The 96185-nt window shown below is 62.8% G+C and carries 84 protein-coding genes; 57 read left to right on the top strand and 27 right to left on the bottom strand.

The window, feature by feature from the left end; all coding sequences use genetic code 11:
* Both GJ700_RS30485 and GJ700_RS36350 read right to left on the bottom strand, forming a co-directional pair.
* The coding region (locus GJ700_RS30485) for a hypothetical protein (RefSeq protein WP_195764056.1) at positions 1–1447 on the bottom strand (1447 nt) is incomplete at its 3' end.
* A 333-nt stretch (positions 1448–1780) separates the two neighbouring features.
* Positions 1781–2524, bottom strand: coding sequence for a DapH/DapD/GlmU-related protein (locus tag GJ700_RS36350; RefSeq protein ID WP_371868208.1), 744 nt, complete (start codon positions 2522–2524; stop codon positions 1781–1783).
* 151 nt (positions 2525–2675) lie between these two features.
* Between GJ700_RS36350 and GJ700_RS36345 the strand changes: the two genes are divergently transcribed.
* From GJ700_RS36345 to GJ700_RS30450, 6 genes are all read left to right on the top strand, one after another.
* Complete coding sequence (locus tag GJ700_RS36345) at positions 2676–3560, top strand: hypothetical protein (protein ID WP_154381175.1); 885 nt, start codon at positions 2676–2678, stop codon at positions 3558–3560.
* A 17-nt stretch (positions 3561–3577) separates the two neighbouring features.
* Positions 3578–5122 carry a GlcNAc-transferase family protein gene (locus tag GJ700_RS30470; RefSeq protein WP_154381173.1) on the top strand — a complete coding sequence of 515 codons (1545 nt, stop codon included), beginning with the start codon at positions 3578–3580 and terminating at the stop codon, positions 5120–5122.
* Positions 5123–5379: 257 nt separating this feature from the next.
* Positions 5380–6573: an RNA ligase RtcB family protein gene (locus GJ700_RS30465; protein WP_154381171.1), complete on the top strand. Its 1194-nt coding sequence runs from the start codon at positions 5380–5382 to the stop codon at positions 6571–6573.
* The gene (gene prfH, locus GJ700_RS30460; protein WP_154381169.1) at positions 6573–7205 is read left to right on the top strand and encodes a peptide chain release factor H; all 633 of its coding nucleotides are present in this window, start codon (positions 6573–6575) and stop codon (positions 7203–7205) included. Before GJ700_RS30465 ends, prfH begins: the two co-directional genes overlap by 1 nt.
* A 75-nt stretch (positions 7206–7280) precedes the next feature.
* Positions 7281–7841, top strand: a complete 561-nt coding sequence (locus GJ700_RS30455) for a hypothetical protein (protein WP_154381167.1) — start codon at positions 7281–7283, stop codon at positions 7839–7841.
* An 8-nt stretch (positions 7842–7849) separates the two neighbouring features.
* The gene (locus GJ700_RS30450) at positions 7850–9046 is read left to right on the top strand and encodes a metallophosphoesterase family protein (RefSeq protein ID WP_154381165.1); all 1197 of its coding nucleotides are present in this window, start codon (positions 7850–7852) and stop codon (positions 9044–9046) included.
* A 10-nt stretch (positions 9047–9056) separates the two neighbouring features.
* Here GJ700_RS30450 and GJ700_RS30445 read toward each other — a convergent pair whose 3' ends face one another.
* From GJ700_RS30445 to pgi, 5 genes are all read right to left on the bottom strand, one after another.
* Entirely contained in the window at positions 9057–9737 is a 681-nt protein-coding gene (locus GJ700_RS30445) for a hypothetical protein (RefSeq protein ID WP_154381163.1), read from the bottom strand.
* A gap of 135 nt (positions 9738–9872) precedes the next feature.
* Entirely contained in the window at positions 9873–10727 is an 855-nt protein-coding gene (locus tag GJ700_RS30440) for an SIS domain-containing protein (RefSeq protein WP_371868205.1), read from the bottom strand.
* A gap of 11 nt (positions 10728–10738) precedes the next feature.
* Positions 10739–12211, bottom strand: a complete 1473-nt coding sequence (zwf, locus tag GJ700_RS30435) for a glucose-6-phosphate dehydrogenase (RefSeq protein WP_154381161.1) — start codon at positions 12209–12211, stop codon at positions 10739–10741.
* A 220-nt stretch (positions 12212–12431) separates the two neighbouring features.
* Positions 12432–13334, bottom strand: coding sequence for an SMP-30/gluconolactonase/LRE family protein (locus tag GJ700_RS30430; protein WP_229507331.1), 903 nt, complete (start codon positions 13332–13334; stop codon positions 12432–12434).
* Entirely contained in the window at positions 13334–14986 is a 1653-nt protein-coding gene (gene pgi / locus GJ700_RS30425; protein WP_154381159.1) for a glucose-6-phosphate isomerase, read from the bottom strand. The genes GJ700_RS30430 and pgi overlap by 1 nt, the downstream gene beginning before the upstream one ends.
* Before the next feature lie 147 nt (positions 14987–15133).
* Between pgi and edd the strand changes: the two genes are divergently transcribed.
* Positions 15134–17062 (top strand): phosphogluconate dehydratase, encoded by a 1929-nt coding sequence (gene edd / locus GJ700_RS30420; protein ID WP_154381157.1) that lies wholly within the window; start codon positions 15134–15136, stop codon positions 17060–17062.
* A gap of 3 nt (positions 17063–17065) precedes the next feature.
* Positions 17066–17686: a bifunctional 4-hydroxy-2-oxoglutarate aldolase/2-dehydro-3-deoxy-phosphogluconate aldolase gene (eda, locus tag GJ700_RS30415; protein WP_154381154.1), complete on the top strand. Its 621-nt coding sequence runs from the start codon at positions 17066–17068 to the stop codon at positions 17684–17686.
* On the opposite strand, the gene GJ700_RS30410 is transcribed toward eda, so the two are convergent.
* Complete coding sequence (locus tag GJ700_RS30410) at positions 17646–18137, bottom strand: hypothetical protein (protein ID WP_154381152.1); 492 nt, start codon at positions 18135–18137, stop codon at positions 17646–17648. The genes eda and GJ700_RS30410 overlap by 41 nt on opposite strands.
* 57 nt (positions 18138–18194) lie before the next feature.
* Between GJ700_RS30410 and GJ700_RS30405 the strand changes: the two genes are divergently transcribed.
* Together GJ700_RS30405 and GJ700_RS30400 are read left to right on the top strand one after the other, a co-directional pair.
* Entirely contained in the window at positions 18195–21044 is a 2850-nt protein-coding gene (locus GJ700_RS30405) for a hypothetical protein (protein ID WP_154381150.1), read from the top strand.
* Between the two features lie 138 nt (positions 21045–21182).
* Positions 21183–22142, top strand: a complete 960-nt coding sequence (locus GJ700_RS30400) for a methyl-accepting chemotaxis protein (RefSeq protein WP_195764054.1) — start codon at positions 21183–21185, stop codon at positions 22140–22142.
* A 166-nt stretch (positions 22143–22308) separates the two neighbouring features.
* Here the strand turns inward: GJ700_RS30400 and GJ700_RS30395 are convergent, their stop codons facing one another.
* The 3 genes from GJ700_RS30395 to GJ700_RS30385 are packed head-to-tail and all read right to left on the bottom strand — an operon-like array spanning position 22309 to position 24277.
* On the bottom strand, positions 22309–23268 hold the full coding sequence (locus tag GJ700_RS30395; RefSeq protein ID WP_154381147.1) for a diguanylate cyclase domain-containing protein: 960 nt from the start codon (positions 23266–23268) through the stop codon (positions 22309–22311).
* 5 nt (positions 23269–23273) lie between these two features.
* Complete coding sequence (locus GJ700_RS30390) at positions 23274–23906, bottom strand: chemotaxis protein CheX (protein WP_154381145.1); 633 nt, start codon at positions 23904–23906, stop codon at positions 23274–23276.
* Positions 23903–24277: a response regulator gene (locus tag GJ700_RS30385; RefSeq protein WP_154381143.1), complete on the bottom strand. Its 375-nt coding sequence runs from the start codon at positions 24275–24277 to the stop codon at positions 23903–23905. The genes GJ700_RS30390 and GJ700_RS30385 overlap by 4 nt, the downstream gene beginning before the upstream one ends.
* Before the next feature lie 179 nt (positions 24278–24456).
* On the opposite strand from GJ700_RS30385, the gene rpiA reads away from it, so the two are divergent.
* On the top strand, positions 24457–25131 hold the full coding sequence (gene rpiA, locus GJ700_RS30380) for a ribose-5-phosphate isomerase RpiA (RefSeq protein ID WP_154381141.1): 675 nt from the start codon (positions 24457–24459) through the stop codon (positions 25129–25131).
* 45 nt (positions 25132–25176) lie between these two features.
* Entirely contained in the window at positions 25177–25578 is a 402-nt protein-coding gene (locus tag GJ700_RS30375) for a hypothetical protein (protein WP_229507330.1), read from the top strand.
* Positions 25579–25706: 128 nt separating this feature from the next.
* On the opposite strand, the gene GJ700_RS30370 is transcribed toward GJ700_RS30375, so the two are convergent.
* Together GJ700_RS30370 and argA are read right to left on the bottom strand one after the other, a co-directional pair.
* A complete protein-coding gene (locus GJ700_RS30370; protein WP_154381139.1) occupies positions 25707–25982 on the bottom strand; it encodes an oxidative damage protection protein in 276 nt (91 codons plus the stop codon).
* Between the two features lie 34 nt (positions 25983–26016).
* A complete protein-coding gene (gene argA / locus GJ700_RS30365; protein WP_154381137.1) occupies positions 26017–27327 on the bottom strand; it encodes an amino-acid N-acetyltransferase in 1311 nt (436 codons plus the stop codon).
* Positions 27328–27381: 54 nt separating this feature from the next.
* Here argA and hrpA point away from each other — a divergent pair, with 54 nt between their 5' ends.
* On the top strand, positions 27382–31506 hold the full coding sequence (hrpA, locus tag GJ700_RS30360; RefSeq protein WP_154381135.1) for an ATP-dependent RNA helicase HrpA: 4125 nt from the start codon (positions 27382–27384) through the stop codon (positions 31504–31506).
* Positions 31507–31596: 90 nt separating this feature from the next.
* Here hrpA and GJ700_RS30355 read toward each other — a convergent pair whose 3' ends face one another.
* Positions 31597–31827 carry a hypothetical protein gene (locus GJ700_RS30355; RefSeq protein ID WP_154381133.1) on the bottom strand — a complete coding sequence of 77 codons (231 nt, stop codon included), beginning with the start codon at positions 31825–31827 and terminating at the stop codon, positions 31597–31599.
* A gap of 113 nt (positions 31828–31940) precedes the next feature.
* On the opposite strand from GJ700_RS30355, the gene GJ700_RS30350 reads away from it, so the two are divergent.
* Positions 31941–33047, top strand: coding sequence for an extracellular catalytic domain type 1 short-chain-length polyhydroxyalkanoate depolymerase (locus GJ700_RS30350; protein WP_154381131.1), 1107 nt, complete (start codon positions 31941–31943; stop codon positions 33045–33047).
* A gap of 3 nt (positions 33048–33050) precedes the next feature.
* On the opposite strand, the gene GJ700_RS30345 is transcribed toward GJ700_RS30350, so the two are convergent.
* Positions 33051–34298 (bottom strand): putative Na+/H+ antiporter, encoded by a 1248-nt coding sequence (locus GJ700_RS30345; RefSeq protein ID WP_371868207.1) that lies wholly within the window; start codon positions 34296–34298, stop codon positions 33051–33053.
* A gap of 96 nt (positions 34299–34394) precedes the next feature.
* Between GJ700_RS30345 and imuA the strand changes: the two genes are divergently transcribed.
* Genes imuA through GJ700_RS30330 form a run of 3 tightly spaced genes read left to right on the top strand, consistent with a single transcriptional unit; the run spans position 34395 to position 37278 of the window.
* A complete protein-coding gene (gene imuA / locus GJ700_RS30340) occupies positions 34395–35108 on the top strand; it encodes a translesion DNA synthesis-associated protein ImuA (protein WP_154381127.1) in 714 nt (237 codons plus the stop codon).
* Positions 35035–36495, top strand: a complete 1461-nt coding sequence (locus tag GJ700_RS30335) for a Y-family DNA polymerase (protein WP_154381125.1) — start codon at positions 35035–35037, stop codon at positions 36493–36495. Before imuA ends, GJ700_RS30335 begins: the two co-directional genes overlap by 74 nt.
* Positions 36496–36519: 24 nt before the next feature.
* The gene (locus GJ700_RS30330) at positions 36520–37278 is read left to right on the top strand and encodes an alpha/beta hydrolase family protein (protein ID WP_154381123.1); all 759 of its coding nucleotides are present in this window, start codon (positions 36520–36522) and stop codon (positions 37276–37278) included.
* A gap of 40 nt (positions 37279–37318) precedes the next feature.
* On the opposite strand, the gene GJ700_RS30325 is transcribed toward GJ700_RS30330, so the two are convergent.
* A complete protein-coding gene (locus GJ700_RS30325) occupies positions 37319–39223 on the bottom strand; it encodes a M61 family metallopeptidase (protein ID WP_154381121.1) in 1905 nt (634 codons plus the stop codon).
* Between the two features lie 202 nt (positions 39224–39425).
* Between GJ700_RS30325 and GJ700_RS30320 the strand changes: the two genes are divergently transcribed.
* The 6 genes from GJ700_RS30320 (at position 39426) to GJ700_RS30295 (ending at position 46754) form a co-directional block, all read left to right on the top strand.
* Entirely contained in the window at positions 39426–39890 is a 465-nt protein-coding gene (locus GJ700_RS30320; protein WP_154381120.1) for an Hsp20 family protein, read from the top strand.
* A gap of 207 nt (positions 39891–40097) precedes the next feature.
* Complete coding sequence (locus GJ700_RS30315; RefSeq protein WP_154381118.1) at positions 40098–41597, top strand: DegQ family serine endoprotease; 1500 nt, start codon at positions 40098–40100, stop codon at positions 41595–41597.
* A gap of 13 nt (positions 41598–41610) precedes the next feature.
* The gene (locus GJ700_RS30310; RefSeq protein WP_154381116.1) at positions 41611–42270 is read left to right on the top strand and encodes a response regulator; all 660 of its coding nucleotides are present in this window, start codon (positions 41611–41613) and stop codon (positions 42268–42270) included.
* A complete protein-coding gene (locus GJ700_RS30305; protein ID WP_154381113.1) occupies positions 42270–43634 on the top strand; it encodes an ATP-binding protein in 1365 nt (454 codons plus the stop codon). Before GJ700_RS30310 ends, GJ700_RS30305 begins: the two co-directional genes overlap by 1 nt.
* 147 nt (positions 43635–43781) lie before the next feature.
* A complete protein-coding gene (coaD, locus tag GJ700_RS30300) occupies positions 43782–44951 on the top strand; it encodes a pantetheine-phosphate adenylyltransferase (RefSeq protein ID WP_154381111.1) in 1170 nt (389 codons plus the stop codon).
* Positions 44952–45191: 240 nt separating this feature from the next.
* Positions 45192–46754 carry a S8 family serine peptidase gene (locus GJ700_RS30295; protein WP_154381109.1) on the top strand — a complete coding sequence of 521 codons (1563 nt, stop codon included), beginning with the start codon at positions 45192–45194 and terminating at the stop codon, positions 46752–46754.
* 51 nt (positions 46755–46805) lie between these two features.
* Here GJ700_RS30295 and GJ700_RS30290 read toward each other — a convergent pair whose 3' ends face one another.
* A complete protein-coding gene (locus GJ700_RS30290) occupies positions 46806–49205 on the bottom strand; it encodes a TonB-dependent receptor plug domain-containing protein (protein WP_371868203.1) in 2400 nt (799 codons plus the stop codon).
* 91 nt (positions 49206–49296) lie between these two features.
* Positions 49297–50109, bottom strand: coding sequence for a PhzF family phenazine biosynthesis protein (locus GJ700_RS30285; protein ID WP_154381107.1), 813 nt, complete (start codon positions 50107–50109; stop codon positions 49297–49299).
* Positions 50110–50194: 85 nt separating this feature from the next.
* Here GJ700_RS30285 and GJ700_RS30280 point away from each other — a divergent pair, with 85 nt between their 5' ends.
* The 22 genes from GJ700_RS30280 to GJ700_RS30175 all read left to right on the top strand — a co-directional run bounded on the left by GJ700_RS30280 (position 50195) and on the right by GJ700_RS30175 (position 66421).
* Entirely contained in the window at positions 50195–53353 is a 3159-nt protein-coding gene (locus GJ700_RS30280) for an error-prone DNA polymerase (protein ID WP_154381105.1), read from the top strand.
* A gap of 84 nt (positions 53354–53437) precedes the next feature.
* The gene (locus tag GJ700_RS30275) at positions 53438–53809 is read left to right on the top strand and encodes a lysozyme inhibitor LprI family protein (RefSeq protein ID WP_154381103.1); all 372 of its coding nucleotides are present in this window, start codon (positions 53438–53440) and stop codon (positions 53807–53809) included.
* A 62-nt stretch (positions 53810–53871) separates the two neighbouring features.
* Positions 53872–54630, top strand: coding sequence for a CPBP family intramembrane glutamic endopeptidase (locus tag GJ700_RS30270; RefSeq protein WP_154381101.1), 759 nt, complete (start codon positions 53872–53874; stop codon positions 54628–54630).
* Between the two features lie 64 nt (positions 54631–54694).
* The gene (locus GJ700_RS30265; protein ID WP_154381098.1) at positions 54695–55249 is read left to right on the top strand and encodes a hypothetical protein; all 555 of its coding nucleotides are present in this window, start codon (positions 54695–54697) and stop codon (positions 55247–55249) included.
* A gap of 256 nt (positions 55250–55505) precedes the next feature.
* Positions 55506–55859, top strand: coding sequence for a hypothetical protein (locus GJ700_RS30260; protein ID WP_154381096.1), 354 nt, complete (start codon positions 55506–55508; stop codon positions 55857–55859).
* Between the two features lie 97 nt (positions 55860–55956).
* Positions 55957–56358, top strand: a complete 402-nt coding sequence (locus tag GJ700_RS30255; protein WP_154381094.1) for a hypothetical protein — start codon at positions 55957–55959, stop codon at positions 56356–56358.
* Between the two features lie 147 nt (positions 56359–56505).
* The gene (locus tag GJ700_RS30250; RefSeq protein WP_154381092.1) at positions 56506–56847 is read left to right on the top strand and encodes a hypothetical protein; all 342 of its coding nucleotides are present in this window, start codon (positions 56506–56508) and stop codon (positions 56845–56847) included.
* A gap of 368 nt (positions 56848–57215) precedes the next feature.
* Positions 57216–57581, top strand: coding sequence for a hypothetical protein (locus tag GJ700_RS30245; protein ID WP_154381090.1), 366 nt, complete (start codon positions 57216–57218; stop codon positions 57579–57581).
* A 37-nt stretch (positions 57582–57618) separates the two neighbouring features.
* Entirely contained in the window at positions 57619–58188 is a 570-nt protein-coding gene (locus GJ700_RS30240; RefSeq protein ID WP_154381088.1) for a hypothetical protein, read from the top strand.
* A gap of 47 nt (positions 58189–58235) precedes the next feature.
* Entirely contained in the window at positions 58236–58976 is a 741-nt protein-coding gene (locus GJ700_RS30235; RefSeq protein WP_154381086.1) for an alpha/beta hydrolase, read from the top strand.
* Positions 58969–59442: a GNAT family N-acetyltransferase gene (locus GJ700_RS30230; RefSeq protein WP_154381084.1), complete on the top strand. Its 474-nt coding sequence runs from the start codon at positions 58969–58971 to the stop codon at positions 59440–59442. Before GJ700_RS30235 ends, GJ700_RS30230 begins: the two co-directional genes overlap by 8 nt.
* A 45-nt stretch (positions 59443–59487) precedes the next feature.
* Entirely contained in the window at positions 59488–60408 is a 921-nt protein-coding gene (locus GJ700_RS30225) for an ADP-ribosylglycohydrolase family protein (RefSeq protein WP_154381082.1), read from the top strand.
* Positions 60409–60476: 68 nt separating this feature from the next.
* Entirely contained in the window at positions 60477–60749 is a 273-nt protein-coding gene (locus GJ700_RS30220; protein ID WP_154381079.1) for a DUF4242 domain-containing protein, read from the top strand.
* A 31-nt stretch (positions 60750–60780) separates the two neighbouring features.
* Entirely contained in the window at positions 60781–61131 is a 351-nt protein-coding gene (locus GJ700_RS30215; protein WP_154381077.1) for a DUF3147 family protein, read from the top strand.
* 246 nt (positions 61132–61377) lie between these two features.
* Positions 61378–62943: a S8 family serine peptidase gene (locus tag GJ700_RS30210; protein WP_154381075.1), complete on the top strand. Its 1566-nt coding sequence runs from the start codon at positions 61378–61380 to the stop codon at positions 62941–62943.
* Between the two features lie 132 nt (positions 62944–63075).
* Positions 63076–63639 carry a hypothetical protein gene (locus GJ700_RS30205; RefSeq protein ID WP_154381073.1) on the top strand — a complete coding sequence of 188 codons (564 nt, stop codon included), beginning with the start codon at positions 63076–63078 and terminating at the stop codon, positions 63637–63639.
* A gap of 58 nt (positions 63640–63697) precedes the next feature.
* Entirely contained in the window at positions 63698–64264 is a 567-nt protein-coding gene (locus GJ700_RS30200; RefSeq protein WP_154381071.1) for a hypothetical protein, read from the top strand.
* A gap of 95 nt (positions 64265–64359) precedes the next feature.
* Positions 64360–64779, top strand: a complete 420-nt coding sequence (locus tag GJ700_RS30195; RefSeq protein WP_154381069.1) for a hypothetical protein — start codon at positions 64360–64362, stop codon at positions 64777–64779.
* Complete coding sequence (locus GJ700_RS30190) at positions 64763–65128, top strand: hypothetical protein (RefSeq protein WP_154381067.1); 366 nt, start codon at positions 64763–64765, stop codon at positions 65126–65128. Before GJ700_RS30195 ends, GJ700_RS30190 begins: the two co-directional genes overlap by 17 nt.
* A gap of 23 nt (positions 65129–65151) precedes the next feature.
* Positions 65152–65646: a DinB family protein gene (locus GJ700_RS30185; protein WP_154381066.1), complete on the top strand. Its 495-nt coding sequence runs from the start codon at positions 65152–65154 to the stop codon at positions 65644–65646.
* Positions 65643–65945, top strand: a complete 303-nt coding sequence (locus tag GJ700_RS30180) for a hypothetical protein (protein WP_154381064.1) — start codon at positions 65643–65645, stop codon at positions 65943–65945. Before GJ700_RS30185 ends, GJ700_RS30180 begins: the two co-directional genes overlap by 4 nt.
* Before the next feature lie 80 nt (positions 65946–66025).
* Positions 66026–66421, top strand: a complete 396-nt coding sequence (locus GJ700_RS30175; RefSeq protein ID WP_154381062.1) for a DUF1761 domain-containing protein — start codon at positions 66026–66028, stop codon at positions 66419–66421.
* 239 nt (positions 66422–66660) lie between these two features.
* Here the strand turns inward: GJ700_RS30175 and GJ700_RS30170 are convergent, their stop codons facing one another.
* The 7 genes from GJ700_RS30170 to GJ700_RS30140 all read right to left on the bottom strand — a co-directional run bounded on the left by GJ700_RS30170 (position 66661) and on the right by GJ700_RS30140 (position 77947).
* Positions 66661–67137, bottom strand: a complete 477-nt coding sequence (locus GJ700_RS30170; protein WP_154381060.1) for a DUF7716 domain-containing protein — start codon at positions 67135–67137, stop codon at positions 66661–66663.
* Between the two features lie 367 nt (positions 67138–67504).
* Positions 67505–67747 carry an SMI1/KNR4 family protein gene (locus GJ700_RS36340; protein WP_154381058.1) on the bottom strand — a complete coding sequence of 81 codons (243 nt, stop codon included), beginning with the start codon at positions 67745–67747 and terminating at the stop codon, positions 67505–67507.
* Between the two features lie 159 nt (positions 67748–67906).
* Entirely contained in the window at positions 67907–68680 is a 774-nt protein-coding gene (locus GJ700_RS30160) for a hypothetical protein (RefSeq protein WP_154381056.1), read from the bottom strand.
* 14 nt (positions 68681–68694) lie between these two features.
* Positions 68695–73791: an RHS repeat-associated core domain-containing protein gene (locus tag GJ700_RS30155; RefSeq protein ID WP_154381054.1), complete on the bottom strand. Its 5097-nt coding sequence runs from the start codon at positions 73789–73791 to the stop codon at positions 68695–68697.
* 7 nt (positions 73792–73798) lie between these two features.
* Positions 73799–75211 (bottom strand): DUF2169 family type VI secretion system accessory protein, encoded by a 1413-nt coding sequence (locus GJ700_RS30150; RefSeq protein ID WP_195764052.1) that lies wholly within the window; start codon positions 75209–75211, stop codon positions 73799–73801.
* A gap of 2 nt (positions 75212–75213) precedes the next feature.
* Positions 75214–77376: a type VI secretion system Vgr family protein gene (locus tag GJ700_RS30145; RefSeq protein ID WP_154381050.1), complete on the bottom strand. Its 2163-nt coding sequence runs from the start codon at positions 77374–77376 to the stop codon at positions 75214–75216.
* Between the two features lie 163 nt (positions 77377–77539).
* Positions 77540–77947 carry a PRC-barrel domain-containing protein gene (locus tag GJ700_RS30140; RefSeq protein ID WP_154381048.1) on the bottom strand — a complete coding sequence of 136 codons (408 nt, stop codon included), beginning with the start codon at positions 77945–77947 and terminating at the stop codon, positions 77540–77542.
* 202 nt (positions 77948–78149) lie between these two features.
* Here GJ700_RS30140 and pyrG point away from each other — a divergent pair, with 202 nt between their 5' ends.
* The 5 genes from pyrG to GJ700_RS30115 all read left to right on the top strand — a co-directional run bounded on the left by pyrG (position 78150) and on the right by GJ700_RS30115 (position 83836).
* The gene (gene pyrG / locus GJ700_RS30135) at positions 78150–79832 is read left to right on the top strand and encodes a CTP synthase (RefSeq protein WP_154381046.1); all 1683 of its coding nucleotides are present in this window, start codon (positions 78150–78152) and stop codon (positions 79830–79832) included.
* On the top strand, positions 79829–80683 hold the full coding sequence (gene kdsA / locus GJ700_RS30130; RefSeq protein WP_154381044.1) for a 3-deoxy-8-phosphooctulonate synthase: 855 nt from the start codon (positions 79829–79831) through the stop codon (positions 80681–80683). The genes pyrG and kdsA overlap by 4 nt, the downstream gene beginning before the upstream one ends.
* 230 nt (positions 80684–80913) lie before the next feature.
* Positions 80914–82197, top strand: a complete 1284-nt coding sequence (eno, locus tag GJ700_RS30125) for a phosphopyruvate hydratase (protein ID WP_154381042.1) — start codon at positions 80914–80916, stop codon at positions 82195–82197.
* A gap of 107 nt (positions 82198–82304) precedes the next feature.
* Entirely contained in the window at positions 82305–82667 is a 363-nt protein-coding gene (gene ftsB / locus GJ700_RS30120) for a cell division protein FtsB (RefSeq protein ID WP_154381040.1), read from the top strand.
* A gap of 68 nt (positions 82668–82735) precedes the next feature.
* Entirely contained in the window at positions 82736–83836 is a 1101-nt protein-coding gene (locus GJ700_RS30115) for a ChuX/HutX family heme-like substrate-binding protein (RefSeq protein ID WP_154381038.1), read from the top strand.
* 132 nt (positions 83837–83968) lie between these two features.
* Here GJ700_RS30115 and GJ700_RS30110 read toward each other — a convergent pair whose 3' ends face one another.
* Positions 83969–84709, bottom strand: a complete 741-nt coding sequence (locus tag GJ700_RS30110) for a FadR/GntR family transcriptional regulator (RefSeq protein WP_154381036.1) — start codon at positions 84707–84709, stop codon at positions 83969–83971.
* Positions 84710–84939: 230 nt separating this feature from the next.
* On the opposite strand from GJ700_RS30110, the gene GJ700_RS30105 reads away from it, so the two are divergent.
* The 7 genes from GJ700_RS30105 to GJ700_RS30075 all read left to right on the top strand — a co-directional run bounded on the left by GJ700_RS30105 (position 84940) and on the right by GJ700_RS30075 (position 94134).
* On the top strand, positions 84940–87684 hold the full coding sequence (locus GJ700_RS30105; RefSeq protein ID WP_229507329.1) for a TonB-dependent receptor plug domain-containing protein: 2745 nt from the start codon (positions 84940–84942) through the stop codon (positions 87682–87684).
* 105 nt (positions 87685–87789) lie between these two features.
* Entirely contained in the window at positions 87790–88944 is a 1155-nt protein-coding gene (locus tag GJ700_RS30100) for a mandelate racemase family protein (RefSeq protein WP_154381034.1), read from the top strand.
* Between the two features lie 56 nt (positions 88945–89000).
* Entirely contained in the window at positions 89001–90587 is a 1587-nt protein-coding gene (locus tag GJ700_RS30095) for an ABC transporter substrate-binding protein (protein WP_154381032.1), read from the top strand.
* 3 nt (positions 90588–90590) lie between these two features.
* The gene (locus tag GJ700_RS30090; protein ID WP_154381030.1) at positions 90591–91613 is read left to right on the top strand and encodes an ABC transporter permease; all 1023 of its coding nucleotides are present in this window, start codon (positions 90591–90593) and stop codon (positions 91611–91613) included.
* A 14-nt stretch (positions 91614–91627) separates the two neighbouring features.
* Positions 91628–92524, top strand: a complete 897-nt coding sequence (locus tag GJ700_RS30085) for an ABC transporter permease (RefSeq protein WP_154381028.1) — start codon at positions 91628–91630, stop codon at positions 92522–92524.
* A 16-nt stretch (positions 92525–92540) separates the two neighbouring features.
* Positions 92541–93377 carry an ABC transporter ATP-binding protein gene (locus tag GJ700_RS30080; RefSeq protein WP_154381026.1) on the top strand — a complete coding sequence of 279 codons (837 nt, stop codon included), beginning with the start codon at positions 92541–92543 and terminating at the stop codon, positions 93375–93377.
* 13 nt (positions 93378–93390) lie between these two features.
* On the top strand, positions 93391–94134 hold the full coding sequence (locus GJ700_RS30075) for an ABC transporter ATP-binding protein (protein ID WP_154381024.1): 744 nt from the start codon (positions 93391–93393) through the stop codon (positions 94132–94134).
* Between the two features lie 4 nt (positions 94135–94138).
* Here the strand turns inward: GJ700_RS30075 and GJ700_RS30070 are convergent, their stop codons facing one another.
* Complete coding sequence (locus tag GJ700_RS30070; protein WP_154381022.1) at positions 94139–95959, bottom strand: DUF885 domain-containing protein; 1821 nt, start codon at positions 95957–95959, stop codon at positions 94139–94141.
* Positions 95960–96185: the final 226 nt, after the last annotated feature.

Raw genomic sequence — 96185 nt, 5'->3', positions numbered from 1 at the left:
CGGCTACGACTGAACCGGCTACGACTGAGCCTGCGACGACGGAACCGGCGACAACCGAGCCGGCAACGACTGAACCAGCCACGACCGAGCCTGCAACGACCGAGCCAGCAACGACTGAGCCGGCCACGACCGAACCAGCGACGACTGAACCGGCTACGACTGAACCGGCTACGACTGAGCCAGCAACGACAGAACCAGCCACGACCGAGCCAGCAACGACTGAGCCGGCAACGACTGAACCAGCCACGACTGAACCGGCAACGACCGAGCCAGCAACGACCGAGCCGGCCACGACCGAACCAGCGACGACTGAACCAGCAACGACAGAACCAGCCACGACCGAGCCAGCGACGACTGAGCCAGCTACGACGGAACCAGCCACGACCGCGCCAGCTACGACTGAACCAGCAACGACTGAGCCGGCCACGAGCGAACCAGCGACGACTGAACCGGCTACAACCGAACCGGCCACGACCGAACCTGCGACGACGGAACCGGCTACGACTGAACCGGCTACGACTGAGCCTGCGACGACGGAACCGGCGACAACCGAGCCGGCAACGACTGAGCCAGCTACGACCGAACCGGCTACGACTGCGCCAGCCACGACCGAGCCAGCCACGACGGAGCCAGCAACGACTGAGCCATCAACGACTGAGCCGGCCACGACCGAACCTGCGACGACGGAACCGGCTACGACTGAACCGGCTACGACTGAACCGGCTACGACTGAACCGGCAACGACAGAACCAGCCACGACCGAGCCAGCAACGACTGAGCCAGCAACGACAGAACCAGCCACGACCGAGCCGGCAACGACCGAGCCGGCAACGACTGAGCCGGCAACGACTGCGCCTGCAACGACGGAGCCGGCTACGACTGAACCAGCCACGACTGAACCGGCAACGACTGAACCGGCTACAACCGAGCCGGCGACGACTGAGCCCGCTACGACTGCGCCAGCTACGACTGAACCAGCCACGACAGCGCCCGCAACGACGGAGCCGGCTACAACCGAGCCGGCGACCACGGAACCGGCAACGACTGAGCCTGCCACGACCGAGCCTGCGACGACTGCGCCTGCGACAACTGAGCCAGCTACGACTGAACCAGCCACGACTGAACCAGCCACGACCGAGCCAGCTACGACGGAGCCGGCTACAACTGCGCCGGCGACGACTGAACCGGCGACGACCGAGCCAGCGACCACCGAGCCAGCCACGACAGCGCCAGCAACGACGGAACCAGCTACGACTGCGCCTGCGACAACTGAGCCTGCGACGACTGCACCGGCAGCCACGGAACCTGCCACGACTGCGCCAGCAACGACTGAACCAGCCACGACAGCGCCTGCGACAACCGAGCCTGCGACGACTGCACCGGCGACCACGGAGCCTGCTACAACCGCGCCGGCGACGACGGAACCGGCAACGACTGAGCCAGCCACGACCGAGCCTGCGACGACTGCGCCAGCTACGACGGAGCCAGCCACGACCGCGCCTGCGACAACCGAGCCTGCGACGACTGCACCGGCCACGACGGAACCAGCCACGACGGAACCGGCAACGACTGAACCAGCCACGACAGCGCCTGCAACGACGGAGCCAGCTACAACCGAACCAGCGCCGACAGCACCAGCGCCGACCACGACGTCCGAGCCAACTCCAACGCCGTCGCCGACCAGCGACTCCGGCAATAACGGTAATGGCAACGGTGGAGGCTCGAACGCCAACAACGGCTTTGGCAATGGCGACCAGACTGCCCCAGGTAATTCCGGCGGTCATAACAACGCTGAAAATGCCGGTGGCGGCACGTCTGCTCCGACGCCGACGCCTTCTCCGACTACGACGTCCGAACCAACCGTGACGCCATCGCCAACCAGCGCATCGGGTAACAACGGCAACGGCGGCGGCTCGAACGCCAACAATGGCCACGGCAACGGTGACCAGACTGCCCCGGGCAATTCCGGCAGCAATAACAATGCTGAAAACGCGGTTACGACCACGCCGGCACCAACCACGACGTCGGCGCCAACCGTAACGCCATCGCCAACCAGCGCATCGGGCAACGGCGGCGGTTCGAACGCCAACAATGGCCACGGCAACGGTGACCAGACTGCCCCGGGCAATTCCGGCAGCAATAACAATGCTGAAAACGCGGTTACGACCACGCCGGCACCAACCACGACGCCGGCGCCAACCGTAACGCCATCGCCAACCAGCGCATCGGGCAACGGCGGCAATGGCAACGGCGGCGGTTCGAACGCCAACAATGGCCACGGCAACGGTGACCAGACTGCCCCGGGAAATTCGGGCGGCAATAACAATGCTGAGAACGCAGTAACCACGACGCCTGCGCCGACCACGACATCGGCGCCAACCGCAACGCCATCGCCAACCAGCGCATCGGGCAACGGCGGCAATGGCAACGGCGGCGGTTCGAACGCCAATAATGGCCACGGCAACGGTGACCAGACTGCTCCGGGTAATTCCGGCAGCAATAACAATGCTGAAAACGCGATCACGACCACGCCGGCGCCAACTGCAACGCCTGAGCCGACCAGCGCATCGGGCAACAGCGGCAACGGCGGCGGTTCGAACGCGAACAATGGCCATGGCAACGGCGACCAGACTGCGCCAGGCAATTCCGGTGCTCATAACAACGCCGAGAATGCGGTGACCACGGAACCCGTGCAAACGCAGGCGCCAACGGTTGCACCAACCGAAGCGCCAACCCATGCGCCGACGCAGGCCCCAACCACGGCGCCGGAAACCGGCAATAACGGCAATGGCAATGGACACGGTTCGCAAGCCAACAATGGCCACGGCAACGGCGACCAGAGCGCACCGGGTAATTCCGGCAGCCATAACAACGCCGAAAATGCCGCGACGAGCGCGCCCGCGGCGACGTCCGCTCCAACGGTGGCGCCAACCGTCGCGCCGACGGCAGCACCGACCGCCGCGCCAACGTCGACGCCAGAGCCGACCACTGCTCCGGGCAACAGCGGAAACAGCAACGGCAATAATGGCAACGGTAACAACGGCAATGGCAATGGCAATGGCAACGGTGGCGGAACCGGCGGCGGCAAGACCAAATCCGGCTACCGCGTACAGGAAGCCAACGAGTCCAGCACCACGACCAAGGCTGCAAGCGACGACACGGGCAACAACCACGCCAGCACGACCGGCGATACGGATGCGTCCCACATCAAGGGACTGTCCGTGGACGGCAACCATACGGACAGCCTCAGTGCGCACGATAACAGTGCATCGTTGACAGGCCACGACAGTCTGCAGCATGATGCCACGACCGATATGTTCCACTTCGGCGACGTGCAGGGTGGAGCCGGGGTTGCCGGCGGCGCCAGCGGCAACTGGGCCGATGTGATCGAGATGGACTTCAGCCATGAGCAGGGTGCGGTGCAGGGCGGCGCGTGGACCGAGGAAATCGATGGGCAGAAGATTGTCGATGGCCATGTGCCGGCAGACGATCACCATGCTTCGTCGCACACGGACATCCACCAGACGCATGCCGACCACATCGACAAGTTGCAGTGGTAATTTAAAAAGAGGCCGATTTGCACCCGACGATATTTGTCTCCATTGCCAGCTACCGGGATCCCGATTGCCAGAACACGGTGCGGGACCTGTTTGAAAAGGCGGCCAGGCCGGAGCGGGTGTTTATCGGGATCTGCTGGCAATTCGTACCGAAGGAGGATGACGATTGCTTCGTCGTGGAGACGCGGCCGGAACAGGTGCGCACCATCCGCGTCCATGCCTCCGAAAGCAAGGGCGCCTGCTGGGCGCGCAGCAAGGTGCAGTCGCTGTGGCAGGGCGAGGATTATTTCATGCAGGTCGACAGCCACATGCGCTTCGTGCAAGGCTGGGACGAACTGCTGATCGGGATGCTGGCCCAATGCGACAGCCCCAAGCCGGTGCTGTCCACTTACCCGCTGACTTTCACGCCACCCGATACGTACGGCGACGAAGGCGTCGTTACGATTTATCCCAAATGGTTCGACGACTTCGGCGTGCTGGTGCAGCGCTCTGAAATGGCCAGCATGAAGGACGCGCCGCCCTTGCCGCGCAAGAATGCCTTTATTGGTGCAGGGCTGATTTTCGCGGCGGGACGCATCGTCGACGAAGTGCCATACGACCCGTATGTGTATTTCGAAGGGGAAGAAATCACGATGGCCGTGCGCATGTGGACCAGCGGCTGGGACATCTTTGTGCCGAACGCCGTGGTGGCGTTCCACGATTACGGACAGCGCCCGGAACGTCCCCGCCACTGGAAAGACCAGACCGACTGGGACAAGCTGAACCAGCACGCGCGCAAACGCATCCGCTACATGCTGGGCATCGATCCGGTCCGCGACGAGGACCTGGTCGACATCGAACGCTATGGGCTGGGCACGGCGCGTTCATTGGCTGAATACGAAGCCTTTTCCGGCCTGAACTTCGGCGTCCGCACGTTTCGCGGCGCGCTGCTGCTGAAGCCCGAACTGGCGCCGGACCAGCCGGCGCAATGCACGGCGCGCAAGGACATGTTCGTGCGCATCTGGCGCGACAATTTCTGGAATTGCGATGAAACCCGTTCCGGCTCCGGCTCGGCGCTGTCCGCGACCGTGGGGCTGCGCAAATGGCTGCCCGCCACGCTGAAGTTCCTCGGCGTGGAAATCGTGGCCGATGCCGGTTGCGGCGATATGAACTGGACCCGCGAGCTGGCGCCGGCATTGCGGCTGTACCTGGGCTTCGACATCGTTCCGGAACTGGTGGCCGATGTACGGGAACGGATGAAGGAACAGTCCAATTGCTTCTTCTCCGAGGCCGATATCGTGACCGCCACCTTGCCGCGCAGCGACGCCATCCTGTGCCGCGACGTCCTGACGCATTTGCCGCTGGAAGCCGTCATGATGACGCTGAAGCGCTTCCGCCAGAGTGGTGCGCGCTACCTGATCACCACCACCCACGCGACCGGCCGCAATGGCGCGATCCGCAACGGCGGCTGGCAGGCGCTGGACCTGACCGCCGCCCCATTCAACCTGCCGCCGCCCCGCATCATGTTTCATGAAGGGGGCACCAAGCACATTGCCGTGTGGGCCGCCACGGACTTGCCTGAATAACACGGCAGAAAAAAACGCTTGCCATTCCGTTGCGCATTCGTTAATGTGTTTGTCCTTTATCAATCAGTGCCAACCAGGAAAGGAGTTCAACATGATTTTCGCACGCCAAAAAACTTCCTCGATGGGCCTGGATCTCCGCGCGCAAGCCGCCGCCTGCTAAGCAACTGAGCAAGCGCCTCGCGCGCGATCCGTGCCGGCGTTAATGCGCCGCGCCATCCAGTGCCCGTTTTTCGCAATCTCCGTTATGGAATTCCGGAATGGGCAATTACATCCGTACCGTATCCGACCGCGCGACTGTCGTGGCGTCGGATCACCTGTGGCTCGAAGACTCGGCCATACAGCAATTAAAAACCACGTCCCTGCTGCCCGGCATGCGCCGCGTGGCAGGCTTACCTGACTTGCACCCGGGGCGCGGCTATCCGGTCGGCGCGGCATTCTTTTCAGCCGGACGGCTGTATCCCGCGCTGTGCGGCGGCGATATCGGCTGCGGCGTCGCGCTCTGGCATACCGGCATTGCCGCCGGCAAGGCCAGCCTGGACAAGCTCGACAAGCAACTGGGCAATCTCGACGATCCGCCCGACGATACCGAACTGGCGCGGTTGTGCACGCTGGACGCCGCGCTGGAGCCTGACCTGGCCGCGTTGTCGCAGCAATTGGCGGCAGCGGATTTACCGCCTTCCGGCATGGCGTCGCTGGGCACGATCGGCCTGGGCAACCACTTTGTGGAACTGCAGGCGGTTGACCACGTGGCCGATGGCGACGCGGCAGCGGCGCTGGGGCTGCGCCCCAAGTCCCTGCACCTTGCCGTGCACAGCGGCTCGCGCGGGCTGGGCCAGATCGTGTTGCGCCGCCACGTGGAGCAGCACAACCATGCGGGGCTTGCCGACGGCTCGCCCGAAGCGCTGGCTTATCTGGCGCAGCACGCTGCCGCGCTCACCTATGCGCATGTGAACCGGCGCCTGATCGCGTTGCGCGTGCTGGCGCGCCTGCGCGCGCAAGGGGCGCCGTTGCTCGATGCGGACCATAACTACCTCGCGCCCGCCGTCATCGATGGCGAAGCAGGATGGCTGCACCGCAAGGGCGCCAACCCATCCGGCCAGGGCGCCGTGCTGTTGCCCGGCTCGCGCGATGCGTGGAGCTACGTGGTGCAGCCGCTGCCAGGGGAGGGCGATCCCGGCCTGCAATCACTGGCCCATGGCGCGGGACGCAAATGGATGCGCACCGATTGCAAGGACCGGCTGGTACGCAAGGCGACGCCGGCGCAACTGGCGCGCACCTCATTTGGCGGCCGCGTCATCTGCGCCGACAAGGCGCTGATTTACGAAGAGGCGCCGCAAGCGTACAAGGATGTCGACACCGTGCTGGACAGCCTGGAAGGAGCGGGCCTGGCCCGTGCGATTGCACGGCTGCGCCCCGTGCTGACGTACAAGACACGCGGGGAGTGCTGCTGATGATCCTGTTTCAACTGACTGCCAATACCGGCCCGGCGGAATGCTGCCTGGCCGTACGCCACGCGCTGGCTGCGCTGGTAAAAGAAGGCGGCAAGCGCGGGGTGAAAGTCGAAATACTGGAAGAGCAGGCCGGTCCCGCGCAGGACACGTACAGCTCGCTCCTGCTGGGACTGGTCAGCCGCGAAGATAACGTGGCGGCGCGTGAACTGGCGGAGCGCTGGTCCGGCACGCTGCAATGGATATGCGACAGCCCGTACCGTCCCGGCCACAAGCGCAAGAACTGGTTCATCGGCGGCGCGGTGCATGATCCACCCGCGCCGCTGCCGGACAGCGAGATCCGCTATGACACCATGCATGCCTCCGGCCCTGGCGGCCAGCATGTCAACAAGACCGCCAGCGCGGTGCGCGCCACGCACGTCGCCACCGGTGTGTCGGTCCGCGTGCAATCGCAGCGCAGCCAGCTGGCCAACCGGCAACTGGCGGCACGCCTGCTGGCGGGCAAGCTGGAATCGCTGGCCGGCAGCCGCGCCGATGCGGCGAAAGCACAGCGCCACCTGCAGCATTCCCAAACCGAGCGCGGCAATGCCCGCCGCACCTTCGTCGGAAAAAGTTTCATCGAAGCGCAACGCTGATACGGAACTTTTTTCGCACTCCCCGGTCGAAGCGACTGGCCAGGCGCCGCGCCTGCGCTTTGTCGGGGGGATGCCATGGAGTCTGTCGGGCTGAGCGATGAGCAATTGCACAGGTTGCGTCGTGCGCTGCGTGATTACGGCCGCGTGCGCTTCCCCGCCTTGCAGTCGGAGCTGGACGACCTGGTGGCGCAAACGGTGTCCGATCTGTGGGAATTCCTGTCACTGCGCGAAACAACTCCGGCCGGCACAGGCCAAGACGACATATGGCGGCTGGCTTACACGCTGTTCCGCCGCCGTGCCGCCGATGCTTACCGTAAAGGTGCACAGCGCTGGGCGCTTGGCATGGACAGCCTGGATGGCTTGACGGAAGCGGACCAGTCCGACCCTGCCGATGCGCGTCACAAGCAGGCGCTGTTGTACCAGCGCATGTTGCGCATTTGCGTGGCCGAGCTGGCGCAATCGGATCCGCAAGACCGCTTGCTGCTGGCGGGCATTGCCGGCCTGGAGGACAAACCGCGCGGCGCGATGGCGGCGCGGGACCGGCAGCGCGTGCACCGCTTGCGGCGGCGCCTGGCGGAAGCAATCCGGCGCGAATTGGGGGAAGATGCGCAGCGCCTGCTGCGCGAAGACATTTAAGGGGCGCAATGATGAACTACCGTGATTACCAGGCCTTCCTGCACATCGTGCATGTGTCTGACATGCATTGCCGGGATGGCAGTTCACCGACGGACTTGCGGGCCGAGCGGGCCGTCCAGCGGCTGGCGCGGCAATTGCGCCGCACCGGCGCGCATCCGATTGCCGACTGGCTGGAAAGTTCCTGGGAGCAGGGGCTGGCCGGCCACGATCCGTCGGCGCATGACCGCATGTGCCGCTTCCTGCGCTGGTTCGCGGCGGACCGCCATTTTGGCGGCATCGAATGCTGGCTGCTCGACACGGGCGACCTCAGTTCAATGGGCGACCTGGGTTCGCTGGATACGGCCAGGCGGTGGCTGGATGACTATTGCCGCATCGTGCGCGCCACCCGCATGCTGGTGTTATATGGCAACCATGACGCGTGGCCGTGCCGCTTTCCGCTGGCCGCGCCGCGCGCGGAACTGGAGGCGCACCGCAATGCCTTGCGCAGCCGTTTCTTCCCGCCGTTGTGGCCGCAGGGACCGTTAGCCGTCGATATTCCCCATACGCGCTCGCGCCTGCTGCTGTCGAGTGTCAACAGCGCCATTGATGACCGCTGGTACAACACGTGGGCGTACGGCAGCGTGGAGCGGGATCCGCACTGGACCAGTTCACGGGGTGTGCACCAGATGCAAAAGCTGGCCGACGATACGGAACGGGGTTTCCATCGCGACCTGGTGACGCGCGATTTCCGTATCCTGGCGGTACACCATCCAGTCCACTATCCGCAGCGCCCTGCGTTTGGCATGGCGCTGCGTAATGCCGATGAGGTGGCCGATGCATTGATTGCGTTTGACCGCCGCCAGCGGGGCAAACTGGCGCATCTGGTACTCAGCGGCCATACGCATGCACCGTTCCCCGTACTGGGCGCGTTGCCGCGCTATGCGAAGGGCCAGCATTTGCAGCCGTTAACGGACGGGCAATTGCAGTTGATTGCCGGTTCGCTGTCGCAAATGCCCCGCGCGGCGGACCGCGCCGCCTGCAGGGATGGCCGGTTCGTGCCGCACCAGTTCCAGGTGCTGACCTTCTTTGCGCCCCCCGTGTGGCAGCGGCACCACCATCACGTGTTAATGGAGCGCCGCATCGTGGGCAGGCCCGGCGGCACGGGCGACTTCCGCATCCTGGTGCCGCCCGGCGGGCACGTGGAATCCGTACTGATGGAGTATTGATCCCGCCCGCCTAGCCATGGGTAAAGCGCAGCGACCCGGTGGCCAGCACGGTGGCGGCGATGCCGGGCTTGGCGGCTGCGGCGGCCATTGCGGGCATCGCAGGCATGGCGTGCGGCCTGCGCGCGGCGCGTTGCAGCGCTTGCTGGCTGACCATTTCCAGCAGCAAACCGCCCTGTTGCGGGGACAGGAAGAAACGCGAACAGATCAGTTCCCATTGCTGGCGCATGCCGCCTGTGGCGCGTTCCTGCCTTGCCAGCGTTGGCAGGAACGCGGCACAGGCGGCATGACGCGCAGTGGTGGTGTCGCCCAGGTTGACCCAGAATGTGGCGACGGCGCGCGCGAGGTCCATCGCGCGCCCGTGGATCCACAGGCGCGTGTCGGCCAGTTCCCATGAAGCGGGCTCGTCATTGGCGCCGGCGAGGGCGTTGGCCAGTCCGGCGGACAGGCGCCGCATTTCCGTGTCGAGCGCGGGTTCATCCTGCAGTTCAGCCAGGATGCCGTGCAATGCGGACAGCGCTTCGCCGGCCAGTGCTTCGGCGCCGGATTCCGCGCTCTGGCGCAGGATGGCCGTGCTGAATGCCTGTTCGGCGGCGGGCAGCAGGGCAGCGCTCAGCATATCGAGCAATGTGTTGCAAGCGGTTATTTCTCCCGGTTCATAGGACATTTCCGGGGCGTGATGGTTGGGATGCATGATGTCTTCTCCGTCGATGATCGATATCGCTGCCACGCGGCGCCGTATCCGGCTGGTCGCAATGGCAGTTACTATGTATATCGTTCGGCGAAGAAAATCGTGACAGACTGAGCTGAAAAAAACTCAGCCGCGCATTCAGCCAATAAAGGAATCGAACTGCAAATCGAATTCCTGCAGCGCTTTCTGGGCATTCTGCATTTTTTTGCGGAATTCCGGTCCGCGCTGCAACGCCAGGCCGACCGCCAGCACGTCGATGACGACGAGGTAAGCCAGGCGGGCCGAAATCGGCGTGTACGGGTCGATATTGAAGATCAGGTCGATCGGGATCAGTACGGTGGCCAGGTCCGCCAGCGGCGTGCCGGACGGCGCCAGCACGATGACTTCCGCGCCGCCGCGGCGCGCCAGTTTGACGGAACGCACCAGCGCCGGGCTGTTGCCCCGCTGGGAAATCGCCACCACCGCATCGCCTTCGCGCATCAGCGCGGCGGCAATGCTGTGGATGGCGGGGTCGGCGTACGCGACGGTCGGCACGCCGGAACGGAAAAACTTGTGCTGCGCGTCGGTCGCCACGATGCCGGACGTGCCCTGGCCATAGAATTCGATCTTGTTGGCTTTCGACAAAATGTCGAGCGCTTTCTGGATCGCTTCCGGGCGCAGGTTGTTGCGCAAGTCGAGCAGCGTATTGATCGACCGGCTGCAAATCTTGTTGATCAAGTCCGCCGCCAGGTCGTCCTGTGCCGGCTGCTCGTTCAGGCCCGGCAGGGCCAGCGCCAAACCCTGCGCCAGCTTCAGCTTGAACTCGTGCCAGCCATCGTAGCCCAGGGTGCGGCAAAACCGCACCACCGTGGGTTCGGACACTTGCGCGGTGCGCGCCAGCGCCGTGATGTTCTGGTCCACGATCCTGGCCGGGTTTTCCAGCACGGCGAGCGCGACCTTGCGCTCGGACTTGGACAGCGCATCGAGTTGGGTTCGGATGGAATCGAGCAGCACAGCAATACCTCTTAGTCTTCCGGCAGCGCTTCTTCGCGCCACTGCAGGCCGTCGCGGCCGATCAGCGCGCTGGCGGCGGCAGGACCCCACGTGCCGGATGCGTACGGCGTCGGCAGCGATTCATCCTGTTCCCAGTGGTTCAGGATCGGTTCCACCCATTCCCACGCGGCTTCCAGCTCGTCGCCGCGCATGAACAAGGTCAGTTGGCCGCGCAGCACGTCCAGCAGCAGGCGCTCGTAAGCATCCATGCGCGGCATTTTGAAGGTTTCGCGGAAGTCCAGTTCCAGCTCGGCCGGTTTCAAACGCATGCCTTCGCCCGGGGTTTTCGCCATCAGGTTCATGCGCAAGCCTTCGTCCGGCTGCAAGCGGATCACCAGGCAGTTCGGCTGGAAGCTCGACGTCGGCTGGTTGAAGATCGAGTGCGGGATTTGCTTGAAGCGCACGACGATTTCCGCCAGCGAATCCGCCATGCGCTTGCCGGTACGCAGGTAGAACGGCACGCCGGCCCAGCGCCACGTATCGATTTCCGCTTTCATTGCGACGAAAGTCTCGGTGCGCGAACGTTCCGGTGCATCCGGCTCGTCGCGGTAGCCCGGCACCGCCTGGCCATCGACGTGGCCGGCGCGGTATTGGCCGCGCACGATGTTTTGCGCCAGGGTGGCGGACGTGAATTTCTTCAGCGAGCGCAGTACCTGCAATTTTTCATCGCGGACCGCATCCGGTGCGATCGACGTTGGCGGTTCCATGGCGACAATACACAGCAATTGCAGCAAGTGGTTTTGCAGCATGTCGCGCAGTGCGCCGGACGTGTCGTAGTAGCCGATGCGGTTGCCCACGCCCAGTTTTTCCGCGATGGTGATCTGCACGTCGGAAATCCATTCGCGGCGCCACAGCGGTTCGAACAGGATGTTGCCGAAGCGCAGGGCCAGCAAGTTTTGCACGGTCTCTTTGCCCAGGTAGTGGTCGATCCGGTAAATCTGCGATTCTTCGAACACCTTGCCCACTTCGGCATTGATCTGCTTGGCGGAAGCCAGGTCGCGGCCCAGCGGTTTTTCCAGCACCACGCGGGAATTCTTCGTGGCCAGGCGGTTTTCTTTGAGGTTGTCGCAAATCTGCGCGAACAGGTGCGGCGGCGTCGCCAGGTAATACACGCGCGTCACGCTGTCATCCTTGCGCAGCGCGTCGACCAGGCCGCCGTACGTCGATGCGTCCGTTGCGTTCAACGACACGTAAACGATGCGGGCCGTGAAGCGGGCCCAAGCTTCCTCCGTCACCGCCGGCGACTTGATCAGCGGGCGCGATGTGCTGTTGACGATGTTGATGAACTCTTCCTGGGCGCAATCCTGGCGGCCCACGCAAATGATGCGCGCGGTCGCCGGCAGGTCGCCGCAGACGTCGCGGGAATACATTGCAGGCAGCAATTTGCGCATCGACAGGTCACCACTGCCGCCGAACAGAACCAGATCAAAATCGTTGAGAGCCATAATATGTGTGAGAATGAGTTGTGCCGGGATGTACCGTGCTACTTATGAAAATTTACTACACAAATTCTTAATAATCAAGAAAATTTACTACAACCTCGTTGGCGTCAAGTGCGTAGGGCGGTTTCGCGGCAGCGAAGCCGCCATGCTTGCGTGGCCGCCAGCTTTGGCTGCAACGTGATGCCGGCATGGCGGCTCGATGAAACCGATCCGCCCTACGGAGTCAGGACTCCTGGTATATGGCGGCGGGGCGGCCTGCCACATTGGCCTTCACTTGCAGCACCTTGCCGCTCAGCGGCAGGCGCGCCAGTTCTTCCGCCGGGCGCTTGCCCGCCGTCGTGATGTACAGCGTTGTCAAGTCGTCGCCGCCAAACGTGACCATGGTGGGGCAGCGCGCGGGAAGGGCAATTTCTTCGAGCAATGCGCCGGACGGCGACAGCTTGACGATGCGGCCCCCTTCAAACAGCGCGACCCAGTAATTGCCATCCGCATCGACGGCGGCGCCATCCGGGCGGCCACCGTAGTCCGGCGCGCTCTTGTCGCTGCTGAACTGGTGCAGCACTTGCGGGGCGGAAATGGCGCCGGCGGCGGCATCGAACGCATAGCGGGTGACCTTGTGGCCGGCGGTATCCGCGTGGTACAGCACCGTGTTGTCCGGGCTGAAAGCGAGGCCGTTGGAATTGACCACGTGGGTCGGCCACGCCAGGCGTAATTCTCCCTTGTCCAGCACGTACATGTCGGCCGCCGGCTTGTCGCGCGGCTCGTAAATGGTGCCGACCCAGAAGCGTCCCGCCGCATCGGTCTTGCCGTCGTTGAAGCGGGTGGTGGCGGTGTCGTACGGTGCGGCGGCAATCGCGGTCAGTTCGCCGCTGTCCGTGTTCAGGTGCATGATGCCGGCGCGCAGCGCCACGATCAGGCCGCCGTTGCTGCCAATGGCCAGCGCCGAGGGTTCGCTGGCCATCGGCCATTTGTGGTGGCGGCCGCTGGCCGGATGCAGGCTGTGCACGGCGAAGCCGTCGATATCGACCCAGTACAGCGTTTGCTGGTCCGGGTGCCACAGCGGGCTTTCGCCCACCTGCATCACGTCATCGCATGCCGCCGTGACCGTGTATGCCTCGTTACTCATTACCGCAGCTCCTGCGCGGCTTTCGCCATTTCAATCAAACCATTCGTCGAACTGTCGTGGCGGGACGGTTGCGGTTCACCAGTCAATTCCGCCTGGATGGCTTTCGCCAGGACCTTGCCCAGTTCCACGCCCCACTGGTCGAAGCTGTTGATGTCCCACAGCGCGCCCTGCACGAACGTCTTGTGTTCATACAGCGCGATCAGCGCACCCAGCGTGGCAGGATTCAGCACGTCCATCAGGATCGTGTTGGACGGACGGTTGCCCGGGAACGTTTTATGGGGCGCCAGTGCATCGATTTGCGCGTCCGGCACGCCTTGCGCCGCCAGCTCCGCGCGCACTTCCGCTTCGGTCTTGCCGGTCATGAACGCTTCCGATTGCGCGAAGCAATTGGCCAGCAGCGCATCGTGGTGGCCGTCCAGGTCGTGCGTCGGGCGCAGCGCGGCGATGAAGTCCATCGGCGTCACGTCGGTGCCCTGGTGCAGCAGCTGGAAGTACGCGTGCTGCGCATTGGTGCCGCATTCGCCCCACACCACCGGGCAGGTCGGCGTATCGACCGGATCGCCGCTGCGGGTGATGCGCTTGCCGTTGCTTTCCATGTCGAGCTGCTGCAAGTACGCGGGGAAGCGGTTCAAGTCCTGATGGTACGGTGCGATCGACAGCGAGGCGGCGCCTTCGAACTGGCGGTTCCAGAAGCCGACCAGCGCCAGCAGTGCAGGCAAGTTCTTTTCCAGCGGCGCGCTGCGGAAGTGTTCATCCATGTCATGGGCGCCGGCCAGGAAATCGCTGAAGTAGCCGAAGCCGATCGACAGCGCCACCGGCAGGCCGATGGCCGACCACACGGAATAGCGGCCGCCGACCCAGTCCCAGAACGGGAACATGTTGGCGGTGTCGATGCCGAATTTACCCACCGCGTCGGCATTGGTCGATACCGCGACAAAGTGTTTGGCCAGGCCGTCTTCCCGGCCGTTACGCAGGAACCAGCTGCGCGCCGTGTGCGCGTTCATCATGGTTTCCGCGGTCGTGAACGTTTTCGACGCGATGATGAACAGCGTGGTTTCGGCATTCACCTGGGCCAGCGCGGCATCCATGTCGTGGCCGTCGACGTTGGACACGAAATGCATTTTCAGGCGCGGGTGCGCATACGAGCGCAGCGCCAAACATGCCATTTTCGGGCCCAGGTCCGAGCCGCCGATGCCGATGTTGACGACGTCCGTGATCTGCTTGCCGGTGTGGCCCAGCCATGCGCCGCTGCGCACCCGGTCCGTGAAGTCGCGGATGCGGTCCAGCACGGCGTGCACATCGGCATTCACGTCCTGGCCATCGACCGTCAATTCCTTGCCGCGCGGCATACGCAGCGCGGTATGCAGGACGGCGCGCTGTTCGGTTATATTGATCTTCTCCCCGGCGAACATGGCGTCGCGCAGGCGCTCCACGCCCCGCTCGCGGGCCAGGGCCGTCAGGAGCTTGACGGTGGTGGCGTCCAGCCGGTTCTTGGAATAGTCGAGGAACAGGCCGGCGGCGCCGGTGGACAATTGCTCGAAACGCTGCGGGTCGGCGGCAAACAAGTCGCGCAACGTGCGTTGGCGGGTTTCTGCGTGGTGGGCTGCTAATGCCTGGTAACTGGCGGTGGTGGTCAGGGCGGGCTGGCGCATAGGTGTCGTGGGGCTATCGTTGGGACATCTGGTTGCAGGGATGATTTATCATACAACAGATTCGGTAAATTCACTACGCAAAAAATTGATTGCGCCGTGTAATTTTGTAGTAAAATTTCACTCAAATATGACTCTTGAGGAAATATCATGGCGGTGCATCCCGTACTTGAATCCGTAACAGCACGCATCATTGAACGCAGCCGTCCATCGCGCGCCGCCTACCTGGCGCACCTGGAAGCGGCCCGTACCAAGGGCCCGCAGCGCGGCGCGCTGGCGTGCACGAACCTGGCGCACGGCTTTGCCGCGTTCCCGGCCAATGACAAGCTGCTGCTGAAGGAAGTCAAAAAGCCCAGCGTGGCGATCGTCTCCGCGTATAACGACATGCTGTCGGCGCACCAGCCATTTGAAACCTTCCCGGCCATCATCAAGGATGCCGTGCGCAAGGTGGGCGCCGTGGCGCAATTCGCCGGCGGCACGCCCGCCATGTGCGATGGCGTGACGCAGGGCCAGCCGGGCATGGAATTGTCGCTGTTCTCGCGCGATGCGATCGCCATGTCGGTGGCGGTGGCGTTGTCCCACAACATGTTCGACTCGGCGCTGTTCCTCGGCGTGTGCGACAAGATCGTGCCGGGCCTGCTGATCGGCGCGCTGCACTTCGGCCATTTGCCTGCCGTGTTCGTGCCGGCCGGCCCGATGACGACCGGTATCTCCAACAAGGAAAAAGCCGCGATCCGCCAGCGCTATGCGAAAGGCGAGGCGACCCGCGAAGAATTGCTGGAAGGCGAAGCCAAGGCGTATCACGGCGCCGGCACCTGCACGTTCTACGGCACCGCCAACAGTAACCAGATGCTGATGGAAGTGATGGGCCTGCACTTGCCGGGCGCCGCCTTCATCACGCCGGGCACGCCGCTGCGCGATGCGCTGACGGCCGCCGCCGCGCAACGCGCCGCAGTGATCACGGACCAGGGCAATGAATACCTGCCGGTCGGCCACATCGTCGATGAGAAATCCATCGTCAACGCCGTGGTGGCGCTGCTGGCCACCGGCGGTTCGACCAACCACACGCTGCACCTGCCGGCGATTGCCAAGGCGGCCGGCATCATCATCGACTGGAACGATTTCAACGAACTGTCGGCCGTGGTGCCGTTGCTGGCGCGCGTTTATCCGAATGGCGACGCGGACGTCAACCACTTCCACGCGGCGGGCGGCACCGGCTTCGTCATCCGCGAATTGCTGGATGCGGGCTTGCTGCACGACGACGTGCTGACCGTGCTGGGCAAAGGCTTGCGCAAGCATACGGTGGAACCGTTCCTGTCCGATAACGACGGCGACTTTGCCGGCGTGGTGTGGAAAGATGTGCCGGCCGTTTCCGCCGACGATAAGGTGCTGCGTCCGCACACCAATCCATTCTCGCCGGATGGCGGCATGGTGTTGGTCAAGGGCAACCTGGGCCGCGCAATCATGAAAGTATCGGCCGTCAAGGAAGAGCACCGCGTGGTGGAAGCGCCTGCCATCGTGTTCGATTCGCAGGAAGCGTTCATGGCGGCGTATAAAGCCAAGCAGCTGGACAAGGATTTCGTGGCGGTGGTGCGCTTCCAGGGCCCGCGCGCGAACGGCATGCCGGAATTGCACGCGCTGACGCCGGCGCTGGCGAACCTGCAGGATGCGGGCCGCAAAGTCGCGCTGGTGACGGATGGCCGCATGTCCGGCGCGTCCGGCAAAGTGCCGGCCGCGATCCACGTATCGCCGGAAATCCTGGCCGGCGGCCCGCTGGGCCTGGTGCGCGACGGCGACCTGATCCGCGTGGACGCCACCCGTGGCGCGCTGGAAGCGCTGGTGCCGACCGACGTCTGGCATGCCCGCGCGCTGGCGCACGCCGACCTGACGCCGAACTCGGTCGGCATGGGCCGCGAACTGTTCTCGATGTTCCGCAACAGCGTCAGCGAAGCGGAAGCCGGCGCCACCACGTTCCCGCTGCCGTCGCCGATTCCCACCACCGTCCAGCTGCACGACGGTAACCCGGTCGGAAACACGATGCCGGGCTCCGATGAAGATTACTCCATGAAGAAGGACTGACCCATGACTTTGCTGGAAATTATGCGCGCCTCCGCGGTGCTGCCCGTGATTGTGATCGACGACCCTGAAGACGCGGTGCCGCTGGCACAGGCGCTGGTGGCGGGCGGTATCCGTACGCTGGAAGTCACGCTGCGCACCAAGTACGCGCTGGACGCCATCAAGGCCATGTCGCAGGTGGAAGGCGCCATCGTTGGCGTGGGCACGCTGACGCAGCCGGAAGAATTCGCCGCCGCGCGCGACGCGGGCGCCGTGTTCGGCGTGTCGCCGGGCCTGACGCCGGCGCTGATCGCCGCCGCGAAAAGCAGCGGCCTGCCGCTGCTGCCGGGCGTGATGACGCCGTCCGAAGTGATGGTGGCGCGCGAACATGGCTTCAAGCAGTTGAAACTGTTCCCGGCCGTGCCGGCCGGCGGCGTGGCGCTGCTGAGCGGTATCGGCGGTCCGCTGCCGGACGTGACGTTCTGCCCGACGGGCGGCATTTCCCAGGAAACCGCACCGCAATTCCTGGCGCTGAAAAACGTCGCCTGCGTGGGTGGTTCGTGGCTGACGCCGAAAGACGTGATCAAGGCGCGCGACTGGGCCCGCATCACGGAAATCGCCAAGGCGGCCAGCAGCCTGCGCGGCTGATAACGCTTTCGGTTGAAACTTCCCGCACGCGTTCATTCGTAGGGCGGTTCGCTTGCGAGCCGCCATGCGTGCTCTGTCGGTAGCGATAGTGCTGTCGCGATGCCGGCATGGCGGCTTGGTACTTCCAATCCGCCCTACTTGAGCAAGAGTCGCGGCTCTTTGTTACACTGGCATTTTCCCGCTCGACACGGCTTGTATCGTGGATTGCCTGCAGTACTTTCACCTCGTAAATACCATCAAATCCGGCTGGGCCGAACGGTTTGATGAACTCGACTTCGTCGGTGGCGATGGCGCCCTGTTCAAAGGGGCCGAATTGCGCGCCGCCCGCACCAGCTGCGAATTGATGCGGCTGACCCGCCATGCTCAGCAGTGCACCGGCTGCACCCGGGCCGAACCCAAAGCCGCCTGATTTTCCTGTTTTTTCCTGATCGTATTGTGTCCGTTGCGGCATGACGGCCGTGCTAGCCTCCCGTGAGTTTGCCCACCGTTCTTAACGAGAGGTCACGCCATGCCTGCACGTCTGCCGCATTCTGTCCGGTCGCATTCTGTCCGGTATTTCCCCCGTTTGACGTTGCTGGCCTTGCTGGCCGGCGCTGCGCCATTTCCGCTGCTTCATGCCGCCGAACTCACCGTGACGGGCGCCGACGGCGCACCCGGCGCCGCGGGACAGCCGGGCCAGCCCGGCAAGCCGGCGCAAGCCATCATTAACGGCTCGGCCGACCCCGTCAACCGTGTCAACCGTGCCACCGCCAACGGTGGTGCGGGAGGAAAAGGCGGCGCCGGCGCCGCGTCGGGCGATGGTGGCGCCGCCACGGCCCGTGTCCGGGCCACCGCCAGCGGCAACGCCACGACCCAGGGAGCGGCCAGCGCCACCGGCGGCAACGGCGGCGCGGCGGCGCCGGGCGGCAGTGCGGGCCGGGGCGGCAATGCGGAAGCGGAACTGGACCTGACGGGACGTAATGCACAGGGTTACAGCACGGCGTTCGGCGGCAATGGCGGCGCATCGTCGGCGCAGGGCGCCAACCGGCGCGGCGGCGACGCCAACGCCGTGCTGACGTTGCGGGGCGGCGGCCAGATCGACGGCTATAGCGCGGCCGTAGGCGGCACGGGGTCGTTCGATCCATCGTCCGGCGCCGGCGAGCAGGGCGCCCGCGCCACCAGCAAGGCGGAAGGGACGGGCGGTGGCGGCAGCAGCGTCAGGGTTTACGCCAGCGCATCCGGCGGCTATGGCGCGGCAGCCACTGGCGCGGGACGGCAGTCGGGGGCGGGCGGCGTGGCCACGGCCACCGCGCGCGGTGTGTCCGGCAGCGGCAAGGTGGACGTGGAAGCGGTGGTCAATGGCGGCCTGGGCGCCAATGGCTATAACGGCGCGGCGGGCGGCAATGGCGCCGATGCGCAACTGAACAATGCCGCCACGGGCGCCACCAGCGGCAAGCTGTCGCTGGGCCAGTGGGCGCACGGTGGCAGCGGCGGCAACAGCCAGGGCGGCAGCGCCGATGGCGGCGCGGCGGGCCGCGCGCGCTCGCGGATGCAAGTCAACGACCGCAACGCATCCAGCCTGGATATTCTCAACTACGCCATCGGCGGCAACGGCGGCAGCGCCGAGGGCAGCGGCGGCCGCCCCATGGCGGGCGGCGATGCAGTGTCGCGCGTGCAGGCCGCCGGCGTTGGCGACATCACCGCCAGCAGCTTCGCCAGCGGCGGATCGGCCGGCTACAGCGCCAAGGGTAACGGCGCCAATGGCGGCAATGGCGCCAGCAGCGTGCACGCGGTCACCACGGGCAACCGCAGCGTGAATGTGCTGGCGCAGAGTTATGGCGGCGTGGCCGGTTCGGCCATCACGCCGGGCCGCAAGGGTGGCACTGGCGGGACGGGGCGGGCGCAGGCCAGCGGGCAATCCGGCAGCGGCGCCGTGAATGTGACGGCGGTCCAGCAAGGCGGACCGGGCGGCTTTGGCGGCGCGGGGGCGGCCAGCGGCGATGGCGGCGACAGCACGATGGCCAACGCGGTTGCGGGCAGTACGTCTGGCGCGCTGACGCTGGACCAGCGCGCGCGGGGCGGCGATGGCGGCGAAAGCCGGCTGGGACAGGGCGGACGGGCGGGACATGGCCGCTCCAGCCTGACAGTGTCGGATAACCGCGCGGCAAGCCTGTCCGGCGCCGTGCTGGCGGAGGGCGGTTATGGCGGCCATTCGTACGAGACGCGCCAGGCGCTGGCCGGGCGGGGCGGCAATGCGGACAGTACGCTGCAACTGTCTTCGACCAAAGCGGGCACGGTTGTCAACGGCAGCAGCGTGGCCAATGGCGGCACCGGCGGCTACAACCAGAATGGCTATAACGGCACGGGCGGCGACGCCAGCGCGCTGGCCGATGTGCGGGCCAGGGGCAACGCCGTCAGCGCCGCCGTGGCGGCGGGCGGGGTGGCGATCCCACTGAACAGCATTGGCGACGGGCCGGGCGGCGCCGGCGGCAATGCCACGGCGCACGCGCAGGCCACGTCGGAGCGCTTCGCCGTCGCGTCGGCCCAGGCCACCGGCGGGCAGGGCGCACGCGCAGGCACGGCGTCGGCGCTCAGCGCAGCGGCCACCACCTTGCATGGCGGCGTGGCGCTGGCGGGCGCTAAAGCGTCCGGTCTCGGCGGCGTGGCACAGTCGCGCGCAACGTCGGAGGGGACGTGGCAGGGCCACGCCGCCACGGCGCAGGCAGGCGCCACGGCGGCGGTCGTGCCCGGCAATACCGTGGCGTCCAGCGAGGCCGCCAGCGATGCGGGCGGCGGTGCGGGGCATGCGCCGCTGGATATCGCGGGCGGCGCCAATGTGATGGCGCGCGCCGGGCTGGCGCCTGTTGCTGCCGCGATTGCCACTGTTGCCAATGCGGCGCTGCCGGCAGGGGCGTCGGTTATCGGCCAGGGCGCGCAAGGCGTGTCTTATCGCCAAAGCCAGGCGCCCGGAAATATTTACACTTATGAATCCAACGGTGCGTTTCAATTTTCCACCGATGGTGCGCGGCATTTAATGTTGGGATTGATGAATGCGGCGGTTTTGAATCTGGGTTTTCAAAAGCTTGAATTAAATATCAGTAATCACGGTGTCGATTTATATAGCCAATCTTTTACGTCGTTGGCGGAAGCGCAATCCTTTTTCAACCACCGCGTACTGGATCTCGGCATATTGGGCGTGGGCGTGCAGGACGTGGTCATCCGCACCGCATGGAACCTGGAAGCGCAGAGTGGTTATGCGTTTGATTACACGCTGGCGCTGATGCCGGTGCCGGAACCGCAAGTGTGGCTGATGCTGGCATGCGGATTATTGTTACTTATGCTTCGAAATAAAGGCGGTCTGTATTTTTTACGCGACTGAGCTGTAAGAATTAATGGTGCTTGCCTTGTGATTGGGAAATATCGGTAGCATGATGCAGGTTTTGATTTTTACCGGTACCAGCTTATGCGGGCATTATTGAATTATGTAGGCAATTTATTCACGGGCCGCAAATCCGGGATGGCCGATACAGGCATGCAGGATTATCTGGCCAGCCGCCAGCAATTCAGCGAGCAAGTGGTGTCGGTGTGGGATGCGCATTTGCAATCGTCGCGTTCTCAGATGGAAGAGGCCGTGTGCGATTTGACGGCGCGCTTTTCCAGCATCGTCGACCGCCTGGATGCGGCCCTGTCCGCATCCGGTGGCGACGACAAGGGACTGGTGGCCGTGTTTGCCAGCAGTGAAAAGGAACTGGGCGAAGTGCTGGCGCTGCTGAAAAGCACGGCCGCCAGCAAGGCCGCCATGCTGGACAAGATCCAGCAATTGCAAGCCTTTACCACGCCGCTGCAAACCATGGCGACCGAAGTGGCCAGCATTGCCTGGCATACGAATCTGCTGGCGCTGAACGCCGCGATTGAAGCGGCCCGCGCGGGTGAGGCGGGGCGGGGCTTTGCCGTGGTGGCGCGCGAAGTGCGGTCGCTGTCGGCCAAGTCGGCGGAAACGGGTAAAAGCATTTCACAGCAGGTGGCGCAGATCAGCGCCGCCATCGACGCCACCTGCAAGGCGGCGGACGTGTCGATCGAGCAGGAACAGCATTCGATGCAGGCGTCGGAAAACGCGATCGGTTCCGTGCTGGCCAATTTCCAGGATGTGGCGGGCGCGCTGCAGCAATCGTCGCAACTGCTGCAGGCGGAAAGCCGCGGCATCAAGGACGAAGTGGCGCAGGCCCTGGTGCAGCTGCAATTCCAGGACCGCGTCAGCCAGATCCTGTCCCACGTGCAGCACAATATCCGCAGCATGCCGGATGTGCTGCGCGACCACACCGAGCAGTGCGCGGCGCAGCCGGCAGCGGTGCCGCAACTCGATCCCGCGCCGCTGCTGGCGGCGCTGGCCAGCACCTATGCGATGGCCGAGGAGCGCGCGGTGCATCTGGGGCTGGAGCACCAGGAAGCAGAGTCGGACGAAGTGACGTTCTTCTGATTCGGAAAGCCCCGGTGCCATGAGCAATGGCGCCAGCGCGTCTGCGTAGGGCGGTTTCCGCGCAGCGGAAGCCGCCATGCGTGCGTCAACGCCGCGCAGGCAGGCGGCTTTGTAAAAGCCGCCCTACGGTGGAGACGATGTGGCTATTCTGGAGTAGCGGCCGGGCTTATGCCACGATCGTGGCATGCGCCTGCACGCAATTGCGGCCCGCGTGCTTGGCCGCATACAAGGCGCGGTCGGCGGCATTGATCAGGCCCGGCACGTCGTACTGGTCGGCGCCGCACATGGTGGCGATGCCGACGCTGACGGTCACCAGGCTGTCGGGCGATTTTTCATGGGGCAGGTCCAGCGCGATCACGCGGGTGCGCATGGTTTCGGCCAGCATGTACGCGGCCGCCCCGTCGGTGTCGGGCAGGACGATGGCGAATTCTTCGCCGCCATAGCGCGCCAGCAAGTCGGTTGAGCGCTGCAACATGGCGGACAGCGCGCCCGCCACCTGGATCAGGCACTGGTCGCCCTGCTGGTGGCCGTAATGGTCGTTGTAAGGCTTGAAGTGATCGATGTCGATCATCAGCAGCGACAGGTGGTTGCCATAGCGCTTGGCGCGCCGCAATTCCTTGTCGATCGCCACGTCGAAATGGCGGCGGTTGGCGATGCCGGTCAGGCCGTCCGAGAAGGTTTGCGAACGCAGCACCATGGCCTGGTCGCGCAACAGTTTTTCACGGCCGACCGCGATGCTGACATCGCTGATCTGGATCAGGCAATGGCGTCCGGCGCCCGCCACTTCCACTGGCGTGACGGCCAGCGCCTGCTGCATGCGCTCGTCGCGGCTGCGTGCGGCCGCATCGGCGTACAGGGGGAAGGGCGATTTGTTCAGCGTTTGCGACAGCACGGACGGGAAATTGCTGCGCAGCGCCTGCACGATGGCCGAATCGATGCGCTTGCCCCGCAAGTCCGGATACAGGCTGAAGAAGTCGCGCCCGACGGTTTCATCGGCCATCACGCCCGTGTAACGCTCCATCCAGCGGTTCCACAGCACGATGCGGCAATCGCTGTCGACGACGATGGCGCCGAGATTGACGGCGGCCAGCACTCCTTCCAGCAGGCCTGTGCGGTTTGCTTCCATGCCCGTCAACCCTGGCCCATGACTTTGTCGAGGTACAGGTTGATCTGTTCCTGCAAGTCGTGCAGCGCCGACACGTCGAGGATGAAGGCCACGTAACCGTGGATCTGGTGCATCTCCAGGATGAAATCGATGTGCAGCATCAGCACCACGGAATCGGCCGCGCTGCCGGACGCGCTGAGGATTTCCTCGCTGGTGCCCACGTGGTACACGGGCAGCGAGCCTTGCAGTTCGCGCTGGAACAGGTTGGCCAGGGTGCCGACGCAGGAATTGAGGATGATGTTGCCGATCTCGCTCATCGCCTCCTGTTCCATTTCCGTCAGTTCGGACAGCGGCACGGATTCGCCCACCATCAGGCGCACGATTTCCAGGCTCTTATCTTCCGGGAACATCAGGATGGCTTCAGTCTGGAACGCGCCTTCGTAATGCTGGCTGACGCCGCAGATGCGCTGTAACTGGTCGTGTTTGTTTTTCCCGCCCAGCAGCATGGCCGCTTCCGCCCGATTCAGGAAGCTGATCGACGGCACCGACATCGTGACTTCTTCATTGACGATACCGCTCATCGACGCGGCGGCCTGGCCGACGCCGATGTTGAAAATCTCCACCAGCGCATCGTGCTGCAACTCGGTCAGCGCAATCATGGCTGTGTTTCCAGCGGTGCGATCAGCTGGGCAATACGTGCCTCGGTAATCGGTTTTTCCATGAAGCCGATGCCCAGTTCGGAGGCCCGGTTGCGCGTGGCCGTCTGGACGTTGGCCGTCAGCAGGGAAATGCGGGCGGTCGGCAGCAGCTTGCGCATTTGCTCGGCGGCGGCCAGGCCACCCATGCCGGGCATGTTCACGTCCATCAGGACCAGATTTGGTGTGAAGGTTTTGACCTTGTCCAGCGCTTCTTCGCCGGTGCCGGCTTCTTCGATGACCCAGTCGGCATGCATGCTGAGGATGTACTGGCGCGCCATCAGGCGCGAGACACGGCTGTCATCGACTATCAATATGGTTTGGGGGGACTCCATGAGCGATCCTGGAAGGGGCTGTTGGTCAGGTCATTTTCGCATACCGCAACCGTTTGCGGCAAAACAGGGCAGGCAAAAACGGCTTGCCCGTTGGTAATTTGGCGCAGCGGCGGCTTGAGGGGGAAGCGATCCGGTAAAATAGCGGCATTTTTCCGCTTTTTACTTTATCTTTTAGCATCATGACCCAAGACGAACTGAAACAAGCCGTAGCCCGCTCCGCCATTGCCTACGTGGAAGGCGACATCATTGGCGTGGGTACCGGCTCGACCGCCAACTTCTTTATCGATGAATTGGCCAAGATCAAAGACCGCTTCAAAGGGACGGTTGCGTCGTCCGAAGCCACCGCGGCGCGTCTGCGCGGCCATGGCATCGCGGTGCTGGACCTGAACGACGTGGCTGAAATCGCCGTGTACATCGACGGCGCCGATGAAATCAATGCGGCCGGCGCCATGATCAAGGGCGGCGGCGCGGCGCTGACGCGTGAAAAGATCGTGGCGTCCGTCTCGAAGAAATTCGTCTGCATTGCGGATGGTTCCAAGCTGGTGGAAACCATGGGCAAGTTCCCGCTGCCGGTCGAAGTGCTGCCGATGGCGCGCAACGCGGTGGCGCGCCAGCTGGAAAAGCTGGGCGGCCAGCCGAAACTGCGCCTGAAAGCCGGTACCGATGAAGCGTTCGTGACGGACAATGGCGGCAACATCCTGGACGTGGCCGGCCTGGCCATCACCGATCCGGTGGCGCTGGAAGCGCAAATCAACCAGATCGTCGGCGTGATCGCGGTCGGCCTGTTTGCCGCGCGTGGCGCCGACGTATGCCTGCTGGGTACGCCGGAAGGCGTGCGCACGCTGACTTATTAAGCAGTTTCTTCAGCCGGGAGGTCCCGGCTGTCCCCGGAGGCGCCGATGAAACGTATGAGTTTGTTGCCGGTGTTGTTGCCGCTGATCGTGCCGCTGGTGCTGGCGGCGTGTTCCGGCATGCCGTTTGGTTCGAGTAAAGAGCAGGATGCCGAAGCGGCGCGCCGCAGTGCCTCGCTGAAGAAAGCGCCGCCGTCCGAATTCGGCGACGACGGCAGCAAGCGGGTCGCCATTAACGGCGTGGAAATCGTGCGGGTGGAATTCAAGCCCGGCGTGTCGTCCGTCACGGTGGAAAACATGGCCAAGCAATCCGGCTGCACCGGCGGCCCGGGCGCGGGGCTGGTGTCGGATGCGGGACCGGTGGAAATGTACCGCATGGCGTGCGGCGATGGCCGCGTGTTCCTGGCGCGCTGCGAATTGCGGCAATGCAGAACCGTATCATTGAAATAACGTAGGGCGGATCGGGGGTATCGAGCCGCCGTGCTGGCGTTTCGGCGGCGCATGCATGGCGGCTTGCTGCGCAAACCGCCCTACGAAAAAAGCGCCACGAGGGCGCTTTTCGTTGAGGCGGGTGGTGCTTAGTCCGCTGGCGGCGGTACGTAGCCGGCAGCCGCATCGGCGCCATCGCCGAAGAAATGCTTTTCCATTTGCGCGGCCAGGTATTTGCGGGCGCGCTGGTCGGCCAGGTTCAGGCGGTTTTCATTGACCAGCATGGTCTGGTGCTTGAGCCAGGCGGCCCAGGCTTCCTTGGACACGGATTCGTAGATACGCTTGCCCAGTTCGCCCGGGTATGGCGGGAAGTCCATGCCTTCGGCTTCCTTGTTGAGTTTGATGCAATGGACGGTACGGGCCATCTTGGTGCTCCTGAATGCGGTGGTGAAAGTGGGATTATAAGGTCTTAATCAAAACCTGGGACCGGCGCTGCCAGTTGTACATGCGCTGGCGGTCTTTCGGCAAGGCATCGACGGTGGCGGGGACGAAGCCGCGCTTGATGAACCAGTGCGCGGTGCGCGTGGTCAGCACGAACAGCTTGTTCAGGCCAATGGCGCGCGCACGGTTTTCCATGTGCTTCAAAATACGTTCGCCGTCGCCTTGCGCCTGGACTTCCGGATTGACGGTCAGGCATGCCATTTCCGCCATTTTTTGTTCCGGGAAAGGATACAGCGCCGCGCAGCCGAAAATCACGCCATCGTGCTCGATGACGGAGAACAGGTCGATTTCCCGCTCGATCAGTTCGCGGCCCCGCTTGACGAGGGTGCCGTCCGCTTCCAGCGGTTCGATCAGTTTAATGATGCCGCCCACGTCTTCAATGGTGGCCTGGCGCAGGCTTTCCAGGTTTTCGTGGGAAATCATGGTGCCGACGCCATCGTGGGTGAACAGTTCCAGCAGTGCGGAGCCATCCATTTCAAACGGCACGATGTGGGCCCGGGGCACGCCGGCGTGGCAAGCCTTGATGCAGTGTTTCAGGTAAAACGCGGTGGCTTCCGGCAGGAAGTTCGCCATCAGCACGGCTTCGGCCTGGTGCGACGACAGTTCGCGGATTTCCTTGCCCGTGACGTCCGTCATCAACGGAGTTTCGCTGATGAACACCAGCTTGTCGGCATGCAGCGCGGTGGCGGCGGTGACGGCCACGTCTTCCATGGTGAGGTTGAACGCTTCGCCGGTGGGCGAGAAACCCAGCGGCGACAGCAGCACCAGGCCGCCCGCGCCCAGCAGCGCATGGATGGTTTCCGCATCGACCTTACGGGTAATGCCCGTGAGCTCCAGGTCGACGCCGTCGATGACGCCCATCGGGCGGGCCGTGACGAAGTTGCCGGAAATGATGTGGATGGCGGCGTGCGCCATCGGCGTGTTGGGCAAGCCCTGGCTGAACGCGGCTTCGATATCGAGGCGCAGTTCGCCGGCCGCTTCCTTGGCGCATTCCAGCGCGGCGGTGTCGGTGATCCGCACGCCGTTGGTGAAGCGGCCTTCGACGTTACGCAGCGCCAGCTGTTCGGCCACCTGCGGACGGGAGCCGTGCACCACGACGACCTTGATGCCGAGTGCGTGCAACAGGGACAAATCCTGCGCCAGCACGGGCAGGGCGCCGGCCGACACCAGTTCACCGGGGAAGGCGATGACAAAGGTTTTACCGCGGAAGGCGTGGATATAGGGCGCGACGGAGCGCAGCCATTGGACGAATTGGGTAGGGTTTTCCATTCGCCGCATTATAATTCGGTGCGCGATGTTCGCGCGCAATACATGTAAAAAACAATGTCAGAAGCCAGCAAGAAGTCCCCCGTTTCCCCTCAAACTCCCGCCAGCGTGACGCGTGCGCCACAGCCGGGGCGCCAGCCGCGCCCGGAGGGACAGCCGCGCCAGGCCGGCGCCGAGCGTACGCCGCGTGCGGAAGGGCGGCCGGATGGCCAGCAGCGCCGCCAGCGGCCGCCGAAGGAAACGCCGGAGCAGATCGCGGCCCGGGAAGCGGAAGCGCAGTTCCGCAACCCGATCCCGCCGATCACGTTCCCGGAAGACTTGCCGGTCTCGGGCCGCCGCGAGGAAATCGCGGCCGCGCTGATGAACAACCAGGTCGTCATCGTGTCCGGTGAAACGGGTTCCGGTAAAACCACGCAGTTGCCGAAGATTTGCCTGGAACTGGGGCGTGGCCGCAAAGGCGTCATCGGCCACACGCAGCCGCGCCGTATCGCCGCATCGTCGACCGCCAAGCGCATTGCCCAGGAACTCGGCACGCCGCTGGGCGAAAACGTGGGCTTCAAGGTGCGCTTTGCCGATACGCTGACCAAGGGCGCCGCCATCAAGCTGATGACGGACGGTATCCTGCTGGCGGAAACGCAGACCGATCCGCTGCTGAAAGCCTACGACACCATCATCATCGACGAGGCGCACGAACGCAGCCTGAACATCGACTTCCTGCTGGGCTACCTGAAGCAGTTGCTGCCGCGCCGGCCGGACTTGAAAATCATCATCACGTCGGCCACCATCGATGCCGACCGCTTCGCGCGCCACTTCGGCACGCCGGAAAAACCGGCGCCCGTGATCGAAGTGTCGGGCCGCCTGTATGCGGTGGAAGTGCGTTACCGCCCGGTCGACCGCGACGTGGTACCGATGGGGCAGCAGCCGGCCGATAGCCGCCCGCAAGCGCGCGCCGCCGCGGCTGAACGCGACAAGCGCGATTTGATGGACGCCATCGTCGACGGCGTCGACGAAGTGTGCCGCCTGGGCCAGGGCGACGTGCTCGTATTCCTGCCGGGCGAGCGGGAAATCCGCGACGCGGCCGAAGCGCTGCGCAAGCACCATCCGCCGCACGTGGAAATCCTGCCGCTGTTTGCCCGCCTGTCGGTGGAAGAACAGGACCGCGTGTTCCGCACCACCAACGCGCGCCGCATCGTGCTGGCCACCAACGTGGCGGAAACGTCGCTGACGGTGCCGGGGATCCGCTACGTGGTCGATACGGGCCTGGCCCGCGTCAAGCGCTACAGCTACCGCAACAAGGTCGAGCAATTGCAGATCGAGCCGGTGGCGCAATCGGCCGCCAACCAGCGCGCCGGCCGTTGCGGCCGGGTGGCGGACGGCGTCTGCATCCGCCTGTACGATGAACAGGACTTCATCCAGCGGCCGAAATTCACGGACCCGGAAATCCTGCGCTCGTCGCTGGCGTCCGTCATCCTGCGCATGAAGACGCTGCACCTGGCGGACGTGGAAACCTTCCCGTTCATCGAGCCGCCGCTGGCGCGCGCGATCGCGGACGGCTACCAGCTGTTGCAGGAACTGGGCGCGGTCGATGAATACAACCAGATCACGGCGCTGGGCCGCAAGCTGGCCAAGCTGCCGCTGGACCCGCGCGTGGGCCGCATGATCCTGGCCGGCCTGGATAACGCGGCCCTGACGGAAGTGCTGATCGTGGCGGCCGCGTTGTCGTCGCAAGACCCGCGCGACCGCCCGATTGAAGCGCAGCAGGCGGCCGACGAGGCGCACAAGAAATTCGCCGATGAAAAATCCGAATTCCTCAGCTACCTCAAGATGTGGAAGTGGTTCGAAAACGCCATCGAGCACAAGAAGTCGAACCGCCAGCTGATGGACAATTGCCGCGCCAACTTCCTGTCGCAGCTGCGCCTGCGCGAGTGGCGCGACGTGCATTCGCAATTGCTGACCATCGTCAAGGAACAGGGCTGGCGTTTGAACGAAGCGCCTGCGACCTACGACAACCTGCACCTGGCCTTGCTGACCGGCTTGCTGGGCAACGTCGGCTTCAAGGGCGAGGACGAGCCGGGCGCCGGTTTCCTCGGCGCGCGCGGCATCCGTTTCCACGTGTGGCCGGGTTCGCACCTGTCGAAAAAGCCGGGCAAGTGGATCATGGCGGCCGAATTGGTGGAAACCACTCGCCTGTATGCGCGCTGCGTGGCGAAGATCGAGCCGGAGTGGCTGGAAAAAGTCGGCGCCCACCTGCTGAAAAAATCGTGGGGCGAGCCGCGCTGGGAAAAACGCAGCGCCCAGGTGACGGCGTCCGAGCGCGCCACCTTGTATGGCCTGGTGGTGTACAGCCAGCGCCGCATTAATTACGGCGCGCACAATCCGGAAGAGGCGCGTGAAATCTTCATCCGCGATGCGCTGGTGGGCGGCGACTTCGATACCCGCGCGCCGTTCTTCGCGCACAACCACAAGCTGGTCAAGGAAATCGAAAACCTCGAACACAAGTCGCGCCGGCTGGACGTGCTGGTCGACGATGAATTGATCGCGGCGTTCTACGACAAGCTGATTCCCGCCGACGTGGTCAATGGCGCGGCATTCGAGAAGTGGCACAAGGATGCCACGCGCGACAATCCCAAGTTGCTGTACCTGGTGCGCGATGAATTGATGCGGCACGAGGCGGCCGGCGTGACGACGGACCTGTTCCCGAAAACCATGCTGGCGGCGGGCCTGGAAATGGCGCTGACTTACCACTTCGAACCGGGCAGCGTGCGCGATGGCGTGACCCTGGCGGTGCCGCTGTATGCGCTGAACCAGTTGTCGCGCGAACGGTGCGAGTGGCTGGTGCCGGGCATGCTGAAGGAGAAGGTGCACCTGCTGTTGAAATCCCTGCCGCAAAAGCTGCGCCGCCACTGCGTGCCGCTGCCGGACTACGCGGCGAAGTTCTGCGAGCGCGTGCAGGAAGCCCATGCGTTCGGCAAGGGCGATCTGATCGACGCCATCATTGCCGATATCCGCCAGCAAATCACGATCACGCCTTTGAGCTCGGACTTCAAGCCGGAAACGCTGCCCGCCCACCACTTCATGAATTTCAAGGTGATCGACGAGCACGGCCGCCAGCTGGACATGGGCCGCAACCTGGCCACCTTGCAGGCGGAATATGGCATGCAGGCGCGCCAGAGTTTCCAGAAAATGGCGGAAACGACGGCGCCGGCAGGCGTGCAGCCGAAGGCGGGCACGCCCGCCGGCGGCAAGGCGCATGGCGGCATCCATGGCGGCGCTGCGCCTGCGAAAGGCGGCGCCGCGCCGGCGCCTGCGAAGGAGGCGCCGCCGCCGTCGCAGCACACCAATATCACCGGCTGGACCTTTGGCGAATTGCCGGAACTGCTGGAAATCACGCAGGGCAAGCTGACTTTGATCGGCTTCCCCGCGCTGGTGGACAAGGGCAGCCACTGCGACCTGGAAGTGTTTGACGACCCGTCCGTGGCGGAACGCACGCACCGCATCGGCTTGCGCCGCCTGTTCGCGCTGCAAATGAAGGACCAGATCAAGTTCATTGAAAAGAGCATCCCGAACTTGCAGCAAATGGGCATGCAGTTCATGGCGATGGGCACGCAGGAAGAGTTGCGCGACCAGATCATCAACAAGGCGCTGGATATCGCGTGCCTGCAGGATCCGCTGCCGGCCGATGCCGCGTCGTTCACGAAGCGCAAGGACGAGGGCAAGTCACGGCTGGTGTTGCTGGTCAATGAAGTGGCGCGCCTGCTGTCGCAAGTGCTGACGGAATACCACGGCTTGCCGAAGCGGCTGCAAAACATCAATGCGCAAGTGGCGTCCGACATGCAGCAGCAGTTGCAGGGCCTGGTGCACAAGCGCTTCCTGCTCGACACGGATTACAGCCAGCTGGCGCATTTCCCGCGCTACCTGAAAGCCATGAACGTGCGGCTGGAAAAGCTGCGTGGCGACCCCGCGCGCGATGCGAAGCTGATGGCGGAATGGCAGACCGCCGCCGCGCCTTACCAGCGCCTGATGCGCGACAAATCCGCTGGCCGGAATACCGATCCGAAACTGGTGGAATTCCGCTGGATGCTGGAAGAGTTGCGCGTGTCGCTGTTCGCCCAGGAATTGCGCACGCCGATGCCGGTGTCCGTCAAGCGCCTGCAAAAGGTGTGGGAATCGATGCAGCGGTAATTGAGCAATGGGTGCGCGGCGGAGCAAACCGGCGCAGTCCCAATGCCCGGCGCCCCGCATCCCCGCGCATGGAAACTGTTTCTTCCGCTATCAGTAGTTGCCGCTGCCGCCCTGGCGGCTGCCGCGGGAAGGGCGGCTGTCGCCGCTGATCGCGTATTCATCGCCGCCGCCATCGCTGCCGGCGCCGGACAAATTCCCCTGTTGGATGGACGTATTGTCTTGCCGGCTGCTTTGCCGCGACAGGTGCGCATCCAGGCGCGGGCAATCCTGCGTTTCTTTGCTCTGGTTCTTGTGCTTCTTGCGGGTCTTCAAGGTCATCATCTTCTCCTGCATGTGTCGGTTACTTTGGTAAGGAATGGCGGTGCGCCAGCGTACAGAGCAGGGTATCGGATGCCGGTATATTGCGGTGCAACATCCGACTTTCTGGAGTTCCCATGGCGAAACCCGCTCCCGGTATGCGCTTGCTGCGCAGCCTGACCCGTGCCGCAAAAACGCAGCAAAAAATGGTGTCCAGGCTGCTTGCTGCTTCAAAACCGAAGGCACAGGCTAAACCCAAACGGAAGGTGGCGGCGCTCCGTAGCCCCGCAGCATTGGATATCCGCAAGCATGAACGCAAGGAAACGCCGATTGCGCCCGGCAAGTGGCTGGCTGCCCATATTGCACTGCCGCAGCAACCGGGCCAGGCGCCGGGACGGCGCATGGCGTACTGGCTGTACTTACCGGATCAACCTGCCCCTGCGCGGGGCTGGCCGCTGATTGTCATGCTGCACGGCTGCCACCAGAGCGCCACGCAATTCGCGCAGGGCACGCGCATGAACCTGGTGGCGGAACAAAAGGGGTACGCGGTGCTGTATCCGCAGCAATTGGCCAGTGCGCAATCGCAGCGCTGCTGGCGCTGGTATGACCAGGCCACGCAGCAAGGCGGCGGCGACACCGCGCTGCTGGCGATGCTGGTGGCGAAAGTCTGTGAACAGCACGGCATCAACAGGCGGCGCATCTATGCGTGCGGCTTGTCGGCCGGGGCGGGCATGGCGGCCGTGCTGGCGCTGAACCATCCCGAATTGATTGCGGCCGTGGGATTGCATTCCGGTCCCGTGTTCGGCGCCGGTCATAGCACGGCCGGGGCGCTGCACGTGATGCGGCATGGCGCCGCTGCGCATGCGGACGCCATTCACGGCGTATTGCGCGCCCGCGCCGGTTTCCCCGGCATGCCGGGGCTGTTGATGCAGGGGGAAAACGACCACGTGGTGCACCCCGTGAACCAGCAGCAGTTGACGCGCCAATGGCTGCTGTTGAACGGGTTGCCGCTGTCGGCGCGGCCCGCCGTGACCAGCAGGGAAGCGACCCGCAGCGGCAGCCGCCATGCACACACGATCCACGATTATGCGGCGGGACCCAGGGTGGTGCTGCGGGTGGCCAGCATTGCCGGACTGGGCCACGCGTGGAGCGGCGGCGATCCGGACGTGACGTTCCATGCGGCGCCGGGGCCGGACGCCAGCCGCATGATGGCGGCGTTTTTTGCGCTGCACCGGCGCGCGTAAGGCTTAGATGAGCAGCAGGGCGATGGCCACGGCCGTCGGCGCCAGGGCGCCCAGCAGCAATCCGGTGGCGCCGATGGCGCCGTCGCGGAAGCCCGCCTTCAGCAGGGCGGCGCCGGCCGGATTGGGCGCGTTGGCAATCACGGTCAGGCCGCCGCCCGCCACCGCGCCCGCCACCAGCATGTATTGCGCGTGCGGCGTGATGCCATCGACCAGCGACCCAAGGTAGGTCAGCGCGGCATTGTCGGTGATGGCCGTCAGCGCCACCGCGCCGAAGAACAGCGCCAGCGGTTCCAGCTTCGTGATGACCGGTTGCAGCCACCATTGCTGCATGCCGCCCAGTACCACGAGACCGGCCAGGAAAAAGCCCACCAGCAAGCCTTCCTTGAGGATCAGCGGTTGCTGGTAATGCTGGTAGGCGTGGGCGAAGCCGAGGAACAAGAGGAAGATGCCGAGGAACAGCGCCGGGTGGTGCGCCAGCACCACGACCAGCGCCAGCACGCCCAGGTGCACCGCGGTGACGGGCAGGGGCACGGCTTCCCGTGCTTCGTTGCCGGCATCGGCCTGCGGCTGTACGTGGCGGCGCAGCAGGAACGTGATGGCGGTGGCGTTGATCAGGGTCGCCAGCGCGGCTTTCCAGCCGAAGTTCGCCGCCATGAACGCGCTGTTCCAGTCCCACGTGGCGGCCACCATCAGCACGGGCGGGGCCGCATACGCGGTCAACGTGCCGCCGATCGACACATTGACGAACAATACGCCCAGCGCGCCGTATTTCAGCCACTCCGGCACGCCGTCGCGGAACACCAGCGGCGCCAGCGTCAGCGCCGCCAGGGTCATCGCTGCCGGCTCCGTCACCAGCGATCCGGCCAGCGGCACCATGGCCATGCCCAGCCACACCAGCGCCAGTTCGGTGCGCACGGGCGCCAACCGCGCCAGCGCCAGCAACAGGCGCTGCACGCATTCGAGCACGGGCCGTGACGCCGCCACCACCATGACGACAAACACGAACAGCGGTTCCGTGTACTGGCGCGATTCGGCATAGGCGATCGCATTCTGGCCGCCCGCCATCAGCGCGATGGCGGCAATCAGGATGGCGGCCCAGAAGCCGAACACGACTTCCACTTCGCCCAGCAAGTGGAACAGGCCCGCATGGCGCGGATGCCGGCGGGCCAGGAGGTCGAACGATTTGGCGGCGAAGGTGTGGACGAGGGCGAGGGCGAACAGGATGGCGCCGGTGAGCTGGATAGGGGTGATCTGGGTCATCTGTCCATCTTACGGGAATGTGGACATCTTGCCAAAACCCGGGTTATCGAGTACTGTACGTATATACAGTATTTTATGGTCAGGCCCATGCACAGTTCACCGCTCATCGCCGCGCCGGAAAGCCTGCATCCTGCCCTGTGGCGTGCGTCGCAACTGGCGCAAGGCGCGGTGCGCTGCCTCGATACCGGCCATGCGGCGCTGTCGGCCCAGTTGCCGGGCGGCGGCTGGCCGCTGGGGAGTCTGACGGAATTCATGTTGCAGCAGCCTGGCATCGGCGAAATCCGCCTGTTGCGGCCGGCGTTGCAGCAGGCGGCGCAGCGGCCCGTGGTGTTGCTGGCGCCGCCGCAGATACCGCAGGGGCTGGCGCTGGCCGCACTGGGCTTGCCCCCGGGGCAGATGATCTGGATCCGCAATACCGGCAAATCCGGCGACGCGCTGTGGGCGGCCGAACAGGTATTGCGCAGCGGCTGTTGCGGCGCACTGCTGCTGTGGCAACAGCAGATCCGCAATGAAAACCTGCGCCGGCTGCATTTGGCCGCGCAAAGCGGCGATACGCTGTTTTGCCTGATGCGGCCGCTGGCTGCCGCGCAAGACGCGTCGCCTGCGCCGTTGCGGCTGTCGCTGCGCACGGCGCCGGGCGGGCTGGCGATTACTTTTATAAAACGCCGGGGACCGCAGCGCGATGCGCCGCTGTTCCTGCCCTTGCCACCTTCTTTGTTACAGCGTCATGCATCTGTGGATCGGCCTTTGCCTGTACCGGCTACCGCTCGAAGTGTTTTGCCCCAGCTGGTCGGCGGATAGCTGCACCGCCGTGCTGGAGCAGGAAGGCGTACTGGCCGTATCGCGTGCAGCCCATGCCAGCGGCGTGCGGGTGGGGATGCGGCGTGGCGGCGCGCTGTTGATGGCGCCGGAAATCCAGTTGCACGAGCGTTGCCTGCAGCGGGAAGCGGAAGCGATGCAGGCGGCGGCGACGGCGCTGCTGCGCTACACGCCACAGGTGGCGCTGGCGGAAGAAGCCGTGCTGCTGCTCGATATCGGCGCCAGCCTGCGCCTGTTCGGCGGCATCCGCCAGCTGTGCCGGCTGGCGGCGGCCAGTATGCGCACGCTGGGCTTTACCGCGGCGCTCAGTTGCGCACCGACTGCGCAGGGCGCGTGGCTGCTGGCGCGCAGCCGCGGTGGACGTTGTTTAACAATCGGCTCGTTGACGCGCCGCCTGGCGCGCCTGCCGGCGTGGCTGCCGCCGCCGGCGCGGCCCTTCCGCACGTGGCTGGAAGGTATCGGCTGCCAGACGGTGGGCGAGTTGCGGCGCCTGCCCCGGCCCGGCTTGCAGCGCCGCTGCGGCCGCGCGCTGCTCGACGTGCTGGATGCGGCTTACGGCGAAGCGCCGGAAATGCACACGTGGCTGGCGCCGCCGCCGGAATTCAAGGCGGGGCTGGAATTGTTCGACCGCATCGAACACGCGGAAGCGCTGCTGCATGGCGCGCAGCGGCTGGTGCAGCAAATGACGGGCTGGCTGTGCGCCCACCACTATGCGGTCGAACGCATCTGCCTGCTGCTGGACCATGAACGGGGCAGGACGGCGTGCCCGCCGACGGCCATCGATATCGTGCTGGCGGAAGCGGTCTGGCGGGGCGATCACCTGCTGCGGCTGCTGAAGGAGCGGCTGGGGCGGATAGCGTTGCCCGCGCCGGTGATCGGCTTGCGGCTGGAAGCATTGCAAGTACAGGCGATGGCGCCGCTGACCGATACGCTGTTTCCCGAACCGGGCGGCACCAGCACGGACCGCGAACGCCTGTTTGAATTGCTGGTGGCGCGGCTGGGCCCGGACAACGTGCTGCGCGCGGCGCCGCTGGCCGATTACCGGCCGGACCGGGCCAATGCGTGGCAGCCGGTGCAGGACAAGCAGCGCTCCCTGGACCAGCGCATGCCGCCGCACAGCCTGCCCCGTCCCGTGTGGCTGCTGCCCAAACCGGTCGCCCTGATCATGCGCGACAACCGGCCGTTTTATATCTCGCCGCTGCGGCTGGTGTCCGGCGCGGAACGCATCGAAGCGGGCTGGTGGAACACGACGCAGGTGCGCGATTATTTCATTGCCGAAGGCAGCGACCATGTGCATTACTGGATCTTCCGCGAACGGTCGGGCGAGGAAGGGGAATTGCGCTGGTATCTGCACGGGCTGTTTGGTTAGCAGCCCTCTGGTAAACTGCGCGACATGCGTACCCAACGACATGATTTTCCCGGCAGCCACGGCCACCAGCTGGCGGCGCGCCTCGACTCGCCGGACGGCGAACCCCGCGCCTATGCGCTGTATGCGCACTGCTTCACGTGCGGCAAGGATGTGCTGGCGGCGCGGCGCATAGCGCAGGAATTGACGGAACACGGCATTGCCGTGCTGCGCTTTGATTTCACGGGCATCGGCGCCAGCGGCGGCGATTTCGCCGACACGAATTTTTCCACCAATGTCGATGACCTGCTGACGGCGGCCGACTACCTGCGCACGCACTTCGTGGCGCCGCGACTGTTGATCGGCCACAGCCTGGGCGGCACCGCCATGCTGGCGGCGGCGGAACATTTACCGGAAGCGAAAGCCGTGGTGACGATCGCGTCGCCCGGTAGTCCGGCTTTTGCCACCAGTACGTTCAGCGAACACCTGGAGCGCATTGCCGAAGAAGGGGAAGCCCATGTGCAGCTGGCCGGGCGGCCCTTCCGCATCCGCCAGCAATTCGTTGACGACGTCGGCGCGCACAGCCTGCGCGACAAGATCGCCGGCTTGCGCAAGGCGCTGCTGGTCATGCATGCGCCCGGCGACGACACGGTGCCGCTCAGTCATGCGATGGAGATTTTTGTGCCGGCGAAACATCCGAAAAGCTTTGTCTCGCTGGACGATGCCGACCACTTGCTGACGCGGCGCGAAGACACCGCGTATGTGGCCGATGTGATTGCCGCGTGGAGCCGGCGTTACCTTGAGTAAAGGTCCGGCAGCGGCCCTGCGGCCGCCGCCCTGATCCGCCTTATTTCAGCGGCGACAGGATCGCCTGCAAGCGGTCCGGCGTATCGGCAATGCGCTCCAGGCGCGGATACTTCAAGCCGCCATGGTAGTCCAGCAGGATGGTGCGGTACTTGCTGCCTTTTTTGACCAGCAGTTCGATCGGCTTGCCGGACGTTTTCGCGGCCGTGACGGCGGCGCGCAACACGTCCGCCTTGTATGCGGTGCCATTGACGGCCAACAGCGTGGTGCTGCCGCCCAGTCCGGCCTGGAACCCCAGTCCCTCCCATTGCAGCGCTTCGATCCTGCCTTCGCTGCTGACGGAGAAGCCCAGCGAATACTGGAAGTCGGCCGACTTGTTGCGTTCTTCCACGCCTTTCAGGTAGGGCGTCGGCGTGTCCGTGTACACCAGCTTCCAGCCGGCGCGCGCCAGGCCGTCCAGCGGCGCCGGACCCACGGTTTCCACGCGGGTGCGCAGGAACGTGGCCCAGTCATAAGGCTGGATCGCATTCAAGGCTTTCACCACGTCGTCGAACGTGTAGTGGTTGGCCGTATAGCTGCCGTTTTCAATGCCGAAGAAATTGCGGGCGAAGTTGTCCAGCGATTTCGTGTCACCCGACAGTTCGCGGATCATGGTGTCGGCATCGAGCCAGATCAGGGCGCCTTCGTTGTAATAGTCTTCGCTGCGCTGCCAGCTGGACCAGCCCAGCGGACGGCGGCCATTGATGATGGGGTCGTACGTGGTGTCCTGCACCGGGCGCCACGAACGGCCGCGCATGGCGTCGTAGCGGGCGGCCGTGGCGGCCAGGATGTCGCGCACGTTTTCCAGGCGGATCAGGCCGGAACGGGCCGACAGCACATGGCCCCAGTACTGGGTCTGGCCCTCGTACACCCACAGCAGGCTGTTTTGCAGCGGCGTATTGAAGTTCGGGACATTCTGGCCCGCGGGACGGCGGAATTTGCCGTTCCATGAATGGGTAAATTCATGGGGCAGCAAGCCGCGCACGGATTCCGCCTTGCTCCAGTCCGTGAAGTAATCGAGCTTGACGCCGTTTTCGCTGGACTGGTGGTGTTCGCGGCCGATGCCGCCGAATTCTTCCGACAGCGCCAGCAGGAAATCGTAATGCGCGTAATGCTGCGAGTTGAACAGTTTATAAGCTTGCTGGATCAGCGCACGGTGCAGTTCGATCTGTTCCGGTTTCGCTTCCACCGCTTCCGCCGTATCGGCAAACACGTTCAGGTGCACTGGCAGTTTGGCGCCCGGATCGAGGTCGTAGCGCTTGTGGTAGCGGCCCGCGAACAGCGGCGAGTCGACCAGGGTTTCCAGGTCCAGCGGTTTGAACTGCACGGTGTCGCCCTTGCGCTCGGACGTCTCCAGCGCGGTCGCGTAGTCCCAGCCTTCCGGCAACGTCAGGTTGGCCTGTACCTGGATGCGGCGCGTCGTGTAGCCGGCCGGGTACAGCGCCATCGAGTGCCACTGCACGCCGAGGATGTCACTGGTGATGGTGGTGCGGCCCTGGCTGGGTTCCGTCGGCGACAGGTACTGGTATTCCGCTTCCACCGTCTTCGCATCGCGCGGCACGTCGATATGGAAGGCATGCACGTTGATCGGGTCGCGCGTCCACGCCAGCGGCTTGCCGTTGGCGCTCAGCTTCAAGCCGGCGAACTGGTTCAGCGGACCGCTGGGGCCATGGTTGGCCGGCACCCATTGCGGGTACAGCAACGTCAGCTTGCCGGGTTTGGCGGGAATGCTTTCCTTGATGCGGAAGATTTGCTGCGACGTGTTCGACGCGTCGACATTCAGCACGATGGCGCCCGGGTAGGGCTGGTCCACCGGCGCGGGGATGGATTCGGCGGCGCGCGAAGTGAAGGAAGTGGCGGCCAGCACGGCCAGCACGAGGCTGCGTACGGCAGGGCGGAAAGGCGTCATTTAAGGGCGAAACAAGGGATTTAAAGAGGTTCAGTGTAGCACGCAGGAAATTTTCTAATGTTTCGAAGTGTAGAGAAAACAACCGAAGAAAATTTGGAAAAAAAGCTCTTGAAAGTGTGTTTGGGCAGCCGTATATCGGATTCACCGGTTGCCCAGCAGGGGACCGGCGGACCTTATCGCTTAACTTTAAAAGGATATAATCATGCGTACTTTTGACCTGACTCCTCTGTATCGTTCCGCTATCGGCTTCGACCGCCTGGCACAAATGCTGAACGACGCCCAGCGCGGCGATTCGCAGCCGAGCTACCCTCCATACAACATCGAACTGGTGTCGGAAGACCAGTACCGCATCGTGATGGCGCTGGCCGGCTTCAGCCGTTCGGAAATCGACATCACTTCCGAGCGCGACACCCTGCTGGTGGTGGGCCGCAAACAGCGCGACGGCGTGGAACGTACGTACCTGCACCGCGGCATTGCCGCCCGCGATTTCGAGCAGCGCTTCCAGCTGGCCAACCACGTGAAAGTCACGGGCGCCTCGTTTGACAACGGCATGCTGACCATCGAACTGGTGCGTGAAGTGCCGGAAGCCCTGAAACCGCGCAAGATCGCGATCGATGGCGTGGAAGCGACCAACGTCGCCACCATCGAACAGCGCCAGGCTGCCTAAGCCGGCCTGACACACCGCGCAGCGTGCGCTGCGCGGTGCAAGCATTGCAACATGGCCGGCTTTCGCCGGCCTTTGTTTTGGGTTGTCAATCCTGCATCGCAAACGGCATGCAGGCAGAACGCCACAAATCAGCAAAGTTAAGCGGCGTCTAAGTCTGTTGCCTCATATTGGGTACATCGAAAAATCCTTTTATCCAGGAGAGCAGCAATGCAAAACCAACCTGTTTCCAAAACGATCAAGCGTGGTGTTCTGGCCCTGGCCGTGCTCGGTGCCTTGGGCGCAGGCGGGGCCGTCGTCGTTCAGCAAAACCATGCCGCCGCGGTGACCGCCGCCCCGGCAGCCGCGCCGGCCGCCAATGTGCCGGCCGGCGTTCCGGTCGCTGCCCCCATGATTTCCATGCCCGACTTCAGCGTGATCGCTGAACGCAACGGGCCGGCCGTGGTCAACATCAGCGTCACCGGCACCACGAAAACCTCCGGCTTCGACCAGCGTGGCCGCGACCCGTTCGGCGACGATCCCTTCTATGAATTCTTCCGCCGCTTCCAGCAGGGCCAGCCGCGCGCAGACCGCCCGATGCCGACGCACGGTGTCGGTTCCGGCTTCATCATCAGCGCCGACGGCGTGATCCTGACCAATGCCCACGTGGTGCGCGATGCCAGCGAAGTGACGGTCAAGCTGACCGACCGCCGCGAATACCGCGCCAAGGTGCTCGGTTCGGATCCGAAAACCGACGTGGCCGTGCTGAAGATCGATGCGAAAAACCTGCCGGTGGTGCCGCTGGGCCGCACCTCGGACCTGAAAGTGGGCGAGTGGGTGCTGGCGATCGGCTCGCCTTATGGCCTGGAAAGCTCGGTCACGGCCGGCGTGGTCAGCGCCAAAGGCCGTTCGCTGCCGGACGACAGCTATGTGCCATTCATCCAGACCGACGTGGCCGTCAACCCGGGCAATTCGGGTGGTCCGCTGTTCAACACGCGCGGTGAAGTGATCGGCATTAATTCGCAGATTTACAGCCAGACGGGCGGCTACCAGGGCTTGTCGTTCGCGATCCCGATCGACGTGGCCACCAAGATCAAGGACCAGATCGTCTCGACCGGCAAGGTCGCGCATGCGAAGCTGGGCGTGTCGGTGCAGGAAATCAACCAGAGCTTTGCCGACTCGTTCAACCTGGCCACGCCGGAAGGCGCGCTGGTGGCGAACGTGGAACCAGGCGGCCCCGCCGACAAGCTGGGCTTGAAAGCCGGCGACGTGATCCGCAAGGTCAATGGCCAGAAGATCGTTGCCTCGGCCGACTTGCCGGCCATCGTCGGCCTGGCGATGCCGGGCGACAAGGTTAGCCTGGAAGTGTGGCGCCAGGGTAAATCGGTCGAACTGAACGGCAAACTGGGCAACGCGGCTGATAAAGTGGCCGATGTGGCGCGCGCCGGCGACGGCGCGGCCGGCAAGGTGAAACTGGGCCTGGCGCTGCGTCCGCTGGATCCGGTGGAAAAACGCCAGTCCGGCATCCAGTCCGGTTTGCTGGTGGAACAGGCCTCCGGCGCCGCGGCCTTTGCCGGGGTCGAACCGGGTGACGTGCTGTTGTCCGTCAATGGCCGTCCCGTCAACTCGCTGGAGCAGGTGCGCGACTTGATGGCGAAATCGGAAAAGTCGGTCGCCTTGCTGATCCAGCGCGGGGATGACAAAATCTTCATTCCGGTGCGAATTGGCTAATTAAGGAAAAACCATGCGTCTATTGCTGGTGGAAGATGACACGATGATCGGCGAAGTGGTGCTCGACCTGTTACGGGCCGAGCACTACGCGGTCGACTGGGTCAAGGATGGCGACATGGCGGATACGGCGCTGCAAACGCAAACCTATGACCTGGTCTTGCTGGACCTGGGTTTGCCCCGCAAGGACGGCCTGGAAGTGCTGCGCTCGATGCGGCTGCGCAAGGAGTTGACGCCGGTGCTGATAGCAACGGCGCGCGATGCGGTGGACCAGCGCATCGCGGGCCTGGATGCGGGCGCCGACGATTACGTATTAAAACCGTACGACCTGGATGAATTGCTGGCCCGTATCCGCGCGCTGTTGCGCCGGTCGGCGGGCCGTGCCGAACCCGTGTTCGAACACAAGGGCGTGTCGGTCAATCCACAAACGCGCGAAGTGATCGCCAATGGCCAGCCCATCAACCTGTCCGCCCGCGAATGGGCCGTGCTGGAAGCGCTGATTGCGCGTCCCGGCATCGTGCTGTCGCGCGCCCAGCTCGAAGAAAAGCTGTACAGCTGGAAGGATGAAGTTAACAGCAATGCGGTGGAAGTGTATATCCACGGTTTGCGCAAGAAACTGGGCAGCGACCTGATCCAGAACGTGCGGGGCCTTGGCTACATGGTGCCCAAGAACTGATGAAACTGCCTGTAACGCATTCGCTGCGCGGCCGCCTGTTATGGTTTTTACTGGCGGCCATCGTGCTGGCGGCCATGGCGCAAGCCGTCATTGCCTACCGCAGCGCCCGCAGCGATGCGGATGAAATCTTCGATTACCACATGCAGCAAATGGCGCTGTCGCTGCGCTCCGGCGCCCCCATGGCCAACCAGTATGGCCGGGGCGGCGATGCCGACAACGATGACATGGTGGTGCAAGTGTGGACGCCGGACGGGGTGCAAGTGTTCCGTTCGCTGTCGCGCGCGGAATTGCCGCAGCGCGCCGTGCTGGGCTTTTCCAATGTGCGCGTGCGCGGCGCCACTTACCGCGTCTTTTCCATCCAGACCGATAACCAGACGGTGCAGATCGCCCAGGACATGAAGGTGCGCCAGCGCATGGCGGGCGCGTTGGCGCTGCGCACGGTGGCGCCGATCGCCATGATGGCGCCGCTGTTGATGCTGGTGGTGTGGTGGGTGGTCAGCGGTTCGCTGGCGCCGGTGTCGCGCGTGCGCAAGCAGGTAGCGGCGCGCCAGGCCGACGATTTGTCGCCCGTGTCGGAAACCGGCTTGCCGGACGAAGTACAGCCGCTGGTGCAGGAATTGAACTTGCTGTTTGGCCGCGTGAAAACCGCGTTCGACGCGCAGCAGCATTTTGTCGCCGATGCCGCGCATGAATTGCGCACGCCGCTGGCGGCGCTGAAATTACAGGTGCTGAGCCTGGAGCGGGCCGACAACGCGGAAGCCCGCGCCGTGGCGGTGGGACGGCTGACGGCGGGTATCGAGCGGGCCACGCGGCTGGTGGAACAATTGCTGGTGCTGGCGCGCCAGGAAGCCAGCAGCGAGCTCAAGATGGACGACGTCAACCTGGCCGACCTGGCGCGCCGCGCGCTGGGCGACCTGGCGGGCATTGCGCAAACGCGCGGTATCGACCTGGGCTTGCACCACGCGGATGACGCCGTGGTGGCGGGACAGGGCGATGCGCTGCTGATCCTGTTGCGCAATCTGGTCGATAACGCGATCAAATACACGCCGTCCGGCGGCACCGTCGATGTGGAAGTACGCCAGCATCAGGGCAAGGCGGTGCTGTGCGTGGATGACAGCGGCCCCGGCATCCCGGCGGAAGAACGGGAGCGCGTATTCAGCCGCTTTTACCGCGTGCCCGGCAGTCCGGCCGGCGGCAGCGGCCTGGGGCTGGCGATCATCAAGGCCATCGCGGAACGCCACGGCGCCACGCTGGTGCTGGACCAGTCGCCGCGCCTGGGCGGTTTGCAGGTGCGGGTGGAATTCCCGGTTCCTCAAACCGCAGCGCATGCGGGCGTCAACCTGTCCAAATCCCCCACAGCGTAACTCCGTAGGGCGGTTTTGCGCCAGCAAAGCCGCCGTGCGTGCTCCACCACGGGCACCGGCGATATCGCTGGATTGGCATGGCCGCAGTCCCCGGTCGAACCCGCTCCAAGCTAGAATGGCGGTTTTGACACCGTCAGCGGAGCAGGCATGAAAAAAATCGGCTTTTCGGGCACCCTGGACCCGATCACCAACGGCCACATGTGGGTGATCGGCGAAGCCCGTTCCATCGCGGATGACGTGGTGGTGTTCCTGTCCGAGAATTCGACCAAGCAGCCCAAGTTTTCCGCCGAACAGCGCAAGGACATCGTGCTGCGCAGCTGCGCCGAGCGCGGCTGGACCAACGTGCAAGTGATGATCGTGAAAAGCGATTACACGGCGCGCGTGGCCAAGCGGCACGGTGTCGATTACCTGATCCGCGGCATCCGCACCACGGCGGACTTCGATTATGAAAACCTGATCCAGCAAACCAACGTCGATGTGATTGGCGGCGCCAAGACCGTGTTCGTCATGCCGCCGCGCGACCTGGGTTCCGTCAGCTCCAGTTTCGTCAAGGCGCTGGAAGGCCCGGTGGGGTGGAACTGGACCATGAAAAAATTCGTGCCGGGCCCGGCCTACCACGCGTGGATCGTCAGCTGGCTGCGCAAGGAGTGGGACGCGCTGTGGCACTACAGCCAGGCCACGCACGAGGCGCGGGCGCGCGCCGATGCCTGGTTCCAGCGCATCACGGGCGATGACGCGTATGGCGGCGCCGAGCGCCACTATCACAACCTCGATCACCTGGTGCACGGCCTGGCGGAAGTCCGCACGTGGAGCGCCAATGTCGGTCCCAGCCGGCACGATACGGACATGGTGCGCGCGGCATTCTGGTTCCACGATCTGCATTACGCCCATGGCGACGGCCCCGCTGCCGATGGCGAATTATCGAACGAGGAACACAGCGCCCGCCTGTGGCTCAGTAGCGGACTGGCCGACGGCAAAGGGCCTGGCTTTGCGGAAGGCGTCGCCGCGCTGATCCGCTCGACCGACCACTTCCAGGGGCCGGCGATTGCGCATCCGCTGAAGGAAATCATGCTCAGCGTGGACCTGGCGATCCTCGGGCAGGACGAGGAAGTGTACCGCCACTATGCGCAAGGCATCCGCCATGAATACAGCCACGTGCCGGACGAAACGTATCCCGTGCTGCGCGGCCAGGTATTGACGTACCTGCGCCAGAAAGCGATCGCCGGCACCCTGTTTGGCGATCCTTTCTTTGCCGAACAATACAATGCACTGGCGATTGCCAACATGACGTGGGAATTGCAGCAACTGGGGCAGTGACTGGAACAGTGCGTATGGGATTGCCCGTTGCCAACACTTCGCCTTCGCTAAGACGGAATGGAAATAAGCTGCGGCACTAAAGCAACGTTATAGAAATACTCTCGGCTGTTAACGCATCGCCAGATTGCGTGGCGGCGGGAATGACTTCTATACTGAATTTCTACATTGCTGCAGATGAGCTGCTGTCGCGCTTGCTCGATGGCAAGAATTCGTCTGGCGCCGGACTACACGGAGGCTGACATGACTGAATCCCTTATTTCCAAACTGGTGCGCGCCATTGGAATGGCTTGTGTGGTGGCAACAGTTGGCGTCGCCAGCCAGGCCGTGGCGGCGCCCGATACCACGCGGGTCATCGTGGCGTTCAAACCAGGCGCGGCATCCGCTGTCCGTTCCGCGGTGGGCGCGGCCCATGGCACGGTCAAGCTGGAAATTTCCGGCCTGGATGCGATGGCGGTGGAAGTGCCGCTGAAGGCGCTGAATGGCCTGGTGCGCAATCCCAACGTGGTCTATGTGGAAGAAGACGTGCTGCGCTACCCGCTGGGTGGCGCCACGCCATCGACCGGAACACCTTATCAGTTGGGCCAGCTTGTTCCGTGGGGCATCAAGGCGGTGCAGGCAGACCAGTTGAATGATGCCAGCACCGGCAACCGCACCGTCTGCATCATCGATTCCGGCTACGACAGGGCGCATGAAGACTTGAGCGCCAATATCGCGAACGGTGAATACGACCGGGGCACGGGCTGGTGGTACACCGATGAAAACCACCACGGCACCCACTTGGCCGGCACCATTGCCGCGATTAACAACAGCGGTGTCGGCGTGGTTGGCGTCAATCCGAGCCGCAAGCTGAACCTGTTCATCGTCAAAGTGTTTAACGCCGATGGCTGGGCTTATTCCTCGTCGCTGGCCAATGCCGCCAACAAGTGCGGGCAGAACAATGCCAACGTGATCAGCATGTCGCTGGGTGGTGGCAGGCCCAGCAAGACGGAAGAGCGCGCCTTCGATAACTGGGCGGCCAAGGGCGTGCTGTCGGTGGCGGCGGCAGGCAACGATGGCAATGCCGCCATCTCGTATCCGGCCGGCTATGACAGCGTGATGAGCGTGGCGGCCGTCGATGAAAGCCTGACGGTGGCCAGCTTCTCGCAATTCAACAGCAAAGTGGAAATTGCCGGTCCCGGCGTGAACGTGCTGTCCACCGTGCCGATGGGGGCGGGCGCCGAAGCGTCGCTGGTGGTGGGCAGTACCACGTATGCGCCCGGCACCATGGATGGTTCGCCGAAAACCAGCGCCACGGCGGCACTGGCGGACTTCGGTCTCGGAGACAAGATCAACACTGCGGTATCCGGCAAGGTCTGCCTGATTGCGCGCGGCACAGTTGACTTCGCCACCAAGGTCAGCAACTGCCAGAAGAGTGGCGGCAAGGGCGCAGTGATTTACAACAACGCTCCAGGCGGCTTCTCCGGCACGCTGGGAACGACGGTGACCACGATTCCTTCCGTGACCGCCTCGGATACGGAGGGGACGGCGCTGAAAGCGCAATTGGGCGCGTCGGCGACCGTGGCGGTCAAAGCCACCAATTATGCGTATTACGACGGCACGTCGATGGCGACGCCGCACGTATCGGCCGTGGCGGCGCTGGTGTGGAGCTACTACCCGGGCTGCACCGGATCGCAGATCCGTGCAACGTTGGGCAAGAGCGCGAAGGATTTGAATGCGGCCGGCCGCGACGTCTACACGGGCTTTGGCCTGGTGCAGGCCAAAGCCGCCTATGACCGGATCGCCAGCCAGGGCTGCGGCAATTAAACCCGGTCTTTTCCATCCACACTGAGGGCGGCGTCAACCGCCCTCAGTTTCTTAGAACTTCACCCACAAACGTCCGAAGTACGACGCGCCGTTCAAGCCGAACTGCACCGAGTCATACTTGAAGCCATTGTCCGTTTCGTCCGGATTCTGGCGGGTCGGTTTCACGTTGAAGATGTTGGCGCCGCCAAACGTGACCTTGGTATTCTTCGAGATCGAGTACGTCAGGCTCAGGTCGGCCGACGTCTTCGCTTCATACTTCGCATTCGGCACACCGGCCGCCGTGCCGCTGAACGTACCCAGCGTTTGCGGGCCGAAGTGGATGATCTTGAAGTCGGTTTCCACCGGACCGGCCACGTAGTCGAAGCCCAGGGTGGCCTTGCGGCGCGGGCCGCCCTGTTCGATGAACAGGCGCTCGCGCTCGGACAGCAGCACGTCTTCATAGCCTTTCAGCGATGCCGGCGCGTGGATGCCCGTCACCTCGGTCTTGCTGAAGTTCATGGCCAGGAACGTGGTCAGCTTGTTGCCTGCCAGAGTGGCTTTATGCGACGCGGTCAAATCCAGGCCGCGGGTTTGCGTGTCGACCGAATTGACGAAGAATTGCGCTTCGCCCACGCCCAGCTTGGCCAGGCGTTCCGCCAGCGACGGGTAGTTGTCGGCATTGAAGCGGCCGGACAGCACGATGCGGTCCTTGATCTTGATGTCGTAGAAGTCCGCCGTGACGGACATTGCCGAGTTTGGCGACCACGTCGTGCCCAGCGTGTAGCTGGTCGACTTTTCTTCCTTGAGTTTCGGGATGCCTGCGGCATTGGCGACCGGACCGCCGTTCGGCGCCAGCACCACGTCGGTCGGCACGCCGCTGATGAAGTCGGTGAAGGTCGACGAGAAATACACTTGCTGCAGCGACGGTGCACGGAAGCCGGTGCTGGCCGAGCCGCGCAGCAGCAGGTCCGGCGTCACGCGCAGCGAACCCGCCAGCTTGCCGGTGGTGGTGGAACCGAAGTCGCTGTAGCGTTCGTGGCGCAGCGCGCCTTGCAGTTTCACGCGGTCGGACACGTCCAGTTCCAGGTCCAGGTAAGCGGCGCTGCTGTGGCGCTTGGCATTGGTGCGGTCGCCAGGCTGGAAGCCGGGGAAGCCCTGGCTGCCGGCATTGCCGCCAAAGCCGACGCCGTCCGCGTCGATGTACGAGCCCGGTTCGCCGGCGAAGATCTTGTATTGCTCGCTGCGGTATTCCGCGCCGAACGCCACGTTCAAACCTTGCAGGATATGGTCGTAGTAGCGGCTGAAGTCCGCGTTGGTGGTCAACTGGCGGAACGAGAAGCCGCCCGCGTCAAACGACGACGCGCTGACGCCTTTGCCGCCCTTGATCAGGTCGGCGTTGGCGATCGATGCGTTCAGCGTGTTGTTGATGTTGTACATCATGCGGTTGTAGCCATAGGTCTGCGACAAGTCCGCAGTCCATTCACCCACTTTGCTCTTGTGGCCGACCGTCGCATAGCGGTCGTCGATGGCGCCGTCGATGAAAGGCACGAAGCCGTTCGGGTACATGGCTGCCGAGTTGCGCGACGGGATGTCGTCGCTGCCCACGCCGCCACGGGCCCAGGCGGCGCTGGACGCATCGCGTGTTTGCGCGCCGGCCGTGAAGTAGAACTTGCCGCCAGGGATGGTCGGGACGTCGCCGTTCACGTACAGGGTCTGGTTTTGCGCCTTGGTGTCGCCGATGATGCGGGGATTGCCCGCGTCCGCGCGGTTGGAGCGGCCACGGTCGACATATTCGCCCGTGATGCCGACCACGCCGCCGGCCAGCGCCACGCCGCAGTAAGCGGACGCCATGTAATTCTTGCCGTCGCCTTCCGAGTATTGGCTGTAACCGGCCACGGCTTCGCAGCCCAGGCTTTTCTTCAGGCCGATGTCCATCACGCCGGCAATCGCGTCGGAACCGTACTGGGCCGCCGCGCCGTCGCGCAGCACTTGCACATCCTTGATGGCCAGCAGCGGGATCGCGTTCATGTCGGTGCCCGTGTTGCCGCGGTTGCGCGCGCCAAACAGGTTGACCAGGGCCGTGGTGTGGCGGCGCTTGCCGTTGACCAGTACCAGCGTCTGGTCCGAACCCAGGCCGCGCAGCGCGGCCGAGTCCACCAGGTCCGCGCCGTCCGCGCCGGTCTGGCGGGTCGAATTGAACGACGGCGAGATATACGTCAGCGATTGCGCCAGGTCGAATTGCGCGCCTTGCTCGGCGGCCTTGGACATCGGGATCACGTCGACCGGCACCACGGTATCGGTGGTGGACGACGTGGCGCGGCGCGAACCCACCACGTTTACGGTTTGCATCTGCGATGCGCCTTCGCCTGCCGCGGATTGGGCATACACGGCGGCGGGAGCCAGGGTGGCCATGGCTGCGCCACCGTACAGGCTGATCAAGACTGCTTTACGTAAAGTGCTGGTTGCGAACACGCGCGTCTCCGGAATGAAAAAAATGCGGCGATTGTAATCGAAGCAAGATTTTTCCGGCATACGTACTAAAGCGTAGGTATTTAAACCATTGTTAAATCGTGCGCACTGCTTTCGTGTGGTAGGGAATGGCTTCCGCCGCGCCGCCGACCAGCACGGTTTCGCCTTGCAGCGCCGTACGCAGCAGGCAGGGCTGGCCCCGGTTGGCTCCCTGGTGCAACGCGATGCCATGCCCCAGGTGCAAGGTGAGCGCGGCGGCCGCCACGCCGGTGGCGCTGTCTTCCAGCGCCGGATCGAGGTGGTTGAAGCTGCGGCCTTCAATTGCACCATCGGCACGGCGGGCCCACGCATAGCAGCCATTGACGCCGTGTTCCTGGCCCCATGCGGCAATCAGCGCCAGGTCGGGACGCAGCGCCTGCAGGGTGGCGCAATCGGGCAATTCCAGCAGCAGCTTGGGGCTGCCGGCGGACACGACCAGCGGTGCGGAAGCCAGTCGCACGCCGGGCAGGTCGAGCAGGCGGGCCGGCAAGTCCGCCGCCAACGCAACGGACGGCGCCGGCTGGCGTTCCAGCGCGACAAAGTAGCCGGCACCGGTGCGCGACAGGCGCAACGGCTGGCCGCGCAGCGCCGTGCGCACCGTCATCGTGCCGGCCGCGTCATCGAGCAGCACGGCGGCAGCCGCCAAGGTCGCATGCAGGCACAGCGGGCTGCGCGTGTGCGGATAAAAGTAATCGAGCACGACGCCGCCATCGTCAGCCCGATCGATGAATACGCAAGCGCTGCGCTGTTGCGCATGGGCGAAGTGCTGGCGCTGTGCCGTGTCCCAGCCGTCGCGCTGCACCACGAGCGCCGGGTTGCCTTGGCCCGGCTGAGCGCCGAAGCAGAGTAATTCTGTGATGGTTGTCATTATTGTCATTGCCGCAGAATAACTTATTCAGCGGTCATCTGGCTATGCACTATAATACTGTATAAAAACACAGTTGTTTTGAGCCATGCCAACCGACCTTCCCGACTATGCCGAGTTGTTTTGCCTGTCCAACTTCTCATTCCTGCAAGGGGCGTCCCATGCGGAAGAGTTGACGGAGCGGGCCGTGCAATTGGGCTACAAGGCGCTGGCGGTGACGGATGAATGCTCGCTGGCCGGCGTGGTGCGCGCCCATGGCGTGGCGAAAAACGCCGGGTTGAAATTGCTGATCGGCGCGCATTTCCGTTTGACGGAAGCAGACGGCAGCGCCGGCCTGTCGCTGCTGGTGCTGGCGCAAGACCGCGAGGGCTATGGCAATCTGTCGGAACTGATTACGCTGGCGCGTACGCGCAGCGGCGTGGCGAAGGGCGATTATCTGCTGCATCCGGCCGATATCGCGGCGCCGCAGCCGGCGCAGGCGCATTTGCGGGGCTTGCCCAACTGCCTGGCGATTTTATTGCCGCACTATCCGGTCGATATGCCGGACGATGTCGACCGGCTGCACCGGCAGGCGGCATGGATGGCGGCGCAGTTTCCGGGCCGGGCCTGGCTGGGACTGAACTTGCTGCGGCGCGCCTTCGATGAAAGCCACCGCATCAGCATCGATGAAGTGGCATTGCAGCATGGCTTGCCGGTGGTGGCGGTCGGCGACGTGCGCATGCACGTGCGTTCGCGCAAGCCGCTGCTCGATACGCTGACGGCGGTGCGGCTTGGCAAGCCGGTGGGCGAGTGCGGCTATGCGCTGCCGCAAAATGGCGAGCAGCATTTGCGTTCGCGTTTGCGGCTGGCGAATTTGTATCCCCGCGCCGCCCTGGATGAAACGCTGCGCATGGCGGACCTGTGCACGTTTTCGCTGGAAGAATTGAAGTACGAATACCCGCACGAGCTGGTGCCGGAAGGGCATACGCCGTCGAGTTATTTGCGCGAGCAAACGTATTTTGGGGCAGGTGGGCGCTATCCAAATGGTATTCCTGCGAAAGTGGCAGAGCAGGTGGAGAAAGAACTGCAGTTGATCGCGGAGCTGGAATATGAATTTTATTTCCTCACCGTGTATGACATTGTCCGCTATGCACGCTCCCAACATATCCTGTGCCAGGGGCGGGGTTCGGCGGCCAATTCCGCCGTCTGCTATTGCCTCGGCGTGACGGAAGTCGATCCCGAACATTCGAACTTGCTGGTGGGGCGGTTTATTTCGCGCGAGCGCAACGAGCCGCCGGATATCGACGTGGACTTCGAACACCAGCGCCGCGAAGAAGTCATTCAATACATCTATGCGAAATACGGCCGCCACCGCGCCGCACTGGCCGCCACGGTGATTTGCTACCGGCCGAAAAGCGCGCTGCGCGACAGCGGCAAGGCGCTGGGCGTGGATCTCGCCATCGTGGAAAAGGTGGCGCGCTCGCACCGCTGGTTCGACAGCAAGAAGGATTTGCTGGAGCGGCTGGGCGAATGCGGGCTGGACCCGGAGTCGCAGCTGGCGCACCAGTGGGCCGCGCTGGCTTATCAATTCCTCGGCTTTCCCCGCCACTTGTCGCAGCACGTGGGCGGCTTCGTGATCGCACAGGATAAGTTGTCGCGTCTGGTGCCGATTGAAAATGCCAGCATGCCGGACCGCAGCGTGATCCAGTGGGACAAGGATGACCTGGAAGAGTTGAAGCTGATGAAGGTGGACGTGCTGGCGCTGGGCATGCTGTCCGCACTGCGGCGCGCGCTGGACATGGTGGGCGAGCAGCGCGGCACGCAATTCCGTCTGCAGGATATTCCCCGCGACGATATCGCCACGTACGACATGATGTGCGAGGCCGACACGGTCGGCGTGTTCCAGATCGAGTCGCGTGCGCAAATGAGCATGCTGCCCCGCTTGCGGCCCCGCGTGTTTTACGACCTGGTGATCGAAGTGGCGCTGGTGCGGCCCGGTCCGATCCAGGGCGGCATGGTGCATCCGTATTTGAAGCGGCGGCTCGATCCCAGTCAGATCGATTACCCGCCCCGCCTGGAATCGGCGTTGAAGCGCACGCTGGGCGTGCCGATTTTCCAGGAGCAGGTGATGCAGGTGGCGATGATTGCCGCCGGCTTCACGGACGGCGAAGCGGACCAGTTGCGGCGCGCCATGGCGGCATGGAAGCGCAAGGGCGGCATCGACAAATATGAAGAGCGGATCAAGGCGGGCATGATAGACCGGAAGTATCCGCCGGAATTTGCCGATGCGATCTGTAACCAGATCCGTGGTTTTGGCGAATACGGTTTTCCCGAGTCGCACGCGGCCAGTTTCGCGCTGCTGACGTATTTCAGTTCATGGATCAAGTGCCACGAACCGGCCGCCTTCCTGTGCGCGTTGTTGAACAGCCAGCCCATGGGTTTTTATGGCCCGTCGCAACTGGTGCAGGACGCCAGGCGCCACGGCGTGATCGTGCGGCCGGTCGACATCACGTGCAGCAACTGGGATTCATCGCTGGAAGAGCCGGACGGTCCGCGCGGCCAGCCTGCCGTGCGGCTGGGACTGTCGCTGTTGCGGGGCATGCGCCCGGACAGCGCGGAGCGCATCGAAGTGGCGCGCATCGTGCGGCCGTTCGCCAGCGTGGCCGACCTGGCGCGCCGCGCCGACCTGGACCGCCACGATCTGCAAGTGCTGGCGGGCGGCAATGCCCTGCATGCGCTGGCAGGCAACCGCCGGCAGGCGCTGTGGGACGCGGCCGGCGCCGTGCCGGACAAGGATTTATTGCGACCCACCGTGCCGCTGGAGGAAACGCCGCAACTGGCGCCGCCGTCCGAAGGCGATGAAATCCTGCACGACTACCGTTCGCAGGGACTGACGTTGGCGCGCCACCCGCTGGCGCTGCTGCGCCCGCAGTTGCTGGCGAAGCGGTTTTTACCGGCATCCACGCTGAACTCGTTCGAACAGGGGTGGCCCGCGCGCGGCTGCGGCATCGTCACCGTGCGCCAGCGTCCCGGCACGGCCAAGGGTGTGCTGTTCATCACCATCGAAGACGAGACGGGCAACGTCAACGTGATCGTCTGGCCCGCGCTGGTCGAACAGCAGCGCAACGAAGTGCTCAATGCGTCGCTGCTGGGCGTGTATGGCGTGTGGCAACGGGAGGGGACGGTGTGTCATCTGGTGGCCAAGCGGCTGGTGGATTTGTCGCATTTGCTGGGAAGGTTGAAGACGGGGAGTCGGGATTTTCATTGACGCGGTTTGCGGTGTTTATTTCTTGATAATATCGATGGTGCGCTTTATGATCCCCCCCTCGTCTCTTGATTGCGTTAAAAACCAATGAAAAAACTGTTGCTTGCCCTGCTGGTTTGCCTCTCCGGCTCCGCCTTTGCGAACTCCGCCTGCGATGCGCCGAAAAACGACTTTGACGGGCTGTATTGCCTGAACAAGGTGTATCAGGAAGCCGACAAGGAATTGAACGAGAACTATAAGAAGTTAAGTTCCCACCTCGACAGCGACGGAAAGAAGGCCCTGAAAAGCGGGCAATTGGCATGGATCGAGTCGCGCAATCAAAACTGTTCCAAGCGCGAAGCCAAAGGGTTCTTCGTCAACCTCGACTGCGCCACCAGCACCACCATCGAACGCTCGCGCTTCCTGCAAGACCGCGTGCGTGAATGCACCAGTGCGGGCTGCATGAACAGCAAGCTGTGAGTTGATTCCGCCAGTAGGGATGACACCGAGATGCAAAAGGCTTATCAGCCGTTCAAATCGCCATGCTTGCCATAGCCTTTATTGTTGTCGCAATTGCCCTTGTAACATGGGCAGGATGGGAACTCTGGCGTTCCCCATTGCTGCACACCGAATGCATTGCCGATAGCCCATCCCGGCAGTTCATTCGAAGGCAAGTGGGTTATCAAGCGTCATTCTTATCGTTGGCGTTGGTTGTTGCTACGCTTGCCAACGCTCTGGCTGCCAAGGGAGCGGGCCAAGTATTTGCCATTGGAGCGCTCGACTCTTCGGCCAACGTTGAAGCATTTGGTGTCGTTCACATGGCAGGCGCCTCCTGGCTCCACGCAGGCTTCTTGCTGACACTTGGATTTGCTTTTGCTACCTGTGTTCTGGTGTCAGCATCGTTGCAAGGCGTTGCCAATTGGCCCCAATTCATTCGGACCTATGGCTGGTGGATTATCGTCCTGTCTGGGGTAAATGCATTATCGGAAGAACTCATCTACCGCGGTGCGGTAGTCGTCGTGGCACAGGGACGCCTGGAACCTTTGCAAACAGCGCTCTTGTCTGCGATCCTTTTTGCCTTGGCTCACGCACGGGGGCAAGCTGGCGGTGCAGCTGTTGTCGCAGGTTCCGCCGTAGTGGGCTGGTTTCTCGCTCATGCCGTATTGCAGACCCATGGCTTGTTTTGGGCCTGGTGCGCACATTTCGTTCAGGACGTCATCATTTTTGCCGGTCTGATCGCAAGAACTGTTGTTCGAGATGATCGGGCCATTGCTTCGGACGTGCTGACGCGCGCCGGTTGATTCAAACACGTTGGGCTACACATGAATCGCGCTGAAACACAACTCGTACTGCAAGGCTTCTTTGATGCGAACGGTCTTTTTTGCAGTCAACTGGACTGCCTCCACGCTGCGCGTTCCGGCAGCCTGTTACCTCTATTTTAGGCCTTACATGCAGACATCGAATCGCGGATGGATTTTTTTGGCAGCTGTCATCGCCATGTGCGGCGCAGCCATCCACATCGGCGCCATCTTTGGCGGCGCTACTTGGTATGCGTTTTTCCATGCACCACCTTCAATTGTTGTATCCGCCCAAGCGGGTACATGGCCCGCGCCTGTTAGTGCACTCGTCATTGCAGCGCTCATGGCCATTTGTGGCGCCTATGCGTTTTCAGCGGCCGGAGTCGTTCGTCGCCTCCCGCTTCTGCGCACCGCACTGATCACCATTGCCGGCATCTGCCTGTTACGCAGCCTGCTGCTCATTCCACTCGCAGTAAAGCGTCCGGACCTGGTGGACACATTTGAGGCGGTTGCCGCCGCCATTTGGGCATTGGCAGGCATCGGCTTCGCCGTGGGCTTTCGTGCAGCGCGGGCGTGGCCTAACGCTCATTCCAGCGGATATGCGACCACCTCCTCAAGCTAATTGTTTTGATGCATCTGCGTTGGTAAAGGTATTCACAGACGAAGATGGCGGTGATCTCTGCCTGTGCGCTACGCGCTCGGGCAGTGAATTTTCACATTGGCGACATGAGTCGATCTAAACTAAAAATATTTGCAAACGTCTTGCTAGCAAGCGTCGTGGTGGCAGCGTTTGCTGCCATAGGTATTTGGGTAGTAAATTTCATCGCCATCGATCACTGTCTCGACAACGGTGACCGCTGGAACTATGAAACTGGCACATGCGAGAAATGACTATGCGGCGGCTTTCGCTGGAGCCGGTAGTTATTCTGCCTCGCCTACCTATGCTTATCGGCTTGATCTTAGTAGCGTCAATTGGCCATGCTGAAGCCGATCCACTGGCGGAACTCGCAAAGGGACAGCCTAAGGATGTCGCTGCGATCGCGGAGCGGATTGCCATGTGTGCGCACTTCGGAGGCGAGGAGCCTTACGACGCAGCACGCCAAAGGGAGATTGCTGTAGCTGTGAAGAAGTACCGTTGCGTACAACTCGACAGAGACGAGGCTACGCTTCGCAAACGCTACAAAGATAATTCTGCCGTACTGCGTGTTCTTCAAAAGGCCCATGAATGGTAAAGATCAAAGTGTGTATGCGTCCCAACCCAGAATTCCACCGGAGCCGCGCAACATCCGCGCGGCTAGGTAGATTTTCACATTGGTCTGAAAAATGCCGATGATCCCCAGCCCCTTGGCCGCGCTTGCATATGCCACTGTAAAAATAGCTGGTTATTCGCTTTTTGCGCACCAGTTGAACCGTTTTTCCGAGGTGAGCGTAAGTCCAATTCGATTCGGTTTTGCTAAGACAGGTATCGGTTTCATAGGGGGACTCCTGTATTTTGCTGTGCTCGCTTGGTGGCATCCTGAGCACGTTTCAGATACAGCGATTTTCGTGGGGGCTATACCGATTCGTTTTCTCGCTTGGGCGATCGCGTTAAGCATTTTTTATGGTTTTCGAAGGAATACCAGGCTAATTAACGCTACACTTTTCGTAGGCGTCTTTTGGTCGTACATTCTTGACGGTGTCATGTGGGCTATCTACCAAGTCTTGCCCGGAATGGTGATGCCATTTTGCTGAACACCAATCGTTGGGCGCAAGGACGGGTTACCGCAAAACGCCCAATCCTGAACACTGCCAACTGATAAAATCGCCAGGAGTGCCGCGAATGCGAGCACAATACGGTTTTTATACTGCGTCGTTATCCCTTTTGGTCTTGCATCTCACATGACAAACTTACGCATTGTTTCCGCCGTAGTTTCGGTACTGCTCTTGGCAGGTTGCTCAATGGCTCGCGTTTATGAACGAGAGCAATACTGGACCGAGACTACAGCCGCCCGCCTGCCCACTGGCACACCACTTGCCGATGCCAAAGCGCTCTTTGCCGCTAATGGTCTTGAGCTGAAGTGTTGCGTGAGCGGCCCGGAGATGACGAAGGCGTTCTATGCGTCAGAGCGAAACGTCGGCCGTGCACTAATCGTGGAGTACGACGTGGTGGTCGTTGTCGATGTCTCAAAGGATGACCGCGTAGAGCAAGTTCGGGTTCAACGTTGGGGAGTTGGCTTATAAGCAGTGGTCTGACGCATGAGGCCAGCAGACCGGGGCCTGCCACATCAGCACCGGCCCGGACCAGCGGATCGATTCCCCCCAGTGCACCAGCTTCATGTCGCTGGCCCGCGCCATGTACGCGGCCATGCCCGCGACCTTGCCCCGGAATCGCGTTCCAGTTTTATGATCAGTCCGATGGCGGGCCACGCTGGCCGTGCTGCCCGTACAGCCTGCCGTTAGAAACGACAGTAGCCTTGCATGCCGTGGCACATTTCCGGCAAACTGTAGGGATGATTAAAAATACAACGCGATCTACTGTTGAAATCACCGTTGATGTCGCGCATGCGCACGCACAACGGGATTTTATTCAGCCTCGCTAGACGCCACACATGCTGGCGATTGCGACGATCCTTCTATTGCTGATGGGCCTGGCGCATTCGTACCTGGGCGAGCGCTACATACTCATCCGCCTCTCCAGGCGCGATAACCTGCCCAAAGTGCTGGGAAGCGCCGCGTTCACGATGGGGACGTTGCGTTTCGTGTGGCATCTCATCACGGTTGCATGGGGCGCCCTGGCATTCCTCGTCTATTCTTCCGGGAACGGAGCCGTTTCCAGCGACCAGGTCTTGACGGTCATTGGGGGCGCTGCTTTGGTGTCCGCAGCCTTTCCCCTTTACTTCACCCGTGGCAGGCATTTGTCGTGGGTCGTCTTCATCGCCGTTGGGGTTTTGCTTCTCGCGTCTCGGGGAAGCTAATGGACAACATATCGGCTAATGCCGCAAATATGGCCTCATGAAAATACTCCACCTGATTGCAACCGTTGCCCTGCTATTTGCCGCCACCATCCCGGTATCAGCGCAGGATGACGACTACGACGAATTCACGATCCGCCTGTCGGACATTCCGCGCGGCGCCCCGCGATTCGCATCCTATCCTGTTCCGGTCTACACGGGCGCCAATGCGGCACCGAAATTGAACGCGGATGACCGCACCCGGATGTACCGAACCCGGATCAGGGAATGGTCCCGTGAAAAGCCCAACTTTGCCGGCCACTACATCCTCGCAACGTGGGGATGCGGAGCCGAATGTGTGCAAATCACCATTATTGACGCCATGACCGGAACGGTTTTTCATCCCGATGGCGTGACGCTCAACGCTGCCAACAACATCGAGGATGCGCTCTTTGACGGCAAGCCCCGTTGGCCGAACGCGGGTTCGCTCAAATTCAAGCCGGATAGCCAGTTATTGATCCTCTTCGGCATGCCGGAAGAGGACAGCAAACGGCGCGGTATCTCGTATTACCGCTGGCATAACAACAAACTGTCGCTGCTGCGGCATGTACCCAAAGCGTGGTACCCGTAGCGTCACTGAAACCAACGCTGAAAGCACCCCACACCACAAGGACCCCCATGGCCGAAGACCTCTCCATCCTGACCCGCAAGGCAACCCCTCCCGACCTCACCGTCGCCTATGGCAGTGAGCCGGACCAGGTGGCCGACATCCGCTTCGGCCAGCGCGGAGCGCAACTGCCATTGGTCGTGCTGATCCACGGTGGCTTCTGGAAACCGCAGTACGACAGGGAGCACGCCGAGGCGATGTCGAGTGCACTGGCCGCCGCCGGCTGGACCGTCGCCACGCTGGAATACCGCCGCATCCCCGGCCAGCCCGACGCCACCCTGCACGACATTGCAGCAGCACTGGAGAGCGTACCGGCCATGGCGGAGCGGCACAACGGCAAGCTGCTGCTGATCGGCCATTCCGCCGGTGGCCACCTGGTGCTGTGGGCGGCCGCCACGTGCGCGCCGGCCGCACTGCAAGGCGTGGTCGCGCTGGCGCCCGCGGCCGACCTGCGCCTGGCGCACAGGCTGCACCTGGGCGATGGCGCCGTCCAAGGATTCCTTGGCACGGACCCCGCGTCGCGGCCGGATGTCGACCCGCTGCAATTGCCCGCGCCCGCCGTGGCGGCCACCATCGTGCAGGGCGGCACGGATGACATCGTACCGCCCGCCGTGGCGGCGTCGTACTGCGCCGCCTTCCCAAAAACACGCCTGGTGGAATTGCCGGACAGCGGCCATTTCGCCGTGATCGATCCCCTCAGCAGCGCATGGCCGGCAGTGGTGGAGGCCTTGCGCCAATTGTCCAATGATTGAAATTAGGCCCGCCAACTTCCCGGAAGACCTCGAGCGCGTGATCGCCATCTTCCGCGAATATGTCGGCAGTCCGACGGTGAGCCTCGGCTTCCAGGAGTACGAGGCCGAATTTGCCGCACTGCCGGGCAAGTACGCCGCGCCCGACGGCCGCCTGCTGCTTGCGTGGAGCGGTGACGCAGTGGTCGGCTGTGGCGCGCTGCGCAAGGTCGATGGCGCCACCTGTGAAATGAAGCGCGTGTACATGCGGCCAGCCGCGCGGGGGCAGGGCGCCGGACGCCGGATGGTCGAGCGGCTGCTGTCCGAGGCGCGGGAGGCGGGTTACGCGCGCGTCTGCCTCGATGTCTTGCCCGAGTTTGTCGCGGCACAGGGCATCTACGCGGCGCTGGGATTTCGCCCGGCGCCGCCGGTCGCCTTCAATCCGGTGCCGGGGACCCAATTCCTGGCGCTGGACTTGATCGCCCCATAGCGCGGCGGCGTATGATGGCCGGTAAGGCCATGTCCGGAGAATGCCATGTCGCTCGAAAAATACCAGGGATGCCTGCTGGGCCTCGCACTGGGTGATGCGCTCGGTGCGCCATACGAAGGCGGCCCGCTTGAACGCACGCTGTGGCGCTTGATCGGCACCACCAGCAAAGGTGAAATGCGCTGGACCGACGACACGCAGATGTCGCTGGACCTGGCGGAATCGCTGGCGGAACACCGCGCGCTCAATGCCGATGACGTGGCGCGCCGCTTCGCCGCCAGTTATCACTGGAGCCGGGGTTACGGACCCGGGGCGGCGCGGCTGCTGAAGCGCATCCGGCGCGGCATGCATTGGCAGCAGGCCAACCGCGCCATTTATCCGGAGGGCTCGTATGGCAATGGCGGCGCGATGCGCGCGCCGGTGATCGGCCTGTACTTTGCGCAGCGGCCCGGCATGCTGCTGGATGCGGCCCGCACATCGGCCAGCATAACGCACGCCCATCCACTCGGTATCGAGGGCGCGGTGCTGCTGGCGTCCGCCACCGCGCTGGCGCTGGCGGGAGAAGAGCCGCTCGCGCTATTGCGGCAGGCGGCCAGCCATTGCAGCAGCGAGGCGTTCGTGACGCGGATGGCGATTGCCGAAAAATGGCTGGCGGCGGGCGACGCGCCGGCCGCGCGCGACGTGGCCCGCGCGCTGGGCAACAAGATTTCAGCCAGCGAATCCTGCGTGACCGGCGTGTATGCGGCGCTGCGCTTCATGCACCAGCCATTCCTGGACATGCTGCGCTTCATCGCGGCAGGCAGCGGCGATGTCGACACCATCAGCGCCATGGCGGGCGCCGTGTGGGGCGCCGCCAACGGCGCCGGCAAGCTGCCCGCCGCGCAACTCGAAAAAATTGAACAGCGCGACAGACTAATGCATGCCGCCGCCGTATTGTATGGGAACCGGCCGGGTAATGCGCTAAGCTGACAGGAGCGGGCCGCTCCGGTTGCAGCAACCCGCAGCTGGACCATCGCAACCAATACCAGGAGATGACCATGCCAAAGTATGTGATCGAACGAGACATTCCCGGGGCCGGCAAACTGGGCGCCGCCGACCTGCAATCGATATCCGCCAAATCGTGCGGTGTGCTGCGCGAACTGGGACCGACGATCCAGTGGGTCGAGAGTTACGTGACCGACGATAAAATCTATTGCGTGTACATCGCGCCGAATGAAGAACTTGTCCGGGAGCATGCGCGCCAGGGCGGTTTCCCTGCTAACAAAGTGTCGGAAGTCAAAACAGTGATCGATCCGACGACAGCCGAGTGACGTCGCTGGCATCCCGCCACGTCCCCGCACCATGCCCTGGCTGATCACAAAATATTTGCTGACCGCGGCGGTCGTTGCGCTGGTATCGGAAGTTGCCAGGCGCAGCGACAGGCTGGGCGGCCTGATCGCCGCGCTTCCCCTCGTTACCATCCTGACGCTGATCTGGCTGTACGTGGAGCAGCAGCCGCAAGAGAAAATCGCCAACCACGCCTGGTACACCTTCTGGTACGTCATCCCGACCTTGCCGATGTTCCTGGCTTTCCCGCTGTTGCTGCCCCGGCTGGGCTTCTGGCCCACGCTGGCGGCCTGCGTCGTATTGACCGTGACCTGTTTTGGCCTGTTTGCGCTGCTGATGCGGCGCTTCGGCATCGACCTGTTGTGATGCTGCTCCGCAATAAAAATGTCTCATTTGAGACATTTTTGTAACCGGTGTTCAGAATAAAACAGAACTGACGCGTGCAAACAACGTTAAATAATTCCTTCTAAAAATTAACGGCCTGACAGATTGTTTTCTGACGTGGAACGCTTCTACACTGGGCGCCTGCCTGGTTGCGGAGCTGATCCTCCCTCCCGGGACGAGAAAACAAAAGGCGTACTACGCCATACAGACACTATCGGAGAGAATCAAATGATCGGGATTTCGCGTACTTCCAAAATCGCCCTCGCAGTGAAACTGGCTTGCGCCGCCGCCGCCCTGGGCGCGGCCGGCCATGCCGCCGCAGCAGCCGACACCACCCGTGTCATCGTCGCCTTCAAACCAGGCAAAGCTGCCGACGTGCACGCTGCCGTCAAAGCGGCCAAAGGCGCGGTCAAACACGAAATCTTCGGCATGGATGCGATGGCGATCGAAGTGCCGACCCAGGCGCTGAACGGCCTGGCGCACAACCCGAACGTGGAATACGTGGAAGAAGACGTCAAGCGTGTCGCCTTCGCCGGCACCACGCCGTCGACCGGCACGCCGTACATCCTGGGCCAACTGGTACCGTGGGGTATCAAGGCCGTGCAGGCGGACCAGCTGTCCGACGCCAGCACCGGCAACCGTAAAGTCTGCATCATCGACTCCGGCTACGACCGTGCCCACGAAGACCTGAGCGGCAACATCGTGACCGGCGAATACGACAGCGGCACCGGCTGGTGGTACACCGATGAAAACCACCACGGTTCGCACGTGGCGGGCACCATCGCCGGCATTAACAACAGCGGCGTTGGCGTGGTGGGCGTGAACCCGAACCGCAAGCTGAACCTGCACATCGTCAAAGTGTTCGGCGCCGATGGCTGGGCCTATTCGTCGACCCTGGCCACCGCCGCTAACAAGTGCGCGGCCGCCAAGGCCAACGTGGTCAGCATGTCGCTGGGTGGCGCGTCGTCGAGCCGCACCGAACAGCGCGCCTTCGATTCGCTGCAAACGGCCGGCGCCCTGTCGATCGCTGCCGCCGGTAACGATGGCAACACCGTGGTGTCGTACCCGGCCGGCTACGCCAGCGTGATGAGCGTGGCTGCCGTGGATGAAAGCCTGAACTGGGCCACCTTCTCGCAATACAACAGCAAAGTGGAAATCGCCGGTCCTGGCGTGAACGTGTTGTCGACCGTGCCGATGGGCGCGGGCGCCGAGCCAACCCTGGTGGTGGGTGCTTCCACCTACGCACCGGGCGCAATGGACGGTTCGCCGAAAATCAGCGCAACCGGCCCACTGGCCGACTTCGGCCTGGGCGATGTGGTCAACAGCGCCATGGCCGGCAAAGTCTGCCTGATCTCGCGCGGCACCGTGGACTTCGCCACCAAAGTGAGCAACTGCAAAGCCAGCGGTGGCGTCGGCGCCGTGGTGTACAACAACGCGGCAGGCGGCTTCGGCGGCACGCTGGGCACCACCGTGACCACCATCCCATCGGTGACCGCATCGGATACCGATGGCGCGGCCATGAAGGCGCAACTGGGCGCATCGGCAACGGTGGCGGTGAAGGCAACCAACTACAGCTTCTACGACGGCACGTCGATGGCAACCCCGCACGTGTCCGCTGTTGCCGCACTGGTGTGGAGCTACTTCCCAACCTGCACGGGCGCACAGATCCGCACCTCGCTGACCAAGAGCGCCAAGGACCTGAACGCCGCCGGCCGCGACGTCTACACCGGCTATGGTCTGGTGCAGGCCAAGGCCGCGTATGACCGCATCAAGTCGCTGGGCTGCGGCAAGTAATCGGTCATTCCTGAAAGACTGAACGGGGCGCCGCGTGCGCCCCGTTTTTTTTCCAGTTGCCCGATCGCACTAATATGATTATGATAATTATCAAATTAATCACACTAATGAATCGGTCTAACGGGAGCCGGCATGACGTTCGGGTACGAAGCGCAATCAGAAGCAGAACCGCTCACGCCTGAACAAGAGGCGTCGCTGCGGCAGATCTACCTCAAGCAGGCGCCGGTGGTCATGGCGCAGTATGCCAACGCTCAAAACGACTACGAAGCGTTCACGTTTATGGCGCGCGCTGCGGCGGCGGCCTTTCATCTCGCACAATTTGACGAAGCGCGGCAACTGGCGGAGCGCGCGCTGGCGCTGGCGCCGTCTTACCGCGACGACTGGAACTATGGCAATGCCATCCACCTGGGCCATACGGTATTGGGTTTGCTGGCATTGCAGTCCGGCGATGCGGCGACCGCCATCGCGGAACTGCATGCCTCGGGCGACACGCCGGGCTCGCCGCAACTGCTCAGTTTTGGTCCCACCATGCACCTGGCCAAGAGCTTGCTGAAAGCGGGCCACGTGACGCCGGTGCTGGAATACCTTCAGCAATGCCGCGTGTTCTGGCGCATGGCGGGTGTCTGGCCTGATCTGTGGGAGCAGAAAATCCGCGCCGGCGGCATTCCCAATTTTTTCCAGCATTGCTTCGTTTAGAAATCGCCGATGCGAATGACAAGGATTCCGCTGAACCTCAATCGAAAGGAGACAAGAAGTGAAGAAGCAATTGTTCGCCGTGCTGTATGCCTGCGTATGCCTGTCCGCCGGCGCCGCCGAATACCTGGGATTTGACCTGGGTACGCTGACTTATGACAACGCGAAGAAGCAGCTTCAGGCTGCGAACGCGCCATTCGAGGATACGTGGGGATACCAGGGCTATGTCCAGGACTTGCCGTCGCTCAAGGTGCTGGGCTACGAAAAATTCAACAAGTACGGCAATGTGAAGGAAGCATGGCTCCAGTTCTCGCCCAAAAAAGTCTTGTACAAAATCACTGTGCAATACAACGACGCCGGCGATACCTTCAAGTTGCTGAAGGACGCGCTCGATACCAAGTATGGGCGCGCCACCCAGCATGGCGCGGGCTTTGAGACGGAATACCGCTACCGCGACGGCAAGGCCGACATCACGTTGCACCGTAATACGTTTGGCTTCGGCAACGACCAGGTGACTTCGCTGATTTATGTCTGGCCCGCACTGATCGGAGAGGTCAAGCAAATGCAGGCCGCCATCGAAGCGGATATCAAGAAGAAAAATGCGAAGAAGGCGGGCGCGGACCTGTGAATCCATGGTGAGGCGCCGCTTGCCGGCATGTTAGAATTTGCCAAATAAATAACGCTATGGTTGCTGCTGCCCGCTGCGGCAACCATCGAATCCTGATGGCCGATCCAGTACACCCCCGTCCCCTTGTCACCAAAGGCTTTTTGCTGGCCGGCGCCTACAACGTGTTCGGCATGCTGCTGTTCTCCCAGTTGTTCATGAACCCCTTGCTGGCCTCGACCGATCCCGCCGTGTTTTCATGGCTGGGGCAAGTTGGCATCGTCCTGTGGGGCCTGGCTTACTGGGCCGTCGCCAACACGTATCACCACGTGCCGAAGCTGGTTGCCGTGTTCGCGTTTGAAAAGCTGGTGTACACGCTGGCATGGCTGCGCTGGCTGTCGGAAAAGGCGCAAACCCTGCCGGCGATTGCCAATGAGTCGCCGCTGACCGCCGTGTTTTTCTCGGTGTATGGCGCGGGCGAACTCGTGTTTTGCCTGTTCTTTGCGTGGACGGCGCTGCAAGTTGGAAAAGCGCGTTAAAACTCCAGCCGCCCTGTGGCTTGCTTTCGCGTGCACGCTGCCGGCGCAGGCGGCGGAGCCAAGCGAGCCTTCCTCCGCCGTCAAGCCTGTGACCGCGTTGCGCTCGCATTGGGTCGCCAATGCCATGCCGCAGGTTGCAGAAGCTGCGCAATCGCGGCCGACCGACAGGCCGCTGCGCGAACCTGCGCTGGCGTCTGCAATAGAGCGTGCCGGTAAACAGGGCATCGTCGAGCGCAGTGTCGAGGCATACACCGAAGTGCTCATACAATGCCAGCAAAACAGGTCGCCGATACTGACGGTGCCATTCCAGCGTAGCGACAGCCAGCAGGCGCACTGTTACCGTTTCTGACTTATCCCTTGAAAGGAGTTCCCATGTCCGTCTCCATGCTGCAATCCCTGTTTGGCCAGAAGGCATGGGCCAATAACGAACTGTTCGATGTCCTGGCCACGGTCACTGCCGAAGCGGAACTGCACACGGCGATCCGCACGCTGAATCACATCTACGTGGTGGACCGGATTTTCCGCGCGCATTTGCTGGGCGAGCCGCATGGCTATGAAGCCACCAATACCAAGGCGACGCCCACGCTGGCCGAGTTGCGCGCCGCCGTGGCGGAAACCGATGCGTGGTACCAGCGCTATGTCGCCGGCTTGAGCGACGCTGCGCTGGCGGAACAGCTGCGGTTCCGCTTCACGGACGGCGATGCGGGCACGATGTCGCGCGAGGAAGTACTGATGCACGTGATCACGCACGGCGGCTACCACCGGGGCAATGTGGGGCAGGTGCTGAAGAACATCAGCGTGGCGCCGCCGCGTGACTTGCTGACGAAGTTCTTGCATGTGACGGAGCCGCAGCGGCGCGAATTATGAAAACACCGCTCACCGAATTCGAAGCACAAAACCTGTTGGCGTCCGAATCCCGCCGCTCCCGCGCCAAAGCCATATTGGCCCGGCGCGCTTCCATTACCGCGACATCGCTGGTGTCATCGGTTGCCACCGGCATTGCGCTCTTTTGCATGGGCGACTTTGCGGCGCCGTTGTCGGTGAAGGTGCTGATCACCGTGTCGTTTGCCAGCGCAGTGGTCAGCCAGGTCGAATCGTGGCAGTTGCAGCGGCGCCTGGATGCCGCGATTGAACTGCTGCTACAGGCGGACAGCGGGCGTGGCTGAAGCGCCACGGTGACCTGCCCGGTGTGATGGCCGCGTGCTAGCATCCGCGGCCATACCAATTACAACGGGGAGACGTCACCATGCTGCAATTGAACCTCATCGCCATCGTCATCGCTGCCGTGTCCAGCTTCATGCTGGGCGGTTTGTGGTATTCGCCTGCGCTGTTTGGCAAGACGTGGAACCGCGAGGCGGGGATGGCGGAGGGCTGCAAACAGGGGCATCCCGCCAAGGTGTTTGGCGTCAGCTTTATTTTTGCCCTGGTGGCTGCGTTCGTGTATGCCTGGTTGATACCGGCCGCCGGTTCCGTCGCTGTGGCGGCGGGGCAGGGACTGGCGGTGGGGGCGGGATTTGTCGCGGCCAGCTTCGGGATCAACTACCAGTTCGCCAATCGCAGCACGACGTTATTGCTGATCGACGGCGGGTATCACACGGTGCAGTTTCTTGTCTATGGATTGATTATTGGGTTGTGGCATTGAGCAATTCACCGGTGGCGCTGCCCCGACGCTGCGTCTCCGCCTGCTTGCGCAATTCGAATTTCTGAATCTTGCCGGTCGCGCGCTACGGAGAGTGGTGCTTGCAGTTTCCGCCATAGCCCCAAGCACCAATGATCTGCGCCAAGCTCAACCGACCAGCGCATTTCAGGCAAAGCTAGACGTTGTGCAAGCATGTAGGAATCGCTCTCAAGCAGTTTAATTCACTGAATCTGAATTTGGGATCAGTTAATATCTAAAAAGTCATCGTATTCATTGTAGTAATTAAGGCATTCAATTATCTTTTCGTGAGAGACACCTGAGTCCTGACTTAGCGCCAGATCTACTACTGCTTGAAAATTTTCACACGAATAGAGAAATGACAGTCCTTGGGATAAAACAGCATCCGGATATATTTCTTCTCCATCGTCAGTGAATTCAACGGTATCGCCAACATAGATGTCCATATTGGAGTGAAAGTCTCCGCCGCTACGGTCATCGCCATAGATGTTGTAATTGAAGTCAGGATCGTAAGAGAACGGTCTGTCCTGTTTGTTTTTAACAATATCAATGAAATTTTCAATCTTATAAATCTTATGTTTGAAAGCTGTCATTTTAGAGAGCATCCTATTGATTGAGTTTTCCCAGTCTTCCGGGCTTGCCGCCGCCCATTTTTCTCGCCCGCCAGTCCTTGTCGCCGCCAATCCACGCGTGGTCGACATGATTCATTATCGTCCTGCGGGCCTGAATTCTATTCCACGAATCCCCGCGCTCTCGAACGCTTGGATAAATGAATCGGCGACAACTATAGTCTTTGCTTTATGCTCAGCAGCACGGGCAATCATATGTTCTGTTAGAGTCCCGTCGCGGAAAACGGCGGTAGAGATCACTAAAGGACTAGAAGGATCATTTGGGCGCATACGATAAGTATCAGATTTTTGTAAGTCTTTGCAGGAGACGGCATGTAGTATATTCACTTCTGGCGCCTCTTCAGCTTCGATAGTGCAACATATTTAATCTGAGTTGTGAGAAAAATTTTAAATCAAAGTGATTAGCTATGAAGGCTTCGTTTGCGGTAATTCTATTTAATTAATAATGTAGTTCATTTAAGAAATTATCAAATGTCTGGGAAATAAAGTGAATATTGTCAAAATTGGGTTGTTCTTCCAAATCGGCTTCATTTTCATGGTCCCAAAAAAATATGCTGCCGTAAGAGTCCCCGGGTGATATTTTGACTAAGTAAAGATTGCCGGCTGGATCGTCACCAAATGGAAGCATACCTCTTGGACTTACAACGCTGGGCACGCCGTTAGGATGCTGATTTCCATACATCGGTTTGGAATGGATGTAATTAGAGTTAGTAAAGTATTGTCTTGACCTTTTGGTCAGTCCAAAACTCCCCCAATTAAGGCATCTCCTCCAATGCGAGCTTCGAAAAGGGAAGTGGACGGTGTTGTGGTAATTAGACGCTTGCTCATCTTCATGGAGGAATTATGGGATAAACACGCATAGTTTTCCATCTGGGAAATTTCCTTTCCATCCACAAGGGAATAACTTTTCTTTGTATGCGTCCCACATTATTTGATGAAGATCAGTGATCATGCCAACTAACTTTCCTCTAGCTATTTCTATTAAGTCGCTATAAATATCATCAAAAAAAATCATCATTGTGGATGAAATGCTGTCTTCGCAAATTTTAATTATTTCTGGTGAAATATCTTTATGCAAAAAGTCCATGCTAATTTTATTTTCGAAATAGTGAGTGTGAACTTGCTTGGATGCTTCTGTTCGCATTCCATTCCAGGATAAGAAAGGCGGGGCGATTTTCTGATGCCAAGCCAGTTTTTTTGCATCCTCGATATCATTTACTGTAATGTAATTCGTTGAAGGGGATGGATTTGGTTTGAAGGTGAATATTTCTTTTCTTCTGATGGTATCCATAAATTCGACAAAATCAGAGTTTTTTTCGTTAGGCTTTGAAATGCTTATCTCCGTCTTTTTTTTGCAAAATGAGAGAAAATCATTTGCTTGCGATGAAAGTTCATCAGGTAGGGGGAACGTCAATAGACGTTCAAGTAGCGGAATGGCTTCGATATGGCCTCCTACCTTCCGTAAGAGTTCCAAGGCATAAACTTCAAGTATAAGGATTTCCTGGTCGCGACCTTTTTCTTGAATCAGCAGGGACATGAGCGCTTCTTCAGCTTCGACAATGCGACCGTATTTAATTTGAGTTCTTATTTTTTTTAATGAGGAAATTACGTCCATTTTTTTCTCCGTTCTTAGTAACGCCTAGAAGATTTGATATATCTATCCCAATCTCCCTCCTTTAACCCCGTTTTCTTTCCACATTCAGTCATGTATAAAGGTAGTTTCTTGGTTCGTAGCGCATGATCGAGATTGCGCTGTAAGTCACGTACAGCATGCCTCTGATCTGCACGAGCTGTGTATTTTTCGCCAATGTGGTTCAGCTCTCTTAGTACTGCATCATTGTATGCACTATGGTACCCATTGTGCTTGGTCATATAAGAACTTTGTGCTGATGGGAGCATAATTGCATTGCTGGCAGCGTTCATTTTGAACTCGATATTTTGTAAAACATAATGGTTCTCATGATCTTCAGGTATGAGATGATGCGCTTCTTTTCCTGGCCATGTGCTGCATCCCGTTGCTGCTTTGCCGAGTGCTTGGGAGTTTTTCTTCTTTCTCGCTAATCCTAATGGATCAATCCACCAAGTTGGATTTGGAGCGTACTGATAAACATTGTTTCCTCCCAGTAATCCGATGGGGTCCTGCGTAATGAACCGTCCGATGTCGGGATCGTAGTACCGATGCCGGTTGTAATACAACCCGGTTTCATAATCCTGATATTGGCCAGGGAATCGTAGCGGTTGCTCTACCCTACATTGCAAATGACGAAATACTCGCCCCCACGCGCGATACTTTACCGACCATGCGATTTCTCCATTCTCTTCTCGCAGCTCCACAGGTGTTCCCAAATGGTCGCACTGATAGTAAAGGACTTGGTCTCGGTTGGCGGCGGAGTTCGCCAATTCCAGCTTGTGCTCCCACCGGTCTTGATGGCGGACGTCGCATTGCCGTTGTAAATGTGCCAGCCATGCCTGTACGTGCGCATCTGGGACACCGTTCATACGGGGCTCGCACCATTCCGCGACATCCCATACATGGGTATTGCCTGCTGCGTAGGCCGCAATACCTTCTTCTGATTCAATCCGGGCCAGTGGCACGAAACTGTCCGGTTCATACAAATACGTAATAGTTCTGTCTAATTGGATTTCCTGCGCTATCGCGTCACCATCCCAAACAAACAGCGTAGTGCTGGCTGCGCGGAGGCGGCTTGTTGGCGACGCCGAGTTGGTCGGCCAGCACTGCTCATCAACCTGCTTTGCGATGCGCCGGCCAAATGCATCATAGCTGTAGCGTGTAACTAACCTCGACTTGTCAAAAGTGCGGATAGCTGTGGTCAGCCGATTCTCCGGGTCATATGCTAATTCCAGTATGCCTTCGTCGTTGGAGCAGACTTCCACGCGCCGGCGTTTAACGACAGTGTTACCCTGCGCATCGTATTCATACGCGTAGCCCATGTACTGCCGCAGCAGGTTGTGCGTCACCTTGGCCAACCGTGGGGCAGTGCTGCCGGGCGCCGGCTGTTCGTCCAGTTCGCGCAGCACTTGCCGGGTGTCGATCGGGGCGGGCTCGGTGGCGGGATCGAGCAGGTTGCCGGCTGGGTCGAATGAGAAGGCCTCCGTCAGCCCAGGCTGCACGGCCGACAGCAATTGCCCCAGCGGGTCGTAGGTATAGCGGATGCTGTCGCCGAACTTATCGTAGATGTGGTTCAGGTTGCCATTAGCATCGTATTCATAGCGGCGTTCCTTCAGGCGGTGATTGCCTTTGTCGAGCATGAAGGCACTGAGGCGCGATTGCGGATCGTAAGTGCGGCACTCTTTAAGGCGTTCTTTCCCGGAGCCCCACTCGCGCGCGATTTCCCGGTGCAATTGGTCGCGCTCCAGGTCCACCAGAGGTTTTCCCTGCCACAGTGTGCTATGCCAGTGTCCACTGCCATAGCGCAGCGTGTCAATGCGGCGGCCATTGGGCAGGATCGTTTGAATTCGGTTGCCTAGTTCGTCGTAGGCATGAGTTAGCGTGAAGGCGGCAACGGCTTCGGCTACCTGACTTTGTGGGCGTGGCCATTCCGGAGCATAGGCTACGCGCTCTTCGACTAATTGGCCCACGGGATCATAGCTGAAACGGTGTTCCGCCTGTGGCGTTGCAGCAGCGGTCAATCGGCCTAATGCATCATAGGCATAGCGCACGCCACCATTTGCATCGCTCTTGGCCAGCAGATAGCCCAATTCATCGCGTGCAAAATCTGTACGCACTCCCTTGCATTCGCTGATGGTCAAGTTGCCGGCGTTGTTATATGTATATTTCGTGGTCCTACCATCGAAGCCGATTTCGATGGCTACCCGGCCTTCTGCGTCATATGCTAATAAATAGGATTCATTGTTGCCATTAATGAGCTCTGTCAGCCGCAGGACTTGGTCGTATTGATATTGCAGGGTTTGCCCTTTTGCATCGGTGCGCTCGACAAGCATCCCATGACCGTCGAAACGATAAAATGTACACTGGCCTTTACCATCCGTGTGCGCCACCAGATTACCCTCGGCATCGTAATCGAAGGTTTCCGACGTCCGGTCCGGATAATCGATCCGCACCATGCGCCCCAGCGCATCGTAGTGATAGCCGGTGGTGTTGCCGATGGCGTCCGTAAATGCCGTCAGGCGGCCGAAGGCATCGTAGCTGTAGCGCGTGGTGAAGTTCGAGCAATCCGTGTAGGACGCCAGCCGTCCCGCCGCATCGTAGGCCAGCCGCTTGTTGCCACCCCGCGCATCCGTCACCGCCGACAGGCGGCCTTGCCCATCGTAGGCATAGCGCGTGCTGCGGTTCAGCGCATCGGTGCGCTCCAGCAGCCGGCCCGCATCGTCATAGCGGCTGCGGGTGGTGTGGCCCAGCGCATCGGTGACGGCGACCGGCAAATTGTTCGCGTTGTAGTCGATGCGCGTGACATGGTTTTGCGCATCGGTGACGGACGTCAGGTTGCCGGCCGCATCGTAACCATAACGGGTCGGCGCGCCATCGGCGTCGATGTCGGCCAGCAGCATGCCGTCGCGGTCCCACTCGCGCCGTCCCAGCGAACGCGCGCTGCCATCCGGGTGGATGCGGTGAACGTCGGTGGCCAGCCATTGCGCATTGAAGCGGTATTCCAGCACGCCGCCATCCGGTTCCGTGACGCGGGTGGTGTCCGCGTCGAGATAGGCGATCCGCACTTCGTCGCGGCCATCGGCGGTCGTGGTGCGCACGGCGCGGGCCTGGTAACTGTTGGCGGTGGAGATGGGGCAGAGCGCGGCCAGTTGCGCGTCGGCCTGCAAGTTGCCGGCCCAGCGTTCGCGCAGGAAGGCCAGGCTCACCCATTCGAGGCCGTGGGTAAAGCCGCCATAGGTGGTGTATTGCACCAGCAAATGGTGCAGATACGTATAGCCGCGCGACTGGCCGGCGATATTGGTTTGCTCCACCAGGCCGCAGCGCAGCGGCAGCGCTTCGAAGGAATCGGCGGGTGCGGTGGCGCTGATCAGGTCGGGCAGGTCGGCTTCATAGCGGTAGCGCGCGTGGCACAGGCGGGTGCCGTCGGGCAGCACTTGCTCGACGCGGCCGATGCGCGGCGCCGCCGCTTGCGGCTCGGTCCCCAGCTCGACCGGCAGGTAGCCGTCGCGCAGTGCTTCGATCGTCGTGCCCTCGTCGGTGCGGATGCGCAGCAAGACTTCGCCGGGACGGGCGTCGTGATGGCGCTCGATCGTCACGCCTTTGCCGTCGCGCTCCGTGCGGCGCGCCAGGTAATAGCGATGCGCGCGGACCGGCGCACGCGGCGCCAGCATCGCATTGACGCCGTCGTAGCCGTGCGGCAGCCATCCATCCGGCCCGGCGATAAAGGTATCGGTGCTGCCGTCGCGCCAGGTGAGCGAGACTTGCTGGTCGCTGTCGCGCCGCAGCGTAAAACCTTCGCCGCGATGGTCGTGCTGCTGGCCCACCGCCAGCAGCGGCAGGCGCAGCGCGCGGCCGCTGGCCTCGTGGTACACGATGCCCTGCGGGCAGATGGAAACAGAACTGGTGTAGGGCGTGGACCAGCGCGCGCCCAGCAAGCCCCAGTCTTCGCATTCGGAGCCGGAGCGGTAGACGCGGGTCCAGTCCAGCGGCGCGGCGCCATCGATGACGAAATCCGTTTGCAGCAGAATTTCCTCGCCGGTGCCGTAATGCACCGGGTGGTTGCTTTTCACCGGCTTGCCGCCGGGGGCGCTGTCTTTCGGGCAGCAATCGGACGGCTTGTCGGCCTTGGGTTCCTTCTTTTGCTTGGTCTTGCCGCCGTCGTGGCCATCCTTGTCGCCGCCGCCATGCGCCGGTTTTGCAGCGGCCGGGGCTTTCTTTGGCGGCGCCGGCGTGGAACCCGGTGCGGCCTTCTTCGCGGGCAGCCACTTCTTGAGCAGGCTGTCCACGAAGGGGATGCGTTTGACCTTTTTCAATACCAGGTTTTCCGCGGCATTCGTGGCCATATCGCCCAGCGTGCCCAGCACCGGCGGCACTTTGCCCGTGAGGATATAGTCGGCGGCATGGTCCAGTACCGTGGCGGTGGTGTCGGCCGCATAACCCGTGCCGGCGACGACGCCACCGACAGTGCCGCCTGCGGCGGCGCCGGCTTCCATGACGGCGGCCACGGGCGCACCCACGCCGGTGGCGCCCACGGCCAGCCCGGTTGCGCCAAGCGCCGCGCTGCCCATCGCGATGTCGCCGCCCGTGTCCATGGCTTTCTGGCCGGCCGCGTGCATGTCGGCCGAGACATTGTCCTTGTAGTGCTGCGCCGCATCCTTCAGTTCGGCGCTGGCGCTGGCGGCCAGCTTTTGCAGGCGCGCTCGCGCGCCTTGCACGCCGCGTTCGTAAATCCGGCCGATGGTATTGCGGTCGTTCATCCAGATAAAGCGCGATTCCTGGACCGTTTGCGTGCCGTTGGCGCCCTTGGTGGAGCTCTTGTCCTTGGGCTGCGCGCGTTTCAGGTAGGTGCCGCTCTTGATGCCGCCCAGCGTGCCGCGCTCATCGCCCTTGACGGCCGGGATAAAGCTTTTGCCGTACAGGAAAGCGGGTTCGCTGTGCATCTTGACCGAGCGCGACACGTCCTGCGCATCCTTGAATTCGCCGGTGATCGTGTACGGAATCGGGACGACGGAATTGCCGACCTGGGTCTTGCAGATATCGGGCGTGACGCTGACGCAGTAAAAGCGCTGGGATTTGGTGACGGTTTCGTGGGCCATGGATAATTCAGCTGAGGGCGGCGGCGGACGTGGTCAATTCGTGCAGGCGTGCCAGCGCTTCCGGCGTCGCGGCATGGTGCAGCCGCGCTTCGTCGAAGGCGCCGTCGGCGACGATGGCGAGCCGCCAGGTCAGGTCCACCTGTGCATTGTCAAGATCGATGACGACGGTATCGATGGCCAGGGGCAGGGCGGATACCACGCCGTCCGCGCCAGCCGTCAGGGCGAACAGCGCCTGTCGCGGCAACGTGAAGGACACGACGCTGTTACCATCGGCATCCGCGCCGGCATAGCCGGCATCGGCGGCGCACAGGTTAACAAGCACAAACCGTTCGCCCCCTTCCAGGTGCGGGCATTGCTGGTCGGCCGGCGCGCCGTTCCAGTAGCGGAAATCGAAATCCTTCGGCAGCAGTGGAATATCGTCGTCGTGCCAGGTGCGCTTGATGTCGACATGGCCGATCAGGTTGCGGCGCGGCAGCCAGCCGCGCCCGACATAGCCCATGCCGGCTACCGTAAACGGTTCATTGCCGCAGGCGGATTGCCAGAAGGCCTTTGCCGTGAAAGGCATGGCGGGGTATTCGATCCGTGGCGCGGGCAGCGACGCGATGCCGCTGGCCTGCACATACCAGTCGCGCGTAAAACCCGCGCCGACCGGATTGCCGTGGCACGCATCATGGGCGATGGGCGGGTTGTTCGTGCCAGGATAGGCGGCCTGCTGTTCCCGCGTCAGCTTGTGCTGATCGGGAATCTGCGCCGCAAACGCATCCGCAGCTTCCACCCGGCATTCGCCGCCAAACGCATATTCATAGCGCAGCGGTACCCGTGAACTGGCCGCTGCGCTGCCCAGGCGCCATGGCGTGCCCTGCAGCCAGCGCAGCGGCGCCGCGTGCCGGTGCAACCGGCGTTCGCCGTGGACGCGCAATGTTTTGTCCACGAGGACTTCACCCGGCTGCGGTGTGCGTTCCGCGGCAGCCAGTTCCCGCTGCCATTGCTGGTAGACCTCGGGCGACAGCGGTTGCCACGGATTGAGCGGATGCGGCCGTTCCGGCAGCCTTGGCGGCAGGTCGGGGCGCTGCACGCGCAGCGAGACATCGAACCAGGGCGCGGCGGCGCCGGCCGGCGGATGGGCGTCGCCCACGACCACGATGTCGCACAGCGGCTTGTAGGGCGCGAGGTCGTTTTCATAGCGCACACTCTGTTCGATGTCGTCGCCATGATGGACATCGGTGACGTGCAGCAGGGCCGCTTCGTCGACGGGGATAAGCAGCGCCTGCCCGGGAGCGTCGCCGGGGCGCAGCGCATACGCGGTCTTGGCGGCGATCACATGGAACGCCACGCCGTTCTGATCGACCGTGTCAAAGTGCAGCGCATCGAACCCGGTGCGGTTATCGAAACGCAGGCTGGGAATGGCTGGAAATTCCACGGTCAGCCTTCCGGATTGGTGTCGACGTCGTCGCCGTGCAATTCCACCTTCTTCGAGCCACGGATGATGATTTCCTTGCCCGAGATTTCAATGCGGCCGTCCTGGCGCATGACGAACGTGCTGGCGCCGACTTCGATGCGGAATTCCTCGCCCGCGGTAAACGAAATTTTCTGGCCGACCGTCACGGTCTTGGACAAGCCAACCTGCTCGGCCTGCATCAGCGCCACCGTGGTATTCATGGCCGCACCCACCGAAGTCTGGTACGCGCCGCCGATGCTGACGATTTTCGCCAGGCCCACGGTTTCGATCTTCAAATGGCCAATGGTGACATTACGCGTGCCGCCAATATCGATGGTCTCATTCTTCCCCACATCCTCGGTCCGGTTATCGCCGATGCTGATGGTCTCGTTATGGTCGACCCGCTCCTTGCGGTCGTTATGCACCGTGATAGTTTCATCGTGGTCCACCGTCTCGGTGCGGTCATGCTTGATATGGCTGGTTTCGTCGTGGTCGATGGTCTTGCGGCGGTCGTTGCCGACCCACTTGTCCTCATCGTGCTCGACTTCCGTCAACTGGTCCTTTTCCGCATGCAGCCACAGTTGCTCGGCGCCTTTCTTGTCTTCGAAGCGGATCGCGTTGGCGTTGCCGTAGGCGCCACCCGGCGTCGAGCGCGACAGGATGCCGCTCTGGGTCTTGTTGTCCGGCAGCGTCCATGGCGGCATGGTTTGCGCATTCGGCACCATGCCCGTCACCAGTGGTCGGTCGGGATTGCCGTCCAGGAATTGCACGATGACTTCGGTGCCGATGCGGGGAATCGACGTCATGCCAAAGTTCGACCCGGACCACGGCGTGGCCACGCGCACCCAGGCCGAACTCTTGTCGTCGAATTGTCCTTCACGGTCCCAGTGGAATTGCACCCGTATGCGGCCGTATTCATCGGTGTGGATTTCTTCGCCGGCCGGTCCCACGACAGTGGCCGTTTGCAGGCCGTACAGTTTCGGTTCGCTGCTGTTGTAGCCCCGTCCGGGGCGCCACGGGATGGTTTTGCGCAGGCACGTAAGCGTGTTGCTGTACTGGGCCGGCTGGCTGCCGTTGGCGTGGTAATTGTTGCTGGCGCTGTGGCGCGCCTGCACGATGAGGAATTCGCTGTCCTGGCTGTTGCTGCCGTCCGGGTCGATGTCGAAGTGGCCGGTCAGCTGGAACCAGCGGCCCGGCTGCACGGTGCGGTCGTTGCCGGCCGCCTCGAAGCGCTTGCCGCCCGCTTCGATTTCCTCCATGCGCCGGCGCGCCAGCGCATTGCCGTCGTCGCCGGCGGAAAAACCGTAGGCGCCCGTGTATTCATACACTTCCAGCTGCGGCACGTCGCCCTGCTGGTGGATGGTGGGCAAGGTCGCGCTTTGCGGGCGGGGCGCCTTGAAGTCAAAGCTGGACAGCGCCACGCTGGCCGGCACGATGCGCCGCACCGGCGACCAGTCGCCGATCGCGTCGTCTTCCAGCGCCCCCGCTTCGCGCTGGAAGGCAATGGTAGGCACGCCGTCGATGGGATCGGCGCCGGTCGAGTCGTCCGACAGGACCAGCGTGTGGCCGTCGGCGCGGTGTTCATACCAGTAATGCCAGCCGCGCTGTTCCCAGCGCCGGTGCACGTAGTTGTAGTCGGTTTCCGCCGCCTGGCAGGCGTCCGTCAGTACCGGGTCGTCGCCGTGCAGCCGGGTTTGCCAGTCCGGCAACGGATAGTCGGCAAAGATTTCCGCGGTTTGCTGCTGCACGGTCTTGCCATGGAACAGGTAATAGTCGCGGCGCAGCCGCAGGTAGGCCAGCCACGGACCCAGCTGCATGCGGTAAAACGCAAAGCCGCCATCGGTGCGGGTCAGCGCGAATTCGAATACGTAGCCGTTGAAGTAGCGCAGCGTGCCGTCTTCGCGCACCAGGGAAATGGTGACCATTTTCCCCTCGACGTCCTTCAGCGCCAGCCGGGCATTTTCCGACAGCACTTCGACGGTAAAACTGAAATCGCGCGACAGCGCTTCGTCGGCATCGAGGCGGTTCGGCAGCAGCAGCGCGTACGGACCATCCTCGTTGGGAAAGGACAGGCGCAGCAGACGGTTATTCTGGCTGATGCCGAGCAGGGCCTGGGCGACATCGAGGGCGGATTGGGTCTTGGTCATAGCAATTTGCAAGTTCCCTGGAAGACAGGAAGTTGCAATGCTAGCATCAAATTATTTTTTTGATATTGTTGCTGGATGTCTATTGTGCGCGGGTTCTCAACCGCGCGTGGCGGCGCCGGCATGGCGGCTTTGCCTTTGGCAAAACCGCCCTATGGTGGTTGCGTTAGCGGGATGCGGCGCCGGTCTGGTAATACCGGTGTACTTCCGTCATCCACGCCTGGTTGGCCATGTCCGGCCAGTGGTCGGCATCGAAGCCGGGCGCGTTTTCAATGCGCTCCTTGCTGATGTCCATGGTGAAGCGCTTGTTGGCGGTGTCGAGGGTCAGTGCTTCCCAGGGCACGGCGAACAGTTTTTCGCCAAGGGTCAGCACGCCGCCGCTGGCCATGACGACGTAAGCAACCATGCCGGTTTGCATGTCGAGCATGATTTCCTTGATGGTGCCAAGGTGCTCGTTTTGCAGGTTGTGGACGTGGTCGCCGATCAGCGTGTCGGCGCCCATCAGGGCCGGCCCAGGGCCTTGATGGCCGGTGTCGACATACATGCCGTAGGCATCGCGTTCAGAGTAGCTCATGGTGTCCTCCTGGTCTAAAGCTCTATTGTCTTGTAGAAGACCAGACAACTCTGTGCGATGCGCCACCGACCGTCAACATTGCCAAATTACTTATGCTTGCAGGCTGATAACAGGTTTTTTCCGGACGTAGGGATGAAGAAGACCCAACTTTAGGCTATAATTTTAATTTCCCGCATCGTGCCGACCGGCACCCGATCTGCCCATGACCAAATATGTCTTCGTCACCGGCGGCGTTGTGTCTTCCCTTGGTAAAGGGATTGCCGCCGCCTCCCTCGCCGCGATCCTCGAATCGCGCGGCCTCAAAGTCACCATGCTGAAACTGGATCCGTATATTAACGTCGATCCGGGCACCATGAGCCCCATGCAGCACGGTGAAGTGTTCGTCACCGATGATGGCGCCGAGACCGACCTGGATCTCGGCCACTATGAGCGTTTCATCTCCACCCGCATGCGCAAGGTGAACAACTTCACCACCGGCCAGATCTACGAATCCGTGATCCGCAAGGAGCGCCGTGGTGAATACCTGGGCAAGACCGTCCAGGTGATCCCGCACATCACCAATGAAATCCAGGATTACATCCGCCGTGGCGCGGAAGGCTACGATGTCGCCCTGTGCGAAATCGGCGGCACCGTCGGCGACATCGAATCGCTGCCGTTCCTGGAAGCCGCGCGTCAACTGAGCCTGCGTGCAGGCCGCAAGAATACCGCGTTCGTGCACCTGACCCTGGTGCCGTACATTGCTTCGGCCGGCGAACTGAAAACCAAGCCGACCCAGCACTCGGTGCAAAAGCTGCGTGAAATCGGCATTTCGCCAAACGCGCTGCTGTGCCGCGCCGACCGCCGCATTCCGGAAGACGAAGTCGCGAAGATTTCGCTGTTCTCGAACATCGAAGAACGCGCCGTGATTTCCGTGTGGGACGTCGATACCATTTACAAAGTGCCGCAAATGCTGCACGACCAGGGCCTGGATGCGATCATTTGCGAAGCGCTGGACCTGAACCCGGCGCCGGCCGACCTGTCGATGTGGAGCAAGTTGATCTACACGCTGGAAAACCCGAAAGCGGAAGTGTCGATCGGCATGGTCGGCAAATACGTGGAATTGACGGAATCGTACAAGTCGCTGACCGAAGCGCTGCGTCACGCCGGCATCCACAATGAAGCACGCGTCAACATCGAGTACATCGACTCGGAAGAGATCGAAGCGAACGGCGCCTCCAGCCTGTCGCAGTACGACGCCATCCTGGTACCGGGCGGCTTCGGCAAGCGCGGCGTGGAAGGCAAGATCAAGGCGGCGCAATTCGCCCGTGAAAACAAGATCCCTTACCTGGGCATCTGCCTGGGCATGCAAGTGGCGCTGATCGAATACGCGCGCCACATGGCCGGCCTGACCAACGCCAATTCCACCGAATTCGAACCGGAAACCGACCAGCCAGTGGTCGCCCTGATCGATGAATGGCAAGGCCTGGACGGCAAGGTCGAGAAGCGCGACGAGAAATCCGACCTGGGCGGCACCATGCGCCTGGGCGCGCAGGCGTGCGCCGTGAAACCGGGCACGCTGGCCGCCGAGATCTACGGCAGCGTCGTGACCGAGCGTCACCGTCACCGCTACGAAGCCAACAACCTGTACCTGGGCCGCGTGGAAGCCGCCGGCCTGGTGGTGGCGGCCCGTACGCCGACCGAAGACCTGTGCGAAATCATGGAATTGCCACGCACTGGCGCCAACGCGCACCCGTGGTACATGGGCGTGCAATACCACCCGGAGTTCAAATCCACCCCGCGCGACGGCCACCCGCTGTTCACGTCGTACATCAAGGCGGCGCTGGCCAACAAGGCTGCCCGTGGCGGCCACTTGCACGCGGTGCAAGTTGAAGGAGATGCAGCATGAAACTGTGCGGTTTCGACGTCGGCCTCGATCAGCCGTTCTTCCTGATCGCCGGCACCTGCGTGATCGAATCGCGCCAGATGGCATTCGACACGGCCGGCGCATTGAAAGAGATGACCACTGAACTGGGCATCCCGTTCATCTACAAGTCGTCGTTCGACAAGGCGAACCGCTCGTCGGGCACGTCGTACCGTGGTCCGGGCATGGACAAGGGCCTGGAAATCCTCGGCGACGTGAAACGCGACCTGGGCGTGCCGGTACTGACCGACGTGCACTCGATCGAAGAGATCGAAGCCGTGTCGTCCGTCGTCGACGTGTTGCAGACGCCGGCCTTCCTGTGCCGCCAGACCGATTTCATCACGGCCTGCGCGCAGTCCGGCAAACCGGTCAACATCAAGAAGGGCCAATTCCTGGCGCCTGGCGACATGAAAAACGTCATCGACAAGGCCCGCGCCGCTGCACGCGCCAAGGGCTTGAACGAAGATAACTTCATGGCGTGCGAGCGCGGCGCTTCGTTCGGCTACAACAACCTGGTGTCCGACATGCGTTCGCTGGCCATCATGCGCGACACCGGCGCGCCGGTCGTCTTCGACGCCACCCACTCGGTGCAGCTGCCGGGCGGGAACGGCACGTCGTCGGGCGGCATGCGTGAAATGGTGCCGGTGCTGTCGCGCGCGGCAGTTGCCGTGGGCGTCGCCGGCCTGTTCATGGAAACCCACCCGACGCCGGCCACGGCCCTGTCGGACGGCCCGAACGCGGTGCCGCTGGGACGCATGAAAGACTTGCTGTCCGTGCTGATCGAGCTGGACCGCATCACGAAGAAAGCCGGTTTCCTGGAAAACAGCTTCAATTGATGTGGTGACATGATTTACCGGGGCGGGCCCGGCGTATATACAGTACGCCGGGCCCGCTTCCACATCCGGGCTACCTCTGTTACCCTTGCAACAATTTTTTGCGGGGACGGTGAGCACGTAGGGCGGCTTTGACAAAGCCGCCATGAGCCGTCGAACCGCATGCAGGCGGGTTTGTAAAACCCGCCCTACGCATTTCAGATTTTCGCTTTTAACTTCGTTTGGAGATACACATGAGTGCAATCGTAGACATCATCGGCCGTGAAATCATCGACTCGCGCGGCAATCCGACCGTCGAGTGCGACGTGCTGCTGGAATCGGGCGTGATGGGCCGCGCCGCTGTGCCGTCGGGCGCATCGACCGGTTCGCGCGAAGCCATCGAACTGCGCGACGGCGACGCCAAGCGCTACTTCGGCAAGGGCGTGCTGCAAGCCTGCGAAAACATCAACACGGAAATCTCGGAAGCCATCATCGGCCTGGACGCCAATGAGCAAGCCTTCCTGGACCGTACGCTGATCGACCTGGACGGCACCGAAAACAAATCGCGCCTGGGCGCGAACGCGATGCTGGCCGTCTCGATGGCCGTGGCCAAGGCTGCCGCTGAAGAAGCCGGCCTGCCGCTGTACCGTTACTTCGGCGGTTCGGGCGCGATGCAATTGCCTGTGCCGATGATGAACGTGATCAACGGCGGCGCGCACGCCGACAACAACCTGGACATCCAGGAATTCATGATCATCCCGGTCGGCGCTCCATCGTTCAAGGAAGCCATCCGCTACGGCGCGGAAGTGTTCCACACGCTGAAGAAAATCCTGCACAAGAAAAACCTGAGCACGGCAGTGGGCGATGAAGGCGGTTTCGCCCCATCGCTGGCTTCGCATGAGGAAGCCATCAAGCTGATCATCCAGGCCATCGAAGAAGCCGGCTACGAGCCAGGCACGCAAATCGCCCTGGGCCTGGACTGCGCAGCCTCCGAGTTCTACAAGGATGGCAAATACCACCTGGAAGGCGAAGGCCTGGTGCTGTCCGCTGAAGAATTCACCAACCTGCTGTCGACCTGGTGCGACAAGTACCCGATCATCTCGATCGAAGACGCGATGCACGAAGGCGATTGGGATGGCTGGGCAACGCTGACCAAGGCGTTGGGCGGCAAGGTTCAGCTGGTGGGCGACGACCTGTTCGTCACCAACACCAAGATCCTGAAAGAAGGCATCCAGAAAAACATCGCCAACTCGATCCTGATCAAGATCAACCAGATCGGCACGCTGACCGAGACGTTCGCCGCCATCGAAATGGCCAAGCGCGCCGGCTACACCGCCGTGATCTCGCACCGCTCGGGCGAAACGGAAGATTCGACCATCGCCGACATCGCCGTGGGTACCAACGCACTGCAGATCAAGACCGGCTCGATGTCCCGTTCGGACCGCATGGCCAAGTACAACCAGTTGCTGCGCATTGAAGAAGATCTGGGCGATATCGCTTCGTACCCTGGCCGCGACGCGTTCTACAACCTGAAGTAAATAGCTGTAGGGCGGCTTTTACAAAGCCGCCTGCATGCACCGCGGCGACGCTGAGGCGGCTTTGTAAAAGCCGCCCTGCGTATGCCGCGAGTTCCTTTGCAATCTATATGCGTCTGATTACCCTTGCTTTAGCAACGTTGCTGCTGCTGATCCAATATCCCCTCTGGCTGGGAAAGGGCGGCTGGCTGCGCGTGCGCGAGCTGGAAGGCCAGCTGTCCGTCGCGCAGGAAAAAAACGCCGCGCTGAAAAGCCGTAATGCCAAGCTCGAATCCGAAGTGCGCGACCTGAAAGACGGTACCGGCGCCGTGGAAGAGCGTGCCCGCTATGAGCTGTCGATGCTCAAGCAAAATGAAATCTTTGTACAGATTCTCGGCAAGGACCAGCCCAAGCCACAGGGCGCCGTGACCCCGGCGCCGGCAGTGCAGCCTGCGTCGCCTGCCACCGCTGCGCCCGCCAAACCCAAGTCTTAACGTCCGCCACCGATCACGCGGAGAGCGCGGATAGCGCCAGCCTGGCGCCAACCCGACCGGAGAGTGCCATGACCATACAACCTGTACGGCGCCGCCTGCTGGCTTGCAGCGGCGCCTTGTTGCTGGCGCGCGCCATGCCTGCGCGCGCGGCAGCACCCGACGCCGTGCCACCCTTTATTCCCGTCCGCGATGGCGCACGCGCCCTGGCGGCGACCATCGGGCCGAACGTGGTACTGCTGAACACCGCCAATAACGCCGCGCGCGACATCATGCGGCGCGCACTGGACTTCGGTCACATCATGGCGCAAACCGGCAATGAGCTCGCTGTCATGGAACGGACCGGCGTGGCCATGCGCCTGGAGCGGGAAGGCGATGCCCCGGCCAGCGACGCCGCCGGCGACGCACAGGGACGCAATGTCGCCGGTGGCTACGTCGGCGGCGATATTGATTTGAACTTCAACTTTGACGCCTGGCGCCATGCCTTCGCCGTGACGCGGCGCGGCAATGACGGCAGCGTCACGCGCAGCCTGGAGTTTTTCGATGCGCACGGTGACGCCGTGCACACGCTCTACCTGCGCAATGAAGCGGCCGGCGGCTTGTTCGACATGCTGGCGCGGGATTTCCGCGCGCCGGAACAGCGCCTGTCGCTGGAGGCGGCGCCTGCGCCCGCCAAGGCGGAGGAAAAGCCGGACAGCGCCATCGATATCCGGCAATTCCGGCAAGCGTGGCTCACCATGGCTGATCCTGGCCAGTTCGGCGCCATCATGGCGGACTTCGGCGTCACGCGCGAACAGGCGCTGCGCCTGGCGCCGCCGGGCATGGCGCGCCAGCTTGGGGGCGATGCCGTGCGGCGGCTGCTCGATGACGTGGTCCGGCACAGGCTGCCCATCATGGTGCTGGTCGGCAATGCCGGCATCACGCAGCGGTACACCGGCCTGATTGCAAACGTGGCGGGCGATACCGTCGCCTGTACCGCGCAAGCGCCCGGCTTCAGCCTGCGCTTGCGCGACAGCGCGTTCCACAGCGGCTATGCGGTACGGCGCGCCGGCGTCACGTCGGTGGAGTTTTTCGGCAAGGATGGGGAGCTGGCCGTGGCATTCCTGGGTGTGCGCGAACGGGCCAGGCCGCAGGCGTGGGACGAAGTGATCCAGGGCTTGCCAAAAGCCTGATCGAAACGGCAATATTTCCAGAAAACGGCTTGCGCGGGTTTCCTGTGCAAGCCGTTTTTTTTGGATTTACCTATCAGACGTCTGACGAGTTGGTGTGTAAAAACAGCCGCGCGGGGCGGCTTGAAAGCGTGGTTAGCGGCGGCCGGCTTCGTGCAGTTCGTGTGCGCGCCGCAGGCGTTCCCGGCTGTTGCTGAGGTGGGTGCGCATGGCGGCGCGGGCCGATTCCGGATCCTGCCGCGCAATGGTGCCGACGATGTCTTCGTGCTCCTGGCGCACGCGCGCGATGTACACCTCCGGCGCGTCGCGCGGGATGTGGGCGGAGGCTTGCCGCGCCAGTGGCAATTGTTCCTTGTGGATGTGGGTCAGCACGTCGAGCAGGTAAGGGTTGTTGGTCGCCTGGGCGATCGCCAGGTGCAGCTGGGTGTCGTCGGCGGCCGTGTTGCCGGGCTTGTCGCAGTGCGCGAGGAAGGTGTCCAGGCAGGCGCGGATGCGCTGCAACTGTGCGTCGCTGCGGCGCGTGGCCGCCAGGCCGGCGGCTTCCGTCTCCAGCATGATGCGCAATTCCAGCAGCGACAGCACGTCTTCCTTGCTCATGTTGTGCTTCAGCGCCAGCCCCATGGTGTGCGGCGTACGGTCCAGCACGAAAGTGCCTTTGCCCTGGCGGGTTTCCACCATGCCGGCCGCCTGCATGTGCGACATGGCTTCCCGCACCACGGAGCGGCTGACGCCCAGTGCGCGGATGATTTCCGCTTCGGATGGGACTTTTTCGCCGGGTGCAATACGGCTGTCGCGTATCAATTCCGCCACATAGTTGACGACGCCTTGTGCCAGTGAGCGGGGTTTGTGGGAGGCAAGTGGGAGGCTGGAATCCATGGATCGCTTGTCGGAGGTGAAAAACGCCGGTTGCGTTTTCGGAATGTCGTGATTATACTTGCTTCCAAGTTGTCAGACGACCGACAACAAAGGCAGCAAGTGCAATGACAACATCAGGGGCAAGTCTCGCTACCCAGAGCAGGTGGCGGAGGCGCATAAAACGGACAGGCGCACCGCGCCGGAACCGCGCGCCTAACGATCGCAGAATCCGAACCCTAGGAGACAAGAACATGTACCGCCGAATTTGCCGCAGCGTTGACCGCAGCCACGTTTCTTCCGCCATGCCGAGCCGGCTCGGCATGACCTCGATCGCGCTGGCCGTGCTGGCGCTGGCCGGCCAGGCCCAGGCCCAGGCCCAGGCCCAGCAAGCTTCCGCCGAGGCGCCGATGCAAAAGGTGGAAATCACCGGTTCCACCATCAAGCGCGTGGCAGCGGAAAACGCCTTGCCCGTGTCGACCGTGAAAGCCGACGATTTCGCCAATGCCGCGCTGACCACGATCGCCGACGTGGTGACGTCGCTGCCGGTGGGGGCCACCAACGTGCCATCGTCCGCCGGCGCCGGCACCAATATGAACATGCGCGGCATCGGCATCAACCGCACGCTGGTGCTGCTCAATGGCCGCCGCATGGTCAACGAACCGCTCAGCAATGGCTTCGTCAACGTCGACATGATTCCCATGAGCGCGCTGGGCCGCGTGGAAATCCTGCGCGACGGCGCGTCGTCGACCTACGGCACCGACGCGATCGGCGGCGTGGTGAACTTCATCACCAAGCGCACCCACAACGGCGTCAATGTGACGGCGCAAACCGTGCTGCCGGAAAAATCAGGCGGCGGCAAGGAACACCGTCTCAGCATCCTGGGGGGCATGGGCAAGCTGGACTCCGATGGCTGGAACGTGTACGCCACCATCGATGCCCACAAGCGCAGCGCGCTCGATTCGAACGACCGCCCGGAACTGTCCAGCCCGGAATTGCTGGCGCAGCTGGGCATCGCGCCGCGCGCCACCAGCGGCACCTACGCTTTCCCGGCCAACGTGTTTTCGCCATCCACCGGTATCACGGGCAACCCGTATTACGCCAGCGGCTGCAAGGCGCCGTACTCGATGCCGGCCACCCGCAATACCTGCATCCTCAATTCGAATTACTACGTGCTGGCCTTGCCGGCCAACTCGCAAACCACGGCCTTCACCAAGGGCACCTTGCGGCTGTCGGACGACCATACGGTCACGGCGGAATTGCTGTATGCGCGTGAAAACATCACGACGCAGCGTGCGCCCACCACCACCGTCGGCTTCAATAACGCGGTGGCCACCATCACGCCGGCCAGCAAGTACTATCCGGGCGGCAGCGCCGGCGTGCCGGCCATCGCCGGCTTGAACGGTTCGACCCTGAACGTGTCGTGGAGCGTAGCGGAACTGGGCCCGGCCATTGCACGCGACCAGCAGGAAGCGACGCGCTTCGTGCTGGCCGACGAAGGGCGCCTGGGACAGTGGGATTACCGCCTCGGCTACATCTACAGCCGCGGCCAGCGCGATTCGTGGTTCCGCCAGGGTTACCTGAATGGCCCGAAATTGCAGGAAGGCGTACGCAATGGCACGCTCAATCCGTTCGGTGCGCAGGATGCGGCCGGCCTGGCTTACCTGCAAAGCATTTCCGCCGACGGCGGCCAGATCCGCCACACCACCAACCGTTATACGGGCGCCGACCTGACGTTGACGCGCGAACTGATGCAACTGGCCGGCGGCCCGCTGACCTTCGCCACCGGCGCCGAATACCACGCGGACGCCAATGACGACAGGGCGCTCGATGGCGTCATCAACGTGCCTTACCAGAACCGTTTGCCCAGCTATGCGGAAGGCAAGCGCAATATCAGCGCGGCGTTCGCGGAAATCGACGTGCCGCTGACCAGCGAACTCAATCTCAATGCGGCGGTGCGGGCCGACCGTTATTCGGACTTCGGCAATACCGTCAACCCGAAAGCCAGTTTCCGCTACCAGCCGATGAAAACGCTGATGTTCCGCGGCTCGGCCAGCACCGGTTTCCGCGCGCCGACCCTGTTCGACCGCTATGGCTACCGCCTGCCGGGCGCCACCGCGCTGACCACCAGCCGCTGGGACGATCCAAAACTGTGCCCCGGCACGATGGGCCTGGCCGGCACGGGCAAAGCCGTGGCGGGCGCCAATCCGCTGGTGGTGTGCAACGCTTTCCTGCCGATCCAGCAGGGCAGCAATCCGGACGTGCTGCCGGAAGAGTCGCGCAACCTGACCCTGGGCATGGTGCTCGAACCGGTGCGCAACATGATGCTGTCGCTGGATTACTTCAATATCCAGGTGCGCAACAGTATCGGCCAGTTGCCGCAAAACGCCATCTTCACCAACACCGCCAAGTATGCGGACCTGTTCGTGCGCAACCCGGACGGCACGCTGGCGTACGTGAAAAACACCGTGATGAACCTGGGCGACCTGCGCACCAGCGGCATCGACGTGGGATGGAATTACGCGTTCCCGAAACATGCGTATGGCGACTTCAAGGTGGGCCTGGAAGGCACGTACGTGACGCGCTTTGAAAACCAGAACGAGAAGGATGGCCCGTGGATTTCCAACCTGGGACGCTTCGGCTCCGTCGGCTCCGGCAACGTCAGCTCCAGCCCGACCTACACGTTCCGCTGGAAGCACACCTTGCGCATGTCGTGGGCGAAGGCAGACTGGTTCTCGCAACTGACGCAAAACTTCAATACCGGCTACCACGATTTGAACAACGTCACGCCGGAATACTTCCGCGACATCAAACCGTATTCGGTGTGGAACTGGACCTTGTCGTACAAGGGCATCAAGCACACCCAGATCACGTTCGGCATCAGCAACCTGTTCGACACCAATCCGCCAGTGACCAACTCGAACTCCACCGCGTATGCCAACAACATCGCCAGCCCGATCGGCCGCGCCTACAACGCGCGCGTCAGCTACGACTTTTAAGCAGCACCGATCGAGCGGCAAGCACCGGCCCTTTGGCGGGTGCGCTGCGTGAGTTGTCCACGCGTGAAGGCGCATCCGCTCTTTTTATTCCTGAGAAAGCAGCAAATGAAAATCGAACGTGTACAAGGCACCGTGTTCCACTACCTGACCAAGCGCAGCGTCGACAGCGCAGGCCATTCCCACCCCGGCCCGGAAAAGCGCGCCACCATGGCGATGGTCACCATCACCGCCGACGACGGCACCAGCGGCTATGCCTTCGGCCCCGTCGAAGTGGTGCGTCCCCATGTGCTGGAAGCGTTTGCCCGCAAGGTGTTGATCGGCCAGGATCCATTCGACCGCGAACGCCTGTGGCAGGAACTGGCGCACTGGCAGCGCGGCAGCGCGGGCCAGTTGACCGACCGCGCGCTGGCCGTGTTCGAGCAGGCGCTGTGGGACTTGGCGGGCCGCAAGCTGAACATGCCGGTCTACAAATTGCTGGGCGCATACCGCGACAAGGTGCCGGCCTATGGCAGCACCATGTGCGGCGATGAATTGAAAGGCGGCTTGTCGACACCGGACGAATACGCCGCCTTTGCCGTCAAGCTGGTGGAGCGCGGCTACAAGGCCATCAAGCTGCACACGTGGATGCCGCCCGTGTCGTTCGCGCCCAGCGTGGCGATGGACATCAAGGCGTGCGCCGCCGTGCGCGAAGCGGTCGGCCCGGACATCGCCTTGATGCTGGACGGGTATCATTGGTACAGCCGCACCGACGCGCTGACCATCGGCCGCGCGCTGGAAAAGCTCAACTTCGCGTGGTTCGAGGAAATGATGAACGAGCAAAGCATGGCGTCGTATTCCTGGCTGGCCAGCCAGCTCGATATTCCCATCGTTGGCCCGGAATCCATTTCCGGCAAATACCACACGCGCGCCGACTGGGCGCAGGCGGGCGCCTGCGACATCCTGCGCGCCGGCGTGCCGGGCGTGGGCGGCATCACGCCGACCATGAAAGTGGCGGCGCTGGCCGAAGCGTTCGGCATGGATTGCGAAGTGCACGGCAATGGCGCGGCCAACCTGGCGGTGACGGCGGCCATCAAGAATTGCAGCTGGTATGAGCGTGGCTTGCTGCACCCATTCCTCAATTACGACGAACCGCCGGCTTACCTGCGCAACCTGCCGGACCCGATGGATGCCGACGGTTATGTGCACCTGTCGCAATTGCCAGGCCTGGGCGAAGACATCGATTTCGATTACATCGCCGCCAGCACGGTGGAAAATTACTGAGCGGCCGCATGGGACTCGCAAATCTCATCCAGCGGACCAGGCGGACATTCAGGTGGATGTTCGCGTGGCTGGCACTGCTGGCCGCCATGACGTGCAGCCAGCCGGCGCAGGCAACCACGCCGCGCGGCCAGCTGGTGATCGGCATGAACATGAACAACCTGCTGTCGCTCGACCCGGCCGGCGCCACCGGCAACGATGTGCTGGGCGTGGTGGCCAACCTGTACGACTACCTGGTGGAACTGGATCCGCACGATCTCACCATCGTCAAGCCGGCACTGGCGGAAAAGTGGGAAATTGCGCCGGACCGCAACAGCCTCACGCTGACCTTGCGCGACGGCGTTCGCTTCAAGAGCGGCCGTCTGCTGACGGCGCACGACGCGGCGTGGTCGCTGCAGCGCGTGCTGAAACTGAACCTGGCCATGGCGTCGCCATGGAAAAGCTATGGCTTCAGCAAGGCCAATGCCGAACAGCTGATTACCGCGCCCGATGCGCGTACCCTGCACATCGTGCTGCCGGAACCGACCGATCCGAAAATGGTGTTGTACACCTTGGGCACGTCCGTCAGTTCCGCCATCCTGGACCGCGACACGGTGCTGGCGCACCAGAAAAACGGCGACCTGGGCGCGGCGTGGCTGCTGACGCATGCCGCCGGTTCCGGCCCGTTCACGTTGACGGAATGGCGCGCCAAGGATGCCATGCTGCTTGACCGCTACGACGGTTACTGGCGCGGCCCGGCGAAATTGCGCCGCGTGGTGATGCGCCACGTGCCGGAATCGCTGTCGCTGCGCTTCATGATCGACCGCGGCGACGTCGACCTTGCGGCAGGCATGGCGGCGCCCGACATCGAAGCGCTGAAGCATGTGGGCCGCGTCGACGTTCAGCCGGTCAAGCGGGGCAACACGTATTACGTGGCATTGAGCCTGAAAGACGCGAAATACGCGGACAAGCGCGTGCGGCTGGCGCTGCGCAAGCTGATCGACTATGACGGCATCAACACGGCGATCATGCCGCACTACGGCGTGCCGCACCAGCGTCCCGTCATGAGCGGGCTGGCGGCGACCTTGCCCGATCCCGGCTACAAGCTGGACGTGGCGGGCGCGCGCAAGCTGCTGGCCGAAGCGGGCTACCCGAATGGCTTCCGCACCACGATCCGCGTGCTGTCCGATCCGCCGATGATCAATATCGCCACGGCGCTGCAGGCAACGCTGGCGCAGGCGGGCATCGACGCCAGCATCCTGCCCGGTACTGGCAACCAGGTGTATGGCTCGATGCGCGACCGCAAGTTCGAAATCGTCGTGGGCAGGGGAGGCGGCGGCGTGGAACCGCATCCGCATGCCAACCTGCGCGCCATGGTGTACAACCCGGACAACCGCGACGCCGCCCGGCTGACCAACTTCCAGGGCTGGCGCACGTCGTTCCACGACGATGACATCAACCGCCTGATCGAGCAGGCCGTGCGCGAGCGGGACGAACAAAAGCAGCTGGCCATGTACCGCGAAGTGCAGCAACTGTATGACCGCGAGGTGGGCGCGATCCAGCCGATCGCGCAAATGGTCGATACGGTGGTGCTGAGCCGCCGCGTGCATGGCTACGTGGGGCATCCGTCTGCCACCACCTTGCTGCGCGATGTTTATAAGGATTGAGCCATGAGTGGATTGAAGAAGGGGGCGGGCGCCTGGCGCACGCGCCTGCTGAGTACCGCGGCGACCTTGCTGGGATTGCTGGTGCTGACGTTCTTTATCGGCCGCGTCATGCCGATCGACCCGGTGCTGGCGATCGTCGGTCCTGATGCGGACGCGTCGACGTATAAACAGGTGGAAGCGCAACTGGGGCTGGACCGGCCGATGCTGGTGCAATTCAGCCACTACCTGGGTGAGCTGGCGCAGGGCAACCTGGGCACGTCGCTGTTGACGGGCAATGCGGTGAGCGCCGACATTGCCCGCGTGTTCCCCGCCACGGTGGAACTGGCCACCCTGGCGATCATTGTCGGCACCTTGCTGGGCGTGCCGCTGGGCGTCTATGCGGCCAGCCGGCGCGGCCGCCTGGGCGACCACGTGGTGCGCGTCATCAGCCTGGCCGGCCATTCGACGCCCGTGTTCTGGTTCGCGATGATGGGCTTGCTGGTGTTTTATGCGTGGCTGGGCTGGGCCGGCGGCTCCGGCCGCATCGCGCTGGCGTTCGATGGCGCGATTCCCCGCGTGACGGGCCTGCTGCTGGTCGACACGCTGTTGTCCGGTAACTGGGAAGCGTTTGCCAGCAGCGTCAAGCACATTGTGCTGCCGGCCTGCATCCTGGGGCTGCATTCGATGGCCTACATCAGCCGCATGACGCGCAGCTTCATGCTGGCGCAACTGTCGCAGGAATACATCCTGGCCGCCCGCGTCAAGGGCTTGTCGGAAGCGGCCGTCATCTGGCGCCATGCGTTCCGCAACATCCTGGTGCAATTGCTGACCATCGTCGCGCTGGCCTACGGCGGCTTGCTGGAAGGCGCGGTGCTGATCGAGACCGTGTTTGCATGGCCCGGCTTCGGCCAATACTTAACCAACAGCCTGCTGCTGGGCGATATGAATTCCGTCATGGGGTGCGTGCTGCTGGTCGGCGTCATCTTCGTCACGCTCAATCTCGTATCGGATGCCCTGTACCAGGTCTTTGACCCACGGATGCACTGATGCTGACACCTGCCATGTCCCAACCTCCCGCCGCTCCCGCCGTCCCTGCCGTCGCGGACTCTGCCGCCTCGGCGCTGCAGGAAACCGTGCGCCGCGCGCTGCACCATTTGCTGCGCAATCCCATGACCCTGGCCGGGCTGATCGTCGTCGTGCTATTGGTCGCGGCCGCGCTGTGCGCGCCGTGGATCGCCACCCACGATCCGCTGCGCCAGGATTTATATGCCACCTTGCAGGCGCCGGGCGCCGCGCACTGGTTCGGCACCGATGAATATGGACGCGACACGTTCAGCCGCCTAGTCTATGGCGCCCGCACCACGCTGTACATCGTGGCGCTGGTGACGGTCGTGGTGGGCCCGGTCGGGCTGGCTGTGGGCGCCGCCTCCGGCTACTTCGGCGGCTGGGTCGACACGCTGTTCATGCGCATCACCGATATCTTCATTTCCTTCCCCAGCCTGGTGCTGGCGCTGGCTTTCGTGGCCGCGCTGGGACCGGGGCTGGAACACGCGGTGATTGCCATCGCCCTGACCGCGTGGCCGCCGATCGCCCGGCTGGCGCGCGCGGAAACGCGCTCGCTGCGCAAGGCCGACTTTATCGCGGCCGTGCAATTGCAGGGCGCGTCGCCGATGCGCATCCTGGTGCGCCACATCGCGCCGCTGTGCTTATCGTCGGTGCTGGTGCGGCTGACGATGAACATGGCGTCCATCATCCTGACGGCGGCGGGCCTGGGCTTTCTCGGCCTGGGATCGCAGCCGCCGTCGCCGGAATGGGGCGCGATGATTTCAGCCGGAAGGCGCTACATGATGGAGTGCTGGTGGCTGGTCGCCATGCCGGGCGCCGCCATCATGCTGGTCAGCCTGGCCTTCAATCTGCTGGGCGATGGCTTGCGTGATATCTTCGATCCGCGCAGCTGAGGAGAACATGTTGAATATGGACATAAAACTGCAGGCGGACGATTTGCGCGTGCGCTTCGCCACGCGCGACGGCATGGTCGACGCCGTGCGCGGCGTCTCGTTCACACTGGGCAAGGAAAAGCTGGCGATTGTCGGCGAATCGGGTTCCGGCAAATCCACCGTGGGCCGCGCGCTGTTGAAACTGCACCCGGCCAGCGCCCGCATCGAGGCGCGCACCCTGCGCTTTGGCGACGTGGATTTGCTGCGCGCCGATGAAAAGCAGATGCGCGCCCTGCGCGGGCGGCGCATGTCGATGATCATGCAAGACCCGAAGTACTCGCTCAATCCCGTGATGCGGGTGGGCGACCAGATCGCCGAAGCGGTGCTGGTGCACCAGAAGGTGTCGAAAGCCGAGGTGCGGGAGCGGGTCATCGCCATGCTGGAAAAGGTGCGCATCCGCGACCCGCAGCGCGTGTACGACTTGTATCCGCATGAAATTTCCGGTGGCATGGGGCAGCGCATCATGATTGCCATGATGCTGATTCCGAACCCGGAAGTGGTGATTGCCGACGAACCGACGTCGGCGCTCGATGTGTCGGTGCGTTCGCAAGTGCTGTCCGTGCTGGACGAACTGGTGGAAGAGCGGGGGCTGGGGCTGATCTTCATCAGCCACGACTTGAACCTGGTGCGCAGTTTTTGCGACCGCGTGCTGGTCATGTACGCGGGCCGCGTGGTGGAAACCATTGCGGCGGCGGACCTGGACCGTGCGCAGCACCCGTACACGCGGGGCTTGCTGGCCGCGCTGCCCGATATCGACGTCAAGCGCCCCGTGCTGCCGGTGCTGCGGCGCGACCCCAGCTGGCTGACGCAATAACAGGAGACCAAGCATGATTACCGTAGACCGGCTGGCGCTGTCGTTTGGCGACCACCAAGTGCTGCATGACGTGAGTTTCGACGTGAAGGAAGGGGAAGTGTTCGGGCTGGTGGGCGAATCCGGTTCCGGCAAGAGCACGGTGCTGCGCTGCCTGGCGGGACTGCATACGCACTGGCAGGGCGCCATGCGCATCGACGGCCAGGAACTCGGCCACCGTATCGACCGCGAACGGTGCCGGCTGATGCAGATGGTGTTCCAGGACCCGTATGGCTCGCTGCATCCGCGCCATACCATCGACACGGCCCTGTCGGAACCGTTGAAGATCCACGGCATCGGCGACATCGACGACCGCGTGTGCGACATGCTCGTCAAGGTGGGCTTGAATCCCTCGTTCCGTTTCCGCTATCCGCACCAGTTGTCGGGCGGGCAGCGGCAGCGCGTGGCGATTGCGCGGGCATTGATCCTGTCGCCGCGCATCCTGCTCCTGGACGAACCGACGTCCGCGCTGGACGTGTCGGTGCAGGCGGAGATCCTGAATCTGCTGGAAGAGTTGCGGCTGCGGGAGGGTTTGACGTATTTGCTGGTGACGCACGACCTGGGCGTGGTGGTGCACATGTGCCACCGGCTGGCCGTGATGCAGCAGGGCCGCATCGTCGATACGCTGGACAGCGAGTTATTGCGCACGGGCGGGGCCAGTCATCAGTACACGCGCAGCCTGCTGGCCGCCTCCCGCAGTTATCAAAGGGAGGCGGCATAGCGGATTATTTGCTGCGCGCGATCCACTCGTTGACGCGTGCCTCCAGGATCGGCAGTGGCAACGTGCCGTCGCCGAGGATCACCGCGTGGAATGCCGGGTAGCTGAATTTGCCGCCCAGTTCACGCTGCGCCTTGTCGCGCAAGGCGAGTATTTGCAGCGAACCGATCTTGTAGCTCAGCGCCTGCGCCGGCCATACCATATAGCGTTCGACCTGGTTTTTCGCCCGCGCTTCGGACACGCCCAGCGTCTCGACCATATAGGCGATGGCTTTTTCGCGGCTCCAGCCCAGCGCATGCATGCCGGTGTCGACCACCAGGCGCACGGCGCGCAGCATTTCCGCGTTCAGATGGCCGTAGTACGACACCGGGTCGTCATACAGGCCGAAATCCTTGCCCAGCGTTTCCGCATACAGCGCCCAGCCTTCCGTATACGCCGCATTGTTCTGGTTTTCCGTGCTGAACATGCGGAAGTCCGGCAGCGGCATTTCCTTCAGCAGCGCCGCGTGGAAGTGATGACCTGGCACGCCTTCGTGCAGCAGCAGGCTGGCCATGCCGGTGCGGCTGTAATCTTTCGGATCGTTGACGACGGCCCAGAACACGCCCGGGTGCGAACCGTCGGCGGCGGGCGGCGTGTAGTGGTCCGATGCGGTGGCGCGCGTCAGTTCAGGTTCCAGGTCCACCACCAGTTTGGATTTCGGCACCAGGCTGAAATACGCGGGCAATTTGGTTTGCACCGTGTCGTACAGCTTGCGGTAGGCGTCCAGCACTTCGGCTTCCGTCGTGAAGGGCTTGAATTGCTTCTGGTCGCGCACCCATTGCGGGAAGGCTTGCGCCGGGCCTTCGTAACCCAGCTTGCCCATCAAGCCTTGCATCTGGCCGCTGATGCGCGCCACTTCCTTCAATCCCAGCTCGTGCACCGCCTGCGGCGTCAGTGGCAAATTGGTGCTGTCGCTGATGCGGGCCTGATACCACTTGGCGCCGTTCGGCAGCGCGCTCCAGCCCGTGCTGTCGCGGCTGGCGGGCAGGTATTCCGATTCGAGGAAGCGCACCAGGCGTTCCAGCGCGGGGTTCAACTGGTCCACGGCCGCGCGGTAATCGCGCGCCAGGCGAGCCTTGTCTTTCGTACCGAAGGTGGCGGGCATGCGCTTGATCGGCGAGTAATACACGCTGCTGTCAGCCGTGGCGCTGCGCAGCGCCGCCATTTGCGGCAGCATGGCTTGCGTGATGGTCTTCGGCTGCACGACGCCTTGCTTGATGCCTTCGCGCATATTGGCTATGGCCTGGTCGATCCACGGCGCCAGTTGGCGCACGCGGCTCAGGTAATCCTGATATTGCTTGACGGTGCCCAGCGGTTGCGAACCGGTGCCGCCCGCGTAGTTGGCCAAGGTGCTGGGGATGTTGTCGAAGTGGTTCAGCGGCAGCAAGTGTTCGGGGAACGGCGCCAGCGCCAGGGCCGCGTCCAGCTCATAGGCCAGCAAGTCCAGCGTGATCTGGTCGGGCGCGGCCAGCGTGGCCCGCGGGATGCCGGCCAGGCGCGCCTGCATGTGGCGGTAGACCGAGAACTGCTTTTCCCGCACGGCGGGGGAGATGGCCATGCCGATCTGGTCGTTGTAGCGGCTGTCGCCGTTGGCGGTGGCGAACAGCAGCGGGTCGAAGCGGGCGCGCGCCACGTGGAATTCCTTGGCCAGCAAGGCGAGTTGGCGCTGGGCGGGACCGGCTTGTTGCGCGGTGGTGTTTGCCGGCGCTGCCTGTGCCGGGCTGAAGGTGAGGGGACTGGCCAGCAGGCTGGCGGCAAGTACCGGGATCGCGAAACGATGAGGCAGCATGGGGATATCCTGAGCGAAGTCGGAAAGGCGCTCAGGATACTCCAAAACTTGTGGCTGTTGAAACTCCCACGGCTGGTGGCGGGAGTTATCGCGGTGCGGGCATGGCGGCTTGATGAAACCAAGCCGCCCTTCTATGAAGTTTGTCCAGGTACGTCAGCAAATTCTTTCCAAACTGTGCTCCGCCTATTCGCCGACTGGCCCGGGGTCAAGGGTGTATCTTCCTTGA

Origin of the sequence: Pseudoduganella rivuli (assembly GCF_009674485.1) — a bacterium.
GTDB lineage: Bacteria > Pseudomonadota > Gammaproteobacteria > Burkholderiales > Burkholderiaceae_D > Rugamonas > Rugamonas rivuli_B.
Note: the sequence above shows the minus strand (reverse complement) of the source record. Positions and strands in the feature narration are given on the sequence as shown.

Bases quoted from the DNA above. Each gene is read 5' to 3' on its own strand.
- GJ700_RS30465 (WP_154381171.1), top strand. From the start codon at position 5,380: ATGGGCAATTACATCCGTACCGTATCCGACCGCGCGACTGTCGTGGCG.
- prfH (WP_154381169.1), top strand. From the start codon at position 6,573: ATGATCCTGTTTCAACTGACTGCCAATACCGGCCCGGCGGAATGCTGC.
- GJ700_RS30455 (WP_154381167.1), top strand. From the start codon at position 7,281: ATGGAGTCTGTCGGGCTGAGCGATGAGCAATTGCACAGGTTGCGTCGT.
- GJ700_RS30450 (WP_154381165.1), top strand. From the start codon at position 7,850: ATGATGAACTACCGTGATTACCAGGCCTTCCTGCACATCGTGCATGTG.
- GJ700_RS30445 (WP_154381163.1), bottom strand. From the start codon at position 9,737: ATGCATCCCAACCATCACGCCCCGGAAATGTCCTATGAACCGGGAGAA.
- zwf (WP_154381161.1), bottom strand. From the start codon at position 12,211: ATGGCTCTCAACGATTTTGATCTGGTTCTGTTCGGCGGCAGTGGTGAC.
- GJ700_RS30430 (WP_229507331.1), bottom strand. From the start codon at position 13,334: ATGAGTAACGAGGCATACACGGTCACGGCGGCATGCGATGACGTGATG.
- pgi (WP_154381159.1), bottom strand. From the start codon at position 14,986: ATGCGCCAGCCCGCCCTGACCACCACCGCCAGTTACCAGGCATTAGCA.
- edd (WP_154381157.1), top strand. From the start codon at position 15,134: ATGGCGGTGCATCCCGTACTTGAATCCGTAACAGCACGCATCATTGAA.
- eda (WP_154381154.1), top strand. From the start codon at position 17,066: ATGACTTTGCTGGAAATTATGCGCGCCTCCGCGGTGCTGCCCGTGATT.
- GJ700_RS30410 (WP_154381152.1), bottom strand. From the start codon at position 18,137: ATGCCGCAACGGACACAATACGATCAGGAAAAAACAGGAAAATCAGGC.
- GJ700_RS30405 (WP_154381150.1), top strand. From the start codon at position 18,195: ATGCCTGCACGTCTGCCGCATTCTGTCCGGTCGCATTCTGTCCGGTAT.
- GJ700_RS30400 (WP_195764054.1), top strand. From the start codon at position 21,183: ATGGCCGATACAGGCATGCAGGATTATCTGGCCAGCCGCCAGCAATTC.
- GJ700_RS30395 (WP_154381147.1), bottom strand. From the start codon at position 23,268: ATGGAAGCAAACCGCACAGGCCTGCTGGAAGGAGTGCTGGCCGCCGTC.
- GJ700_RS30390 (WP_154381145.1), bottom strand. From the start codon at position 23,906: ATGATTGCGCTGACCGAGTTGCAGCACGATGCGCTGGTGGAGATTTTC.
- GJ700_RS30385 (WP_154381143.1), bottom strand. From the start codon at position 24,277: ATGGAGTCCCCCCAAACCATATTGATAGTCGATGACAGCCGTGTCTCG.
- rpiA (WP_154381141.1), top strand. From the start codon at position 24,457: ATGACCCAAGACGAACTGAAACAAGCCGTAGCCCGCTCCGCCATTGCC.
- GJ700_RS30375 (WP_229507330.1), top strand. From the start codon at position 25,177: ATGAAACGTATGAGTTTGTTGCCGGTGTTGTTGCCGCTGATCGTGCCG.
- GJ700_RS30370 (WP_154381139.1), bottom strand. From the start codon at position 25,982: ATGGCCCGTACCGTCCATTGCATCAAACTCAACAAGGAAGCCGAAGGC.
- argA (WP_154381137.1), bottom strand. From the start codon at position 27,327: ATGGAAAACCCTACCCAATTCGTCCAATGGCTGCGCTCCGTCGCGCCC.
- hrpA (WP_154381135.1), top strand. From the start codon at position 27,382: ATGTCAGAAGCCAGCAAGAAGTCCCCCGTTTCCCCTCAAACTCCCGCC.
- GJ700_RS30355 (WP_154381133.1), bottom strand. From the start codon at position 31,827: ATGATGACCTTGAAGACCCGCAAGAAGCACAAGAACCAGAGCAAAGAA.
- GJ700_RS30350 (WP_154381131.1), top strand. From the start codon at position 31,941: ATGGCGAAACCCGCTCCCGGTATGCGCTTGCTGCGCAGCCTGACCCGT.
- imuA (WP_154381127.1), top strand. From the start codon at position 34,395: ATGCACAGTTCACCGCTCATCGCCGCGCCGGAAAGCCTGCATCCTGCC.
- GJ700_RS30335 (WP_154381125.1), top strand. From the start codon at position 35,035: ATGCATCTGTGGATCGGCCTTTGCCTGTACCGGCTACCGCTCGAAGTG.
- GJ700_RS30330 (WP_154381123.1), top strand. From the start codon at position 36,520: ATGCGTACCCAACGACATGATTTTCCCGGCAGCCACGGCCACCAGCTG.
- GJ700_RS30325 (WP_154381121.1), bottom strand. From the start codon at position 39,223: ATGACGCCTTTCCGCCCTGCCGTACGCAGCCTCGTGCTGGCCGTGCTG.
- GJ700_RS30320 (WP_154381120.1), top strand. From the start codon at position 39,426: ATGCGTACTTTTGACCTGACTCCTCTGTATCGTTCCGCTATCGGCTTC.
- GJ700_RS30315 (WP_154381118.1), top strand. From the start codon at position 40,098: ATGCAAAACCAACCTGTTTCCAAAACGATCAAGCGTGGTGTTCTGGCC.
- GJ700_RS30310 (WP_154381116.1), top strand. From the start codon at position 41,611: ATGCGTCTATTGCTGGTGGAAGATGACACGATGATCGGCGAAGTGGTG.
- GJ700_RS30305 (WP_154381113.1), top strand. From the start codon at position 42,270: ATGAAACTGCCTGTAACGCATTCGCTGCGCGGCCGCCTGTTATGGTTT.
- coaD (WP_154381111.1), top strand. From the start codon at position 43,782: ATGAAAAAAATCGGCTTTTCGGGCACCCTGGACCCGATCACCAACGGC.
- GJ700_RS30295 (WP_154381109.1), top strand. From the start codon at position 45,192: ATGACTGAATCCCTTATTTCCAAACTGGTGCGCGCCATTGGAATGGCT.
- GJ700_RS30285 (WP_154381107.1), bottom strand. From the start codon at position 50,109: ATGACAACCATCACAGAATTACTCTGCTTCGGCGCTCAGCCGGGCCAA.
- GJ700_RS30280 (WP_154381105.1), top strand. From the start codon at position 50,195: ATGCCAACCGACCTTCCCGACTATGCCGAGTTGTTTTGCCTGTCCAAC.
- GJ700_RS30275 (WP_154381103.1), top strand. From the start codon at position 53,438: ATGAAAAAACTGTTGCTTGCCCTGCTGGTTTGCCTCTCCGGCTCCGCC.
- GJ700_RS30270 (WP_154381101.1), top strand. From the start codon at position 53,872: ATGCTTGCCATAGCCTTTATTGTTGTCGCAATTGCCCTTGTAACATGG.
- GJ700_RS30265 (WP_154381098.1), top strand. From the start codon at position 54,695: ATGCGAACGGTCTTTTTTGCAGTCAACTGGACTGCCTCCACGCTGCGC.
- GJ700_RS30260 (WP_154381096.1), top strand. From the start codon at position 55,506: ATGCGAGAAATGACTATGCGGCGGCTTTCGCTGGAGCCGGTAGTTATT.
- GJ700_RS30255 (WP_154381094.1), top strand. From the start codon at position 55,957: ATGATCCCCAGCCCCTTGGCCGCGCTTGCATATGCCACTGTAAAAATA.
- GJ700_RS30250 (WP_154381092.1), top strand. From the start codon at position 56,506: ATGACAAACTTACGCATTGTTTCCGCCGTAGTTTCGGTACTGCTCTTG.
- GJ700_RS30245 (WP_154381090.1), top strand. From the start codon at position 57,216: ATGCTGGCGATTGCGACGATCCTTCTATTGCTGATGGGCCTGGCGCAT.
- GJ700_RS30240 (WP_154381088.1), top strand. From the start codon at position 57,619: ATGAAAATACTCCACCTGATTGCAACCGTTGCCCTGCTATTTGCCGCC.
- GJ700_RS30235 (WP_154381086.1), top strand. From the start codon at position 58,236: ATGGCCGAAGACCTCTCCATCCTGACCCGCAAGGCAACCCCTCCCGAC.
- GJ700_RS30230 (WP_154381084.1), top strand. From the start codon at position 58,969: ATGATTGAAATTAGGCCCGCCAACTTCCCGGAAGACCTCGAGCGCGTG.
- GJ700_RS30225 (WP_154381082.1), top strand. From the start codon at position 59,488: ATGTCGCTCGAAAAATACCAGGGATGCCTGCTGGGCCTCGCACTGGGT.
- GJ700_RS30220 (WP_154381079.1), top strand. From the start codon at position 60,477: ATGCCAAAGTATGTGATCGAACGAGACATTCCCGGGGCCGGCAAACTG.
- GJ700_RS30215 (WP_154381077.1), top strand. From the start codon at position 60,781: ATGCCCTGGCTGATCACAAAATATTTGCTGACCGCGGCGGTCGTTGCG.
- GJ700_RS30210 (WP_154381075.1), top strand. From the start codon at position 61,378: ATGATCGGGATTTCGCGTACTTCCAAAATCGCCCTCGCAGTGAAACTG.
- GJ700_RS30205 (WP_154381073.1), top strand. From the start codon at position 63,076: ATGACGTTCGGGTACGAAGCGCAATCAGAAGCAGAACCGCTCACGCCT.
- GJ700_RS30195 (WP_154381069.1), top strand. From the start codon at position 64,360: ATGGCCGATCCAGTACACCCCCGTCCCCTTGTCACCAAAGGCTTTTTG.
- GJ700_RS30185 (WP_154381066.1), top strand. From the start codon at position 65,152: ATGTCCGTCTCCATGCTGCAATCCCTGTTTGGCCAGAAGGCATGGGCC.
- GJ700_RS30180 (WP_154381064.1), top strand. From the start codon at position 65,643: ATGAAAACACCGCTCACCGAATTCGAAGCACAAAACCTGTTGGCGTCC.
- GJ700_RS30175 (WP_154381062.1), top strand. From the start codon at position 66,026: ATGCTGCAATTGAACCTCATCGCCATCGTCATCGCTGCCGTGTCCAGC.
- GJ700_RS30170 (WP_154381060.1), bottom strand. From the start codon at position 67,137: ATGTCGACCACGCGTGGATTGGCGGCGACAAGGACTGGCGGGCGAGAA.
- GJ700_RS36340 (WP_154381058.1), bottom strand. From the start codon at position 67,747: ATGTATGGAAATCAGCATCCTAACGGCGTGCCCAGCGTTGTAAGTCCA.
- GJ700_RS30160 (WP_154381056.1), bottom strand. From the start codon at position 68,680: ATGGACGTAATTTCCTCATTAAAAAAAATAAGAACTCAAATTAAATAC.
- GJ700_RS30155 (WP_154381054.1), bottom strand. From the start codon at position 73,791: ATGGCCCACGAAACCGTCACCAAATCCCAGCGCTTTTACTGCGTCAGC.
- GJ700_RS30145 (WP_154381050.1), bottom strand. From the start codon at position 77,376: ATGACCAAGACCCAATCCGCCCTCGATGTCGCCCAGGCCCTGCTCGGC.
- GJ700_RS30140 (WP_154381048.1), bottom strand. From the start codon at position 77,947: ATGAGCTACTCTGAACGCGATGCCTACGGCATGTATGTCGACACCGGC.
- pyrG (WP_154381046.1), top strand. From the start codon at position 78,150: ATGACCAAATATGTCTTCGTCACCGGCGGCGTTGTGTCTTCCCTTGGT.
- kdsA (WP_154381044.1), top strand. From the start codon at position 79,829: ATGAAACTGTGCGGTTTCGACGTCGGCCTCGATCAGCCGTTCTTCCTG.
- eno (WP_154381042.1), top strand. From the start codon at position 80,914: ATGAGTGCAATCGTAGACATCATCGGCCGTGAAATCATCGACTCGCGC.
- ftsB (WP_154381040.1), top strand. From the start codon at position 82,305: ATGCGTCTGATTACCCTTGCTTTAGCAACGTTGCTGCTGCTGATCCAA.
- GJ700_RS30115 (WP_154381038.1), top strand. From the start codon at position 82,736: ATGACCATACAACCTGTACGGCGCCGCCTGCTGGCTTGCAGCGGCGCC.
- GJ700_RS30110 (WP_154381036.1), bottom strand. From the start codon at position 84,709: ATGGATTCCAGCCTCCCACTTGCCTCCCACAAACCCCGCTCACTGGCA.
- GJ700_RS30105 (WP_229507329.1), top strand. From the start codon at position 84,940: ATGTACCGCCGAATTTGCCGCAGCGTTGACCGCAGCCACGTTTCTTCC.
- GJ700_RS30100 (WP_154381034.1), top strand. From the start codon at position 87,790: ATGAAAATCGAACGTGTACAAGGCACCGTGTTCCACTACCTGACCAAG.
- GJ700_RS30095 (WP_154381032.1), top strand. From the start codon at position 89,001: ATGTTCGCGTGGCTGGCACTGCTGGCCGCCATGACGTGCAGCCAGCCG.
- GJ700_RS30090 (WP_154381030.1), top strand. From the start codon at position 90,591: ATGAGTGGATTGAAGAAGGGGGCGGGCGCCTGGCGCACGCGCCTGCTG.
- GJ700_RS30085 (WP_154381028.1), top strand. From the start codon at position 91,628: ATGTCCCAACCTCCCGCCGCTCCCGCCGTCCCTGCCGTCGCGGACTCT.
- GJ700_RS30080 (WP_154381026.1), top strand. From the start codon at position 92,541: ATGGACATAAAACTGCAGGCGGACGATTTGCGCGTGCGCTTCGCCACG.
- GJ700_RS30075 (WP_154381024.1), top strand. From the start codon at position 93,391: ATGATTACCGTAGACCGGCTGGCGCTGTCGTTTGGCGACCACCAAGTG.
- GJ700_RS30070 (WP_154381022.1), bottom strand. From the start codon at position 95,959: ATGCTGCCTCATCGTTTCGCGATCCCGGTACTTGCCGCCAGCCTGCTG.